The 81,434-nt window shown below is 43.9% G+C and carries 29 protein-coding genes and 1 pseudogene; 14 read left to right on the top strand and 16 right to left on the bottom strand.

The features are described 5' to 3' along the window. Positions 1-186 precede the first annotated feature (186 nt). The 5 genes and pseudogenes from RMX89_RS21680 to RMX89_RS21665 all read right to left on the bottom strand — a co-directional run. On the bottom strand, positions 187-1,230 hold the full coding sequence (locus RMX89_RS21680; RefSeq protein WP_322690398.1) for a 1,9-bis(guanidino)-5-aza-nonane synthase: 1,044 nt from the start codon (positions 1,228-1,230) through the stop codon (positions 187-189). A 250-nt stretch (positions 1,231-1,480) separates the two neighbouring features. Continuing rightward, on the bottom strand, positions 1,481-2,731 hold the full coding sequence (gene rocD / locus RMX89_RS21675; RefSeq protein WP_322690397.1) for an ornithine--oxo-acid transaminase: 1,251 nt from the start codon (positions 2,729-2,731) through the stop codon (positions 1,481-1,483). A gap of 589 nt (positions 2,732-3,320) precedes the next feature. Next, complete coding sequence (locus RMX89_RS21670) at positions 3,321-3,827, bottom strand: pentapeptide repeat-containing protein (RefSeq protein WP_322690396.1); 507 nt, start codon at positions 3,825-3,827, stop codon at positions 3,321-3,323. A gap of 163 nt (positions 3,828-3,990) precedes the next feature. Beyond that, on the bottom strand, positions 3,991-4,212 hold the full coding sequence (gene psb35, locus RMX89_RS34560; protein ID WP_322705452.1) for a photosystem II assembly protein Psb35: 222 nt from the start codon (positions 4,210-4,212) through the stop codon (positions 3,991-3,993). Positions 4,213-4,703: 491 nt separating this feature from the next. Continuing rightward, positions 4,704-4,910 (bottom strand): annotated as a pseudogene (locus RMX89_RS21665) (hypothetical protein); the annotation flags it as partial. A 277-nt stretch (positions 4,911-5,187) separates the two neighbouring features. Between RMX89_RS21665 and RMX89_RS21660 the strand changes: the two are divergent. Then, positions 5,188-5,481 carry a hypothetical protein gene (locus tag RMX89_RS21660; RefSeq protein WP_322690401.1) on the top strand — a complete coding sequence of 98 codons (294 nt, stop codon included), beginning with the start codon at positions 5,188-5,190 and terminating at the stop codon, positions 5,479-5,481. Between the two features lie 452 nt (positions 5,482-5,933). Here RMX89_RS21660 and RMX89_RS21655 read toward each other — a convergent pair whose 3' ends face one another. Genes RMX89_RS21655 through RMX89_RS21640 form a run of 4 tightly spaced genes read right to left on the bottom strand, consistent with a single transcriptional unit; the run spans position 5,934 to position 10,724 of the window. Then, positions 5,934-6,851 (bottom strand): TniQ family protein, encoded by a 918-nt coding sequence (locus RMX89_RS21655; protein WP_322690395.1) that lies wholly within the window; start codon positions 6,849-6,851, stop codon positions 5,934-5,936. Then, a complete protein-coding gene (locus RMX89_RS21650) occupies positions 6,841-7,143 on the bottom strand; it encodes a hypothetical protein (RefSeq protein WP_322690394.1) in 303 nt (100 codons plus the stop codon). Before RMX89_RS21650 ends, RMX89_RS21655 begins: the two co-directional genes overlap by 11 nt. Before the next feature lie 12 nt (positions 7,144-7,155). After that, positions 7,156-7,956, bottom strand: coding sequence for an ATP-binding protein (locus tag RMX89_RS21645; protein WP_322690393.1), 801 nt, complete (start codon positions 7,954-7,956; stop codon positions 7,156-7,158). After that, complete coding sequence (locus tag RMX89_RS21640) at positions 7,956-10,724, bottom strand: DDE-type integrase/transposase/recombinase (RefSeq protein WP_322690392.1); 2,769 nt, start codon at positions 10,722-10,724, stop codon at positions 7,956-7,958. The genes RMX89_RS21645 and RMX89_RS21640 overlap by 1 nt, the downstream gene beginning before the upstream one ends. Before the next feature lie 301 nt (positions 10,725-11,025). On the opposite strand from RMX89_RS21640, the gene RMX89_RS21635 reads away from it, so the two are divergent. The 4 genes from RMX89_RS21635 (at position 11,026) to RMX89_RS21620 (ending at position 13,921) form a co-directional block, all read left to right on the top strand. Continuing rightward, positions 11,026-12,039: a site-specific integrase gene (locus RMX89_RS21635; RefSeq protein ID WP_322690400.1), complete on the top strand. Its 1,014-nt coding sequence runs from the start codon at positions 11,026-11,028 to the stop codon at positions 12,037-12,039. Between the two features lie 339 nt (positions 12,040-12,378). After that, positions 12,379-12,699, top strand: a complete 321-nt coding sequence (locus tag RMX89_RS21630; protein ID WP_416211997.1) for a four helix bundle protein — start codon at positions 12,379-12,381, stop codon at positions 12,697-12,699. 74 nt (positions 12,700-12,773) lie between these two features. Then, positions 12,774-13,241 (top strand): hypothetical protein, encoded by a 468-nt coding sequence (locus RMX89_RS21625; RefSeq protein WP_322690391.1) that lies wholly within the window; start codon positions 12,774-12,776, stop codon positions 13,239-13,241. 2 nt (positions 13,242-13,243) lie between these two features. Further along, positions 13,244-13,921, top strand: a complete 678-nt coding sequence (locus tag RMX89_RS21620) for a hypothetical protein (RefSeq protein ID WP_322690390.1) — start codon at positions 13,244-13,246, stop codon at positions 13,919-13,921. 313 nt (positions 13,922-14,234) lie between these two features. Here RMX89_RS21620 and RMX89_RS21615 read toward each other — a convergent pair whose 3' ends face one another. The 6 genes from RMX89_RS21615 to RMX89_RS21590 form a co-directional block, all read right to left on the bottom strand. Further along, positions 14,235-15,908, bottom strand: coding sequence for an alpha/beta fold hydrolase (locus RMX89_RS21615; protein ID WP_322690389.1), 1,674 nt, complete (start codon positions 15,906-15,908; stop codon positions 14,235-14,237). Further along, positions 15,895-17,178 (bottom strand): diaminobutyrate--2-oxoglutarate transaminase, encoded by a 1,284-nt coding sequence (gene ectB, locus RMX89_RS21610; RefSeq protein WP_322690388.1) that lies wholly within the window; start codon positions 17,176-17,178, stop codon positions 15,895-15,897. Before ectB ends, RMX89_RS21615 begins: the two co-directional genes overlap by 14 nt. 174 nt (positions 17,179-17,352) lie before the next feature. After that, positions 17,353-18,708 carry an ATP-binding cassette domain-containing protein gene (locus RMX89_RS21605; protein ID WP_322690387.1) on the bottom strand — a complete coding sequence of 452 codons (1,356 nt, stop codon included), beginning with the start codon at positions 18,706-18,708 and terminating at the stop codon, positions 17,353-17,355. Between the two features lie 27 nt (positions 18,709-18,735). Continuing rightward, positions 18,736-19,908: an ABC transporter permease DevC gene (gene devC, locus RMX89_RS21600; RefSeq protein WP_322690386.1), complete on the bottom strand. Its 1,173-nt coding sequence runs from the start codon at positions 19,906-19,908 to the stop codon at positions 18,736-18,738. Positions 19,909-19,919: 11 nt separating this feature from the next. Then, positions 19,920-21,215, bottom strand: coding sequence for an HlyD family efflux transporter periplasmic adaptor subunit (locus tag RMX89_RS21595; RefSeq protein WP_322690385.1), 1,296 nt, complete (start codon positions 21,213-21,215; stop codon positions 19,920-19,922). A gap of 17 nt (positions 21,216-21,232) precedes the next feature. Continuing rightward, complete coding sequence (locus RMX89_RS21590; RefSeq protein ID WP_322690384.1) at positions 21,233-22,993, bottom strand: carbamoyltransferase; 1,761 nt, start codon at positions 22,991-22,993, stop codon at positions 21,233-21,235. Positions 22,994-23,376: 383 nt separating this feature from the next. Here RMX89_RS21590 and RMX89_RS21585 point away from each other — a divergent pair, with 383 nt between their 5' ends. The 9 genes from RMX89_RS21585 to RMX89_RS21545 all read left to right on the top strand — a co-directional run bounded on the left by RMX89_RS21585 (position 23,377) and on the right by RMX89_RS21545 (position 79,918). Continuing rightward, positions 23,377-33,516, top strand: a complete 10,140-nt coding sequence (locus RMX89_RS21585) for an SDR family NAD(P)-dependent oxidoreductase (RefSeq protein ID WP_322690383.1) — start codon at positions 23,377-23,379, stop codon at positions 33,514-33,516. Further along, the gene (locus tag RMX89_RS21580) at positions 33,509-39,199 is read left to right on the top strand and encodes a type I polyketide synthase (RefSeq protein ID WP_322690382.1); all 5,691 of its coding nucleotides are present in this window, start codon (positions 33,509-33,511) and stop codon (positions 39,197-39,199) included. Before RMX89_RS21585 ends, RMX89_RS21580 begins: the two co-directional genes overlap by 8 nt. Positions 39,200-39,218: 19 nt before the next feature. Beyond that, positions 39,219-51,731 (top strand): SDR family NAD(P)-dependent oxidoreductase, encoded by a 12,513-nt coding sequence (locus RMX89_RS21575; RefSeq protein ID WP_322690381.1) that lies wholly within the window; start codon positions 39,219-39,221, stop codon positions 51,729-51,731. Continuing rightward, on the top strand, positions 51,728-57,397 hold the full coding sequence (locus RMX89_RS21570) for a type I polyketide synthase (protein ID WP_322690380.1): 5,670 nt from the start codon (positions 51,728-51,730) through the stop codon (positions 57,395-57,397). Before RMX89_RS21575 ends, RMX89_RS21570 begins: the two co-directional genes overlap by 4 nt. 32 nt (positions 57,398-57,429) lie before the next feature. Further along, a complete protein-coding gene (locus RMX89_RS21565) occupies positions 57,430-69,687 on the top strand; it encodes a type I polyketide synthase (protein WP_322690379.1) in 12,258 nt (4,085 codons plus the stop codon). A 265-nt stretch (positions 69,688-69,952) separates the two neighbouring features. Beyond that, complete coding sequence (locus RMX89_RS21560) at positions 69,953-75,394, top strand: MupA/Atu3671 family FMN-dependent luciferase-like monooxygenase (protein WP_322690378.1); 5,442 nt, start codon at positions 69,953-69,955, stop codon at positions 75,392-75,394. A 199-nt stretch (positions 75,395-75,593) separates the two neighbouring features. Further along, on the top strand, positions 75,594-78,224 hold the full coding sequence (locus RMX89_RS21555) for a non-ribosomal peptide synthetase (RefSeq protein WP_322690377.1): 2,631 nt from the start codon (positions 75,594-75,596) through the stop codon (positions 78,222-78,224). Between the two features lie 290 nt (positions 78,225-78,514). Continuing rightward, positions 78,515-78,928, top strand: coding sequence for a hypothetical protein (locus RMX89_RS21550; protein WP_322690376.1), 414 nt, complete (start codon positions 78,515-78,517; stop codon positions 78,926-78,928). A gap of 111 nt (positions 78,929-79,039) precedes the next feature. After that, positions 79,040-79,918 (top strand): transposase, encoded by an 879-nt coding sequence (locus tag RMX89_RS21545; RefSeq protein WP_322690375.1) that lies wholly within the window; start codon positions 79,040-79,042, stop codon positions 79,916-79,918. A 249-nt stretch (positions 79,919-80,167) separates the two neighbouring features. On the opposite strand, the gene RMX89_RS21540 is transcribed toward RMX89_RS21545, so the two are convergent. Further along, positions 80,168-81,109: a hypothetical protein gene (locus tag RMX89_RS21540; protein WP_322690374.1), complete on the bottom strand. Its 942-nt coding sequence runs from the start codon at positions 81,107-81,109 to the stop codon at positions 80,168-80,170. Positions 81,110-81,434 lie beyond the last annotated feature (325 nt).

The raw sequence follows: 81,434 nt of genomic DNA, 5'->3' as shown, positions 1-81,434 counted from the left end.
TCTGATTAACTCAGCCCTGCTGGGTCGTTTTGCATAGCTTAGTCTAAACTCCAGATCTAACACAAGAGATAAATACTCTCCTTCATCTTGGCAGCAAAATGAAGGAGAGTAAAGCACGCTATAGGTAATATTTTGAGATTATTGTTTGTCTGTGACAGGGGAGTAAATTTATCCCCCTGAAAATTTCTACACAGTCACTACCTTGGGTTGAGGTTTAGTGAATAACTCAGCTAAACAATGCGGTTGGCGATCGCGCCAGTTCCCCTTATGATACGCATACCCCGCGATTAACGGGAACGCCACAGTCGCCTCAGAAAATACCATCTGTTCAGTAGCTTTATCCACCTTCCCCCAAGAATGAGCCTCTTTAAGGGTAGAACCAGATAAAGCACCATCCCGCTCATCGGCGACGGTAACTTGAATTGTATACTTGTGCATACTCGTCTCAAATCCCAGCATTTCCGCAGCTACCACCGTATCCTGGGCGAAGTTTTTTGGTACACCACCACCAATCATCACCAATCCAGTGTAGTTGGAAGCCAGTTTGCACTGCGTCAACTCCCGGAAGTCTCGTACTGAGTCAATGGTTAAATGAGATTCTGGAGAATTCCATTGGTGATGCACTAAGCCAAAGCCAGCAGAACAGTCACTAAAAGCGGGGACAAAAATCGGGACTTGGTGTTGATAAGCGGCTTGCACTACAGATTGACCATAGTTACCCCGGCGTTCTAAATAAACCGCCATCTGCTCAATAAATTCCCGTGAAGAATAGGGACGCTTCTCTAAATTCTCGGCGATTTCTGCGATCGTCATGTCACACACCCGCAGTTGATCTTCATCAATATAGGTGTCATATATGCGGTCTATCCGTTCCTGTCTTAACACCTCATCATCAGCAAAGGGGTCGCCAACATAATGACGATAACCTAACGCTTCAAAGAAATCTTGGTCAACAATGTTAGCGCCAGTAGACACGATCGCATCTACCATATTGTGAGTAATTAAATCGTGGACTATTCCCTTGAGTCCAGCACTAAACAAAGACCCAGCTAAACACAGAATAATCGTACATTCTTTATCTTGCAGCATTGCGTCATAAATTTTTGCTGCCCTTCCCAAATTTCGACCTTGGAAAGCTGTCTTACTCATAGCTTCCACTAAGCCAACAACATCGAAAGCTTTGATGTCAATTGGTTGCACAGTCTGTTGCAAAAGTTCTTCACGATTCATGGTAGATTGTCCTTTTTATTGAAAATAAAAGTCATACGGTCTGCACAGCGACTACAAGGCAAGTCTTGCCAATGTACTAGGCGCTTCGCAGTGGTCGTACCAGGACAAACCAGGATCAGATTGCCGTCTTTTATTTAACTTGACGTGCAATTCCCAGATACTCATGAGTTGGATGAAACGATTGTTCAATTTTGCTACTAATGACTTCTCAAACACTACAAGTCACCCATCATACTCAATTTACGCCAAACTAACAAGTCGTTGTCAAAACTCGCTCAATTTTCTCCAACGCCCAATCTATTTCATCTTGGGAAATAACCAAGGGTGGAGCAAAGCGAATGACATTATCTCTAGTTTCTTTAGCTAATAACCCCTCTTTAGCTAAGGCTTTACAAAACCGTCTAGCACCACCAGCTTCGGGATGCAATTCCATCCCAATTAATAAGCCTTTGCCACGCACTTCCTTGATATATGGACTCTCAATTGATTGTAATTTATCTAAAAAATATTCTCCCAGTTGTAAGGCTCTATCTGGCAAATTTTCTTCTATAAGAACATCAAGTGCTGCAATTCCAATAGCCGCAGCTAAAGGATTTCCACCAAAGGTACTACCATGATCTCCTGGTTGAAATACAGCCATCACTTCGTCAGTAGAAATAAACGCAGAAATGGGATAAAATCCACCAGATAAAGCTTTTCCTACAGTTATGCCATCAGGCTTAACATTCTCATATTGATGAGCAAACATTTTACCTGTTCTTCCCAACCCAGTTTGAATTTCATCAAAAACTAGTAATACATGATGATGGCGACAGATTTGTTCTGCTTGCTTTAAAAACCCATGAGGAGGAACAATAATACCTCCCTCACCCTGAATTGGTTCTACCAAGAATGCAGCAGTATTAGGAGTAATTGCTTTTTCTAATGCTTCAGCATCACCAAAAGGGATAACTTTAAACCCAGTAGTTAAAGGCCCAAATCCATCTTGATATTGTTCTTCTGTAGAGAAACTGATTAAACTAATAGTGCGTCCAGAAAAATTATTACTACAAACAATAATTTCTGCTTGATTTTCTGGTACACCTTTTACTTTATAAGCCCATTTACGAATGGCTTTGATAGCCGTTTCCACAGCTTCTGCTCCCGAATTCATGGGTAGCACTTTAGGTAAACCAGAAATCTCAGAAAGCTTCTCATAAAATTTTCCCAATTGGTCATTGCGAAAAGCCCTGGAAGTTAGTGTAACTTTCTCGGCTTGCTCAATCATGGCTGCAAGAATTTTGGGATGACAATGACCCTGATTTAATGCTGAATAAGCTGAAAGAAAATCTAGATATTTTTTACCTTCTATATCCCATATCCACACTCCTTGCCCTTTAGTAATGACTACATCTAAAGGATGATAATTATCAGCACCATATTGCTGTTCTAGTTCAATATAATCCTGGGTATTCATAGTGTTGAGGTTGGGAATTCCCAGAGTTACGTTTGCTGCTTGCATATTTACTCCTGATAGTTTTGAAAGGTTGAAATAAAACTAGAAAATATCTGAAAGACTACCAATTGAATGAGACATTCAACAGTATGAGCAGAAGAGAGAAAAATCCCGATCAGTTCTTCGTTTTATAGTTCCCAATTGCAGGACACTATTTACAATGAGAGCAATACTGCAACTCCCTTTTCTTAGGTCTGCATATCAAAGATATACGCAACTTTGATACTGATGGATTTTTTCTAAATATTTAAATAGCCGATAATTATTGACCAGCCATTTCCTTTTCTTCCAGATACGCAACTTGTGTAGGACTTCTGCCTACTTTTAGTGAAGAAAACCAGTTGCCCACTCTGTCTGAATGTAAAATTTTGCTGGCATAATAACCAAGGGTGTAAACTGCAATCTTTTTAATGGTACTTTTATTTCTATCCGCAATTCACAGATAAAAAATAAAAGTTGATAAACAGGCGCTGGGTATTCTAACTTAGAGACTTTTGTCTCGTTTACAGGTGTACCAAAGTGCCGGATTTATACTCTTGTTTTTACCTTACTTCTGATAGATAGCCTACAGAAGTTAAAGGCATAACTTAGTATATCACTGTTTGACATGAGAGCAATTATAAAATCCATTCTTTGTCCAAATTTTTAGACAAATACCTGTTTTTTTCCACAAACTCATTTTGCTGTATACTTTTCCATCTGACATAATAGCATCAGTTATAATAACCTGCTCAAGGTTGCTTGAAATTAGATATTTTGCTCCGGTTAAATTGGCTTTTGTGAGGTTAGCTTTAGTGAAATTCGTCTGATTTAGATTGGTCTGACTCAAATTAGCTAAAGTCAGATAAGCTGATGTGAAGTTAGCATAGCTCAAATCTGCCTGAGTTAGATTTGCTAATATCAAAAAAGATTCTTTGAAGCAAGTTCCACGCAGATCAGCTTCATTCAGATTAACATGCATCAAAGAAGCCTTACTTAAGTCAGCCCAACTAAGGTTTACTCCTCTCAAATTCACCCCTCTCATGTATATTCCTTGAAGGTTTACCCCACAGAAATTACGTTGTCCTGCTGCATACCTCTGCAATACTTCTTCTGCTTCCATGCTTATATTCTCCTTTGTTAACTTTCTTTAGGTAGCAGAATGCTAACAAAGACATCTGAAATTAAACAATTTTAGATAAATTATGATGACGGTTTTGTAAGATTTTTACTTAGGGTTAATTTACTTAATTTCATAAATAAACTTTCATCTAACTATCTCAGTTCTAATTATCCGATGACTTCTGTTTATTGAGATTTTTTGTAAGTTGTACAATCCAGTTTGGAGTCTCTGCATTTTCCCACCCAGCAGGCCGTTTTGAAATATACCAACCAATTGAACCAACAATTGTAGCTAGTAGAAAGCCACCAAGTATTATTGCCAGCAAAGAAATTTGGATATATCTTGTATATGTAGGATTAGTTGCTATCTCGATGAGGACTAACATTTAAGATTTCATCTCCTGTAAATACACCCACTCTAACAATATAAAATTAAGAAATGCTGGTTAGTCTTTACTAGTAATGACTAAAAAGGAATTTCTTTCTTAATTCAAAATATTTTAGTAAAAAAATTAAGAATATTTTTTTAAATATTCTTAACTCGCTATAAAAAATTATTCTTTTACATTACTACCCAAACTATCAAATACAGATTAGCATTGAATTCCCAAACTCTCAATGCTGGGGTGGGGGATGAAAAGGTGAAAGATTATTTCAGTGCCTATGCCAGCAAAAAAATAAACAACCAGAAAAATCCAGCCATCCCCCAAAAAATAACGATAATCATTGAGTCAGAGAAGATAGTGAAATTACTGCATACTCTTACACTGAGTCTCAACGGATCACTTTTATGCTTCAGTCCTGAGTATGTCTTTCAAGGTATCTTATTGCAATGGCACGCTTGAAAAGGGACAATCGTTGAGGCAGCAGTGGTGCAGAGGATCTCTTGAGCAGGGGAGAAAGAAGAAGTTTTAGGTAATGCTTCTTCGCCATCACTAGCTGTAACTACGCTGTAGCCAATCATTTCTAACCGCGTCTGTAAAATCCGCCGGATGCTGGCTTCGTCATCTACTACTAAGATTGTGCCTTTATCAGCTGATAAGTTTCTCAACGCTATTCCTCCACAGCGAGAACTCTCAACCATCTATTATCTGCTCATTAGGAGTCAAAACCGCAAAACAATCTTGAAGTACAGTCATGAGTCAAGAAGCGATCGCTTAATACTTGCATCTGTACAACAGATTATGCTGGGGCATCTACCCGAAAAAGAAATTTGTACTCAATTGGTAAATTCTTCAGCAAGAGACTCGTATTTTCCATCGATTTGGTGTACCTTGTTATTTCTGTGCAATTATTAATACCTAGCCTCTCCCAAATTTACCCATCCAAATTTTGAGCCAATGCCTTTGAAGGAACAGCCAATGAAAACTTCTAATGATACAGATACTAAGAAGATCATCAAAAAATCCGACAAGCTTACCCTGAGACAGATGAAGTTAATCGAAGAAGCAGAAGACCAACTTCTTCAAACTAATACTGTCAATTCTCCAGCCCCTGTGGTTGAGGTTGAAGAGAAACCAGTAGCGATTTCAGAGCCTAGAGTTCCTGACTATGTTCCATTCCTTGACAATCCTCCAGTACAATCGGTGGGCAATTCCGGCTGGCAGGTTTCTGATGTCTGGCGGGATATTCGCGTGGATAGCTTCTCGAATTAAACCGGAACTAAAACAACCGCCTGAGCAACTTTGTAAACTATCTTTGCACCAAGTCAAAGCTATAGTTGCATTGTGCTTATAATAAATTACGGCTAACTATAACTGGAAGTTAGCACCCTGTAAATGGTTATCGCTTGGATTACGCATCAAAGGCGATACCAAGACAAGCAAAATTTATCGGCAGCGTAATAGTTTCTATTCCGTTGCCAACATGCACCCTCCGCGATCGCATGTTGGTGAAAGTGTTGTGTATCAAGGAAAGTGGTTTTTATCGGAGTTTTTGGCGGATAAAAGATAAAAGGGTTAATTATTTTGTATTCCCCCGCGATCGTGTATACTGTCACTGTAAGCATAAGTTGAGCAAGTTGCTCACTTTATGGTTTCAAAGTGGGTTGCTCGACTTATGCTTACAAAAGGAAGGAGTAGCACCGTCCAGTAGCTCTGGTGTGGGTTCAACTTAGTACGCTCGGTATAATTGAGAGACTTTCCAAACCCTCAACAGGGTTAATTCCAAGCTTGTAACACCACCTTAAAAACTTAGTGAGAGTAGGTTTTCGCCGATATTTGACTAGCGGGGTATATTGAGAAAAAGAAGTCGAACTAAGCGTTGGCATAGCGGCAAAAATCTGTCCGACAGATTGAGCAGCCCACTTTTCCCAATCAAACCGGGACTCCCGAGAAAAAGAAGTATTGTCTACAAACCGACCGAGCCATGCATTACACGCAGAACAATAGCCAAGAGAATGGCAGTCCAGATTGAGAAATTGTTGAAAGCAACCACAGTACAAGCACCGCAGTTGTAGGTAACGTTGGTGAACTGGACAAACAGTTACACCTTCTATTGTCCACAACAAAGGGTTATAGATAGGTAAATCAGCTTCGCGCCAGTCTTGATAGCAACCAGAACACCAACGTTGTTCAGTATGGAAAATATGATTGAAGTTAAGCTGCCAGGAGTGGCATTGAAGTAAAGTCAGAAAACTCAGATCAAGCCTAGCAGTTAATTTCTCAACGATGGCAACCAGCTTTTCAACATGTTGCGTTCGGTCTAACCAAAATTTAGCAGACTGCTGTTGTAAAAGTGCAGGCTCTCGATGCCAAGCATTGATGAGCATTTTGATAGCATCATCAGCTTTCAAGAAATCGGGTGGTTGGTTGCTCTGAATAAATAACGGCGTAATTTTATAGCGAATTAAACTAGCAATCGAGACACCATGTGCAGCAGCCAAGCGCTGTAAGTAACTAGTAAAACTTTCAACTGTGGGTGTACCAAAACCTATTGGTTTAAGAGAATAAAGATGGCTGCGTTTTGGAAGTTGGTTCATCGTTAAGTCCCACGACTCATAATTAGCCAAACTTTCAACCGACATTTTCACCACCTCCAACAGGACGACGTTGAGGTTTAGTATTACCAGTAGTAGAGCGACGAGATTTAGTATTGGTTGTATTGGTTGTCTGGGACGTGCTATGTGTAGCTGACCCATGATGAGATTCTAAACCTAAAGCAATTCTCAAAGCCGAACTATCTGGGGTAAACTCAAGTTGCTTTTCTCCTAATCGTGTTTCGTTGAAGATAATCATGCATTGTTCATGAGAGTAAGCAGAAGATTTTAAATGCGACAGAGTGAGAGTTTTAGCTCCATCCAATAACGCCGTTGCCAATGCTTGAGATAACTAATCTTTGAGAATACCGACACAACCGAAACTGCGTTCGTAGCAAAAATCCCAGTATTTAAGTAAATCAGGCTCTTCTTCAAAAGGTAAATGACGTTGAAAAGTTTGAACAACACCTCTGAAAGCTTTTAAATCTTCTTCATTCTCGACTTTGTATCGCTCAAAATGAATATCCAGGCTGCGCCTGCACAACTGGGCACTCAAGTTACGAAGTATCAACAAGTCATAAGTACCTGCCAGTACGAATTTGACTTGAGTAAGGTTTGCTAGGGACTTAATACAGTCTGTCTGGTCGCGTAATTTTCGACCACTGGCAACTTTACTGAGATTTTGTGCTTCATCAAGGCAAAAAACTTTCAGACGACGATGTTTAAGAGCAGCTTCTAAGGATGTTTTCAACTTCAAATTAGTAATTCGACCACAACTAGGTAACTGAATGCAAGGGTCTTGGAGAACGCCCAAAGCACGTAGATAAAAATCTTTCCAATCAAAATTACTAAATTCCGGGGTAGCAACTTCGATATTAGCAATAGGAATAAAACCTTTATCTAGTTCCATTTCTTTGTGAAAAGAAGCTAGTAACCTTTGTGTGATGCGACGTAATAAGGTGGTTTTCCCTACACCTGTTGGACCAAATAAAAAGATTAAAGAAAAAAATCCTGGGTCATCAATTGCATTTTTGAGTTTCTCTGCTGCTATTAATAATTTGGGGTGCGCCATTGTATATTGCTGGAAATAAGAAATTCTGTCAGCAATAGGTAGAGTTAGTAATTCTTGAGGAAAGCTATAATCATGTGCCATTAGAACTCTCCATAATATTCAAGGGTTTCCGTGCTATATGCAGTCAAATTGCTGATAATTTCACAATTTTTACCTTCATTGGTCGAGTCATCTCTTGGACAATCATTATTTTCCTCTACGGCAAATTCTGCCAAATTTAACTTTGGTTCCAGGATCAAATTATTTTGAATAATTTTGTGAACTTTGTCATGTTCAGTATCGCGCAATCGTTGTTTCAGGATAGCGCCTTCTTGAGCAAATTTTGAGTTTAAAAATTCTACTAATTCCCGATCATTTATTGTTAACTTACGTCCGTAATTGCGTTGGCGCTGATTAAGTTCTGCACTCGCCAGCCGAATTTCTTTTTCGGAACGTCCTTGGAAGTATTGATAGTAAGAAGAAATGCATTTTACCCACTGTCCTTGTGCTAGTGCATAGGCAATTCCTGCATTCCAAGGGTCATAACGAACCCACAGCATTGATTTTTCGATTTCTGGATCGCGGAATACATCTGCCCAGTAATAAATATTGTGTATTTTGACACCCTTTCCTGGCTGAACTTTACGCTTTCGTTGATCTGGTGCTGGTAGAGTTAGAATCTGGAATAATTCGTCATATGCTACTCTTCGGTGTAAGCGACTTCCACCTGTTGCTAATCCGGTAACAAAAGCATCGCACGGACTAGTACCTAATGCCGGATGTAATCGTTGATCATAAACAGAATATGCCCATTCGCAAAAAGCACAGTACAGTTCTTCTAGTGTCCAAATTGCTAATCTTTCTGGACTGACAGATTTGGTGACTTTACGGTGAAGGCGTTTGATTTGGGTGTTACCTTGCAACTCATGAATAAACTGCGTGTTGGCAGTCCCAAATAGTCTTTCAACAATTGAACCAAACCGAGCATGTGCTGGCGGTCGATACTTCAGCGTGCAAGTATAAGATGCCAATAATTGTTCAAAATAATGACTGTGAAACTCTTTTCCATTATCTACAACAATATTTTGCGGAAACCGTCCAAATCTAGCAACGCATATGCGAATTACCATCATACAATCACGGTAGCTTGGCTCATCGAAGGTCAGATAAACTGATAAAATTCTTCGACTATATGCATCAACCATGAAGGTTGCCCAAGGACGACCCAAATTGTGATGAATTGAGTTGTTTCTAGCAATATGACAATTAGTTAGAGCTTCCAACGAACTGACTAATTCAATGTCAATTTGAGTATGATCAATGTGGACAATCTCAAAAGGGCGACTGCCATGCCGTGGAGTAGTTTGCTTTAATTCCCAATAAAATGGTTCTTCGGAAATAGCCGCTCGATTACCAAGACGTTTTCTGGTTTGATGATGGCCGCTTCGCTGTTTGATAGCTTGACAAAATGTGATTCTCGATGGTGGTTTAAATGGGGGGTCATGGGTTTGGCAAGCTAAAACAAATGATTCATAAACCCGTATTTTTCTGCGTTGTTTGGGTGTTTCATAATGCTCTAGTATAAAATCGAGCATAAATTCTTGGGTTTGAGAATCAATTTTTGGAGTCCGATTGCCTTTATTGTTATGTTTAGGCAGTAATCCCAGATATCCCTGTCCATAAATGAGTAAAGCTTTTTGGTACTGAGTGCGCCAACGACGGATTGTGCTGCTTGGATATGCTTTCAGAGCATCTTCTAAGTATGGTTGTATTAAATTGTAGCGACGGTTGGCTTCGATAATATCTTCACAAGTTGCGTGTTTAATAATTTCTGCCGCTGCTGTTTTAATATTTGAGGTTTGTGTTGTCTTATCTCCCACAATTTTCCCTGTATCAATCAATGCTGTAAATGCTAAATTTGGTAGTTCTATAAGTTTGCCATCTGCACGTAATAATCCAGTAGTGGTCGTCCCAGTATTTACTATCTCCCATGACTCTCCATCCCAATAAATATTAGTACCTACTGCTATTTGGAGTAATATTTGATTACTAGTTTGGGTTGTAGATTCTATTGAGTTAAGATGCTCATAAGATAAAGCAACATTTTGGTTAATAAATACGAATACTGTTTCCGGTTGCGAAAGTTTAACTTTATTAAGTTCTACGTAAAGTTTATCTGTAGCAATTAACCAATAAAGTACATCAGGATTTATTTCTTCATTTTTTAACAGTTCTGTCAGGCTGATTCCTAGATGATTGTTTACTGTGTTTACAATCAAACTTTGCTCGTTTTCGTCTATAATTTCTGATGAGTATCCGAAATAATCTAACAGCCAAATTAGATTTTGTTGGAAGTTCCAATTAATTAGAGCATCTGACCATACATAAAAGTCCAAACCATGACCATGAGCGTATTCTTCACCTGGGGGACAATGCCATTTGCCATCTGAGTTTTTGCAATAGCGATTTGGATTCAATTCGTTCAGCTTGTTAAGTTCAAGTTCTGTTTTGCATTCCTCCCAAAAAGCTGAATCTGTCCGAATTATAAAGAAATCGGGTGTATACTGGTGTCTATTTTTTCGCCCGCTTTTGCTTTGATAGACTAATTCTATTGCTGGCGGTTGGTCGTAATATTCGAGTACGCATGGGTCATGTTCTAGTTCATAAATACGTGCTAATTCGTTATGATGGCTCTCGAATTGAATAGTACATCCCATTTTTCGACTGGGGTAACTGCCACAAACGTTTTTCCTTGCCCCTGTTACTCGACGAGATGGGTTGCTGCTGCGAATCTCCTCAATGATTGCCTGCCCTGCTTGACTGAGGTCTTGTTGACGGCACCAGTTGTTAAATTCAAGGTTGTCAAGCATAATTCTTGGTTAGGAGAGAGTGTTGCGATCAATTAGTCTCTCCTACTCTTTATCTCAGCACAAGGCTGTATATTTATGAACAAAGTGTTGAAAATGTTTGCTCAACTTATACTTTCTCAATCATATTTTTGCTCAACTTATCCTTTCAAAACTCCTATATTTATTTTTTCCTTCTGACATGGTTAATACGGTTTCAAGCAATCTGTTGCTCAACTTATGCTTTCAAAGTTGCTCATTTTATCCTTACAGTGACATATACTGAATTTTTAAATTCAGAGCCACCGAGTGCGATCGCATAATTATTGTGAATAACCCTGAACTAAATAATTTACCTCCGATTAAACTCATTCCTCTGAACGCTGAAACAGCATTGCTGACTGGGCGCACGGCTAGTACAAGACCACCAACCGATATTCGGTGGGTAAAGGTGCTAGAGTTTTTACGCAGCAACAACCTTGCACTCAATAGCCGCAAGCTTTATGAGCGCGAACTGAAGCGGTTTTTGACTTGGAGTGAGCTGCACTATCATGAGCTACGCCCGCGTCACTTCGCACTATATAAAGAGTATCTGCGGGATGAAATACGGACTGATGTTGGTAAACCGCTTTCAAAAAGCAGCATCAATGCGGGGATTGCGGCACTCAAAAGCTTTTTTAAATGGATGTGCTATACGTATCCTGACATTATTGCTACTAATCCCACACTGGGGATTAAACTGGAAAAAGTGCCACTGCCACCAGCCCAGAGTTTAACTCCAGAAGAGATGGAACAGGTTTGGTCAGCGCTGGAATTGTTGGGAGAAACAAAGCAACGCGATACAGCACTGGTTCACATTCTCAGTCATGGACTCCGGGCAGGGGAAGTTGTACAGCTAAATGTTGGCTCATTTGATGGCAAGCTCCTGTTTTTACCGGACACCAAAACCAATGAACCACGCTTGGTTCCACTGCGAAAAGAAAGCCGAGAAGTCGTGGCAGATTATTTACAATTACGCTCACAGCAAGGAGAGGTGTTAAACAGCCTTAGTCCACTGATGATTTCACACCATGCTTCATACAAAGGTGAACGCTTAAGTTATCACGGCATTTACTTCGCTGTGGAAAAAATCGGTGAAATAGCTCACATTGAGGATTTGCACCCTCACTCCTTTCGTCACACCTACGCTACTGACTTATTGCTATTGGGAGTTGACCCCAGCCATGCACGAAAGTTAACAGGGCATCAAAGCGAGAAAGCGTTTCGACGGTATACACTTCGCAGTGAACAAGAAGCGGCGATCGCTGCTTACTATCGTGCGATTGGAGAGGAAGAATAAAAGGGTGTGGGGTGTAGGGTGTAGTTGATCTTATTGAACGAATGCAAAATTTAATATAGTCTTCTTATTAAATAAATTATGAATGATAAATCCTCAACAAGAAGGGTGTGGGGTATGGGGTGTAGGGTGTAGGGAAGATCAGTATTGGCTCTGAATCCACCACTGATTTAAGACCACTGAATCTCTGATTCATTGTTGGCTCTGTACCCCTTTATTTCGGGAATAGAGTGTCCCCAACGACAGGATTTTCCTTTTCTCCCTAAACCCTACACCCTACCCCCTACACCCTAGTTTTGGTCAATACAGTCGTATCAAGACTTAAAAGTTTGGCAAGAAGCTATGAATTTAGCAGAAGAATGTTATAAAGTCACAAAACAATTTCCTAAAGAAGAAACATACAGTATTATATCACAAATTAGGAGAGCTTCTGTTTCGGTTCCAGCTAATATTGCAGGGGGCTATGGTAGAAGAACAAGAGGTGAATATATTCAATTTCTATACATAGCTCAAGGTTCGCTTAAAGAACTTGAAACTCATCTTTTACTTTCAATTCGTGTAGCATTAGTTGTTGCTGAAGTGATAAATCCGGTTATTAATCAGTGTAAATTAGTTGGCAAAATTCTACTGGGTTTAATTCGATCTCTTGAAAGTAGAGCATAGCAGGGTGTGATTATTTTTCATCGCCTACACCCTACACCCTACACCCTACACCCCACATCCCACACCCTCACTCTATGCCTAAGCCACTCGATCCCAAATGTCAGCTATGCTCCAAACTACCAACAACTCAAGCAAAACTACTGCATGGGCCACAAGGGGACGGGTGTTGGAATCCCAAAGTCTGTCATAATCGCCGTTCGTTTTACCGCCACCGCTCCCAGAATAATTCAGCAGAAATTGATGCGATCGCAGTCGAACCCCCAGCAACATATTTTGCAGTGCTGTATTTGTATAAAGAACCAGGGGATAAGCCATTGCACGCCTTGGGTGCAGAACTCTGGTTGGGGCAAAAGCCTATTTGTCGCTTAGAACCAATTCACTGCTTTGGACTAACGGCTGGCAAGATCCGCGCCTATACAGATCAGGTGTTACAGGCGTTTGCAAAACAATATGCTATCTCACTATATCAATATAAGGATATGTTTGAGGTTAACCCAACCCACTGCCCTGTGCGACCCTGCCCCTTAAATCCAGATTTATAGTTATGACTACCTATCGTCAATTAACAATCTGGGATGTGCTTGATGAGTTGTCCGAATCTCCAACGACATCAACACTAGCACCGATGTGGGAATGTTTAGATGCGGAGCTTGAAAAATTACCCTTGGAGGCACAGTTATCAACCGCAGCGCTTGCCTTCAGTCAAATTGCGGATATTCTTAAGTCTCGTGCCGAAGTGCTGTTGCAAGATACTCGCGATCGCAATAACCCAAAGGGGCCAATTATTAGCACCGATCTCTTTGCTGGTCTAGTGCGGACAACAATGCACCTAGATTTAGATGATTTGATTGAACCGAAAACACCACAAACCTTTAGACCACATGGCCCACACCAATTTTCATCTCCTACTGAGTTGGATAATTCTGTAGCAGCACCTGTTGAAAAAGCGAATGTTTTGGCAATGCTTGATGAGGTGACAACTTTAGAAGATGTCCGCAATTTGGCATCAGATGAGGATGTGGAAAAATGGCAGAGCGCGATCGCTAACCATCTGATAAATGTCAAAGATGAAATTTCTTTAGTTAAACTGCAACGTGTGTTGCAAATGCCGATGGTAGAAGTCTGGTTGGGATTATTGCTGGGTGGGTTTACATTAGAACAGCGCGGTGATTTTTATCACAACCAAAATGTCTGGGTGAAAAGCTTTCCTTCCTACGACTAACAAGTAAATCAGGGAAACAATTTGAAGGGTTTTTACTAAAGCGACCTCTTGCAGATATCTGGAAGCGATCAGCCATATTCAAGGGGAGCAACGCGATTTTGTGAAGTCGGATAAAAACAAGTGATTGCTAACAACTTTCTTTAGTAATAAAGATAACAAGTTGCTCAGAATGGCTCATTGGGTCATCTTACCGCATTGTCAGTTCCTTCTCCCCCGAAAAAAATCGCTTTCCAAGCTTACTTCTTTGGGACGTATTCATGCCGTTTCTACAGTCCTTAAAGCCTCGCAAATTGGCAACGGTATTGTTGATTGCTCATCTTTCTTGCGGTATTTCTAGAAACGTTTCTAGTGCTTTTATCAGATTTTTGATTAAGGGAGTTTGGACTATGGTGTAATGATTACCAGGAATCGTACAGGTTTTCAGATCATTGATAATAGTGCTCCAACCGGAATTTGAATCTTGAACCTTACACTGATTGTTTTCACTAGCACATATTAATAAAGCTTTGGCAGGGTAAGTTTTTAGTTGGTAATGACGGCAAGCCATGAAATTTGTACAGAAAACATTCCATAATCTTTGTGCCTGCTGTATTCCCATATCACTAGGTAGGATGCCGAGTTGTTGCACCTTTTCAAGTAAGAGGTTTAATTGATCTAGAGGGTCTAGTTGATGCAGTTCCTCCAATGCAATCGCTAGTTCTTTGCCATAAAGTCCACTTAACTCTTCAATCAGCATCGTCATGAGCATATCCCGATCGATGTCCTCATTTCGATCGACTGCCGTTGGTGGATAACTATCAATTAAAACTAAGGAAGCAACTTGATACCCACTAGCTAATAACTGCTGCGCCATCTCAAAAGCGATGATACCACCACTGCACCAACCAACCAGATAGTAAGGTTCTTGGGGCTGAACTTGCCGTATAGCCTTAATATACTCATCCGCCATCTCCTCGACGCTGGTTAATGGTTGGCGATCGCTCTCAAGACCAAGTGCTTGCAATCCATATACTGGACGAGTGGGGGATAGTTGCCGAGCGATTTCCACATAGCAAAAGACATGACCGCCGCCAGGATGAATACAGAATAGGGGAGGAAGAGAACCTTGGGGCTGAATAGGGATTAGGGGAGAACCTGTGGAAACTATGATTGGAGCTTGCAGAAGGCTAGCTAGCTGTTCAATGGTTGGCGATTGAAAAAGTGTTGCTAAGGGCAGGTTTTTTTGAAACTTTTGCCCGATTTTGGTCATGAGGCGAACTGCAAGCAGAGAATGCCCACCTAAGTCAAAGAAATTATCCCTGATGCCAATGCGATCAACATCTAGCACCTCTGACCAAATCTGTGCAAGTTGGAGTTCTACAATATTACGGGGAGGAATAAACTCACTCGCTTGCTTAGTAGAATGGCTTGGGGGTGGTAATGCTTGACGATTAATTTTCCCGTTGGGAGTTAAGGGCATTTCTTCTAACATTATAAAGCTCGATGGCACCATGTAATTAGGCAGCTTTTGTTTGAGAAATTGGCACAGTTGCGATTCCTCCAAGCAATATTTTTTTGAAACTACATAGGCCACAAGTTGCTCTAGCTTAGAGGGAGTTTGCCAGACAATCACTAAAGCTTGTTGAATTTGGAGATGGGAAACAAGAGTTGCTTCAATTTCTGCCAATTCAATCCGAAAACCCCGAATTTTTACTTGATGATCGCACCGGCCTACATATTCAATGTTGCCGTCAGGAAGGTAGCGAGCTAGATCCCCTGTTTTGTAGAGATGCTCATCTGTTTTTTTGCTAAAAGGGTTAAGAATAAACTTCTCTTGGGTTAGTTCGGGACGATTATGATAGCCTCTACCTACACCATATCCACCGACATAAAGCTCGCCAACAACACCAATTGGAACTGGTTGTAGATATTGATTGAGAATATAAATTTGAGTATTAGCGATCGGTCGTCCAATTGGAACCGTTTTAGCTATGCTAGTGCTTTTCATACCCTGATAAACTAAGATTACTTGCTAAAGAATAATCAATTGATTCTTCTATAATGGCTAATCCTTTGTATAAAGCCTCATAACTGATTGTCAGAGGTGGCAACAGTTTGAGAACTTCGTTATGTGAACCAGCAGTTTCGAGAATCAATCCTCGCTGGAAAGCGGTTTGTCTAATTTTGGAGGCAATTTCAGTTGACTGACAAGCAATTCCTTGAATCATGCCTCGATCCCGATGTTTGCCATGAAGTGCCGGAAATAAGTCTACTATTTCTTGTAGCTTTTGGGATAATATGCTTGCCTTTTGGTTAGTTTCTATCAATAATTCATTATTTTGCCAATATTCAAGAATAGCAGCCCTAGCTGTCACAAAAGCTAGATTGTTGCCGCGAAAAGTACCGTTATGTTCTCCAGGTTCCCAACAATCCAATTGAGGACGAATCAAGAGTAAAGACATTGGGGTTCCATAGCCACTAATTGACTTCGATAAGCAGACTAAATCTGGCTTTAATCCAAACTGTTCAAAGCTGAAAAAGGTTCCAGTTCTGCCACACCCCACTTGAATATCATCAACGATAAGTAAGATATCTTGCTTTTGAGTTTGCTGCCAAAGCTGTTTTAACCATGATGCACTAGCAACATTAATACCACCTTCGGCTTGAACAATTTCTAAAATGACTGCCGCTGGTTTTTCACCAAGAGAGTTTAATTGCTCAAAAAATTTATCTAATGAGTCTATTTCTTGTTCATTTTCACAATGTTGGTTATTAAACGGAATTGAATAAGAATTTCTAAGGGGAACACCTGAAGCATTTCTATATTTTTGATTATCAGTAACTGAAAGTGAGCCAAGTGTAACTCCATGAAAACTATTTTTACAATGAACAATAGTTGGTCTTCCTTTAACCTTGCGTGCTAGTTTTAAAGCTGCTTCAACAGCATTTGTACCCGTTGGACCTGGAAACATTACTTTATACTCTAGGTTTCTAGATTTAAGAATCGTTTCTTCAAAAGCTTCTAGAAACTGACCTTTAGCCTGGGTATACATATCTAGACTATGGGTAATACCATTCCCTTGAATATAGTTGATAAGATATTGTTTAAATTTTGGATTGTTATGTCCGTAATTTAACGCTCCAGCACCACAGAAAAAGTCAATATAGCTATTGCCTTTATCGTCAAATATTTCATGTTCTATAGCTTTGACAAAGACTGTAGAAAAATCTCTACAATAACTCCAAACATTTGATTTTATACGTGTAAAAATATTCATTTTTTATTATTTAAATGGCGAAGTATTTAACTTGCATATTTTTGATTTTGAAAAAAATCGTTGATGTTATTTTGATTATTATTTCACTACCTGAACCGATTATTAAATACTAAAATAGTCAAATGACTTTAAAAACTAGATAAATTTTTCAACTATTTTCGATATTTTTAAAACCTAACTTTCAAAGAACTCTTCCTCTCTCCATAAAGATATTTGTTGGATATATAAAATACTTGTTTCCAGGATAACCCCCAATGATTTAGTCAATAAAAAAATTTTTTGCTCATCTTCACTATCAAAAGGTATATCACCAGCTTTATTTAGAATTTGAGCTACGGCGAATACCTCCTGCTGAGAATTAAATATTGGTAAACATAGAATATTTTTTGTCTTAAAACCAGTTTCCAGATCAATTTTACGATTAAATCTAGGATCGTTATAAGGATCGGGAATATTAACACTTCTTCCTGTTGATGCTACATATCCAGCAATTCCAGTATTAAAAGGAATTCTGATACTAATTAATTCTCGGTTTAAACCTATAGCATTTTTAGACCAAAGTTCTTGGCGTTCGCTATCTACAATAAAAAATGTTACTTGTTCTGCTTTGATAACTTGAGCAATTTTAACTGATATAACTTTAATAATTTTATCTATTTTATTGTTAAAAGAATGGTCTTTGAATAAATTAAGTGTTTGTAATAGCTGTTTAAATTCTCGATTTAATTTATTTAGAAAATCTGCAAATTCTTGACTATTTAAATTTGCAATCATGCTATTAATTTGATTGCTTTCGATATCATTAACTGCTGACATGAAGTTACTGATATCAAGTAATAGTTCTCCCTTAGAGACGGATAAGCGACCATCCTCTAAACTAATAATGCGATCAGCAATATTAAGAATGCGATTATCGTGAGTTACTAAAACTACAGTACATCCTCGCTGTTTCGCTAATCTTTGTATGATATCAACAACATCACGCCCACTATTTTTATCTAAGGATGCTGTTGGTTCATCTGCTAGAACTATTTTGGGTTCTGTAACTAATGCTCTGGCGATCGCGACTCTTTGCTTTTGTCCTCCAGAAAGTTGATTTGGATTTCGATACATGTGTTGTTCCAATCCAACTTCTTCTAAAATCATTTCTGCTTTTCGGCGAATTTCTTTTTTAGAAAGCTCTTTATTGAGTGATAGAGAAGTTTCCACATTTTGAACAGCATTTAAAAAAGGAACTAAATTATGATCTTGAAAAATATAACCAAGTTGACGACGTAGTTGTAAAAGTTTTTGATTACTCGCTTTAAATATCTCTGTCCCTAAAATTTTAATGCTCCCTTGTTGAATAGAACGTAATCCTGCTATCAATGTCAGCAAGGTTGTTTTACCTGAACCTGATGGCCCAGCCAGAATAATTATTTCTCCTGATTTAACTGTCAGATTTATGTCGAATAAAGTCTGCTTGCGTAATGAACCTCTACCATAATAGTGGTTAACATTATCAATTTTAATAATATAAGAAGTTTCCATTGTTCGGTTATTTAGCTTTTAAATAATTCATTGGAATAATTCTGCTGGATCTGCATCTTTTAGTTTAAATACACTCATTAAGGCTGCAAAAAAACACATAAATATTGTTAAAGATATGATTACAATAACTTTCTCAATGGTTAAGATCATTGGCAATCGAGTATTAAATTGAATATATCTATATAAGCCTAAACTAACGATCAATCCGGGGATATAACCGATGATAGACATCAAAAATGATTGTTGTAAAACTAGAGCTATTATATAATAATTTGTATATCCAATCGCTTTAAATGTTGCATATATAGATATATAATCTGAAATTTGCGTGAAAATAATTTGGTAGACTATTACTGCTCCAAAGATAAAACCAACTAATGATAAAATATTGAATATTATACCGATTGGAGTTGCCTTTTGCCAATACAACTTTTCAAGTTTTATGAACTCTGCTTTAGTTATTACTTTCACTTGATAAGGTAGTTTTTGATTAATTTTATTAATAATCTCTTCTGGAGATGCTCCTGGCATTATGCTTATCAAGCCCAAATGTACTTTTTCTATAGGTCTTTTAAAAATACTGGCATAATTTAAGTCGCTAGTAATTAATAATCCATCAGCAGAAAAGACTCCTCCGCCAATCGAAAAGAAACCACCAATTTTAATTTGATTATCTAATAATTCAGTTACAACTGAACCTGGTTTTTTTAGGGCTTTGAATTTATCTACAATTCCACCATACTCAGGGCGAGAAAGGCGATCGAATAAAAAACTTTCATTGTTTCTAATAACTGATGTTTGCTGATTAATTTCAGCTAGGTTAAAAGTCGGTTTGTCAGGGTTAAAAGCAATAACGCCTATATTTTTTTTAGTTTTTAAATCTGGATTTTTAAACCCAGCGAAAGCCACATAAAAAGGATTGATAGAAACTATACCATTAATGGCTGATAAACTATAGAGAATCCGGCGAGGAAATGGATTTGTATGTATTGTCCAAAATGATTGAAAATCAGCAGAAAGAATAATTAAATCAGCTTGGAGAGTTTTATGTATAGTAACAGAATCTTCAAAAAGTGCATCTTTTAATCCTGTAGTTGTAAACATCAAGGCTACAGAAAAAGCTACACCAATAATACTGATTATTAAACGGGACTTTTTATGAGTTAACTGGAGCCAAGCTAAGGAAATTGGTGGAAACATTAAACCTAAAATTAAGGATTAGTATCAATTTTTGCTTCTACTTGTAAATTAATTAAATGAGTAATTTTATCTGTATAATCTGAATTTATTTTAATTTTAACCTCAAATATCCTAGCGTCCATATCTAAACTAGGATCGTTATTAAAAACAGCTTTTTTGCCAATTTGCAAGCCAATTTGCTCTACTTTTCCCTGTAATTCAAATGGTAAAGATTTACTAGAGATAGTAGCAACCTGTCCTAGCTTAATTTGCCCAATATCAGTTTCGTAAACTTCTGCAACCACATACATTTCTTGAGTCTGACCGAAGTCAACAATTCCATCACTACCAATACTTTCTCCTGGCCAAGTGTGAATTTTCAGAATTTGACCTGGAAAAGGTGCTTTTACATGAGCTAGATCGAGTTCTGACTGAGCTTCACTTACTTCAGCGATCGCTTGCTTCAGTTGAGAGCGAGAAACTTCTATATCTACAGGGCGAACTTCCTGAAGTTGGTCAAGAATAGCTTTAGCTTGGGCAATCTTTTGAGGAAAAGTTGACAAAATTTGTTTCATTGTGGACTCTGCTTCACTAATTTCTTGTGGCAAAGTTGTTACAACTTGCTCTTGGTTAGCTTCTGTTTCTTTAAGCTGTTGCAAAGCAGTTTTAGCTTCTAAACATTTACTATCACGAGTAGCATTACTGGTAGCCCCATCTTTAAATAGATTTTCATAACGTTGACAATCAATTTCCGCTTGATTCGAGTTTGCTTTTAAACGCATAATGGCCGCTGTGTCAACATCTTTTTGTTTCAGTAATTTAATTTTTAAACGAGCAATTTTAGTTTTTTGGGTAGCAATTTGACCTTGGAACTCAGCTTTTAAGCTAGCAACTGCTGCCTCTTGAGCAGCGATTTCTCCTTTTTTGGTTGTTCCAGCTAGCACTTGGTTAAGTTGCGATCGCGCAAGTTGAACTTTCTGCTCTGCTGCCTTTAACACTGCTTGCTGTTTATCAAAAATATCTAGAATGGCAATGATTTGCCCTTTCTTAACTTGTTCTTGCTCTTTAACTAAAATCTGAATTACCCGACCACTATAAAGATAGGATGGCCCAGTTAATTTGATCACTGCATTTTTTGGTTCGATTCTTCCCAGTGCTGTCACACTTTTATCTGATGTCTTTGTGGCTGAGACATTTGCTAGGGTAGTCTCTCTTCCATTTGCAGTTGGAGGATTTAATCGCTTAGAAATAAAGAAAATAACACTAGCTAAAATTAGTGTAGAGATTAAAGTAATAGTTAATGTAGATTTTGAATTGATTAACTTCATTAAAACTGACCATTGGGTTACTTTAAATAAATTCGATCTTCAATAATTAATACATCCATGCCTGTTGTCATAAAGACAGCGATCGCATCTTCCACAGTATGAATAATCGGTTTTCCCATCACATTGAAACTTGTGTTCAGAATTAGGGGAATTCCTGTTAGGTGCAAAAAAGCTGAGATCAGATCATAGAACCTGGGATTCCAATCTCGCTTAACCGTCTGAAGCCGACCTGTACCATCAACGTGAACTACACCTGGAACTTTTTCTGCTGCTTGGGGATGAAAGCGTAAAGCACGCTCCATATACGGAGTTTCTTGATAATTCTCAAAATACTCAGCACCATATTCATGCAAAATAGCTGGAGCAAATGGGCGGAATTCCTCCCGATATTTCACCTCCACATTCAGCCGCAATTTAATATCAGGCAACCTGGGGTCAGCAAGAATCGAACGGTTTCCTAAAGCTCTAGGGCCAAATTCTGCCCTACCTTGCATCCAGCCAATAATCTTACCCTCGACCAAAAATTGTGCTGCCTTTTGAGAGACTGTTTCGCCATATTCCAACGGAACTTTTTTGAGTCGGCTATATTGCTCTAAATTACTCAAGGTTTTCACTGATATTGTTGAACCCAGGTAAGGTGATTGGAGCTTTGCAGGTTTATTCTGGGGAGGGCGATCGCTATAGTAAGCAAGTAAAGCCGCACCAACTGCATTACCGTCATCTCCGGGCGCAGAAAAAACATAACAATTTTTGAACTCAGGCACTAATTCTAGTACTTGACCATTAAAAGCTGAATTGAGCGCACATCCACCAGATAGGACAAGGCGATCGGATGGACAAATCTTATAGGCGCTTTTGAGCAAATCTGTCATTAATTCCGAGAAAACAAGTTGACCTGTATAGGCAAGATCGGCAGCATCGTAGGGATTCTGCCAACGCTTTGATATGTAATGATTTAATGTTGATTCATATTCTTGAATTAACTGTTTATTCTTGTATATAAACCCCCCATCTTTTACTTCCATTAGCCCTTTGAGTGAATGATAGAAAGCCTGATTCAGCTTGCCATAGGGTGCTAGTCCCATTACTTTCCATTCTTCCCCTCTGATAGAATCGAATCCACAAGCGTTACAAAGTTTAGCAAAGAAGATTCCTAAACTGGGTATGGAAGGTTTTATCCCTGGAATCGGTTTGAGAGTGCCGCGATCGTAGTGGAATATAGCAGTAGATGAACCTTCACCATAGCCATCAGCAATAACACATAATGCTTCTTCAAAAGGGCTGCTGTAACAAGCTGCCGCAGCATGGGTCAGATGATGATCGAATGCCTTCCGAGTCACCTGCAAATGAGAATTAATTTGAGGATTTGTTTGATTTTTTAAGAAGAATACAAATTCTGTGTTTAAGCCAGTATTTTTGGCAGTGCCAGAAATTAATAACTTTGAAAGTGGTGCAGGTAAAGGTGTTTCACTAGTTAATAAACTTAATAAAAATTGAATAACTGGATTTTGTATTAACGAATTAAAGTAAAAAAATTCTGCTTTACGGAGAGTAGATGGCTGCCACGTACTTGCTAAGACTAGCTCGGCATCTTTTTCACAATAGGTGTTAAGCAACTCACCCATCCGGATCAGATCGTCTGGAGGACTATACCATGCCCGTTTATTTTGTAGGTATCTTTCCGCAGCTTCGGCAAATACTACCTCCCCATCAGAGTTAACAATTGCCAAACCTGGATCGTGGCAACTACACGATAACCCAATATAGTTTCTAGGCATATAAATTTGCTTATAAATTCAGTATATTCACGGATACTTGAAAAGTTGGGAGGCATTGTAAAAAAGTTTTCCCAACATACTCTGTGAATAGACTTTCCGACCTAACTGTTACAAACATTTACTAATTTTATAAATTAATATAACTAAATATTTAGAGATTTATCTAAATATTACGTTTGAGAAAAGTTATTACTGATGAATAGAAAAGCAGAATATAACAAGGTTTGTGAATCTTAAGTTACTAATAATACACTTATAACGATCTGTATTGACAGTAGTAACTCTGTTTTTAGGATGTAGTCAAGAAGCTTTTGCAGACCAAAACATTTATCCGAAAAAACAGCTTATTTAATGGTTTAATGGTTGCCCGGTGAACAGACTCAATGGCTTTTATCTCAGATGGCTTAAGCAGTTCTGAGCGTAAATCTTCTACTTTAGTTGATTTATTACGCTACAGAGCAGACAATCGCCCTAACCAAACAGCCTACACTTTTCTCGTGGATGGGGAAGCTGAAGAAGTTAGTATTACCTATCAAGAGTTGGATATAAAAGCACGGGCGATCGCGCAAGTGCTAATTTGTCATTTTGCAAACAAATTAAAATCCGTTGGGACTACTAGAGAGCGAGTCTTGCTGCTGTATCCACCAGGATGGGAATTTATCGCCGCGTTTTTTGGGTGTTTGTATGCAGGAGTCATCGCTATCCCCGCTTATCCACCCCGACGCAACCAACAGTTAACTCGGTTAAAAGCTATTATTCAAGATGCCCAAGTATCTCTAGCCCTTACCAATGCATCGATTGCGGCTAACTGGGAAAGCTACCAAGCAGAACTCAAACCATTAAATTTACACTATTTAGTTACTGATAGTATCTCTAACAATTTTGCAGATGATTGGGTTCCTCCCCAAATCAAAAGTGAATCACTAGCATTTCTGCAATATACTTCTGGTTCTACAGGTTCACCAAAAGGAGTGATGGTGAGTCACGGGAATTTGCTCTACAACGAAGAAATGATGAAGAGAGCAGCCCAACATACAGAAAAAAGCATAATTCTAGGTTGGTTGCCACTTTATCACGACTTGGGACTAATTGGGAATGTACTCCAGCCTTTATATGTAGGTGTACATGGCATTCTCATGTCACCTGTCGCATTCTTAGAGAAACCCGTTCGTTGGCTCTTGGCAATTTCCCACTACAAAGCAACCACTAGCGGCGCTCCTAATTTTGCTTACGATCTGTGTGTTAACAAAATTACTCCCCAACAGAGAGAAAACCTGGATTTGGGTAGTTGGGAAGTGGCTTTTAATGGTGCTGAACCCATCCGTGCAGAAACACTAGAACGATTTGGACAAACTTTTGCGCCTTATGGGTTTCGTCCTGAAGCATTCTACCCTTGCTACGGTATGGCAGAAACAACTTTATTGGTTTCTGGGGGTCTGAAAAATGCTGCTTTGCTTGTCGTTACTATCGATCCGGTTGAAGTAGCAAAAAATATTGTAAAAATTACTAATGAGCCAGAAAAAGCCAAAAAAATAGTCAGTTGTGGTCAGAGTTGGTTAGAGGAAAAAATAGCTATCGCTAACCCGGAAACTTTAACCTTGTGTCCACCTGGAACAGTTGGAGAAATTTGGGTGGCTGGACAAAATGTCGCTTGTGGCTATTGGGATCGACCTGAAGAAACAGAAAAAATTTTCCATGCTTATACAGCAGATACTAATGAAGGGCCGTTTCTGCGAACCGGGGATTTAGGATTTTTGCAGGACGGGGAATTATTTGTCACAGGTAGGATTAAAGATATCATCATCATCCTGGGACGCAACCATTATCCTCAAGATATCGAACAGACAATTGAGCAAAGCCATCCAGCACTGCGACCAACTTGTGGGGCAGCATTTTCAGTTGAAATTAACAGTGAAGAAAAGTTAGTTATTGTTCAAGAAATAGAACGAACTTATCTCCGTAAACTCAATCAAAATGAAGTTATCGGTGCAATTCGTCAAGCCGTATCCGAGCAACACGATTTACAGGTTCATGCAGTGTTGCTGTTAAAAACAGGGAGCATTCCCAAAACTTCTAGTGGTAAGATTCAGCGCAGTGCTTGCCGATTGGCATTTTTAAATCACAGCTTAAATGTTGTAGCAGAATGGCGAGCAAATATTCATCAATCAGAAACATCTCCAGCAAATTACTCAAAACATTACAGCCAAAAAAATATCGAAGCTTGGTTAATTTTAAAAGTTGCAGAACATCTACAAATTGCTCCCGAACAAATTGATATTCAGCACCCTTTAGCTTATTACGGTCTGAGTTCATTAGTAGCTGTAAGCATTGCCAGTGATTTACAAGAATTATTGGAACGGCAACTTTCTCCTACTTTATTGTATGATTACCCCAGCATTGAAACCTTATCTCAACATTTAGCTTCGGACTTTCAAAGCGAAGCCAATCCAAAATCTAAAATCCAAAATCCAAAATCAGATGATAGTAATGCTATAGCTATTATTGGTATGGGTTGCCGTTTTCCGAAAGCCGAAAACCCAGAAGCTTTTTGGCAGTTACTACATCAGGGAATTGATGCTATTTCTGAAGTGCCGCGATCGCGTTGGAATGCCAGTAATTCCCAAGTCCGTTGGGGTGGTTTTCTCGAACAAGTCGATCGCTTCGATCCGCAATTTTTTGGGATTTCTCCACGAGAAGCCGAGAGCATTGACCCCCAACAAAGACTACTGCTAGAAGTAACTTGGGAAGCCCTAGAAAATGCATCTCAAGCACCAGATCGAATTGCAGGCAGTCATACAGGGGTATTCATTGGCATCAGCAATAACGATTACTCTCAGTTATTATTAAATTACGCAGATGGCAATACCTATTCTGCAACTGGTAATGCTTTGAGTATTGCTGCTAACCGCATATCCTATCTATTAAATTTGCGCGGGCCTAGCTGGGCAGTAGATACAGCTTGTTCATCATCATTAGTAGCTGTTCATCAAGCCTGCCAAAGTTTAAATCAAGGGGAATGCCAGATGGCGATCGCTGGAGGAGTAAATTTAATCTTGACTCCCCAATTGGCGATCGCATTTGCTCAGGCAAACATGATGGCAAAAGATGGTCGTTGCAAAACCTTCGATGCGAAAGCTGATGGTTATGTTCGGGGCGAAGGTTGCGGAATCGTCATTCTCAAACGCCTTAGCGATGCGCTGCGAGATGGAGACAATATCCTGGCCACGATCCAAGGTTCAGCAGTTAATCAAGATGGTCGTAGCAATGGCATCACCGCACCTAATGGACTTGCTCAACAAGCAGTTATCCAGCAAGCTTTAGTTAATGCAGGGGTTTTGGCATCACAAATTACCTATGTAGAAGCTCATGGTACAGGGACATCTTTGGGAGATCCCATAGAGGTTAATGCTTTAAAAGCAGCGCTGATGTTAGATCGCTCGCCAGATCGCGCTTGTTGGCTGGGATCGGTGAAAACTAATATCGGACATCTAGAAGCTGCGGCGGGAATTGCTGGTTTAATCAAGGTGGTATTGTGCTTGCAGCACCAGGAAATTTCCCCCAATCTGCATCTGGATCGGATTAATTCCCTGATTTCCCTAGCAGAAACACCCTTATCAATTCCACTCCAGCCTCAACAATGGTTGGAAGAGAAGGAACCACGTTTTGCTGGTGTATCTTCATTTGGCTTTGGAGGTACGAATGCCCATGTGATTTTAGCAGCAGCACCCTCCAATTTTAGATTGCCGATTTTAGATTTTAGATTTGACAATGCCGATCGCAATCCAAAATCCAAAATCCAAAATCCAAAATCGCTGCACCTGCTGACGCTTTCGGCTAAGAATGAGGCCGCTTTGCGGGAACTGGTAGAAAGTTATCAAGTATTTCTCTCCTCAAATTCCCAGACATCTCTGGCAGATATTTGCTTTACAGCTAATAGTGGGCGATCGCATTTCGACTATCGTTTAGCTGTTATTGCTGAATCTGTGGTGCAGTTACAAGAGAAACTAAAAACGACCGAATTCGTAAACATCAAAGTACACAGTAAAAAGTCAGCCAAAATCGCTTTTCTCTTCACAGGACAAGGCTCTCAGTATATCGGCATGGGGCGTGAACTTTACGAAACCCAGCCAACTTTCCGCCAAAACCTCGATCGCTGCGATGAAATTCTGCGTCCCTATTTAGAAAAATCCCTACTCAGCGTCCTTTATTTTTCTCCAGATGAAACTTCTTTACTAAATCAAACCGCTTATTCTCAACCAGCTTTATTTGCCTTGGAATATTCTTTAGCCCAGTTATGGCGATCGTGGGGGATTATTCCAGATGTCGTTATGGGGCATAGCGTGGGTGAGTATGTCGCTGCTTGTGTAGCTGGTGTTTTCAGTTTAGAAGCTGGTTTGCAGTTGATTGCTCATAGATCCCGCCTGATGCAAGCATTACCCAATACTGGAGAGATGATTGCAGTGTTGGCTGATGAGAAACTAGTTCGGACAGTTATTCAACTTTATTTAGAAGAAGTGGCGTTGGCGAAGCCTGCCGTAAGCATCGCTGCTATTAACAGCCCGAATAATATTGTTATTTCTGGAAATACCTCAGCAATTAGAGCAATATCTACCACACTACATACACAAGGCATTGAGACTAGAAAGTTAAATGTTTCTCATGCCTTTCACTCTCCCTTAATGTCACCGATGTTGGCGGAGTTTGCACGAGTAGCCGCAGAGGTTAACTACTCACTACCAAGTATCAAGTTAATTTCCAACCTCACAGGTATTTTCGCCACTGAAGAAATCCAAACTCCTGATTATTGGGTAAATCATATCTCTCAACCCGTTAGATTTGCCCAGAGCATGAACACTCTGCATCAACAGGGTTATGAAGTGTTTGTGGAAATAGGAGCCAAGCCGATTTTACTAGGGATGGGACGAGACTGCCTACCAGCAGGAGTAGGAGTTTGGCTGCCTAGCCTGCGTTCAGGGCGATCGGACTGGCAACAGATGCTCGCCAGTTTAGCTGAACTTTATCTTCGAGGTGTAAAAGTAGACTGGCATGGCTTCGAGAAAGACTATCCGCAACGACGGAAAGTAGCTTTGCCGACTTATCCTTTTCAACGGCAGAGGTTTTGGCTGGGGTCAGTCTCCCAGGCAGCGACCCAAAATCGGGTTATTCACCCACTCCTGGGTCGAAGACTGCGCTCTGCGTCGAAAGACATTCAATTTGAATCCCAACTGAGTGTTGCTGCTCCAAATTACCTGGGCGACCATCGCGTTTTTAGCCAGCCGCTTTTCCCCGCCGCCGCCTATTTAGAGATGGCCTTGACTGCTGGTGCTACTCTGTTTCAAACCCATCAGTTGATGCTTGAGGATGTGGTCATCCTGCAAGGTTTGGTGCTGCCAGAAACAGATTTGAAAACACTGCAAACCATCCTCACTCCTTTAGAAAATGACACTTATCAGTTTCAGATTTTCAGTTTAGAGCCTGAAGAAAATCCCGAATGGCTTCTGCACGCTCAAGGGAAAATCTGCCGAGCCACTGCCGGGGCTGCTAGGTTCATAAATATTAAAAATTGTCAAGTAAATTGTGAGCGATCGCTTACAGTCGATCGCTTTTATGAAAATTTTCACCAGCGAGGGATTGATTATGGTGCTAGCTTCCGAGCCATCCAAGGTTTAGGTTGGGATGGCCAGCAAGCTTTGGGCACAATTGAATTATCAGCAGAACAATTTGTAGAAGCAACCGATTATCAAATACATCCGGTGCTATTAGATGCCAGCCTGCAAGTTCTCGCTGCCTCTGAAAATGAACAAAGTGCAGAGCGAAAAACTTATCTTCCAGTCAGTATCGATCGCTTGCAGGTTTACCATCGTCCTAGTCAGCGCCTCTGGGCAATGGGATCGCTAACTTCACAACAGACTGGTCAAGTCACCCTCTTTAGTGCTGAAGGAGAAATCATTGCGACTGTAGAAGGTTTGCGAGTCAAAGCCTTAGCACGGCTTGATACTCCACAAGAGGATGTTACAGATTGGCTCTATCAAGTGGAATGGCGAATCAGAGCCAGATTTGGCCAATGGCGATCGCTTAAATCCTTACTTCCTCCAACATCTATTCAACAAAAACTGCAACTTAGCATCCCTCAATTAACAGCTAAAACTGACTCAGAAGCTAGCGTTGCACAAACACACTCTCTTACTCTTTGCGCCTCTGCGCCTCTGCGTGAGAAAAATCATCCCACAAATAGCTGGGAGGATTATAGTAACTTCCTCAACCAACTAGAGAACCTCAGCATTGAATTTGTACTGCAAGCCTTTGAAGAGATGGGCTGGCTATGGCATCTAGGCGATAACTTTTCTACAGAAGCGATCGCCAAACGATTAGGAGTCGTTTCGCAGCATCGGTTACTTTTACAACGCCTGTTGCAAATGCTCGCTGAAGTTGAAGTTTTACAGTTAGTTGCAGACCGATGGCAAGTCATCCGAATTCCTGAAAAAGTCACTCCTGAAAATGCGATCGCCACATTACGCGATCGCTTCCCTGATACTGATGCAGAACTGACACTAATGGAACGCTGTGCTTCTCAATTAAGTGCCGTACTGCGAGGCGCTATCGATCCGGTGCAATTAGTGTTTCCAGGTGGAGATACCACCGCAGCGACTCGATTTTATCAGGATTCGCCAGGGGCAAAAGTAATGAATGGTTTGGTGGCAGAGGCGATCGCGATCGCTTTAGAACAGCTACCTGGCGATCGAGGAGTGCGGCTGTTAGAAATTGGTGCAGGTACGGGAGGTACAACTCACTATATTCTGCCGCAGCTTCATCCCGCACAAACCGAGTATGTGTTTACAGATATAGGGGCATTATTTACCAGCCAAGCCCAAGAGAAGTTTCGAGATTATCCTTTTATCCGCTATCAAAACCTCGACATCGAGCAGTCGCCATCTGAGCAAGGATTTGCCTCTCATCAATATGATGTCATCATTGCTGCCAACGTCCTACACGCGACAACATCCCTTCGCCAAACCTTAGAACATATACGGCAGTTGTTGGCCCCAGGAGGTCAGTTAATCTTGTTGGAAGGCACTCACCGCCAGCGATGGGTAGATTTAATCTTCGGACTTTTAGAAGGATGGTGGAAATTTCAAGATTTTGATATTCGCCCCGACTATCCTTTAATCAGTGCCCAACAGTGGCAACAATTGCTTGCTGAAAGTGGTTTTTCGCAGGTAGCAGTCATTGTTGAAGGGAATAGGGAACAGGGAATAGGGAATGGGGAATGGGGAATAGGGAATGGGGAATGGGGAATAGGGAATAGGGAACAGGGAATAGGGAACAGGGCTTCTAACCCTTTAGTGGATCGAGGGAAGGAACAAGTAAAAATTTCCGCATCTAACCAAAAATCTTCACTGTTTCCCGTTGCCTGTTCCCTGTTCCCTTTAAAACAAGCTTTAATTGTGGCTCAAGTTTCAGAATCTCCTACATCTCAGGTTAGTTTAAAGCATCACAATTGGCTGATTTTTGCGGATCGAGGAGGTATAGCTGAACAGTTAGCGGCGCAACTCAAATCGCAGGGAGATATCTGTACCTTAGTCTTTCCTGGAGAAAAATATCAGGAAATTGCACCAGCCATATTTGTAATTAACTGCGATCGCCCAGAGGAATTTCTGCAACTCATCAATAGTCAGCCACAAGATATTTACGGTATCATCCAATGTTGGAGTCTCGATCAACCTGAAGCAGTAGCTTTTGAAAAGGGATGCAAAACGACTTTATTCTTAGTGCAAGCGTTAGGTAAAGCTGGATTAGCACAGTCCAGATTGTGGCTTGTAACTTGTGGAGCGCAACCTGTACCCACAGGTGATTCTGAAGACTATCCAGAAGTTTTGGCAGTCGGTCAATCTTCTGTGTGGGGGATGGGAAAAGTCATTGCTCTAGAGCATCCAGAATTAAAGTGTGTATGTATCGATCTCGACCCCAAAGCACCCTCAGAAGTGCAAGCGCAAACGCTACACGCAGAAGTTTGCTCAGAAGATGTTGAAGATCGAGTAGCATTTCGGTGGGGATTACGTCATGTTGCTAGACTAGGGCGATATCAGGAGGCAGAAGGCAGGAGTCAGAAGTTACGGAAATTAATCCAAAATCCAAAATCCAAAATCCAAAATTTCCGACTGACAATGCAGGAGCGAGGAATCCTCGAAAACTTACAGTGGGAACCAACAAATCGCCGTCCTCCAAAATCAGGAGAGGTAGAAATTTGCGTACAAGCCGCAGGTTTGAATTTTTTGGATGTCATTGCTGCGTTAGAATTGCTCCCTGAGCAAGTAGATGGTGTGTCTCAACAGCATTTGCTGGAAACAACAGGTTTTGGTGGGGAGTGCGCGGGTGAAATTGTTGCCATTGGCGATCGCGTTACCGACTTGGCGATTGGAGATCCAGTAATAGCGATCGCTCATGGTAGTTTCAGCCACTTTGTTACAGTTGATGCAGCTTATGTGGTTGCCAAACCAAAGAATCTCAGCTTTGAGGCTGCTGCTGCCATTCCGGTTAATTTTTTGACCGCCTACTATGCATTCCATCAGGCTGGGAAAATTGGTAAAGGCGATCGGATTCTCATCCACGCCGCCGCCGGAGGTACTGGCATAGCTGCTGTGCAAATTGCCCAAAAAGCTGGAGCCGAAGTATTTGCCACAGCCAGCCTTCCCAAATGGCAAGCTCTCAGAAATATGGGCGTGCAGCACATTATGAACTCCCGTAGCAGCGAGTTTGTAGAGACAGTGCAGCAAATCACCCAAGGGCAAGGCGTTAATTTGGTACTTAATTCCCTTACTTCTGGTGATGCGATCGCCCATAGCCTAGCGGTAATTCATCCCCACGGTCAATTTTTGGAAATTGGCAAACGGGGAGTTTGGGACTCTCAGCAGGTGGCACAAGTCAGACCTGATGTGGGTTATAAAGTTATCGATCTGGTGCGTGTTTGTCAGGAGCAACCAGAATTAATCCAGTCCATGCTGCGGGAATTAGTCGAGCAATTTGAAAGCGGGTTACTCCAACCTCCCCCAATCAAAATATTTCCGATTCAGGAAGTGGTGGATGCTTTTCGTTATATGCAACAAGCCAAGCATATTGGCAAGATTGTCGTCAGGGTTGGGGGAACGGGGAATGGGGAACTTGTACTGAGCGAAGTCGAAGTATGGGGAACTTGTACTGAGCGACTTGCATTGAGCGGAGTCGAAATGAGTCGAAGTATGGGGAACAGTGAGGATTTTGCTGATTCCTTCCTTCGATCCACTATTGGTTCGGAAGCTCCGTTACCTTTAAAAGGAATTCGGGTTGATAGCACTTACCTAATTACTGGGGGATTAGGAGGTTTAGGATTACTCGTAGCCCGTTGGCTGGTAGAGCAGGGAGCTAAAAACCTAGTATTAGTGGGGCGTAGCGGTGTTCAGGATGTGAATCAGATCGAGGCGTTGGAACAAGCGGGAGCTAAAGTTATTGTTGCTCAAGCTGATGTGTCTGATATGACTGCAATGCAGCAATTGTTCTCAGAAATTCAACAGTCACTTCCCCCGTTGCAGGGTGTGATTCATTCGGCAGGTGTTTTGGCGGATGGGGTGCTGCAACAGCTTTCTTGGGAACGGTTTGAATCGGTAATGGCTCCTAAAGTGCAGGGGGCATGGAATTTACATCAGTTGACTAAGCATCAACCGTTGGACTTTTTCGTATTATTTTCTTCTGCTGCCGCTTTACTAGGTTCTCCAGGTCAAAGCAACCACGCAGCGGCCAATGCTTTTTTAGATGCCTTAGCTGCTTACCGTCGAGCAAATGCACTGCCTGGATTGAGTATTAACTGGGGCGTGGTGGCAGAAGTTGGCTCTGCTGTCCAACGCCAGGTAAATGAACGGGCGCAGCAGCGAGGAATTGGCACGATCGCCCCGCAAAAAGTCTTAGCAGTGTTGGAAAAACTCTTGCTAAATAGCTCTCGTGCCACGGTTGGGGTAGTGCCGATACACTGGCAAAAATTTTTGGAGCAGTCGGCTGATTCGCCATTTTTTGCAGATTGGCGAGAAACATCTGTATTGCGATCGCATCTTACCCCTGCATTTCGTCAACAGTTAGCAGCAGCTGCTCCTAGCGATCGCCGAGAACTATTAGTTGCCCATATCCAGCGACAGATAGCTCAGGTACTAGGTTTCCCATCATCCGCACCGATAGGCTTAGAGCAAGGTTTTGTGGAGTTGGGAATTGATTCTCTCACTGCTGTGGAATTACGAAATCGCCTGCAAACTAGCTTAGAGTGTGCGATCGCCTCAACTGTAATGTTCGATTATCCCACGGTGGAAGCATTAGTTGATTATCTCATGGGGGAAGTTTTGGGATTAGAAGCTGCTGATATTGTTCTTGACGAAGAACTCGAAGAGACTACAATGGAGCGATCGCTTTTGGCTAGAACCCAAGAACTTTCGGAGGCGCAATTAGAAGAGTTCATCAACCAAAAGCTAGATCGGCTGATTCAGGAGAATGCCAATGGCTAAGATTTCATCCCAGAACCTCGAAAATCTGACTCCCCTGCAACGGTCTTTTTTGGTGATTAAGCAGTTGCAAGGTAAACTTGACACGCTGGTAGCCTCTCAAAAAGAGCCGATCGCTATTATCAGTATGGGTTGCCGCTTTCCGGGTGGTGCCGATACTCCTGAGCTATTCTGGCAGTTATTGCGCCAAGGTATCGATGCGATCGCCGAAGTTCCCCGCGATCGCTGGGATGTGGCAGCTTACTACGACCCCAACCCAGAAGCACCGGGAAAAATGTCTACGCGCTACGGTGGCTTTATTAAAAATTTAAAGGCATTTGACCCCCAGTTCTTCGGCATTTCCCCTCGTGAAGCCCTCACCCTAGACCCTCAGCAACGGTTACTGTTAGAAGTCAGTTGGGAAGCTCTGGAAAATGCCGGATTAAATCCTCAAAACCTTGCTAAAACACAAACAGGTGTATTTGTAGGCATTTCTACGAATGACAATTACCAACGTTTATTGAGCCAAGATGTTACTGAGATAGATAGCTATCTAGCTACGGGCAATGCCCACAGTGTAGCCGCCGGCAGAATATCTTACATTTTAGGCTTGACTGGTCAGAGCCTTGCTGTCGATACAGCCTGTTCTTCCTCGTTAGTGGCGACTCATTTAGCTTGCCAAAGTCTGCGGCAGCGAGAGAGCAATTTAGCGATCGTTGGCGGGGTCAATCGCTTGATCTCGCCAGAATTTACCATCAACCTTTCTCAAGCGCGGATGCTCTCAGGCGATGGCCGCTGCAAGACCTTTGATGCGCGTGCTAATGGCTTTGTCCGTAGTGAGGGGTGCGGCGTAATTATCCTCAAGCGGCTCTGTGATGCAGTGACAGATGGCGACAATATTTTGGCAGTGATTCGCGCTTCAGCAATCAACCAAGATGGTCATACTAGCGGATTAACTGTCCCTAACGGCCCTTCTCAGCAAGCGGTTATCCGTCAGGCACTAAACAACGCTGGAATCAAACCAGACCAGATCGGCTATATCGAAGCACACGGAACCGGAACTTCTCTTGGCGATCCGATTGAAGTAACAGCACTAGGAGCAGTTTTTGGTGTTAGTCACTCTCAGCAACAACCCTTGATAGTTGGCTCAGTTAAAACTAACATCGGTCATCTGGAAGCTGCCGCCGGGATTGCTGGACTGATTAAGTCGGTTCTACAACTGCAACATGAAGAAATTGCTCCGCACCTACATCTCAAACAACCCAATCCTTATATTAACTGGGCAGAATTGCCAATCCAGGTGCCAACCGAAATTGTGCCTTGGAGTACGGGAGATCGGCCCCGACTGGCAGGTGTCAGTTCCTTTGGGTTCAGTGGTACAAATGCTCATGTGATTATCGAAGAAGCACCATTAAAGGAGCAGGGGAGCAGGGGAGCAGAGGAGCAGAGGAGTAATTCTGAGCGTTCCTATCATCTCCTGACTTTATCCGCTAAAAGTGAGGTAGCACTCCGGCAGCTTGTTTCTCGTTATCACGATCGCATTACCAACAATTTTGATGATGATTTAGGCGACCTCTGTTTTACAGCTAATACCGGGCGATCGCACTTTGATTATCGGCTGGCAATTGTGACTAGCGATCTGACCGATTTGGGTGAAAAATTGCTACGCCTGGACGCAGAGCAATTTACTCTGGCAGCAGAAGTGCCGAAAGTGGCTTTTTTGTTTGCAGGTCAAGGATCACAATATGTAAACATGGGACGGCAACTTTACGAAACCCAGCCAAAGTTTCGAGAAGCTTTACAGCAATGCGACACTATCCTGCAACCTTATATTCATAAATCACTGTTATCTGTAATCTATCCAGAGATAGAAGAAGAGCCACTTTTGGATCGAACAGTCTACGGACAACCAGCAATTTTTGCCTTGGGATATGCGATCGCTCAAGTATGGCAATCTTGGGGCATCAAACCCGATGTAGTCATAGGTCACGGTGTTGGTGAGTATGTTGCCGCTTGTGTAGCCGGGGTTTTTTCCCTAGAAGATGGTCTCAAGTTAGTTGCAACTCGCGGACGGCTGATGCAACAGTTAGCGTCCGACGGTGTGGCAGAATTCGAGCAAGTTGCCCGTCAAGTCAGTTACGATCAACCGCGCGTGAAGTTCATCTCTAATATCACAGGAGCGATCGCCACATCTGAAGTCACAACACCTGAATATTGGTGTCGCCACATTCTCTCACCTGTGAACTTTGCCTTGGCAATGGCAACTTTAGCTCAACAAAGTTATAAAGTATTTCTAGAATGCAGTCCCAAGCCTGTCCTGTTGGATATGGGGCGTGAGTGTTTCCCACTAGAGCAGGGGACTTGGCTACCATCCTTGGGTAATGGGCAAGAAGATTGGCAACAAATGCTCTCCAGTTTGGGTGAATTGTATGTGCGTGGAACAAAAGTTTATTGGCATAGATTGGAGTGCAACCACCGCCCCCGCAAAGTTGTGTTGCCCAACTATCCGTTCCAACGCCAAAACTATTGGATTGAAACCAAACCCACCAAGGCAGAGGGCAGAGGGGCAGATGAGCAGAGGAGCAGAGGAGCAAGGGAGCAGAGGAGTGGAGGGGCAGAAGGAAGTTCTGACTTTTTCCATCCATTGCTAGGGCAAAAATTGCAGGTAGCAAGAATTAAAGAAATTGTTTTTGAATCTTCTTTAAGTTCTGAAAACCAAGCTTATTTAGCGGATCATCGAGTTTTTGGGCAGATGATATTGCCAGGTGCAGTTTATCTAGAAATGGCGATTGCTGCTGGTACTGCTGTTTTCCAATCTGATTGTGTGGTACTAGAAAATGTGGCGATCGAACAACCCCTGATTCTTTCCTCTGGACAAAATCAAACCCTGCAATTGATTTTGACTCCCAACGCCGGACAAAGTTACCATTTTGAAATTTGTAGCCTGAATCGATCGCCAGCAGCACAGGAATCTTCGTGGATTGTTCATGCTACGGGCACTATCTTGCCTGGTGAAGCTGCATTCCCGGCTGTTGACTTATCAACTTGGTCAAATCGAGGCGAATCAGCATTAGATGTCATTGACACCGAGGAATTTTATCAACGTTGTCAAAAGCAAGGAATAGAATATGGCTCTTATTTTCAAGCCCTAAAGCAAGGGTGGGTGGAAACAGAACAGGGTTATGCTCAACTGCAATTACCAGCAAATTTGGAAACTGAGGGCTATCAAATTCACCCTGTTCTGCTTGATGCCAGTTTTCAATGGGGGAGTGCGGCTTTCACACAGGCACTCTTAGCAGGCGATGAAACATCTCTGTATTTGCCTGTGGGTCTTGAGCGTCTGTACTTTTACAGACGATCTGGGCATCAACTTTGGGTACAAGCTAAAAAAACATCCGCTAGCCAAAGTGCGATCGGCTACGCTGCGCCAGAGGCGATCGCCACCGATCTCCAGTTGGTCGATTCGAGTGGGGCGTTGCTGGTTCAAGTTGAGGGGCTTTCAATGCGCCGAACAACACCCCAATCCCTACAGCGCATGCTGAAAGAAGATTTCAGCGATTGGCTCTATCAAGTTCGCTGGCAAGCTAAATTCCTGCCTAAAAATCTCATAGCTGAAAGAGTGGGGGGTTATTGGTTGATCTTTGCAGATGGCTCTGGACTAGGAGAGCAACTGGCGCAACATTTAGTCCAACAGGGAAAGGATTATGCGATCGCCATACCTGGAAAAACCTATCAACAACTTGATGACAAACACTACCAAATCAATCCTTTAAAACCGACTGATTTTCATAGCCTATTGCTAACACTCCCCAAACCGCTACAAGGGGTGATTCATCTATGGTCTTTGATAGGAAATCCGGTTGAGGAACTCGATCTGGATGGGTTGAGGCGATCGCAAGAACTGAGTTGTGCCAGTGTGTTGCATCTGGTTCAATCCTTAACGGAAAATCATCAATCTGACTCTATTCAACTTTGGTTAGTTACCAAGGGATCTCAAGTAGTCGAACCATTAAAGGGAATAGGGAATGGGGAACAGGGAACGGTTAAATTACAGATTCAGCAATCACCATTATCGGGATTAGGACGAGTAATCGCCTTGGAGTATCCCGATTTACCTTGTTATCGGCTCGACCTCGATCTAATGGCAACAAGTGCAGCAGATGCAACAGCGATCGCCCAAGAAATTTTTGACTCAGATGGAGAAGACCTAATTGCCCAACGCCAAGGTCAGCGTTATGTAGCGCGGTTAGTTCGTCATCGCACGGTTGAAAAATCAGAGCAAGTCACGATTCGAGCAGAAGGGAGTTACCTAATTACAGGCGGATTGGGAGCCTTGGGTTTACAAGTAGCTCATTGGTTAGTGGAGCGAGGAGTACGTCATTTAGTCCTCATCAGCCGTCAGTCACCAACGCCAACTGTAACAAATGCGTTCAGCTACGCTGCGTCGGAGGCGATCGCCAAGATGGAGCAAACTGGAGCAAAGGTAATAGTTGAACAAGCAGATGTTTCTAGCCGGGAGGAGATGACCAGGATATTTGCCAAGATCCAGGCACAATTACCACCTTTGCGCGGGGTAATCCACGCCGCCGGAGTTTTGGATGATGGCATTCTACAACAGCAAAGTTGGGAAAGCTTTGTGAAAGTTATGACTCCGAAAGTTCAGGGAGCATGGCTGTTGCATGAACTTACTCAAGATATGTCCCTAGACTGGTTTGTTTGTTTTTCATCAATGGTTGCCTGGATGGGAGCAGCCGGACAGGGGAATTATGCTGCTGCTAATGCCTTTCTAGATGCCTTGAGCCACTACCGTCAGGCACTTGGTCTGCCCGGACTGAGTGTGCAATGGGGACCCTGGTCTGGGTCTTACGGTCGAATTACCCCCCTTAATCCCCCCTTTCCAAGGGGGGAAAAAGAAAAATCTAGTTCCCTCGATGAATTTTATAAGCACAATCGCAACACCGCCTTAGAAAGAGGGGAAAAAGAAAAATCTAGTTCCCTCCCCTTTACACGGGGTGGGTTTGGGTGGGGTAATTCAACGACTGGTAATGATTCGATAACTTCTGTATACAGGGTAGGATCTGAGCCAGGGGGAATGACAAGCCGTTTGAGTCAGCAACTCCAACAACGGTTTGTGGAGTCAGGATTTAATTTCATCTCCCAACCAGAAGGGTTGCAGATACTAGAACAGTTAATGGCGGAATCGATCGCTCAGGTGGGAGTGATACCAATTAATTGGCCGCGATTTTTTCAACAAAATTCCGCAGCGACAACATCACCATTTCTAGAAGTGTTTCAGCAACAGTTTAGACAGCAAACTGGGGAGCATTCGCCATTTCTCGAACAGTGGAAAGCAACACCCGTACCTGATAGACGAGCTTTGTTAATGAGTTACGTGCGATCGCTCTTAGCTAGAGTCCTGGGTATCAGCGACCCCCAACAAATCAAGCCCCAGCAACCCTTGTTCGATTTAGGAATCGACTCGTTGATGGTACTCGATTTAAAGAATCAGCTACAGATGAGCATTGGTAAGACCCTGCGTTCGACGCTGTTGTTTGACTATCCGACATTAGATGCTTTAGTGGCATACCTGGAACGGGAAATGTTAGAACAGCCCTGTGAAACTGAGTCAGCAGGAAGTCATATAGATGAACTAGCAGACTTATCGGAAGACGAAGTTTTTGCATTACTGGCCAGTGAATTAGAGTAGCCAAGAGGGGTAAAAGCAAGTGGTTTCATCATCAGATGAGCGATCGCGGATAGCCAAAGAAGCACTAGTCAAGCTGCGGGAGACAAAAGCAAAGCTCACAGAGCTAGAACAAGCTCAGACTGAGCCGTTAGCAATTATCGGCATGAGTTGTCGGCTTCCTGGTGGTGCTAACTCACCGGAGGAGTTTTGGCAACACCTCAGAGCCGGAGCCGATCTGGTTTCAGAAGTACCTCTAAATCGCTGGGATATTCAAGCGTTCTACGATCCCAACCCTGGCACACCGGGCAAAATTTACACCCGCCAGGGCGCATTTCTCAATCTACCCATCGATCGCTTTGATGCTCAATTCTTCGGCATTTCCCCAAGAGTTGCCAATTTTTTAGATCCTCAACAAAGGCTGCTCCTAGAAGTTTGCTGGGAAAGTTTAGAGTGCGCTGGCGTACCTTCTAAGTCGCTGCTAGGAAGCAAAACGGGTGTTTTTGTCGGGCTGATGAACCTAGAGTATCCCACCATAGCTTTTCCCAACTACGAAGCCATCAATGCCCACTCAGCCTCCGGCTCGGCTCCTAGCACTGCTGCGGGACGAATCGCCTTTACCTTTGGTTTGCAAGGCCCAACTCTAACTGTAGACACCGCTTGCTCCTCATCGCTGGTAGCGGTTCATTTAGCTTGCCAAAGTTTGCGGCTTGGGGAATCCAACTTGGCGCTGGCTTGTGGCATTAACCTGATGCTAGTTCCAGAAAGTTACATTGCTGAATGTCAGGCGCATACTCTTTCTCCCGACGGGCGTTGCAAGACCTTTGATGCCACAGCCAATGGTTATGGACGTGGAGAAGGATGTGGTGTGGTGGTTCTGAAACGCCTTTCGGATGCCCAACGAGATGGGGATAATATCTTAGCGCTGATTCGAGGCAGTGCCGTTAATCAAGATGGTCGCAGTGGTGGTTTGACAGTGCCTAACGGGCCTGCCCAAGAACAAGTTATTCGTCAAGCACTGAACAATGGCAAAATCGATCCGGCTCAGATTAGCTATATCGAAGCTCATGGTACGGGAACGTCTCTAGGAGATCCCATCGAAATTGTTGCTTTAGATGGGGTGTTTGGGAAAAATCACACCTTAGAAACACCCTTGATTGTTGGTTCTGCGAAGACGAATATCGGGCATACAGAATCAACTGCGGGTATTGCGGGATTAATCAAGTTAGTTCTGCAACTGCAACATGAAGAAATTGCCCCCCACCTACATTTAAAACAACCTAATCCCCACATTAGCTGGTCAGAATTGGCGATTTATGTGCCAACCCAACTCATGCCCTGGTCGAAGGGGAATCAGCCTCGGTTGGCAGGAGTTAGTTCTTTTGGATTCAGTGGCACTAATGCTCATGTAATTGTCGAAGAAGCACCATTAAAGGAGCAGGGGAGCAGGGGAGCAGGGGAGCAGGGAAGCAGTGACAATAATATTTCCCCTCTGCCTCTCTACCCCTCTGCCCCCCATCCCCTCTGTCCCCCTGCCTCTTCTGAGCGTCCTTACCATCTCCTCACTTTATCGGCTAAAAGTCAGCAGGGGCTAGTCGATCTCGGTCAGTCTTATCAAACCTATTTGGAAAGTCATCCAGAGGTATTGCTTGAAGATATTTGTTTTAGTGCCAATACAGGACGCGATCGCTTTGACTACTGCCTTGGACTTGTTGCTGCTACAACCACCGAGCTGATTCAAAAGCTGAAAAATTGGCCAAATACTGGCAAAACTAATTCTGACAATCCACCAAAAATTGCTTTTCTATTCACAGGACAAGGTTCCCAGTATGCGGGGATGGGGCAACAACTCTATCAAACCCAACCAACTTTTAGAAAAGCACTTCAGCAATGCGATGAAATTCTACGTTCTGAACTAGAAATCCCTTTATTAGAAATACTCTATCCTCAAACAGACTCACCTTTAAACCAAACAGCTTATACCCAACCGGCTTTATTTGCCCTAGAATACGCACTTTATCAACTGTGGCGATCGTGGGGAATTACATGCAGCGCCGTCATCGGTCACAGCGTCGGCGAATACGTAGCTGCTTGTATAGCAGGAGTCTTTTCCCTAGAAGATGGACTCAAACTGATTGCTGCACGGGGTCGCCTCATGCAGCAGTTACTGACTCAAGGCATGATGGTATCGTTACTGATGCCAGTCGCACAAGTCAGAGAAATAATTGCTCCCTATTCAGAACAAGTATCAATTGCAGCTATTAATAGTCCTCACAGTACAGTTATTTCCGGTCAAGAAACCGCAGTTAAAACTATTGCTAGTCAATTAGAAAAACTGGGAGTCAAAAGCAAACAATTACAAGTTTCCCATGCCTTTCATTCACCATTAATGAAACCGATGGTGGTGCAATTTGAAGAAGTCGCTCGGCAAATTACTTATCATTCACCACAGTTAAAATTTATCTCTAACATCACAGGTGCAATTGCCACTGAGGAAGTAATGACACCGGAATATTGGTGTCGCCACATTCTTGCACCTGTGAACTTTGCTGCCAGTATACAGACATTACACCAGCAAGGCTATGAAGTATTTGTCGAATGCGGCCCTCAACCGATTTTATTAGGTATGGGTCGCCAATGCTTATCTGATGAAGGCTTTACATGGTTGCCATCCTTGCGAGGAGGAGAAGAAGATTGGCAGCAAATTCTCTCCAGTTTGGCAGATTTGTATATGCGTGGAGTAGCGATCGCTTGGACTGGATTTTATCAAAATCTTCATTATCGTAAAGTAGTTTTGCCCACTTATCCTTTCCAGAGAAAACGCTACTGGGCGGAACTTACTCCAGCAAACAAACACAAACCTACTTCTGAGCAACAAACCCAGGTAATAGCACTACTCGAAGCAGGGCAAACTGAGCAGTTGTCCCAACTTCTCAGCAGAACCGATCGCCAATTAAATGTTGCTCAAGTTGAAATTTTAGAGCGACTGATTCAAGAACATCAACAGCAACAAGCGATCGCTTCAATTCAGGATTGTCTGTATGAAGTGCAATGGCAACCCAGCCCTAACACTGTTTCTGCTGCTGAAAATTCCACACCTGGTCATTGGCTGATTCTAGCCAACTCAGGGACTTTAGCTTCTACCCTAGCTCAAGTTTTAGAGCAACAGGGACAAACCTGTTCTCTAGTAACTTCAGGAAAGGCAGATGGCAGATGGCAGGAGGCAGAAGGTTTTACGCTTGGGGAAAGCCCACTCATCGGTATTATTCACCTGTGGAGTTTGGATTTACCTGCGACGGAAACGCTAACTACAGCTACTTTGACAGGTAGCGTAAATACCAATTGCAGGCAACTACTGGATGTCATGAAAACTGTGGTATCCCAGCCTTGGAGTAGCACCGCTAAACTTTGGGTAATCACAGAGAACGCGATCGCTCTAGGTAAAGATTTACCAGCCATTTCTCAAGCACCTGTGTGGGGTCAAAGTCGGGCGTTTGGGCTGGAGTATCCCCAACATTGGGGCGGGTTAATAGACACAGATCGGCAAGCAAATGTTGAGGAAAAAGCTCAGGCGATCGCAATGGAGTTATTGGGAACTTCAGGAGAGGAACACATAGCTTATCATTCAGGAACCCGGTATGTTGCTCGACTTGTTAAAAGCTACCCAGAAAGTACCTCTAAATTCTCTATTAAGAGCGATCGCTCTTATCTAATTAGCGGCGGATTAGGAGGCTTAGGATTAAGTGTCGCTCAGTGGCTAGTGGAACAAGGCGCTCGATACTTGATTTTACTCAGTCGCAGTGGCATCAATACTAGAGAAAAACAAGAAGCTGTTAAGCAACTCCGGGCAGCAGGAGTAGAAATTATTACGCCTATAGCTGATGTGAGTGACGGTGAAAGTCTGCGAAATGCCATGTCAGAGCTACTTAGAAAACTACCTCCTATCAGTGGAATTGCTAATACAGCAGGTAGCGATGGTGGTATGTATCGGATTGCCGAGCTAGAGCATTCAATACTACACCAAACGCTACAACCCAAAGTAGCTGGTACTTGGAATTTACACCAAATTAGTCAGGATTGGGAATTAGACTTTTTTATCAACTTCTCTTCCATCGCTGCTGTGTGGGGATCGGCAAACCAATCTCACTACGCTGCTGCTAATGAATTTCAAAATCTCTTTGCAGCTTACCGCCAGTCTCAAGGATTACCAGGCTTAACCGTGAATTGGTCTGCTGTTATCGGCGCAGGTATGATAAATCAACCTGGGGCTGAAGCCTTAACCCAAAGATTGCAGAAGATTGGCGTAGGGAGTTTGAATTTGACCCAGGTTAAAGCTGCGATGGGGTTACTGTTGAATTCCCAGAATCGCCAAATTGTTGTCGCGCCCGTAGATTGGGAACGCTTTGGGACAATTTATGCAGTAGGTCGAACTCGGCGATTGCTGGAGCAACTTGCACCGCAAACTCAACTTGAGCAAGCAATCAAGACAGCACAACCAACACAGTTGCGTGAACAACTGGCATCAGTTCCAACCGCAGAAGGTCTGGAAATATTACGCCGCACCTTGCAGAAAGAAGTGGCGCGGGTATTGGGCTTGCCGATAGAGGAATTACCAGCGCTTGAGCAAGGATTTTTTGAGTTGGGAATGGATTCGCTGACGGCAGTGGAATTACGCGATCGCCTCAACCAGCTTTTGGGGGTTAATTTACCCAGCACATTAAGTTTTGACTTTCCCAACATTGAACGGTTGACTCACTATCTCGCCACAGATGTACTAGCACTGGCCCAAGCAAAAGCAAACCAACCAAATGACCCAATTAGTGATATCTATGAACCCATAGCGATCGTTGGCATGAGTTGCCGCTTTCCTGGGGATGCTACAGATCCCGAAAGCTTCTGGCAATTGCTGGCATCGGGAACTAATACTAGAGCAGAAATTCCCCAAAATCGCTGGAACGTCGAAACTTATTATGACCCGACTCCAGGAATCCCAGGCAAAATTTACACTCGCTACGGTAATTTTATCAACAGTATTGATCGCTTCGACCCTGCCTTTTTTGGTATTTCTCCCCGCGAAGCTGTAGCGATCGATCCACAACACCGATTGTTGCTGGAAGTAAGTTGGGAAGCTCTAGAACAAGCTGCGATCGCTCCTGAACGGCTGGCTGGTGCGTCTGTAGGAGTCTTTGTCGGCAACGACGGACACGACTACGAGCAGTTAATTGCCCAACATTTGCAGCAAAACCCTGATAGTCCTGTTGGCACTTTCGCTGGAACTGGTAATGCTTTTTCTAGTGCGGCTGGTCGTCTAGCCTACACTTTCGGTTTTACGGGACCAACCCTGGCTATTGATACCGCCTGCTCATCATCGTTAGTCGCTATTCACCAAGCTTGTAATAGTTTGCACTTACGCGAATGTCAAATGGCGATCGCTGGTGGTGTCAAACTCCATCTTACTCCTGCCTCTTACATCTGGGCTTCCAGTGTGCGGATGATTTCTGGTGATGGTTTGTGCAAAACTTTTGATGTCTCAGCCGATGGCTATGCCCGTGGCGAAGGCTGTGGTATGGTAGTCTTGAAGCGTCTGGGTGAAGCTCAACGCGATGGAGACAGGATTCTAGCTCTAATTCGGGGCAGTGCAGTCAACCACGATGGTTCTAGTAGTGGTTTAACTGTCCCTAACGGGCAGGCTCAACAGCAACTTATTTCTCAAGCACTTGCTTGGGCGCAACTCCAACCTCATCAAATTAGTTACCTAGAGGCTCATGGAACTGGCACATCTTTAGGAGATCCAATCGAACTCAATGCCGCCGCCGCAGTTTTAGGGCAGGAACGCACTCCAGAATCTCCGTTATTTGTTGGCTCAGTTAAGACAAATATCGGTCACTTAGAAGCAGCAGCAGGGGTTTCAGGGCTGATTAAAGTTGTTTTAGCAATGCAACATCAGATGATTCCACCCCACTTGCACCTACAGCACCCTAATCCTAAAATTGATTGGAAAAATTTGCCTATCAAAATTCCGACTACGTTAACTCCTTGGGTTTCGTGCGATCGCCGCAGGGCTGGAATAAGTTCTTTTGGGTTTACCGGAACTAATGCTCATCTAGTGCTTGAAGAAGCGCCACCGTTACCGGATGCAGTAGAGATGAAAGGGGAACGCCCTCTGCATCTGCTGAATTTATCTGCCAAAAATGCAGCAGCATTGAAGCAATTAGCGCTCAATTACTGCGAATACTTGCGCTCAGATGGCACGCAGCCACTCGCTGACATCTGTTTCACTGCTCACGCAGGACGTTTACACTTTAGCGATCGCTTGAGTGTACTAGGAGCAACAGTCGCCGAGATGGCAACCAAACTTACTGCTTTCTCTCGTCATGAAGAGTTGCCTGGACTCAGTAGCGGGATAGTTGGGAATGAACCTCCGAAAATCGCCTTCCTATTCACAGGACAAGGTTCCCAGTATGCGGGGATGGGACAACAACTCTATCAAACCCAACCAAGTTTTAGAAAAGCAATTCAACAATGCGATGAAATTCTGCGTTCGGAACTAGAAATTCCTTTATTAGAAATACTTTATTATCAAACAAATTCACCTTTAAACCAAACAGCTTATACCCAACCCGCCTTATTTGCCCTAGAATACGCCCTGTATCAACTTTGGCAATCTTGGGGAATTACACCTGATGCTGTCATGGGTCACAGCGTCGGCGAGTATGTAGCGGCTTGTGTAGCTGGAGTCTTTAACTTAGAAGATGGATTAAAACTGATTGCTGCAAGGGGTCGCCTCATGCAGCAGTTGCCGACTGAGGGCATGATGGTAGCTTTACTCGCCCCAGTTGCACAAGTCACAGAAGCAATTTCTCACTATTTAGAACCAGTATCAATTGCTGCTATTAATAGTCCTCAAAGTACAGTAGTTTCCGGTCAAACAGGCGTAGTGCTAGCCATTGTTAACGAACTGGAAAAACTAGGAATCAAAAGCAAGCAACTACAAGTTTCTCATGCCTTTCACTCACCACTGATGAAACCAATGGTAGGGCAATTTGAGCAAGTTGCACGCCAGATTACCTATCATCAGCCGCAGCTAAAATTTATCTCTAATATCACAGGCACATTTGCCACTTCTGAGGTGACAACACCTGAATATTGGTGTCACCATATTCTCGCACCTGTAAATTTTGCTGCCAGTATGCAGACATTACACCAGCAGGGTTATAAAGTATTTCTCGAATGTAGTTCGCAACCAATTTTATTAGGTATGGGTCGCCAATGCATATCTGATGAAGGCTCTACATGGTTGCCATCGTTGCGAATTGGACAAGAAGATTGGCAACAAATTCTGCAAAGTTTGGGAAAATTGTATGTTTTGGGAGCAAAGGTAAATTGGGTGGGATTTGAGAGCGACTACCGCTGTCGCAAGGTGAAATTACCTACTTACCCTTTTCAAAGACAGAGTTACTGGCTAGAAACTCCATCTCAACCCACAACGAAGCCAAGCTACAACCGACATCCCTTACTTGGTGAAAGATTACAACTAGCCAGCCGTACCAAAGAGATTTTCTTTGAATCTATTATTAGTGCATCATCTCCAGCTTACCTAGCTGACCACTGGATATTTGAGCAGATAATTTTTCCAGGTGCAGCTTATTTAGAAATGGCGACATCTGCAGGAGCTAATATTTTTCAATCGGATTGTATCGTGCTGGAAAATGTGGCAATAGAGCAGCCTCTAATTTTAGAAACACAACACCAGGAGAAGATTGTCCAAGTAATCTTGAGTCCTTTAGAAAATCAGGGTTATAACTTCGAGATTTGCAGCCGTGACTCTCAGAGAGAAAATAGTGAGAACCCTTGGACTGTCCATACTACAGGTACAGTTTTAGCAAACCAGACAAACACAATCCCCGCAGAATTAGATTTAGACACTTGGGCAAATCAGGAGTCAATCGATCTCAAGGAATTTTACCAGCAGTTACAACAGCAGGGCATTGATTACGGTATCAGTTTCCAAGGATTGCAAAAGTTACAGCGAGGACAGAATCAAGCTTTAGGGCAGATTCAACTTCCTGCAAAGGTGAGTCGAGGAACCCTATTCCCTCGATCAAAGGTCGGCGACTATTGGCTCCATCCAGCGTTGTTAGATGCAGCGATGCAGGTTGTGGGTGGTCTTGTGGAAATATATCGAGTTAGCACCTACATTCCCGTCTCTCTTGAACGTTTGATAGTGTACCGCCGTCCCAGCTTGGAAATATGGGCAGTTGCTTCTTTGCAAGAGCAGTCAAATTTTGCCTTCAAAGCTCAGGTTACATTGTTTGATAGCGCTCGCCAAGTTGTAGCAGTGCTGGATGGCTTACGATTCCAAGCAGTCACATCTCAAGCACTTCTAAATCAAGGTAAAGACTCTCTACAGGATTGCCTTTATGAAGTGGAATGGCGATCGCAGTCCCGGTTTGGCAAATTAGAACCTCCGCACTTTATTCCATCTCCAGAGGCGATCGCTAACCAACTCCAACCGCATCTAGAGCGTTTGATTAGTGGCGATGACATCCAGATTTACAGTACTCTCCTGCCCCAACTCGATCGGTTAAGTTTAGAGTATATTATCCAAGCATTAAGTCAACTGGGATGGTCTTTCCCAGTCGGAGATAAATTCTCGCTCTTAAATGCTGCTCAACGTTTGGGTGTCGTACCCCAACACCACCAACTCTTACAACACCTGTTACAGATTCTTACGGCAGAGCAAATTTTGACGGCAATTTCCGGTCAGTGGCAAGTACGCCAGCTTCTACCTGCTGCTAATCCAGATATTTATCTCGAAAGTTTGCAACCATACACTACTCTTATTCAAGGCGAACTAACTTTGGTGCAGCGCTGTGGAGAGAACCTGTGTGCAGTCTTGCGTGGTGCTGTGGAGCCAACTCAAGTAGTTTTTCCCACCGCAGATATTGATTCAGCTACTCAGCTTTACCAAGACTCCCCCGCCGCGCAAATTTACAACACTCTGGTGCAACAGGTTGTGAAAATAGCAATAGCTGATGCACCACCCCAACGGGGAATTCGGATTTTAGAAATTGGTGCAGGTACGGGAGGAACGACCAGCTATTTATTGCCAGAACTACAGGCTAGTCAAACGCGCTATTGTTTTACTGATATTGGTCAACTGTTCCTCAGTAAAGCCCAAAACCGATTTGAAAATTATAAATTTGTCGATTACAAAACTCTCGACATCGAGCAAGAGCCAACAACTCAAGGTTTTGATGCTCATGAATACGATGTAGTCATAGCAGCCAACGTTTTACATGCCACTCAGAATATCAACCAAACCCTACAGCATGTCAAACAGTTACTAGCTCCAGAAGGGTTGCTCGTTTTGCTAGAAGGAACCGATCGCCAACGTTGGATAGATTTGATTTTCGGTTTGCTACCAGGCTGGTGGCGTTTCCAAGACCGAGAATTACGACCCGATAACCCTTTACTCAAAGTTTGCCAATGGCAACAAGTGCTACAAAGCAATGGGTTGAGTCCTGTTGCTGTGCTACCGCCACCAGCAGCAGGAGTGGGAGCGAAACAGTCGGTAATTATCGCTCAAAATATTGAGCAACCTGTAGAGAAATCAACAGTTAAGCGGGGTTGGCTGATTCTCGCAGATCGGCAGGGAGTCGGCAGCCAACTGGCTGAACATCTGCAAACTCAAGGCGAAACTTGCACTCTGGTATTCATCAAGCAACCTTTGGCAACTGAACAGTCGTTACAACTAGAACAGTCTGCTTCCCCCCAAGAATACCAGCAACTAATCAAAGAGATTGCCGACCAAACGCCGGGATTACATGGCATTATTCATTGTTGGACACTTAATAGCCCTGAAGCTTCAGCGATTAATGCTCAAAATCTGGAAGCGATCGCTCACTTAGGATGTGGTACAGTCTTATCCCTTGTACAAGCAGCGATCGCCGCTAACCTTTCTCCGCAACCCCGACTATGGATAGTAACTCGTGGTACACAACCCGCCGATCGCTCAGAACTGAACTTATCTGGAGTGGGGCAGTCATCTTTATGGGGTATGGGCAAAGCGATCGCTCTAGAGCATCCAGAATTACAGTGTACGCGCATAGATTTAGATCCCAACGACAATATTGAGTCACAAGCCGCTAGTCTTTGGGCTGAAGTGTGGGCACAAGACCAAGAAGACCAAATTGCTTTACGGCGCAATGCTCGGTATGTTCCTCGCTTAATTGCCAATTCTCAGATTTTGGCACAGCAGTCATCATTGTCCATTCCATCCAGCCCTTTTCAAATCACAATGACGAGTCGAGGTTCCTTAGATAAACTGATCTTGGCATCGACAACTCGCCGTTCTCCCAATTCAGGGGAAGTAGAAATTCAAGTCAAAGCCACTGGACTGAACTTTCTAGATGTCATCGCTGCTCTAGATTTGATTCCAGAACAAGTGGATGGTGTTTCTCAGTCACATCTCAAACAGATGGTGAGTTTTGGTGGCGAATGTGCCGGAACGATCGCGGCTTTAGGAGCAGGAGTTGAGGAATTTGCTCTTGGCGATTCAGTAATTGCCGTAGTTGAGGGTGCTTTTAGTCAATATGTTACTGTCAAGGCTACCCAAGTCGTTAGTAAACCTCAACGCCTAAGCTTTACCGAAGCCGCCTCCATTCCCAGTAACTTTTTAACTGCTTATTATGCCCTGAAGCATTTAACAGGGGAGCAGGGGAGCAGGGGAGCAGGGGAGCAGAGTATCGCCCACAAGGGGCAAGGTTTTGAACCTTATCTTTTTGGTAAACGGGTATTAATTCACGCTGCTGCTGGCGGAACTGGCATCGCCGCAGTCCAAATTGCCCAAAAAGCTGGAGCAGAAGTTTTCGCTACCGCCAGTCCCTCCAAGTGGAAAACCCTGAAAGCGATGGGTGTGCAACATATTATGAATTCCCGCACAACTGAATTTGGCGATCGGGTAATGCAACTAACCCAAGGACAAGGAGTAGATATTGTTCTCAACTCGTTAACATCTGGTGATTTTGTTGCCAAGAGTCTCTCAGTCTTGAGAGAAGGTGGACACTTCATCGAAATTGCCAAGCGTGGAGTGTGGACAAGTGCCCAAGTTGCCGCCGTTCGTCCAGATATTACCTATACAACTTTCGACTTGATACGTACTGCTCAAGAGCAACCAGACTTGATACATTCATTGCTGACAGAAATAGCAGAAAAGTTTGCCAGTAGTTATTTTCAACCTTCACCATTAAGAGTATTTCCCATTCAGCAGACTGTACAAGCTTTTCGCTATATGCAACAAGCCAAGCATATTGGCAAAATTGTTGTCACTCAAGAAGATGAATCAGAAACTCCCTTATCTTTTTCTGCCGATGGCACTTATTTTATTACAGGTGGCTTGGGTGGGTTGGGATTATTAGTCGCCCAATGGTTGGTTGCTCGTGGTGGCAAACATCTAGTATTAGTCAGTCGTAGCCCAGCTAATTCAGCAGAGCAAAAACAAATTAACGCGATCGCACAAACTGGCGTTGAGGTAAAAGTCATTCAAGCTGATGTTGCTGATTATGAAGCCATGAGCCAGGTGTTTACTAATATCCGCCAATCTTTACCAACCTTAAGGGGTATTATTCACTCAGCAGGAATGCTCGACGATGCCACATTACAACACCAGAGTTGGGAAAAATTTTCTCGTGTGATGGCTCCCAAGGTACAAGGAGCTTGGAATTTACATCAATTAACTCTCACAGATACAATAGATTTCTTTATTTTGTTTTCCTCGGTTTCTTCATTACTCGGTGTCCCTGGACAAGCCAATCATGCCGCAGCGAATGCGTTTCTAGATGGATTTGCCCATTATCGGCGATCGCTCGGTTTACCCGGTCAAAGTCTCCACTTAGGAACAGTGTCCCAAATCGGAGAAGCGGCACAAAAAGGAGCTGACGTGCGCGGACAACAGCTAGGAATCAAACCGATTCGACCGCAACAGGTATTACTAGCCCTAGAACAATTACTCAAGCAACCAGAAGCTGTAGAAGTTGGGTTAGTTGCCATAAACTGGTCTAATAAACAGGGCTTGTCCCATTGGTTAAACTACCGTTTCTTAGCAGATTGGCAGGAGAAAACTGACTCTTCATCTATTAAAATCGAGTCGGAATTTCTGCAACAATGGCGGACAGCATTGCCTAGCGAACGACGACGGTTGCTGTTAAACCACGTACAACAGCAAGTAGCCCATGTATTAGGTATGGCTTCAGCAAAAACCATTAATGAACGATCGGGCTTTTTTGACTTGGGAATGGACTCACTAACTGCTGTGGAGTTAAGAAACCGATTACAAGGGAGTTTGGGCTATTCACTGCCAGCAACAGCGATTATGGACTATCCCACAATCGAGACTCTGGTTAATTACTTAGTGCAGAATCTATTACCCGATGACCAGTCAGCTGCACCGGAAACAACAGAAATAACTCAAAGCAGCCATGCAGATTTAGCCGATTTATCTCAAGAAGAATTGGCAGCATTACTGGCTGATGAACTATACGGAGGTGGAGAATGAGTCAGAGTAATCCCCAACCAGACTATGCCAAACTTCTCAAAGACGCTGTGCTGGAAATTAGGGAGCAGAAGGCCAAGCTGAACGCCCTCTTGAGTGCCAAGACTGAACCGATCGCGATTATCGGTATGGGTTGCCGCTTTCCAGGTGGCGCAAACGATCCAGAAATGTTCTGGCAACTACTCTACCAGGGTAAAGATGCGATCGCCGAAGTTCCTGGCGATCGTTGGGATATCAACGCCTACTATCACCCCGATCCCGATGCCCCAGCCAAGATGAATACACGCTATGGGGGTTTTGTCAATAACCCACAAGAGTTTGACCCCCATTTCTTTGGCATATCTGCCCGCGAAGCTATATCCCTCGATCCGCAACAGCGCCTTCTGTTGGAGGTTACTTGGGAAACCCTAGAAGCAGCCGCAGTTACCCCTGAAGTGTTGGCGAAAGTTTTAACGGGTGTTTTCATTGGCATTTGTAGCAATGACTATACCCAGAATCTCTTTAACCAAGGAGAGGAGCAGATTGATGCCTACCTAGCAACTGGCAACTCTCACAGTATTGCCTCTGGGCGATTGTCTTACCTGCTAGGATTAACTGGGCCGTGCCTCTCTGTAGATACAGCCTGTTCTTCTTCCTTAGTAGCCGTGCATTTGGCTTGTACAAGTCTGCGTAACCAAGAGTGTGATGTGGCGATCGCTGGCGGAGTCCAACGACTCTTATCCCCAGTATTCAATATCAACTTTACAAAAGCGCGAATGCTGTCTGCTGATGGGCGCTGCAAAACCTTCGATGCTAGTGCTGATGGCTTTGTCCGCTCTGAAGGTTGCGGCGTTATTCTGCTCAAACGTTTATCTGATGCGATCGCTGCTGGAGATAATATTCTGGCCTTAATTCGCGGTTCCGCTATCAATCAGGACGGACATACTAGTGGGCTGACAGTTCCTAATGGCCCTTCGCAACAAGCTGTAATTCGTCGCGCCCTAGCAGCAAGCGGTGTCGAGCCTGCCCAAGTCAGCTATATTGAAGCTCACGGCACAGGCACATCTTTGGGCGATCCGATTGAGATGAGAGCGTTAGGAGCAGTATTTAGCAGCAGTCATTCACCCGATCGCCCTTTAATCGTTGGTTCTGTAAAAACTAATATCGGACATCTAGAAGGAGCAGCCGGAATTGCTGGGCTAATGAAAGTCGTCCTACAGCTTCAGCATGACAGCATCGCTCCGCACTTACACCTCAAGCAACCTAATCCCTACATTGACTGGAGCAAACTAGCGATCGCCATACCGACGGATAGCATGGCTTGGGTTCGAGGAGAAAAGCCCCGACTGGCAGGGGTTAGCTCATTTGGCTTTAGCGGTACAAATGCCCATGTGGTGCTGGAAGAAGCACCATTAAAGGAGCAGGGGAGCAGGGGAGGAGTGACAATGGTATTTCCCCTCTGCCTCTTTGCCCCTCTGCCCCTCTGCCTCTCTACCCCTCTGCCTCTCTACCCCTCTGCCTCTCTACCCCTCTGCCCCCTTGCCTCTTCTGAGCGTCCCGTCCATCTTTTTTGCCTATCAGCGAAGAATGAAAGGGCTTTATTGCAGTTGGTAGAGCGATATCGAACTTACCTGGAAACTACGCCAGAATTAGAGTTAGCTGATGTTTGTTTTACTGCGAATACTGGGCGATCGCACTTTGACTATCGAATGGCGATCGTTGCAGGTTCAACAAAGGAGCTAGTCGAACAGCTAGCTATGACGATTAGTTCTGGTAGGGTATACGAGCCAGAAATTACCTTCCTATTCACAGGACAAGGTTCACAGTATATGGGGATGGGGCAACAACTCTATCAAACCCAACCAACGTTTAGAAAAGCACTTCAGGAATGCGATGAAATTCTACGTTCTGAACTAGAAATCCCTTTATTAGAAATACTTTATCCTCAAACAGACAAAGATTCACCTTTAAACCAAACAGCTTATACCCAACCCGCCTTATTTGCCCTAGAATACACCCTTTATCAACTGTGGCGATCGTGGGGAATTACACCTAGTGCAGTAATAGGTCATAGTGTGGGTGAGTATGTAGCCGCTTGTATAGCTGGAGTGTTTAGCCTAGAAGATGGACTGAAACTAATTGCTGCCAGGGGGCGGTTGATGCAGCATTTAGCGACTGAGGGCATGATGGTATCGTTATTTATGCCAGTCGCACAAGTCAGAGAAATAATTGCCCCTTACTCAGAACAACTATCAATTGCAGCTATTAATAGTCCTCAAAGTACAGTCATTTCCGGTCAAACAGCCACAGTACAAGCCATTGTTACCGAACTAGAAAAACTGGGAGTCAAAAGCAAACAATTACAAGTTTCTCACGCTTTTCACTCACCACTGATGAAACCAATGGTGGCGCAATTCGAGTCAGTCGCACGGCAGATTACCTATCATTCGCCTCACCTGAAGTTAATTTCTAACATTACAGGTGCAATTGCCACCTCAGAAGTCACAACACCGGAATACTGGAGTCGCCATATTCTCGCACCTGTGGACTTTGCAGCCAGTATGCAGACATTACACCAACAAGGTTATGAAGTATTTCTCGAATGTAGTCCCCAACCGATTTTATTGGGTATGGGTCGTCAGTGTTTACCCGATAATAGCGGTGTCTGGTTGCCATCCTTGCAAATGGGACAAGAAGATTTGCAGCAAATGCTCTCCAGTTTAGGACAATTGTACGTTTTGGGAGCAAAAGTAAATTGGGTGGGATTTGAGAGCGACTACTGCCATCGCAAGGTGAAATTACCTACTTATCCTTTTCAAAGACAACGGTATTGGGTAGAAACTCCGCCTCAGCACACAACAAAGCCAAGCCATAGTTTACATCCTTTACTTGGTGAGAGATTACAGTTAGCTGGTCGCAGCAAAGAGATTTTTTTTGAATCTATTATTAGTGCATCATCTCCGGCTTATCTAGCTGACCATCGGATCTTTGAGCAAGTAATTGTGCCAGGTGCAGCTTATCTAGAGATGGCGATCGCGGCGGGAGCTAATATTTTCCAATCTGACTGCATCGTGTTGGAAAACGTGGCAATGGAGCAGCCTCTAATTTTAGCAGCCCAACCCGAAAAGATTATGCAGGTAGTTTTGCATCCTTTAGAAAGTCAGGGTTATCGGTTCGAGATTTGCAGTCGCGATCCTAAGAAAGAAAATGCTGAGAACCCCTGGACTGTCCATGCTACAGGTACAGTCTTACCAGGTGAAATCGGGTCTGTACCAAAAACAATTGATTTGACGAATTGGCTATCTCATGGTAATAAGATTGATCCTCAAGCTTTTTATCAGCGATCGCAAGAGCAAGGTATTTCATTCGGTGTCTGTTTCCATTCCCTACAGCAGCTAGGTTGCAAAGCAGGACTTGGTTATGCCCAAATCGAACTGCCAAAAGAGACGGGTATGAATGCTACACAAGGATACCAAATCCATCCTATTCTGCTGGATGCCGGACTTCAGTTGGCTGGTGCGGCTACACTCCAAGAAGGCGATCGCTCTTTCCCCTATCTGCCAATTGGTATTGAGCGTCTGCAAGTTTATCGGCGAGCTAACCGTCAGTTATGGGGACAAGCCGAAGCTAGAAATGCGATCACCTCAGAGGGTGAAATTTTGAGTAGTGATATCCAGTTAGTCGATCCTAGTGGGGCGGTGGTAGCTCAGATACAAGGCTTTGCTATGCGTCGTACTACCCGACAATCCCTAGAGCGCATGATTAAGCCAGATATTAGCAACTGGTTTTACGAACTTGACTGGCAGATGAAGTCTCTTCCTGTCAAAATTACAGATGCAACAGAGAAGTTTGCAGTAGGGCATTGGCTGATTTTTGCAGACTGTGAACTTGGTGAACAACTCAGCCAGCAGTTAACCCAGCACGGAGGAAGTTGTACAGTTGTCACCGTTGGGCAAAACTATCAGCAGCTAGATGAGAGACATTACCAAATTAATCCTCTAAAGCTAGATGACTTTAATCAGTTACTACATACAAGTTGCGATCGGCAAACAAAATTGCAAGGTGTAATTCATCTGTGGTCTTTAGAGGGTGCTTCCTCAGCAGAACTTGATCTAGATGAGTTGGAGCGATCGCAAATCCTGGGTTGTGCCAGTGTTTTACACCTAGTTCAAGCACTAGAGCAGCAGAGAGGAACTGAACCGATACAACTTTGGCTGGTGACAAAAGGTAGCCAAGCCGTGACAACAGAAGCTATAACTCAGGTACAGCAAACACCGTTATGGGGATTAGGACGGGCGATCGCTATGGAATATCCTCACCTGAAGTGTCGCCGATTAGACCTTGATCCAGATGGCTTTATCTCATTGAATCTGCACGCGATCGCAGATGAACTCTTCTCCCCAGACGGCGAAGACCAAATTGCCCACCGCCAAGGACAGCGCCATGTACTTAGATTAGTTCGCTCTCGACAACGGACGATAAGCGATCGCATTGCCATTCCAGAGTTAGCGAGTTATCTTATTGTCGGCGGATTGGGAACATTAGGTCTACAAGTTGCCCAGTGGTTGGCAGACAAAGGCGCTCGTCACCTTATACTATCTGGTCGTCGGGAGCCATCACTAATAGCCCTAGCAGCGATCGCCAAGTTAGAACAAGCGGGTGTACGGGTACTTGTTGAGCAAGCAGACGTTTCTAGCCAGTCCGATATGACTAGACTTCTAAACAAGATAGCAGCAGAGTTGCCATCACTGCGAGGAATTATCCATGCAGCAGGGATTTTAGATGATGGCATTCTCCAACAGCAATGTTGGGAGAGGTTTACCGGGGTCATGGCTGCAAAAGTGCGAGGAGCTTGGCTTTTGCATCAGCTTACTCAAGCCTTACCCCTAGACTTTTTTGTTTGTTTCTCATCAGCAGCATCCCTTATAGGCTCACCAGGGCAGGGTAACTATGCTGCCGCCAATGCCTTTCTCGATGGGTTGGCTCACTATCGCCGACAGCAAGGACTGGCAGGGTTGAGTATTAACTGGGGGCCTTGGGAGCAAGGAGGGATGGCAGCACAATTAGGAAACCAACATCACAGCCGAATGCAGAGTCATGGTTTGGGAACGATTTCACCAGAGCGGGGTTTGCAAGCATTAGAAGCGTTACTGGTGCAGGATGTAATTCAGGTCGGGATTATACCCGCGAACTGGCAGCAGTTACTAGCTCAAATAGCACCAGGAATAGAGGTGCCAATGTTGCAGAGTTGCAAACTTGTTGCAGCCGACCAACGGTACAAAGATCAACTACTCCAGCAGTTGCAAACTGCTCCCATTGAAGAACGCCGGGAGTTGCTCAGAGCTTACCTGCAAAGCGAGATTGCAAAAGTCTTGGGTCTGTCCAATCCTCAACAGGTAGAGCCGCAGCAAAGACTTTTTGACCTGGGTCTAGATTCCTTAACGGCGGTGGAGTTGAGAAATCGTTTGCAGACAAACTTGGGCTATACCATGCGTTCAACGCTGCTGTTCGACTATCCGACGCTTGCAGCACTCCTTGACTATCTGGCTGAAAACGTGATTCCGCTTCAGCCAGTAGAACTGTCAGAGGAGGTGAATGCTGTAGCAGTTCAGAGGCAACAGATATTAACAGCTTCGGAAGATGAAGCTGAAGCACTGCTGCTGAAAAAGCTAGAAGACCTTAATTTTTAATTCCTAAAATTTCCCAGGTAGGTATTTTTAAGATGGCTGCAAATGAAAAAGAAGAGGGCAAGGAAGAACAATCACCCACAACGGGCGAGGTTTCAACCAAAGGGGAAAAGGAGCAGGCTAGCTCTCACTCAGCAGAGGTGAGGTTTGTACCAGAGGGCGGGGAAACTCCATTTTTCCCCCTGCCCCCTGCCTCTACAACCCTCTCTCCCACAAAACGAGCATTACTAGCACTAGAGCAACTCCAGACCAAGCTAGATGCCCTAGAGTATGCCAAGGCTGAACCGATCGCCATCATCGGTATGGGTTGTCGATTTCCCGGTGGTGTTAAAGATCCTGAGTCTTTTTGGCAGATGCTACACAATGGTACTGATGCTATTACCAAAGTACCGCGATCGCGTTGGGGCATTGACGATTACTACGACCCCAACCCACAAACACCTGGGAAAATTTCCGTTGCCGATGGTGGTTTTCTGGATGACGAGATTGGCAGTTTTGACCCCCAATTCTTTGGTCTTTCCCCTCGTGAAGCCACCTACTTAGACCCCCAGCAACGTTTGTTACTCGAAGTTAGCTGGGAAGCCTTGGAACAGGCTCACATTGTTCCCCAAAAATTATTTAACAGTCTGACAGGCGTTTTTGTGGGGATTGGAGCCAATGATTACGCTCGGCACTTAGAGCAAGCTGGAGTGTCAGATGCCTATATAGGTACTGGCAATGCCCTCAGTGTGGCGGCAGGTCGGATTTCCTATGTGTTGGGTTTAACAGGCCCCAGTTTAGCTGTAGATACCTCCTGTTCCTCTTCATTGGTCGCTGTTCATTTAGCTTGCCAAAGTTTACGCTTGCAGGAGTGCGATCTCGCCTTGGCGGGGGGTGTAAATCTCATGCTATCTCCAGCCACCAGTATCATTTTCTCCCAAGCGGGGATGCTTGCCTCTGACGGTCGCTGTAAAACATTTGATGCTCAGGCTAATGGTTACGTCCGGTCTGAAGGCTGTGGGATAATTGCCCTGAAGCGGCTATCTGATGCCCAGCGTGATGGCGATCGCATCCTCGCTTTAATTCGGGGTTCTGCGATTAACCAAGATGGGCCAAGTGGGGGACTCACCGTACCTAATGGTCCCTCTCAAGAAGCAGTCATTCGTCAGGCGTTAAAAAATGGTGGCGTTGAACCTGCACAAGTGAGCTATATTGAGGCTCACGGTACAGGTACTTCTTTAGGAGATCCCATTGAACTGGGTGCATTAGGTGCTGTTTTTGGCTCTAGTCATTCCCAAAGCCGACCCCTGAATTTAGGCTCAGTCAAAACCAACATTGGACACGCAGAATTCGCCGCAGGTATCGCTGGATTAATCAAGATTGTCTTGCAGTTACAACACCAAGCGATCGCCCCCCACCTACATTTCCATCAACCTAACCCACATATCAACTGGGCAGATTTACCTGTGGTGATTCCCACACAGACAAAGGACTGGTTGCGCGGTAATACGCCAAGAATAGCGGGGGTTAGTTCCTTCGGCTTCAGTGGCACAAATGCCCATGTGGTGCTGGAAGAAGCCCCAATCGGAATTCAAAATTTAAGTTGCGCTTCCAGCGCACCAGAGGTGCGACTCAAAATTCAAAATGAAAATCTTCCTGAGCGTCCCCTCCATCTTTTGGGCTTGTCAGCAAAGAGTAAAACGGCTTTATTGCAGTTGGCTTTAGCGTATCGAGCTTACCTGGAAACTGCGCCAGAATTAGAGTTAGCTGATGTTTGTTTTAGTGCTAATACTGGGCGATCGCATTTTAAGCACCGTTTAGCTGTTGTAACCAGTTCCTCAAACGAACTGAGGCAAAAACTAGGGCAATTGATAGCCCTAGAACAAGTTTCAGGTGTTTACTCTGGACAAAGTAGTACAATATCACCCAAAGTTGCTTTTCTATTTACTGGACAAGGATCGCAATACATCGGTATAGGTCAGCAACTATATCAAACTCAGCCCACATTCCGCCAAGTCTTGGATCGGTGCGCGACCATCTTACATTCCTTGGGGGATAAAAATCTGCTAGAGATACTTTATCCATTCACAGGCACACAAGAAACGACTGATACCGAAGTGGCAATATTTGCTTTTGAGTTTGCCTTAGCACAAATGTGGCAATCTTGGGGTGTCAAGCCAAGTATTCTCATGGGAGATGGTGTAGGTGAATATGTTGCTGCTTGTTTAGCAGGAGTTTTCAGTTTAGAAGATGGACTGAGGCTGATTGTTGCCCGTAGTCAATTATCTGAAGAATTTGCAGCCATAGCAAAGGCGATCGCCTATCATTTACCAAAACTACCCATTGTCAGTAACGTTACGGGTCAAATTGGGAATGCAGACATCGCCTGTGGCCAATATTGGGTTAACGACCTGCGCCAACCGGAAACGACCGTTCAAAGCATACAGACACTCCACACAGAAGGCTACAAAGTTTTTCTGGAAATTGGGACACAGCCAATGTTGTCGGAAATGAGAGTTAGCCTTCCTGAAAGCGAAGTGCTATGGCTGGCTAGTTTGCAGCCAGGGCAAGATGAATGGCAGCAACTGTTGGCAAATTTGGCACAATTGTATGTCCGAGGGGTAGCAATTGATTGGTTTGGCTTTGAGCAAGACTATGCCCGCCACAAAGTCACTTTGCCCACTTATCCCTTTCAAAGACAACGCTATTGGGTTGAACGTCAAGGCGATACGGCTGACAGCCCGATCGCCGCTTCAACCTCAATCACTGGTCATCCATTGCTAGGACGGCAGGTGTATTTAGCGAGTTCTCAAGAAATCCGGTTTGAATCGGAAATTAGCAGTGATCGCCCAGCCTACATTCAGTACCATCGAGTTTATGACCAGGTAATTTTACCAGCAGCCAGTTTTTTTGAGATGGCTCTCTTTGCAGGTATAGCTGTTTTCGGTACATCAGCGTTAGTTTTAGAAGATGTGCTGGTACAGCAACCATTAATCTTACCAGCAGGTGAAAACAAAGCACTCCAGCTAGTCGTAACACTAGAAACAACCACTGCCGCATCTTTTAAAATTTTTAGTTTAACCAAGGTTGGCGAAGCAGCTAAACCGGTGGAAACCTTGCACGTATCGGGTAAAGTTGCCGTTGATACCCAACCCCAATCTCCCCTCCAGGTTGACATCGCAGCAATTCAAGAGCGACTGTCTACAGAACTATTGGCTGAAGACTTTTACCAGCTTTTAGAATCTCTGGGCATCGACATCGATCCGCCTTTGAGAGCCTTGCAACAAATCCACTATGGAGACAGCAATGCTCTCTATTCTTACCAATTACCCCAAGAATGGATGGGCGAAAGCATCCCCTATACAGTTCATCCGATTTTACTCGATGGTTGCGTTCAGGTAGGTGGTTTCAGTGCTGCCTTGTTTCAAGAGGTTGAGCGCGAAACCTATTTGCCGTTTGGAGTAGATCGATTCCGCTTTTACCGCAGTCCGAGCGATCGCTGTTTGTGCTACAGCCAAAAACTAATCTCAGAAAATTCCGACCGCACTAACGTAACCCTGAAAGCAAATTTGGTACTTCTAGACTCTGATGGCACGGTTTTTGCCACATTAGAAGGATTGCGATCTAGGCGAGCTACTACCCTGGCTGTGGGCGAGAGCGATCGCCAAACCCTAGCCGATTGGCTTTATGAGGTGGAATGGCGGCTGCAAGCTAGGTTTGGGCAGCCATTAGCACCAGAATTTTTGGCAACGCCTGGAGAAATTGCTGAGAAACTCACTCCAGATTTGTTAAATCTAATTGCTCAGGTCAATCTCGAACCTTATGGGCAGTTTTTACAGCAGTTAGAAAGTCTCAGCGTCAGGTATATTTGGCAAGCTCTACAGACTTTGGGGTGGCAATTCCAGCCTGGGGATGTGATTTCCGAAGCGGCGCTTATCCAACACCTTGGAATTATACCTCAACAACAGCTACTTTTCCATCGCCTCTTGCAAATTTTAGCAGAGGAAAATATTTTGCAAGACAGTGGCGATCGGTGGCAAGTCCGGCAATGTCCAGTTTGGGAAACGCCGCAGGAAATCAGCTATGCCGATGGAGAAGTGGAATTAACGCTGTTGACTCGATGCGGCGAGCAATTGAGTGCTGTGCTGCGGGGTGCTTGCGACCCCCTACAATTAATTTTTCCCAATGGTGACTTAGCTTCAGCGACTCACCTTTATCAAGATGCCCCTGGTGCAACAGTAGCGAATACCCTCGTTGAGAAAGCGATCGCTCACGCCTTGGCAGCACTACCCAGCGATCGAGGGGTGAGATTGCTAGAAATTGGGGCTGGTACTGGGGGAACTACTAGTTACCTCTTGCCTCAACTTCATCCCCAGCAAACAGAATACGTCTTTACTGATTTGGGATCTATATTTCTGAGTCAGGCGAAGGAGAAGTTTCGAGATTACCCCTTTGTCCGCTATCAAACTTTAGATATTGAACGCGATCCTGCATCCCAAGGGTTTGCACTCCATCAATTTGATATTGTGATTGCGGTGAATGTCCTCCACGCCACAACCAATCTCAGCCAAACTTTGCAGCACGTCCGGCAGTTACTAGCGACCGGGGGACTGCTGCTGCTGTTAGAGGGTACTGAACGTCAACGGTGGCTAGACTTGACTTTCGGCTTGTTGGAGGGTTGGTGGAAGTTTCAAGATCGTGACATTCGACCGGATTATCCCTTGGTTAGTCAGACTCAGTGGGGGCAACTGCTCAGAGAAAATGGATTTGAGCAGGTGGTGACTTTTCCAGGCGATTCCTCTCCAGAAAATGCCCTTTCCCAGCAGAGTTTGATTGTTGGGCGATCTAGCGCAGTTGCGGTTGCTCAGTCCACCCCCAAAAGTTGGATTGTCCTGGGCAATCGCAATGGCATTGGGCAGCAGATAGTTCAACGCTGTCGAGATGCGGGAGACATTTGTCAACTGGTCGTTCCCAAATCAGGATTCCAGCCATGCCAACCGGATGATGTGGCGCTCGACCCCACCGACCCCACAGCTTTTGTTGAACTCATTGCCCAAGTTGCGGCGCAGGCTCCCTTACAAGGTGTAATCCAGTGCTGGAGTTTAGAGAATGGGGAAACCCTAGCAGCAGCCTCGCAAATCGGATGTGGGACGACTCTGCATTTAGTCCAAGGTTTACTGAAAGCAGGGTTATCTACACTGCCCCGTCTGTGGATTGTCACAGAGGGAACTCAACCAGTACCGGGGAATGCTCCTTTGATGTCATCTATTGCCCAATCTGCTGTTTGGGGTTTGGGTAAAGTGATTACCCTAGAACATCCAGAATTAGAATGCACCTGCATCGATCTCGATCCCAATGCAGATGTAGAAGTGCAAACAGCAGCACTTTGGGCAGAAATTTGCGATCGCACCGCAGAAGATCGGGTGGCGTTTCGAGAAGGCAAGCGTTATGTGGCACGGTTAGCCCGTAGCCAGTTTGCTCCCAATGAACAGGAAACTCTTCTTTCTTTCTCCGCCGAGGGAACTTACTTAATTACTGGGGGGCTAGGAGGTTTAGGATTGCTAGTGGCGCGGTGGATGGTAGAACGGGGAGCAAAACACTTAGTTCTCGCGAGCCGCAGTAGCCCTGAAGCAGAGGCTCAAGATCGGGTTGCAGCGTTAGTAGATGCAGGTGCTACTGTAACTATCGCCTCAGCTGATGTGACTAATTTTGAGGACATATCCAATGTCATTGCCGATATTGATCGCTCTCTCTTCCCGCTCAAAGGCATAATTCATGCCGTTGGTGTTCTAGATGATGGGGTACTGTTGCAACAAAATTGGCAGCGATTTATCCCTGTTATGGCTCCCAAGGTGCAAGGAGCTTGGAATTTACATCAGTTGACCCAAGCTCACGCCCTTGACTTCTTTGTACTGTTTTCATCCATAGCTGCTTTGTTTGGCTCTCCTGGTCAAGGCAATCATGCGGCAGCAAATGCATTTTTGGATGCCTTGGTACATTATCGCCGCACCTTGGGGCTAACTGGCTTGAGCATCAACTGGGGTGCTGTCTCCCAAATAGGGGCTGCGGCTAAACAACAAGCCGATATTCGCGGACAAAATCTGGGATTAGGGGCGATCGCTCCAGAGCAAGTACTGAAAATTCTGGAACATTTGATGTCAACAGCCGCAGTAAATGTTGGGGTTGCACCGTTGCAATGGTCAAAAGAACTGCGACGGTGGTTGTCCCGTCCCTTTTATCAGGATTGGCAAGGGGCTGCTGAACTTAGTACTCGCCCTGTTGAAGGTGGCTTCCTCCAGAAATTGGCTGCGGTTGCGAACAGCCAACGGCGAGAACTACTGGTGAATCATGTCCAAACCCAAGTTGCTCAGGTACTAGGTCTGGAGTCAGGGCAGGCGATCGCCCTAGAGCAAGGCTTTTTTGAATTGGGCATGGATTCTCTGACCTCTGTGGAACTGAGAAATCGCTTGCAGGCGAGTTTGGGAGTATCCATCCCCTCAACGGCTGCCTTTGACTACCCCACTGTGGGCGAGTTGGTGGATTATCTTGCCGCCTTAGTCATCAATGACAGGGAACAGGGAATAGGGAATAGGGAACAGGGAATAAGGAATAGGAAACAGCGAAATAGCACACATCCAGTTTTACCAGTACCGGAGGAGCGAAGGGCAATTCCTCAACAAGTCCCATCCACTCCGACTATCTTAGTAACAACTAAAAATGAGCCGATCGCTATTATTGGTATGGGTTGCCGATTTCCCGGTGGTGCCGATAGCCCGGATGCCTTTTGGGAGCTTTTATGCCAAGAGGTTGATGCCATTACCGAAGTGCCGAGCGATCGCTGGCATCTTGATGAATATTATGACCCTAACCCCGATACTCCAGGGAAAATGTACGCCCGTTATGGGGGATTTGTGGGCAATTTAAAGGAATTCGATCCTCACTTTTTTGGGATTTCTCCCAGAGAAGCGATCGCCCTCGATCCTCAACAGCGATTACTTTTAGAGGTCAGTTGGGAAGCGCTGGAAAATGCCACCTTGAATCCTCAACAGTTAGCAAAAACTAAAACTGGCGTATTTCTTGGCATTTGTAATGATGACTATACCCGTCGTCTTGGTAAACTCGATTTGGCAGAAATGGATGCCTACATCAGTACGGGTAACGCTCATAGTATCGCATCGGGTCGTCTTGCCTATAGTTTGGGGTTGACAGGCCCTTGCTTATCTGTTGATACAGCTTGTTCTTCATCACTAGTTACTGTACATTTGGCTTGTAAAAGTCTGCGCGATCGCGAGAGCGATCTAGCAATAGCCGGGGGAGTGAACCGCATTTTTTCGCCTGAAGTCTCCATTAGCTTCTCCAAGGCGCGAATGCTCTCTGTGGACGGTCGCTGTAAAACTTTTGACGCTGCTGCCAACGGCTTTGTTCGCTCTGAAGGGTGCGGTATGGTGATACTCAAGCGATTGAGCGATGCAGTTGCCGATGGCGATCGCATTTTGGCTGTAATTCGTGGTTCTGCTATCAATCAGGATGGGCGCACTAGCGGGTTAACTGTTCCCAGTGGGCCGTCCCAGCAAGGAGTCATCCGTCAAGCTTTGGAGAATGCCCAATTAACACCAACTGATATTAGCTATATCGAAGCTCATGGTACTGGTACAACATTAGGCGATCCTATCGAAATAGGAGCTTTGGGCGCTGTGTTTGCAGCTAGTCATGCCCAAACGCAACCTTTAGTTGTGGGTTCTGTGAAAACGAACCTGGGACATCTGGAAGCGGCGGCGGGAATTGCTGGTTTAATAAAAGTAGTGTTGCAGTTACAACATCAGCAAATTGCTCCTCACCTGCATCTGCGACAACTAAATCCATATATAGATTGGGAATCATTACCCATCAAGATTCCTACACAACTGATGCCTTGGCAACCTCCAACTGACAGTCGCATTGCTGGGGTAAGTTCCTTTGGGTTTAGCGGCACTAATGCTCATATCATTTTGGCTGAAGCGCCTGTTGTGGTGCCAACAGATGCCATCGGCGAACGCCCCATGCATCTATTTACCTTGTCTGCCCAAAGCGAACGCGCATTGCAGGATTTATCTCAGCAATATCAAAATTACTTATTGCGTCACCCACAACTTGCTCTATCAGATATTTGCTTTAGTGTCAATACCGGACGAGGACAATTCGACCATCGCGTGGCGATCGCTGTCACCTCTAGCAGCGAATTAGTAGAAAAACTGGCTGCTGGTCAAGGGTTTTCTGCTGAAGGCGTTGCAGGGATTTTCCGAGGCTACCTACCTAATCAGCGTCGGACTCCTAAAATCGCATTTTTGTTTACAGGTCAAGGTTCTCAATATGTAGATATGGGAAAGACCTTATATCAAACTGAACCTAAGTTTCACCAAGCATTACAGGAATGTGAGGCTATTTTACGCACTGAGTTAGAAATTCCTTTGTTGGAGATTTTATACCCAACAACAGAGAAAGAACAGGCGGCAGCATTACTTCAACAAACAACTTATACGCAACCAGCTCTGTTCGCTCTAGAATATGCTTTAGCTCAACTTTGGCAATCTTGGGGAATTCAGCCAGATGTAGTTTTGGGGCATAGTGTTGGCGAGTATGTAGCTGCTTGTATTGCGGGAGTTTTTAACTTAGAAGAGGGACTTAAGTTAATTGCCGCACGGGGACGGTTGATGCAAGCTGTACCTGGTGGCAAAATGGTGGCGGTTTTGGCTTCAGAGTCTCAGATTCGACCGTTTTTAGATCCATACAGCGATCGCGTCGCTATTGCGGCGGTGAACAGCCCGCAAAATGTGGTAATTTCCGGTGAGACAAAGGTGATCGAAGCGATCGCGCAAACCCTGGAAGCCAACGGCATAGTCTGCAAACCTCTGGTCGTGTCCCACGCTTTCCACTCGCCGCTTATGGCACCGATGCAAGCAGCGTTTGCCCAAGTAGCGAATCGAGTGAATTATCAACCGCCTCAGCTAACTTTGATTTCTAACGTTAGCGGACGAGTAGAAAATGAAGTGTTAGCTACTGCCCAACATTGGGTTAATCATATCCAACAACCAGTTCGGTTTCTTGAAAGTCTCCAGACCTTAATACAACAAGGAGTTACCCATTGCCTGGAGATTGGCCCAAGCCCCATTTTAATTGGTATGGGGCGGCAGAGCTTACCGGAAAGTGCGATCGCTTGGCTGCCTTCTTTACGGTTTAGTCAACCAGATTTACCCCAGATGCTCCAGAGTTTAGGTCAGCTTTACACTCAAGGTGTAAAAGTTGATTGGCAAGAGTTTGAGCGCCCTTATCGCAGAAACAAAGTAGTTTTGCCCACATACCCATTCCAAAGAGAACCTTATTGGGTAGATGAAAGTAAAGTCAGCACTGCCTTACAAAAGAAAACACCAGAGTTTAAACCCAGCCAACCCCCACTTCATCATCCTCTGTTGGGTCAAAGATTGCGGTTAGCAAGTTCCACTCAAATCGTTTGTTTTGAATCCCAACTCAGTGCCAAAAATCCTAGCTATCTGCATCATCATCGCGTTTTCGGCAGGATTGTACTGCCAGGCGTGGCTTATGCGGAAATTATTTTTGCGGCTGGTGTTAATGTTCTCAAATGCGATCGTTTAATTATTGAAGCTGTCACCATTCATCAGGCTTTGATTTTGCAAGAAGATGAAGTGCGGACAGTTCAGACAATTTTCAAAGCAGAAACAGCCAATGTTTACCGTTTTGAAATTCTCAGCACTCGCTTGGATACTGCCGAGTCAGATGATCTGCAAACAGAAATTGTCTGGCATCTCCATGCTTCTGGTAAGTTATCGAAACCCGAACAGGCAAAGCCGCCTGAAGTTATCGACATAGCACTTTTACAGCAGCAGTACACTAATCCAGGCAACAGCATTGAGAGTAATTATCAACGGCTTGATGCGATCGGGTTCAACTATGGCTCAGACTTCCACGCTGTACAAGCATTTTGGTTAGATGCCGACCAAAACGCCTCTCTTTGTTCTTTACAATTACCGCCCCAACTGGCAGACGAAGCAAACCAATATATTATCCATCCAGTGCTAATGGATGCCAGCGCCCATACTATCAATGCTGTACTTTCTTACAATATTGGTGAAGATGATATCTATCTACCGATTGGATTTAAGCGAGCAGAACTTTACCGCCGTCCAGCGAATCCTCAACGTTTGTGGAGCTACACGCAACTGGATAAAGTAGCTGGGATGAATCAGCAAGTAATTACCCAAAACGGTTACTCGCTGGACGAAGATGGCACTGTTATTGTGCAGGTAGAGGGTTCGTCTGGTAAACGAACGAACCGCCGGACACTACTTCGCATCCTGCAAGAGCAAGGTAAAACAGAAATTCAAGATTGGCTGTATCAATTAGAGTGGCAACCTTGGCGAGATTTGCTCATTAAAGGGAACAGGGAACAGGGAACACTTCGACAAGCTCAGTGCATCGCAGGGAATAGGGAAGATGTTGAGAGGGCAACCCTATTTCCTCAACCGCAGGTTGGTCATTGGTTAATCTTGGCTGATGCCACTGGTCTTGGTCAACAATTGGCAAGTGAGTTACAACAGCAAGGTCACACTTGCACAATTGTTTTTGCTGGAGATAGTTATCAGCATTTAGGAACTAATATTTATGCTGTTAATCCCTCGGTTTTAGAAGATTTTCAGCGTTTACATCAAGAAGCGATCGCTCCAAATCACCCCGAATATATTGTCCATCTTTGGAGTTTAGATTCCTTGGGTTTAGATGCACTAGCCCAAACTGCAACTCAGGGCTGTATTAGTCTGCTATTGTTGGTGCGTTCGCTCCTCCAGCCAACTCATTCCACATTACCACGCCTTTGGATTGCCACTAGGGGAACCCAAGCTGTAACAGAAATCGCACTTCCACAGCTTCCTTTGTGGGGATTTGCTCGTGTGGTTGGGCTAGAGCATCCTCAACTTTGGGGTGGTTTAATCGACCTCGATACTCATGTTCCCACCCCAGAACTCGAAGCCCAACAACTCCTGAGTCAACTGGTTGATTCCCAAGGAGAAGACCATCTAGCCTTGCGAGGCGGACAGGTTTGGCGATCGCGTTTAGTCAAACAACCCATGACGCGAACGCAACGCCTATCCTTCCAGGCAGAGAATAGTTACCTCATTTCCGGGGGACTGGGAGCTTTGGGACTATCAGTAGCAGAGTGGATGGCTGAATCAGGCGCAAAGCATCTGGTATTAACAGGACGGCACGCACCCTCTGCTCAAGCACAAGAGGCGATCGCTCGTTTGCAGCAAGCTGGTTTAGAGGTGCGAATCGCAACCGTTGACGTAGCAGATGCCCCAAGTATGAGGAAATTAATCACCGAAATTCAAACCAGTCCACATCCTTTGCGGGGCGTAGTTCATGCGGCAGGCATCATTGACATCCAACCCATTGAATTAATGCAGCCCAGCCAGTTAGAAGCTGTTTTTCACCCGAAGGTGATGGGCGGTTGGGTACTGCATGAGTTAACCAAGGAAATACCCCTGGAGTTCTTTGTCAGTTTCTCCTCAATTGCCGCAGTTTGGGGTTCTAAAGGACAAGCCCACTATGCCGCCGCTAATCATTTCCTTGATGGACTAGCCCATTATCGGCACAGCCAGGGATTACCTGCTCTAAGTATCAATTGGGGGCCTTGGAGCCGTTATGGTATGGCTGCTTCCGAAGAGGGTCAAGCTTGGCTGGCTCAAAATGGTGTCAGGGCATTATCACCAGAAATGGCGATCGCTGCTCTAGATTACCTCATGGGAACAACTAATGTCCAAACCGTCGTTGCAGACATGGAATGGCAGCGATTTAAGCAACTCTACGAAGCAAAAGGACGGGGATTGCTGTTCAAGGACATTGAAACTCAGGCACAACCCCAACCGCAAACTTCAGAGCGGCGAACTGAGATTTGGCAACGCTTAAGCCAAGTCGAGTTAACGAGCGATCGCCAAGAAATTTTAACAGCTTACTTCCAACAAGAATTAGCACAGGTGTTGCAATTAAATTTATCGACTCAAATAACTACTGTTAACATTCAGCAGCCGCTAGATACGATGGGTCTTGATTCTTTGATGATGTTAGAGTTACGCAACCAAGTTCAGAGAGATTTAGAGGTTGACATTCCAATGGTTAAATTGATGGAGGGAATTACGCTTTCGGAATTAAGTATTTTGGTCAATGAACAGTTATCAGAGAATTTCCAAAATTCTACTAATACTACTAATGAAGAAACAATCCATTTCAAGGAAAAAGATGATAATTGGATTGAGCTAGAAATCTAGGAATACAAAGCGAAATTAAAAACAGATGACTCACTTACTGCTAGATGATTACCGAAATAACTTTTAGGCTCACGCAAAGACGCAAAAAAGGAAAATTATGAACGCGACAGATGGGTAGGTTGGGTTGAACAAAGTGAAACCCAACATATACAAGTTTAGTAGTGTTGGGTTTCGTTCCTCAACCCAATCTACATTTGTAACAATCATTTCTAAAATTGGTATTTATTCTGACTTTTGACTCCTTTTTTAATTAATATTAACTCCAATGGAATTACTAAATTTCTTACAAAATATCTCGCTCAAAGGTGTCCAACTTTCCCTCAAAGAAGACGGACAACTACGGATTGGTGGTTCAAAAGCAACCTTAAATTCCACCATTATTGAAAGTCTCAAACAGCGAAAAGTTGAAATTATAAAATTACTCCACAATTGCCCAGATATTTTTGATATTCATCCCCTTTCTTATGGGCAAAAAGGTTTATGGTTTTTGTGGCAACTCAACCCTGACAGTGCAGCCTATCACATGGCTTTTGCGTGTCGAATTTATTCACCATTACAGATTGATAGCTGGCAGGAAGCTTGTCAAATATTATGCGATCGCCATGCAAATTTAAGAAGTACTTTCCCTCAACGAGAATCAGAACCAGTTCAGTGGGTGCATCAAACCTTCAAGGCTGACTTTCAATGGATTGATGCCTCAAGTTGGCAAGAATCAGAGTTGCACGCCAACGTAATTGAACAGTATAAAACACCTTTTAATCTCGAAAAAGACTCCTCCCTGCGCGTTCGAGTCTTCACTCAAAACGAAGAAAAACATATTTTATCAGTGACAATTCACCACATTGCAGGTGACGGATGGTCAATTGAGCTTGTGGTGAACGAACTGTTATCTTTGTACGCTGCTATCAGTACTGGACAAACTCCGAGTTTGCCGCCATTGGATCGCACTTATCAAGACTACGTACAGTGGCAGGAAAACTTATTAGCAAGTCCACAAGGGGAAAAACTTCGTAGTTACTGGCAACAACAACTAGCTGGACAACTGCCCATACTACAATTACCAGCAGATCGTCCGCGCCCCAGTTTTCAAACCTACAACGGTGCTTCTCAGTTTTGCCAACTACCAAATTCCTTGGTTGCCAAACTCAAGACTCTGGCCACAACCGAACGCACAACCCTTTATGTAGTGCTGCTGACGGCTTTTCAAATTTTGCTATCTCGCTACACTGGTCAAGATGATATCTTAATTGGATCGCCGTTAGCCGCAGGTCGCAGCCAGTCGCAGTTTACAGCCGTTATTGGTAATTTTATCGATCAAGTGGTGTTGCGAGGGAAGTTGGTAGGCAATCCCACCTGTAGAGAACTTCTTGCTCAAAACCGCCGCACTGTTTTAGAAATGTTTGCCAATCAGGGTTATCCTTTCCCTCTGCTGGTAGAAGAACTGCAAGTTCAACCCAATCCTAGCTATCACCCTATATTTCAAGTGGCTTTTATCTTGCAGAACTTTCGGCAATCGCCAGTTATGGAAGCGCTATTGTCACCAAAAGCCGTTCAAAAACCAATTACCTGGCACAACTTACAATTAGCACCCTTGGAAATGCCTCAGCAAGAAGGTCAGTTCGATCTCACGCTGGAAGCTGTAGAAACAAGCGAAGCGGTTTATACGGTGTTCAAGTACAATGCTGACCTCTTCAATGCAGATAGAATTGAGCGAATGATGGGGCATTTGCAGACATTACTTGAGGGAATTGTTACTAATCCTGACAGTCCGAGCGCGACACTACCACTGCTCACTAAAACAGAACAGCAACAATTATTGGTGGATTGGAATCAGACAAGTATTGACTATCCACAACATTTATGCGTTCATCAGTGGTTTGAACAACAGGTTGAACGGACACCTGAGGCCATTGCTGTGATATTTGGCAACCAAACCTTAACCTATCGAGCCTTAAACGAAAAGTCAAATCAATTAGCTCATTATTTGCAAAGTCTTGGCGTTCGACCAGAGACATTAGTGGGAATTTGCGTTGAGCGATCGCTAGAAATGGTAATTGGTCTACTGGGGATTCTAAAAGCGGGAGGAGCTTACGTGCCTCTTGACCCAACCTATCCTCAAGAGCGATTGGCATATATGCTCTCGGATGCAAATATATCGGTTTTACTTACTCAACAACGATTACTAGCAATTTTGCCAGTCACTTGCGCGCAAATTATTACTCTGGACGCAGATATCAGACAATTACCGCCAAAACTGGAAAATCTGCAAACAGAGGTCAAATCCCATCACCTAGCTTACGTTATTTATACCTCTGGCTCTACAGGTCAACCTAAAGGGGTGATGGTCGAACATCGCCAAATGGCAAATTTCTTCACTGGTATGGACGAACGGATTGGGGGAAATGGTGGCATTTGGCTCGCCCTGACGACGATTTCCTTTGATATTTCGATTCTGGAAATATTCTGGACTCTCGCTCGTGGCTTTCAGGTGATTTTGCAAGACGATCCCAAAAATCTATCTCCGACAAAAATATCTTCTTTGACAAAAGCCGATACCAAGCCTTTGGAATTCAGCCTGTTCTACTTTGCCAGCGATAATCAAACGGTGACAGCAAAGGAACATTACAAACTACTTATTGAAGGAGCAAAGTTTGCCGATCGCAATGGATTTACTGCGGTTTGGATACCAGAACGCCATTTTCATGCCTTTGGAGGTATTTATCCTAACCCTGCTGTTGCTGCTGCGGCGATCGCCACAATTACGGAACAAGTTCAGATTCGGGCTGGTAGCGTCGTTTTGCCCCTCCATGCAGAACTGCGCATTGCTGAAGAATGGGCATTAGTTGATAACTTATCCAATGGACGGGTAGGCATTTCTTTTGCTAGCGGCTGGCAACCCAATGATTTTGTGTTAGCTCCCGATCGCTACACCGAACGCAAAACGATTATGACACAAGGAATCGCCACAGTGCGGCAACTGTGGCGAGGAGAAGCGATCGCCCTTAAAGATGGCACAGGTCAGACAATAGATGTTCAAACTTTTCCGCGACCCGTGCAACCCGAACTCCCTGTTTGGGTAACTGCGGCGGGTAATCCAGAAACTTTCCATTTGGCGGGAGAAATAGGTGCAAATGTTCTCACCCATCTATTGGGGCAGAGTCTTGAGGATTTGGCAGAGAAAATCAAACTTTATCGCCAAGTCTGGCAAGAGCAAGGCTATGCGGGTACGGGTCATATTACTCTGATGTTACACACCTTCATTGGTGAAGATTTAGAAACCGTGCGCGAGCAAGTCCGTCGCCCCTTGTGCAATTATCTCAATAGCTCAATAGATTTGGTACTCAAAATGTGGGACGGGATGGATTTAGCTGCTCAAGTTAAATCCTGGGATGAGGGCGATCGCGAAGCTTTACTCTCATTTGCATTTAACCGTTACTTTGAAACTAGTGGGTTGCTAGGAACACCAGAAAAATGCCTGAGTCTGATTGAGCGTTTGCAGGCAATTGGAGTGGATGAAGTAGCGTGTTTGATTGATTTTGGCATGGATATTGATTCTACTTTGTCTAGTCTCAATTACCTCAAAGAAGTGAAAGAGCGTAGCAATCTAAAAACAAGTAACCACGATCCAGAACATTCCGTACTAGCTCAATTGCAGAAATATCCGGTATCCCATCTGCAATGCACTCCCTCCTGGCTACGAATGCTGATGACTACGCACAGTTTACATCCACTCAGGTCGCTGCAAGCCTTAATGGTTGGGGGAGAGAGTTTGTCCCCATCATTAGCGCAGGAACTCCGGGAAGCAATACCAGGGAAAATTTACAATATGTATGGCCCCACCGAAGCTACAATCTGGTCAACTACCCATGCTATTGATGTTGGCGATCGCAAAATCCCCATCGGTCAGGCGATCGCTAATACCCAAATTTACATTCTCGATCGCTATCTTCAGCCTGTTCCTGTTGGAGTACCTGGGGAATTGCATATTGGTGGTGCTGGACTTGCACGCGGCTATCTTCATCGGACTGATATTACCCAAGCCAAGTTTATTCCCAATCCCTTTAGCACCGACCCAAAAGCGCGGATTTACAAAACTGGCGATTTAGCGCAGTATTTACCTGATGGCAAGATCGAGTTTCTGGGGCGCATTGACAATCAAGTTAAAGTTCGTGGCTTCCGCATCGAACTTAGTGAAATCGAAACGGTACTCAACCAGCATCCTCAGATCCGCGAGAGTTGTGTCATCGTTCGTGAAGACACAGCGATGACAGTCGCTTCAGAGCAACAGCGATTGGTAGCTTACTTTATTCCAAAGCAGCAACCGAATAGCGATCGCCAAAAACTGCTCAAACTTCCTAACGGGATGACAATCAACCATTTGAGCGCTCACCAAACCAATGCGCTTTACGCCGAAATCTTTGAAAATCAAATCTATCTAAAGCACGGCATCACCCTTAATGATGGTGATTGTGTTTTTGATGTGGGTGCAAATATTGGTTTATTTACATTATTTGTGCAGCAGAATTTTTCCAACACCACAGTTTATGCTTTTGAACCGATTCCACCCACATTTAATATTTTGCAAGCAAACTTGAGTCAATATAGCCCTCAAGTGAAACTGTTTGAATATGGTCTTTCTCATCAACAAGAAACGGTTAAATTTACGTTCTACCCAGAAATGTCAGGAATATCTGGGCGTTTTGCCGAACCAGAAAAAGATAAACGAGCGGCAAAAGCAATGATTGTCCACCAGGTTGAAAATGGCGTAGTCGGACGGCAAGGAATACGCTCTCAAGAAGGAATCGACGAATTTTTAGCAGAACGATATCGTAGTGAAACCTATCTGTGTAAGTTAAAAAGCCTTTCTACCATTATTCGTGAGTATAAAATAGAGCAAATTGATTTGCTCAAAATCGATGTTGAGAAAAGCGAGTATCTTGTCCTTGAAGGTATTGACGAACAGGATTGGCCGAAAATTAAACAACTGGCGATCGAGGTTGATGGGTTGGAAAATCTGCAAAAAATTACTACTCTATTAGAACAGAAAAGTTATCAGGTTTCTGTGGATGAATACATTATTTCTAAAGGCGAACAACCCGATAGTAATATTGAGGTTTATATGCTCTATGCCATTCATCCCAACAGTTCGATACGCAAATCTCGTGAAACTAAATCTCAAAGAAAGCAGCATTTAGAGCAATTTTCTGGGGAAAAGTTCTTATCAGTATCCACATCAGAACTGCGCCAATTTATCAAAGCGAATTTACCAGAGTACATGATTCCCAATGATTTTGTGCAACTTTCGCACTTTCCCTTAACGCCTAATGGCAAAATCGATCGCCAAGCACTACCACTTCCAGATTTCCAAAACCAACGCACTCAAGAGTTTGTCGCCCCACAGACAGATATAGAACAAGCGATCGCTGATATTTTTGCCGCAGTATTAGGTGTTGAGGCTGTAGGCATTACTGATAACTTTTTTGAACTTGGAGGACACTCTTTTCTAGCCACCCAAGCTATTGCTCAGATTCAAGATACATTCAACATTGAAATTCCCTTAAGGGCACTGTTTGAAGCAAATACTGTTGCTGATTTAGCGATTATAGTTGAAGAAATTCTCTTAAAAGAAATTGAAGAATTAACCGAAGAAGAGGCTGAAGCATTAGTTAAGAGGGAACAAGAAAAAGGAAAAAAACTGCTCGAATAATTGGGTCTGAGAGCAACTAAATTGATTTATGAAAATAAATAAATAAACATCAATACGCTTGGATTAAGCATTTTTTTCTCTTCTCTCTGTTTCCTCTGCGCCTCTGTGGTTCGTTAAAAATTTGACTTTGATAAAGAGTTTTAGCCATAACCCAAGCGTATTGAAATAAATATGGTTCTTTAAAACTCATATTTGATTTTTGAAAAAAACTCAGTACACTTTTATTCCCCATTCTCTATTCCCTATTCCCCATTCCCTGATTAAAAACGAAAAATTAGGCGCAACCGATTCTAATATGGAAATTCCAGCACAACCTTTCTCAAATCGAAAATCACAACTCTCTGCGGCAAAACGAGCCTTGCTGGAAAAACGTTTGCGGGGAGAGTTAGTTAGTCCTGCAAAAACGCTAACTATTCCAAAGCGATCGCCTGAAGCTGCCCTGTTGCTTTCCTTTGCTCAGGAGCGATTGTGGTTTTTCAATTTACTAGAACCAGCTAATCCAGCCTACAACAGTTCCTTTAGTCTCAAACTATCGGGACACTTAGACATTGCAGCACTTGAACAAAGCGTTAATAGCGTCATTGAACGCCACGAAATATTGCGGACTAACTTCACTACAGAAAACGGTGAACCCCAACAAGTTATTCATGCCCATCGACCGATTACCCTATCCCACATCGACTTGCGTTATCACTCGGCATCGGAGCAAACTGCTGAAATTGACCGTTTAGCTGCCGAACATTCCCACCGTCCCTTTGATTTTGCTCAAGCACCTCTGCTGCGAGTCATGATTCTCCAGCTAGGAACAATAGATTATATTATTTTGACGACAATACATCACATCATTAATGATGGTTGGTCAATTGGGGTTTTTATTCAGGAACTATTTACCTTTTACCAAGCTTACAGACAAGGAATAGAGCCAATTTTGCCAGAGTTACCGATCCAGTATGCAGACTATGCTCTCTGGCAAAGGCAATATTTACAGGGCGATGTTCTCGAAAAACAACTAAATTACTGGAAACAGCAACTTGCTGGCATACCGTCTCTGCTGCAATTACCGAGCGCTCGCCCGCGTCCACCAGTTCAAACTAACCAAGGACAAACCCTAGCCTTTAGCCTGAACTCAACATTAACCCAACAACTGCGACAGTTAAGCCAAAATGCTGGCACAACTCTCTTCATGACGCTGCTAGCAGCATTTGCGGTATTGCTCTACCGCTACAGTGGACAGGAAGATATTGCCATCGGTTCCCCTATTGCTAATCGCGATCGCATTGAAACTCAGCATCTAATCGGTTGTTTGGTGAACACAATAGTCCTGCGAACTCACTTAGAAAATAATCCGAGTTTTACCCAGCTTTTAGCACAAGTCCGAGAAACTACCTTAGAAGCTTATGCCCATCAACAAATTCCTTTTGAAAAAGTTGTAGAAGCACTACAGCCTGAGCGTAACTTGAGCCATACTCCTCTATTTCAGGTGATGTTCGTTCTCCAAAATGCTTCCATTGCCCCCTTAAAATTACCTGGGTTAACTCTGACACCTTTACAGCCTCAAGTCAGCACCGCCCTATTTGATTTGACCTTAACCTTTGAAGAAACTGCTACAACTCTAGTTGGTTCCTGGGAATACAGCACCGATTTATTTGCAGCAGACACCATTACTCGGATGACGGGACATTTCCAAACCTTAGTGGAAGCAATTGTAGTCAACCCTGCTCAAGGTATTGGTGAATTGGCTTTGCTTACACCATCTGAACTACATCTGATGCTGGTTGAGTGGAATAATACGGCTACTCCATACCCAAAGGATTACTGTTTTCACCAACTCTTCGAGCAACAAGTCCAGCGCACCCCCGAAGCGACTGCTGTCGTCTTTGAAAATCAGCATTTAACTTACCAAGAACTCGATCGCCAAGCTAATCAACTCGCCCATTACTTGCAAAAAATTGGTGTTGGCTCAGAAGTTTTAGTAGGATTGTGCGTTGAGCGATCGCTCGATATGGTAGTTGGAATCCTGGGAATTTTTAAAGCGGGTGGTGTTTATGTTCCCCTTGAGCCAACTTATCCCCAAGAACGACTGGCTTATATATTGGCAGATGCCTCAGTAGCAGTATTGCTTACTCAAAGCAAATTAGCCGAACTATTGCCGAAACACCAAACTCAGATTGTTTATATTGATGACGATCGCCTGTTGTCTCGGCAGCCCCAGACACCTCCGATTTGCCAGAGTCAGCCTCATAACCTAGCCTACGCCATCTATACTTCCGGCTCAACAGGGCAACCCAAAGGTGTCCTCATTGAACACTTAGGGTTACTCAATCATCTCTATGCCATGATTGCTAACCTTGACCTCAAGGAAACCGATGCGATCGCCCAGACAGCCCCGATTAGCTTCGATATCTCTATTTGGCAAGTCCTGACTTTACTGCTAATTGGTGGTAGAGTACACGTTTTTAAGTATGAAATTGTGCGCGAACCAGCCCAACTGCTGGAACAGATTGAGCGTCAAGCAATCTCTGTCCTCCAAATAGTTCCCTCACTCTTAAAAATGTTGCTTGAAGAGGTTGAGCGATCTCAGCCTCAGATCCCACACCTCTGTAAACTGCGTTGGTTATTAGTAACTGGCGAAGCTTTTGAGACTAATCTCCAATATTGGTGGTTCGACTATTATTCTCATATTCCCATGATGAATGCTTATGGTCCTGCTGAATGCGCTGATGACGTAACTCTTTATCCCATTTCTTCAAGGGGCGACAATCATCGTAAAACCAAGCCAGATAAAGGTTTTGGAGGCACAGACACCTTGAAAAAATTAGGTGCTTATTGAGAATGAACTGTGTAAGGCTAGAATACCGATTCAGTAATCAAGAGGAAGTAGGGGTAAAAGTAGCGAAGACACTGTTAGCGAAATATTTATTCACACTAAAAAGCAATAAAAATTAATCAATTTGGAGAAATCGTGAATGACTTCTTGCAGCAGTTTTAGCACCAATCAGAAACTGTCAACCAGAAGTTTTATTTCTTGAATTATAGAACTAGCCCTTTCAAGGTGTTGTGTGATGGGCTGATTTGTAGTTTGGTAAAAAGAGGTGCAAATCTGTTGGGTGGAGAAAAAAAATGTTGCTAGGGCAGGTATTTGAGCGTTTTGTCACAGAAAGCCCAGTATCAGTGATGGTTCGTGGGCTTTTAGAGAAAGCACTATGTCCCCAAATCATAGATGAACTGTTTGAACGTAGTGCCAAAACCCAGTACACTCGTGAGCTATTATTCTCCACAGTAGTTAATTTGATGAGCCTTGTGGTCTGCGGAGTTCATCCATCAGTACACGCAGCACACCAAGCATCAGTGGAAAAAATAGGTGTTTCAGTTACCTCGGTCTACAATAAAATCAACGGTATTGAACCGAGTACCAGTGGGGAGCTAGTCAGAGAGGTTGCTGGTCAAATGGAAGCGACAATTCGACACCTCAATGCAACAATACCGGATTTGCTACCAGGATATCGAGTAAAAATTATTGATGGTAATGCGTAGGCGTAGCCCGCCGCAGGCATCGCGGCGACCGAACACCGCTTAAAACCATTACGTGAAATTAGTAGCGCCCCGTTACTAGGGCAATCATTGGTCGTACTTGACCCAAGTTTAATGCTGGCAGTAGATGTATTTCCTTGTGAAGATGGTCATGCCCAAGAGCGTTCTTTGTTTGACGAGGTACTACCAACTGTTGAAGAAGATGACGTTTGGATTGCAGACCGGAATTTTTGTACACTCAAGTTCTTATTCGGTGTTGCCGCAGGTCTTGGCTATTTTATTATCCGACAGCATCAAAGTCTGCCTTGGCAAGCAACCGATGATTTCCGATTAGTAGGTCAAAGCGATAGTGGTACTGTATTTGAGCAAAACATTATCTTGAGTGCTGATGATGGTCAACTGTTAAAGGCACGACGAATTAAGGTCTGCTTGAAGCAGCCTAATCGTGACGGGGACAGAGAAATTTTTATTCTGACAAATCTGCCGTTTGAGGTAGCAAATCCAATGTTGATAGCCCAAATGTACCGCAAACGTTGGAAACTCGAAATCTTATTCCAAGTTCTGACAGAAAATCTCTGCTGCGAGATTAATACGCTAGGCTATCCAAAAGCGGCTTTGTTTACCTTCTGCATCGCTTTAGTCGCCTATAACATTCTGTCTACCGTTCAGGCAGCCCTGAGAAGTTTTCATGGAACCGAGAAGATAGAAGCCGAAATTTCCAGCTACTATTTAGCCGACGAAATTAAAGGTACTTACAGAGGAATGATGATTGCCATTCCCCCTAATGAGTGGTGTGTTTTTCAGAACATGACCTTCTCAGAATTATCGCAAACTCTCAAACATCTGGCAGGCCTTGTCAAACTGAGAACTTTTCGCCGTCATCCGCGAGATCCTAAGAAAGCTCAACCTAAACGAACTTATCTTAAGAACAAGCCTCATGTCTCAACTGCTAAGATTCTAAACCAGAAAAAGCTGCAAAATCACACACCTTGAAAGGGCTACCTATTGTTTACTAGCTGTCTCGTCAACGAAGAGGCAGAGGGGCAGAGGGGATGGGGAGCAGGGGAGAAACCCCATACATAAATGGAGGGGCAAGAAAACGGACGTATTATTTCTCGTCCGTTGCATCTCGAAATAAATGTTTTTCTTTTGAGCATAAATAAATTTAGGGGCTTGAAACCCTAAAAGCCAAGGGAATCCAAAATCTTTCTCCTCTGCTCCCCTGCTCCCCTGCTTCTTCGGTCACTTCTGCTGCTTCCAAACAAGGTTGTACTCTCGTTCCACAGCCGCCAGCAGCTTTGCCTGCAAAGATGACAGATACGGTTTAGCTTGTTTCCCCAACCCCTGCAACAGCCAATCCACAGAAGAGTCACGGTTAGCCACTTCATGCAACTGCCGTAACCTCACACATAACTGCTGCATGAATTGGCAATCTTCATCAAGCAATTCCAGTAACTTCAGGTGTTCGATTTTTACGGTGTAGTCACCGTCCCATGTCTGGACTGTACAACTATATTCGCCAACGTGACTTACCACACCCCAATAACCCGCTTTACCTCTCAAGTCTGGGTTATCCTTTGGCAAAAGAATGCATATTTCACCAATATGGTAAGGATTGGGTACTTTCGTGCTTCCGCGTATCCTATCCACTACGTCTTTCACTATGCGACCGGATGGAATCTTATTGCCAGCTTGCTCTACTGCCTGCTGCCATACATCCGCTTGCACAGCCGGTTCCAACTCGGCTTTCGCCAAAAAACGCAATTGTCGTTCGTTGGTCGGCATTGGAATTTGCCGACCAATGGTCGGCAAAAACTTTTGAAGATTCTCATAAACCACAGTAGCCGAAATCTTTAAGTAAGCGGCATCACGACTATAATTGAAGCGATCGCGGCAGTATTCTTCAAAAGTCCGGTGCGTGGAACGGTACAGCCGTCTGTCCCTCAACTCCATAAGCGCCTGACCTGCTGACAAAAATGCCCTTTCTACCTGACCTTCCAATTGCAAGCGTAAGCTTTGTTCTTCCTCGGTCAACTCTGTAACTTCAACAGCAGTAACCGTAATCGTTGCTGAAGCTGGATTTTCGTGCGAAGAAGGATCTTTTTTTGCAGAGTTGGTGGCTGGCTTTGGTTCACCAGATGCCCCAGGGATAACTTTCTTGCGTCTGGATGGTGGTTTGTTCATTATTCCACCTCCAGGCTGACAACAGTCGAACAAATATTGAGTTGTGTCATCATGAAATATAGAGTTTTTATTTATGCCCCCATCCTTTAAGCAGGTTGGGGTTTTCATTGCTTTTTATATTTTGCACCGATGGAAGAATACTTTGACGAAAATCAGTCCAATACCACAGTTAACAAGAAATACTTCAGAAGTCAGGAGCCTGAATTCAATTCTGACTTCTGACTTGTAATAACTGAATTCAATTTCAGCGTCTTCTATAAATCCCCTCTTCCTGGAGTTTAGACTAAAAGCGATATGAGAGAACGCGAATCAAATAGAATTAGAG

The sequence above is a fragment of the Nostoc sp. DedSLP04 genome (genome assembly GCF_034530775.1).
Lineage (GTDB): Bacteria > Cyanobacteriota > Cyanobacteriia > Cyanobacteriales > Nostocaceae > Nostoc.
The sequence above is the reverse complement of the archived record's forward strand: the minus strand, read 5'-3'. Positions and strand labels throughout refer to the sequence as shown.

What these genes read in the sequence shown, in the direction of transcription:
- RMX89_RS21595 (WP_322690385.1), bottom strand. Translation starts at nt 21,215, where the DNA reads ATGAAGTTAATCAATTCAAAATCTACATTAACTATTACTTTAATCTCT.
- RMX89_RS21545 (WP_322690375.1), top strand. Translation starts at nt 79,040, where the DNA reads ATGCTGGCAGTAGATGTATTTCCTTGTGAAGATGGTCATGCCCAAGAG.
- RMX89_RS21615 (WP_322690389.1), bottom strand. Translation starts at nt 15,908, where the DNA reads ATGAAAAGCACTAGCATAGCTAAAACGGTTCCAATTGGACGACCGATC.
- rocD (WP_322690397.1), bottom strand. Translation starts at nt 2,731, where the DNA reads ATGCAAGCAGCAAACGTAACTCTGGGAATTCCCAACCTCAACACTATG.
- RMX89_RS21680 (WP_322690398.1), bottom strand. Translation starts at nt 1,230, where the DNA reads ATGAATCGTGAAGAACTTTTGCAACAGACTGTGCAACCAATTGACATC.
- RMX89_RS21660 (WP_322690401.1), top strand. Translation starts at nt 5,188, where the DNA reads ATGAAAACTTCTAATGATACAGATACTAAGAAGATCATCAAAAAATCC.
- RMX89_RS21605 (WP_322690387.1), bottom strand. Translation starts at nt 18,708, where the DNA reads ATGGAAACTTCTTATATTATTAAAATTGATAATGTTAACCACTATTAT.
- RMX89_RS21540 (WP_322690374.1), bottom strand. Translation starts at nt 81,109, where the DNA reads ATGAACAAACCACCATCCAGACGCAAGAAAGTTATCCCTGGGGCATCT.
- RMX89_RS21640 (WP_322690392.1), bottom strand. Translation starts at nt 10,724, where the DNA reads ATGCTTGACAACCTTGAATTTAACAACTGGTGCCGTCAACAAGACCTC.
- RMX89_RS21560 (WP_322690378.1), top strand. Translation starts at nt 69,953, where the DNA reads ATGGAATTACTAAATTTCTTACAAAATATCTCGCTCAAAGGTGTCCAA.
- RMX89_RS21625 (WP_322690391.1), top strand. Translation starts at nt 12,774, where the DNA reads ATGCCTAAGCCACTCGATCCCAAATGTCAGCTATGCTCCAAACTACCA.
- RMX89_RS21655 (WP_322690395.1), bottom strand. Translation starts at nt 6,851, where the DNA reads ATGTCGGTTGAAAGTTTGGCTAATTATGAGTCGTGGGACTTAACGATG.
- RMX89_RS21580 (WP_322690382.1), top strand. Translation starts at nt 33,509, where the DNA reads ATGGCTAAGATTTCATCCCAGAACCTCGAAAATCTGACTCCCCTGCAA.
- RMX89_RS21630 (WP_416211997.1), top strand. Translation starts at nt 12,379, where the DNA reads ATGAATTTAGCAGAAGAATGTTATAAAGTCACAAAACAATTTCCTAAA.
- RMX89_RS21590 (WP_322690384.1), bottom strand. Translation starts at nt 22,993, where the DNA reads ATGCCTAGAAACTATATTGGGTTATCGTGTAGTTGCCACGATCCAGGT.
- RMX89_RS21550 (WP_322690376.1), top strand. Translation starts at nt 78,515, where the DNA reads ATGTTGCTAGGGCAGGTATTTGAGCGTTTTGTCACAGAAAGCCCAGTA.
- RMX89_RS21565 (WP_322690379.1), top strand. Translation starts at nt 57,430, where the DNA reads ATGGCTGCAAATGAAAAAGAAGAGGGCAAGGAAGAACAATCACCCACA.
- devC (WP_322690386.1), bottom strand. Translation starts at nt 19,908, where the DNA reads ATGTTTCCACCAATTTCCTTAGCTTGGCTCCAGTTAACTCATAAAAAG.
- RMX89_RS21645 (WP_322690393.1), bottom strand. Translation starts at nt 7,956, where the DNA reads ATGGCACATGATTATAGCTTTCCTCAAGAATTACTAACTCTACCTATT.
- ectB (WP_322690388.1), bottom strand. Translation starts at nt 17,178, where the DNA reads ATGAATATTTTTACACGTATAAAATCAAATGTTTGGAGTTATTGTAGA.
- psb35 (WP_322705452.1), bottom strand. Translation starts at nt 4,212, where the DNA reads ATGTTAGTCCTCATCGAGATAGCAACTAATCCTACATATACAAGATAT.
- RMX89_RS21570 (WP_322690380.1), top strand. Translation starts at nt 51,728, where the DNA reads ATGAGTCAGAGTAATCCCCAACCAGACTATGCCAAACTTCTCAAAGAC.
- RMX89_RS21620 (WP_322690390.1), top strand. Translation starts at nt 13,244, where the DNA reads ATGACTACCTATCGTCAATTAACAATCTGGGATGTGCTTGATGAGTTG.
- RMX89_RS21585 (WP_322690383.1), top strand. Translation starts at nt 23,377, where the DNA reads ATGGCTTTTATCTCAGATGGCTTAAGCAGTTCTGAGCGTAAATCTTCT.
- RMX89_RS21670 (WP_322690396.1), bottom strand. Translation starts at nt 3,827, where the DNA reads ATGGAAGCAGAAGAAGTATTGCAGAGGTATGCAGCAGGACAACGTAAT.